Annotated in this window: 108 protein-coding genes and 1 other annotated feature (2 of these 109 running past the window's edge); of the genes, 32 read left to right on the plus strand and 76 right to left on the minus strand. The window is 37.4% G+C overall.

The window, feature by feature from the left end; translation table 11 throughout:
- Window positions 1–323, plus strand: the end of a protein-coding gene (locus tag IGM04_RS10280) for a CPBP family intramembrane glutamic endopeptidase (protein ID WP_002356529.1). 331 nt of this gene lie to the left of the window's left edge; 323 of the gene's 654 nt are visible here — the last part of the coding sequence; its start codon lies beyond the left edge, outside the window; it ends in the stop codon at window positions 321–323.
- Between the two features lie 42 nt (window positions 324–365).
- Here IGM04_RS10280 and IGM04_RS10285 read toward each other — a convergent pair whose 3' ends face one another.
- Window positions 366–1016 (minus strand): redox-sensing transcriptional repressor Rex, encoded by a 651-nt coding sequence (locus IGM04_RS10285; RefSeq protein ID WP_002356528.1) that lies wholly within the window; start codon window positions 1014–1016, stop codon window positions 366–368.
- A gap of 213 nt (window positions 1017–1229) precedes the next feature.
- Between IGM04_RS10285 and IGM04_RS10290 the strand changes: the two genes are divergently transcribed.
- The 4 genes from IGM04_RS10290 (at window position 1230) to IGM04_RS10305 (ending at window position 6915) form a co-directional block, all read left to right on the plus strand.
- Complete coding sequence (locus tag IGM04_RS10290; RefSeq protein WP_002365037.1) at window positions 1230–3176, plus strand: ABC-F family ATP-binding cassette domain-containing protein; 1947 nt, start codon at window positions 1230–1232, stop codon at window positions 3174–3176.
- 14 nt (window positions 3177–3190) lie between these two features.
- Window positions 3191–3823 carry a GntR family transcriptional regulator gene (locus IGM04_RS10295; protein WP_002356525.1) on the plus strand — a complete coding sequence of 211 codons (633 nt, stop codon included), beginning with the start codon at window positions 3191–3193 and terminating at the stop codon, window positions 3821–3823.
- A 199-nt stretch (window positions 3824–4022) separates the two neighbouring features.
- Window positions 4023–5213 carry a quaternary amine ABC transporter ATP-binding protein gene (locus tag IGM04_RS10300; protein WP_002388977.1) on the plus strand — a complete coding sequence of 397 codons (1191 nt, stop codon included), beginning with the start codon at window positions 4023–4025 and terminating at the stop codon, window positions 5211–5213.
- Entirely contained in the window at window positions 5206–6915 is a 1710-nt protein-coding gene (locus IGM04_RS10305) for an ABC transporter permease/substrate binding protein (protein WP_002356521.1), read from the plus strand. Before IGM04_RS10300 ends, IGM04_RS10305 begins: the two co-directional genes overlap by 8 nt.
- A gap of 283 nt (window positions 6916–7198) precedes the next feature.
- Here IGM04_RS10305 and IGM04_RS10310 read toward each other — a convergent pair whose 3' ends face one another.
- The 11 genes from IGM04_RS10310 to IGM04_RS10360 all read right to left on the minus strand — a co-directional run bounded on the left by IGM04_RS10310 (window position 7199) and on the right by IGM04_RS10360 (window position 18020).
- Complete coding sequence (locus tag IGM04_RS10310; RefSeq protein WP_179189147.1) at window positions 7199–7933, minus strand: YcjF family protein; 735 nt, start codon at window positions 7931–7933, stop codon at window positions 7199–7201.
- A 119-nt stretch (window positions 7934–8052) separates the two neighbouring features.
- On the minus strand, window positions 8053–8955 hold the full coding sequence (locus tag IGM04_RS10315; protein WP_086318018.1) for a diacylglycerol/lipid kinase family protein: 903 nt from the start codon (window positions 8953–8955) through the stop codon (window positions 8053–8055).
- A 122-nt stretch (window positions 8956–9077) separates the two neighbouring features.
- Window positions 9078–10091: a CdaR family transcriptional regulator gene (locus IGM04_RS10320; RefSeq protein ID WP_002379728.1), complete on the minus strand. Its 1014-nt coding sequence runs from the start codon at window positions 10089–10091 to the stop codon at window positions 9078–9080.
- Between the two features lie 141 nt (window positions 10092–10232).
- Window positions 10233–11381 carry a glycerate kinase gene (locus tag IGM04_RS10325; protein WP_086318017.1) on the minus strand — a complete coding sequence of 383 codons (1149 nt, stop codon included), beginning with the start codon at window positions 11379–11381 and terminating at the stop codon, window positions 10233–10235.
- A gap of 21 nt (window positions 11382–11402) precedes the next feature.
- The gene (locus tag IGM04_RS10330; RefSeq protein ID WP_002359581.1) at window positions 11403–12695 is read right to left on the minus strand and encodes a GntP family permease; all 1293 of its coding nucleotides are present in this window, start codon (window positions 12693–12695) and stop codon (window positions 11403–11405) included.
- A gap of 108 nt (window positions 12696–12803) precedes the next feature.
- Complete coding sequence (locus IGM04_RS10335; protein ID WP_010825468.1) at window positions 12804–13487, minus strand: TVP38/TMEM64 family protein; 684 nt, start codon at window positions 13485–13487, stop codon at window positions 12804–12806.
- Between the two features lie 148 nt (window positions 13488–13635).
- A complete protein-coding gene (locus tag IGM04_RS10340; protein WP_002359578.1) occupies window positions 13636–14709 on the minus strand; it encodes an ABC transporter substrate-binding protein in 1074 nt (357 codons plus the stop codon).
- Entirely contained in the window at window positions 14706–15542 is an 837-nt protein-coding gene (locus tag IGM04_RS10345; RefSeq protein WP_002356512.1) for an ABC transporter permease, read from the minus strand. The genes IGM04_RS10340 and IGM04_RS10345 overlap by 4 nt, the downstream gene beginning before the upstream one ends.
- Window positions 15542–16348: an ABC transporter permease gene (locus IGM04_RS10350; protein WP_002356510.1), complete on the minus strand. Its 807-nt coding sequence runs from the start codon at window positions 16346–16348 to the stop codon at window positions 15542–15544. The genes IGM04_RS10345 and IGM04_RS10350 overlap by 1 nt, the downstream gene beginning before the upstream one ends.
- An 18-nt stretch (window positions 16349–16366) precedes the next feature.
- Entirely contained in the window at window positions 16367–17452 is a 1086-nt protein-coding gene (locus IGM04_RS10355; RefSeq protein ID WP_002356508.1) for an ABC transporter ATP-binding protein, read from the minus strand.
- A gap of 25 nt (window positions 17453–17477) precedes the next feature.
- Window positions 17478–18020 (minus strand): helix-turn-helix domain-containing protein, encoded by a 543-nt coding sequence (locus IGM04_RS10360; protein ID WP_002356507.1) that lies wholly within the window; start codon window positions 18018–18020, stop codon window positions 17478–17480.
- A 263-nt stretch (window positions 18021–18283) separates the two neighbouring features.
- Between IGM04_RS10360 and IGM04_RS10365 the strand changes: the two genes are divergently transcribed.
- The 4 genes from IGM04_RS10365 to IGM04_RS10380 are packed head-to-tail and all read left to right on the plus strand — an operon-like array spanning window position 18284 to window position 21255.
- Window positions 18284–19276: a YhdH/YhfP family quinone oxidoreductase gene (locus IGM04_RS10365; protein WP_002356506.1), complete on the plus strand. Its 993-nt coding sequence runs from the start codon at window positions 18284–18286 to the stop codon at window positions 19274–19276.
- A gap of 15 nt (window positions 19277–19291) precedes the next feature.
- A complete protein-coding gene (gene coaB, locus IGM04_RS10370) occupies window positions 19292–20065 on the plus strand; it encodes a phosphopantothenate--cysteine ligase (RefSeq protein ID WP_002381480.1) in 774 nt (257 codons plus the stop codon).
- Window positions 20062–20616, plus strand: a complete 555-nt coding sequence (gene coaC / locus IGM04_RS10375; protein ID WP_002365039.1) for a phosphopantothenoylcysteine decarboxylase — start codon at window positions 20062–20064, stop codon at window positions 20614–20616. The genes coaB and coaC overlap by 4 nt, the downstream gene beginning before the upstream one ends.
- A gap of 3 nt (window positions 20617–20619) precedes the next feature.
- Window positions 20620–21255 (plus strand): ECF transporter S component, encoded by a 636-nt coding sequence (locus IGM04_RS10380; RefSeq protein WP_002356501.1) that lies wholly within the window; start codon window positions 20620–20622, stop codon window positions 21253–21255.
- Between the two features lie 56 nt (window positions 21256–21311).
- Here IGM04_RS10380 and IGM04_RS10385 read toward each other — a convergent pair whose 3' ends face one another.
- Together IGM04_RS10385 and IGM04_RS10390 are read right to left on the minus strand one after the other, a co-directional pair.
- Window positions 21312–22517, minus strand: coding sequence for an aminoacyltransferase (locus IGM04_RS10385; RefSeq protein WP_002385715.1), 1206 nt, complete (start codon window positions 22515–22517; stop codon window positions 21312–21314).
- 237 nt (window positions 22518–22754) lie between these two features.
- Window positions 22755–23261: a QueT transporter family protein gene (locus IGM04_RS10390; RefSeq protein ID WP_086318016.1), complete on the minus strand. Its 507-nt coding sequence runs from the start codon at window positions 23259–23261 to the stop codon at window positions 22755–22757.
- Window positions 23262–23523: 262 nt separating this feature from the next.
- Between IGM04_RS10390 and IGM04_RS10395 the strand changes: the two genes are divergently transcribed.
- Complete coding sequence (locus IGM04_RS10395; RefSeq protein WP_086318015.1) at window positions 23524–24483, plus strand: diacylglycerol/lipid kinase family protein; 960 nt, start codon at window positions 23524–23526, stop codon at window positions 24481–24483.
- A gap of 66 nt (window positions 24484–24549) precedes the next feature.
- Here IGM04_RS10395 and recD2 read toward each other — a convergent pair whose 3' ends face one another.
- The 4 genes from recD2 to IGM04_RS10415 form a co-directional block, all read right to left on the minus strand.
- Window positions 24550–27159 carry an SF1B family DNA helicase RecD2 gene (gene recD2 / locus IGM04_RS10400; protein ID WP_002404854.1) on the minus strand — a complete coding sequence of 870 codons (2610 nt, stop codon included), beginning with the start codon at window positions 27157–27159 and terminating at the stop codon, window positions 24550–24552.
- Between the two features lie 26 nt (window positions 27160–27185).
- Entirely contained in the window at window positions 27186–27830 is a 645-nt protein-coding gene (locus tag IGM04_RS10405) for a histidine phosphatase family protein (RefSeq protein ID WP_086318014.1), read from the minus strand.
- Between the two features lie 216 nt (window positions 27831–28046).
- Complete coding sequence (gene trmL, locus IGM04_RS10410; protein WP_016616085.1) at window positions 28047–28553, minus strand: tRNA (uridine(34)/cytosine(34)/5-carboxymethylaminomethyluridine(34)-2'-O)-methyltransferase TrmL; 507 nt, start codon at window positions 28551–28553, stop codon at window positions 28047–28049.
- 314 nt (window positions 28554–28867) lie between these two features.
- On the minus strand, window positions 28868–29713 hold the full coding sequence (locus tag IGM04_RS10415) for a methyltransferase domain-containing protein (protein ID WP_002380669.1): 846 nt from the start codon (window positions 29711–29713) through the stop codon (window positions 28868–28870).
- Window positions 29714–29842: 129 nt separating this feature from the next.
- Between IGM04_RS10415 and cutC the strand changes: the two genes are divergently transcribed.
- Window positions 29843–30472 carry a copper homeostasis protein CutC gene (gene cutC, locus IGM04_RS10420; RefSeq protein WP_002359565.1) on the plus strand — a complete coding sequence of 210 codons (630 nt, stop codon included), beginning with the start codon at window positions 29843–29845 and terminating at the stop codon, window positions 30470–30472.
- Between the two features lie 117 nt (window positions 30473–30589).
- Here cutC and mgtE read toward each other — a convergent pair whose 3' ends face one another.
- From mgtE to IGM04_RS10440, 4 genes are read right to left on the minus strand one after another with little or no spacing between them, the layout of a single operon-like run.
- The gene (gene mgtE / locus IGM04_RS10425) at window positions 30590–31951 is read right to left on the minus strand and encodes a magnesium transporter (protein ID WP_002362548.1); all 1362 of its coding nucleotides are present in this window, start codon (window positions 31949–31951) and stop codon (window positions 30590–30592) included.
- A 30-nt stretch (window positions 31952–31981) separates the two neighbouring features.
- On the minus strand, window positions 31982–32875 hold the full coding sequence (locus IGM04_RS10430; RefSeq protein ID WP_002362281.1) for an RluA family pseudouridine synthase: 894 nt from the start codon (window positions 32873–32875) through the stop codon (window positions 31982–31984).
- 7 nt (window positions 32876–32882) lie between these two features.
- Entirely contained in the window at window positions 32883–33680 is a 798-nt protein-coding gene (locus IGM04_RS10435; RefSeq protein ID WP_002356486.1) for an NAD kinase, read from the minus strand.
- 12 nt (window positions 33681–33692) lie between these two features.
- Entirely contained in the window at window positions 33693–34367 is a 675-nt protein-coding gene (locus IGM04_RS10440; RefSeq protein ID WP_002356484.1) for a GTP pyrophosphokinase, read from the minus strand.
- 196 nt (window positions 34368–34563) lie between these two features.
- Here IGM04_RS10440 and IGM04_RS10445 point away from each other — a divergent pair, with 196 nt between their 5' ends.
- Window positions 34564–35142 (plus strand): CYTH domain-containing protein, encoded by a 579-nt coding sequence (locus IGM04_RS10445; protein WP_086318013.1) that lies wholly within the window; start codon window positions 34564–34566, stop codon window positions 35140–35142.
- A 63-nt stretch (window positions 35143–35205) separates the two neighbouring features.
- Window positions 35206–35865: a ClpXP adapter SpxH family protein gene (locus IGM04_RS10450; protein WP_002356482.1), complete on the plus strand. Its 660-nt coding sequence runs from the start codon at window positions 35206–35208 to the stop codon at window positions 35863–35865.
- A 91-nt stretch (window positions 35866–35956) separates the two neighbouring features.
- On the opposite strand, the gene pepF is transcribed toward IGM04_RS10450, so the two are convergent.
- From pepF to spxA, 4 genes are all read right to left on the minus strand, one after another.
- Window positions 35957–37768 carry an oligoendopeptidase F gene (pepF, locus tag IGM04_RS10455; protein WP_086318012.1) on the minus strand — a complete coding sequence of 604 codons (1812 nt, stop codon included), beginning with the start codon at window positions 37766–37768 and terminating at the stop codon, window positions 35957–35959.
- Window positions 37769–37815: 47 nt separating this feature from the next.
- A complete protein-coding gene (locus IGM04_RS10460; protein ID WP_086318011.1) occupies window positions 37816–38994 on the minus strand; it encodes a competence protein CoiA in 1179 nt (392 codons plus the stop codon).
- Between the two features lie 88 nt (window positions 38995–39082).
- Window positions 39083–39745 (minus strand): adaptor protein MecA, encoded by a 663-nt coding sequence (locus IGM04_RS10465; protein WP_002356478.1) that lies wholly within the window; start codon window positions 39743–39745, stop codon window positions 39083–39085.
- Between the two features lie 342 nt (window positions 39746–40087).
- Window positions 40088–40486, minus strand: coding sequence for a transcriptional regulator SpxA (gene spxA, locus IGM04_RS10470; protein ID WP_002356477.1), 399 nt, complete (start codon window positions 40484–40486; stop codon window positions 40088–40090).
- A 359-nt stretch (window positions 40487–40845) separates the two neighbouring features.
- Between spxA and trpS the strand changes: the two genes are divergently transcribed.
- Window positions 40846–41856 (plus strand): tryptophan--tRNA ligase, encoded by a 1011-nt coding sequence (gene trpS / locus IGM04_RS10475; RefSeq protein WP_086318010.1) that lies wholly within the window; start codon window positions 40846–40848, stop codon window positions 41854–41856.
- A 43-nt stretch (window positions 41857–41899) separates the two neighbouring features.
- Here the strand turns inward: trpS and IGM04_RS10480 are convergent, their stop codons facing one another.
- Window positions 41900–43615: an ABC transporter ATP-binding protein gene (locus tag IGM04_RS10480; protein ID WP_086318009.1), complete on the minus strand. Its 1716-nt coding sequence runs from the start codon at window positions 43613–43615 to the stop codon at window positions 41900–41902.
- 327 nt (window positions 43616–43942) lie between these two features.
- Between IGM04_RS10480 and IGM04_RS10485 the strand changes: the two genes are divergently transcribed.
- Window positions 43943–44656 carry an HAD family hydrolase gene (locus IGM04_RS10485; RefSeq protein WP_002356474.1) on the plus strand — a complete coding sequence of 238 codons (714 nt, stop codon included), beginning with the start codon at window positions 43943–43945 and terminating at the stop codon, window positions 44654–44656.
- 37 nt (window positions 44657–44693) lie between these two features.
- Here the strand turns inward: IGM04_RS10485 and elrE are convergent, their stop codons facing one another.
- The 10 genes from elrE to IGM04_RS10535 form a co-directional block, all read right to left on the minus strand.
- A complete protein-coding gene (gene elrE, locus IGM04_RS10490) occupies window positions 44694–45719 on the minus strand; it encodes a transmembrane protein ElrE (protein WP_002376547.1) in 1026 nt (341 codons plus the stop codon).
- A gap of 74 nt (window positions 45720–45793) precedes the next feature.
- Window positions 45794–46570 carry a WxL domain-containing protein ElrD gene (elrD, locus tag IGM04_RS10495; protein WP_086318008.1) on the minus strand — a complete coding sequence of 259 codons (777 nt, stop codon included), beginning with the start codon at window positions 46568–46570 and terminating at the stop codon, window positions 45794–45796.
- A 39-nt stretch (window positions 46571–46609) separates the two neighbouring features.
- Complete coding sequence (gene elrC, locus IGM04_RS10500) at window positions 46610–47392, minus strand: WxL domain-containing protein ElrC (RefSeq protein ID WP_086318007.1); 783 nt, start codon at window positions 47390–47392, stop codon at window positions 46610–46612.
- Window position 47393: 1 nt separating this feature from the next.
- Window positions 47394–47762, minus strand: a complete 369-nt coding sequence (gene elrB, locus IGM04_RS10505; RefSeq protein ID WP_025190104.1) for an LPXTG anchor domain-containing protein ElrB — start codon at window positions 47760–47762, stop codon at window positions 47394–47396.
- Window positions 47763–47765: 3 nt separating this feature from the next.
- Window positions 47766–49922, minus strand: coding sequence for an enterococcal leucine-rich protein ElrA (elrA, locus tag IGM04_RS10510; protein WP_256924924.1), 2157 nt, complete (start codon window positions 49920–49922; stop codon window positions 47766–47768).
- Between the two features lie 204 nt (window positions 49923–50126).
- Window positions 50127–51032, minus strand: a complete 906-nt coding sequence (gene elrR / locus IGM04_RS10515) for an Rgg family transcriptional regulator ElrR (protein WP_179189152.1) — start codon at window positions 51030–51032, stop codon at window positions 50127–50129.
- Between the two features lie 67 nt (window positions 51033–51099).
- Window positions 51100–54297: a DEAD/DEAH box helicase gene (locus tag IGM04_RS10520; protein WP_086318005.1), complete on the minus strand. Its 3198-nt coding sequence runs from the start codon at window positions 54295–54297 to the stop codon at window positions 51100–51102.
- A gap of 19 nt (window positions 54298–54316) precedes the next feature.
- The gene (locus tag IGM04_RS10525; protein ID WP_086318004.1) at window positions 54317–57454 is read right to left on the minus strand and encodes an AAA family ATPase; all 3138 of its coding nucleotides are present in this window, start codon (window positions 57452–57454) and stop codon (window positions 54317–54319) included.
- 4 nt (window positions 57455–57458) lie between these two features.
- Window positions 57459–58727, minus strand: a complete 1269-nt coding sequence (locus tag IGM04_RS10530) for an exonuclease SbcCD subunit D (protein WP_179189146.1) — start codon at window positions 58725–58727, stop codon at window positions 57459–57461.
- 51 nt (window positions 58728–58778) lie between these two features.
- Window positions 58779–59405: a lysophospholipid acyltransferase family protein gene (locus IGM04_RS10535; RefSeq protein ID WP_002356461.1), complete on the minus strand. Its 627-nt coding sequence runs from the start codon at window positions 59403–59405 to the stop codon at window positions 58779–58781.
- A gap of 188 nt (window positions 59406–59593) precedes the next feature.
- On the opposite strand from IGM04_RS10535, the gene IGM04_RS10540 reads away from it, so the two are divergent.
- Window positions 59594–60328, plus strand: a complete 735-nt coding sequence (locus tag IGM04_RS10540; protein ID WP_002356457.1) for a tRNA1(Val) (adenine(37)-N6)-methyltransferase — start codon at window positions 59594–59596, stop codon at window positions 60326–60328.
- Complete coding sequence (locus IGM04_RS10545; RefSeq protein ID WP_002356455.1) at window positions 60318–60584, plus strand: GIY-YIG nuclease family protein; 267 nt, start codon at window positions 60318–60320, stop codon at window positions 60582–60584. Before IGM04_RS10540 ends, IGM04_RS10545 begins: the two co-directional genes overlap by 11 nt.
- 66 nt (window positions 60585–60650) lie before the next feature.
- Here the strand turns inward: IGM04_RS10545 and IGM04_RS10550 are convergent, their stop codons facing one another.
- From IGM04_RS10550 to IGM04_RS10560, 3 genes are read right to left on the minus strand one after another with little or no spacing between them, the layout of a single operon-like run.
- Entirely contained in the window at window positions 60651–61346 is a 696-nt protein-coding gene (locus IGM04_RS10550) for a 5'-methylthioadenosine/adenosylhomocysteine nucleosidase (RefSeq protein WP_002356454.1), read from the minus strand.
- Between the two features lie 15 nt (window positions 61347–61361).
- The gene (gene macP, locus IGM04_RS10555; RefSeq protein ID WP_002356451.1) at window positions 61362–61658 is read right to left on the minus strand and encodes a cell wall synthase accessory phosphoprotein MacP; all 297 of its coding nucleotides are present in this window, start codon (window positions 61656–61658) and stop codon (window positions 61362–61364) included.
- Window positions 61655–62239, minus strand: coding sequence for an NUDIX hydrolase (locus IGM04_RS10560; protein ID WP_002356449.1), 585 nt, complete (start codon window positions 62237–62239; stop codon window positions 61655–61657). Before IGM04_RS10560 ends, macP begins: the two co-directional genes overlap by 4 nt.
- Window positions 62240–62641: 402 nt before the next feature.
- Between IGM04_RS10560 and IGM04_RS10565 the strand changes: the two genes are divergently transcribed.
- From IGM04_RS10565 to IGM04_RS10580, 4 genes are all read left to right on the plus strand, one after another.
- Window positions 62642–63322, plus strand: a complete 681-nt coding sequence (locus IGM04_RS10565) for a 5-bromo-4-chloroindolyl phosphate hydrolysis family protein (protein WP_002378627.1) — start codon at window positions 62642–62644, stop codon at window positions 63320–63322.
- Window positions 63323–63341: 19 nt separating this feature from the next.
- Entirely contained in the window at window positions 63342–64529 is a 1188-nt protein-coding gene (locus tag IGM04_RS10570; RefSeq protein ID WP_002356447.1) for a toxic anion resistance protein, read from the plus strand.
- 144 nt (window positions 64530–64673) lie between these two features.
- Window positions 64674–65513, plus strand: coding sequence for an NUDIX domain-containing protein (locus tag IGM04_RS10575; RefSeq protein WP_002384084.1), 840 nt, complete (start codon window positions 64674–64676; stop codon window positions 65511–65513).
- A 16-nt stretch (window positions 65514–65529) separates the two neighbouring features.
- Complete coding sequence (locus IGM04_RS10580) at window positions 65530–66054, plus strand: GNAT family N-acetyltransferase (RefSeq protein ID WP_086318002.1); 525 nt, start codon at window positions 65530–65532, stop codon at window positions 66052–66054.
- A gap of 44 nt (window positions 66055–66098) precedes the next feature.
- Here the strand turns inward: IGM04_RS10580 and IGM04_RS10585 are convergent, their stop codons facing one another.
- From IGM04_RS10585 to recX, 4 genes are all read right to left on the minus strand, one after another.
- On the minus strand, window positions 66099–66584 hold the full coding sequence (locus IGM04_RS10585; protein ID WP_002356444.1) for a hypothetical protein: 486 nt from the start codon (window positions 66582–66584) through the stop codon (window positions 66099–66101).
- 137 nt (window positions 66585–66721) lie between these two features.
- Window positions 66722–67846 (minus strand): LCP family protein, encoded by a 1125-nt coding sequence (locus IGM04_RS10590; protein WP_002368824.1) that lies wholly within the window; start codon window positions 67844–67846, stop codon window positions 66722–66724.
- Between the two features lie 180 nt (window positions 67847–68026).
- Window positions 68027–69211 (minus strand): A/G-specific adenine glycosylase, encoded by a 1185-nt coding sequence (gene mutY / locus IGM04_RS10595; RefSeq protein WP_086318001.1) that lies wholly within the window; start codon window positions 69209–69211, stop codon window positions 68027–68029.
- A complete protein-coding gene (gene recX / locus IGM04_RS10600; protein WP_002356439.1) occupies window positions 69201–70001 on the minus strand; it encodes a recombination regulator RecX in 801 nt (266 codons plus the stop codon). Before recX ends, mutY begins: the two co-directional genes overlap by 11 nt.
- 131 nt (window positions 70002–70132) lie before the next feature.
- Between recX and rlmD the strand changes: the two genes are divergently transcribed.
- Complete coding sequence (rlmD, locus tag IGM04_RS10605) at window positions 70133–71503, plus strand: 23S rRNA (uracil(1939)-C(5))-methyltransferase RlmD (RefSeq protein WP_002359466.1); 1371 nt, start codon at window positions 70133–70135, stop codon at window positions 71501–71503.
- Window positions 71504–71820: 317 nt separating this feature from the next.
- On the opposite strand, the gene IGM04_RS10610 is transcribed toward rlmD, so the two are convergent.
- The 3 genes from IGM04_RS10610 to IGM04_RS10620 form a co-directional block, all read right to left on the minus strand.
- Entirely contained in the window at window positions 71821–72069 is a 249-nt protein-coding gene (locus IGM04_RS10610; RefSeq protein WP_002356434.1) for a GlsB/YeaQ/YmgE family stress response membrane protein, read from the minus strand.
- Window positions 72070–72249: 180 nt separating this feature from the next.
- Entirely contained in the window at window positions 72250–75372 is a 3123-nt protein-coding gene (gene ebgA / locus IGM04_RS10615; protein WP_179189145.1) for a beta-galactosidase subunit alpha, read from the minus strand.
- The gene (locus IGM04_RS10620; protein WP_086279899.1) at window positions 75305–76804 is read right to left on the minus strand and encodes an amino acid permease; all 1500 of its coding nucleotides are present in this window, start codon (window positions 76802–76804) and stop codon (window positions 75305–75307) included. The genes ebgA and IGM04_RS10620 overlap by 68 nt, the downstream gene beginning before the upstream one ends.
- Before the next feature lie 148 nt (window positions 76805–76952).
- On the opposite strand from IGM04_RS10620, the gene IGM04_RS10625 reads away from it, so the two are divergent.
- Window positions 76953–77783, plus strand: a complete 831-nt coding sequence (locus IGM04_RS10625) for an AraC family transcriptional regulator (RefSeq protein ID WP_002359463.1) — start codon at window positions 76953–76955, stop codon at window positions 77781–77783.
- Between the two features lie 354 nt (window positions 77784–78137).
- Here IGM04_RS10625 and rplL read toward each other — a convergent pair whose 3' ends face one another.
- The 5 genes from rplL to lsa(A) form a co-directional block, all read right to left on the minus strand.
- Entirely contained in the window at window positions 78138–78506 is a 369-nt protein-coding gene (gene rplL, locus IGM04_RS10630; protein WP_002356427.1) for a 50S ribosomal protein L7/L12, read from the minus strand.
- A 62-nt stretch (window positions 78507–78568) separates the two neighbouring features.
- Complete coding sequence (gene rplJ / locus IGM04_RS10635; RefSeq protein WP_002388423.1) at window positions 78569–79069, minus strand: 50S ribosomal protein L10; 501 nt, start codon at window positions 79067–79069, stop codon at window positions 78569–78571.
- A 130-nt stretch (window positions 79070–79199) separates the two neighbouring features.
- Window positions 79200–79329: a sequence feature (ribosomal protein L10 leader region), on the minus strand.
- Window positions 79330–79391: 62 nt separating this feature from the next.
- A complete protein-coding gene (gene rplA / locus IGM04_RS10640; protein ID WP_002356425.1) occupies window positions 79392–80081 on the minus strand; it encodes a 50S ribosomal protein L1 in 690 nt (229 codons plus the stop codon).
- 111 nt (window positions 80082–80192) lie between these two features.
- Window positions 80193–80615, minus strand: coding sequence for a 50S ribosomal protein L11 (gene rplK, locus IGM04_RS10645; protein WP_002356424.1), 423 nt, complete (start codon window positions 80613–80615; stop codon window positions 80193–80195).
- Window positions 80616–80737: 122 nt separating this feature from the next.
- On the minus strand, window positions 80738–82234 hold the full coding sequence (lsa(A), locus tag IGM04_RS10650; RefSeq protein ID WP_086317999.1) for an ABC-F type ribosomal protection protein Lsa(A): 1497 nt from the start codon (window positions 82232–82234) through the stop codon (window positions 80738–80740).
- Between the two features lie 375 nt (window positions 82235–82609).
- On the opposite strand from lsa(A), the gene sdaAB reads away from it, so the two are divergent.
- Together sdaAB and sdaAA are read left to right on the plus strand one after the other, a co-directional pair.
- Window positions 82610–83278, plus strand: a complete 669-nt coding sequence (sdaAB, locus tag IGM04_RS10655; RefSeq protein ID WP_010827694.1) for an L-serine ammonia-lyase, iron-sulfur-dependent subunit beta — start codon at window positions 82610–82612, stop codon at window positions 83276–83278.
- A gap of 22 nt (window positions 83279–83300) precedes the next feature.
- A complete protein-coding gene (gene sdaAA / locus IGM04_RS10660) occupies window positions 83301–84173 on the plus strand; it encodes an L-serine ammonia-lyase, iron-sulfur-dependent, subunit alpha (RefSeq protein WP_002367199.1) in 873 nt (290 codons plus the stop codon).
- A gap of 63 nt (window positions 84174–84236) precedes the next feature.
- Here the strand turns inward: sdaAA and IGM04_RS10665 are convergent, their stop codons facing one another.
- The 3 genes from IGM04_RS10665 to IGM04_RS10675 are packed head-to-tail and all read right to left on the minus strand — an operon-like array spanning window position 84237 to window position 87824.
- Entirely contained in the window at window positions 84237–85082 is an 846-nt protein-coding gene (locus IGM04_RS10665; protein WP_010827695.1) for a M55 family metallopeptidase, read from the minus strand.
- A complete protein-coding gene (locus IGM04_RS10670; RefSeq protein ID WP_025194202.1) occupies window positions 85079–86182 on the minus strand; it encodes a M42 family metallopeptidase in 1104 nt (367 codons plus the stop codon). The genes IGM04_RS10665 and IGM04_RS10670 overlap by 4 nt, the downstream gene beginning before the upstream one ends.
- Window positions 86183–86195: 13 nt before the next feature.
- Entirely contained in the window at window positions 86196–87824 is a 1629-nt protein-coding gene (locus tag IGM04_RS10675) for a peptide ABC transporter substrate-binding protein (protein ID WP_002372306.1), read from the minus strand.
- A gap of 77 nt (window positions 87825–87901) precedes the next feature.
- Between IGM04_RS10675 and IGM04_RS10680 the strand changes: the two genes are divergently transcribed.
- Window positions 87902–88624 (plus strand): MurR/RpiR family transcriptional regulator, encoded by a 723-nt coding sequence (locus tag IGM04_RS10680; protein ID WP_010818518.1) that lies wholly within the window; start codon window positions 87902–87904, stop codon window positions 88622–88624.
- 92 nt (window positions 88625–88716) lie between these two features.
- Here IGM04_RS10680 and IGM04_RS10685 read toward each other — a convergent pair whose 3' ends face one another.
- The 4 genes from IGM04_RS10685 to rpmG all read right to left on the minus strand — a co-directional run bounded on the left by IGM04_RS10685 (window position 88717) and on the right by rpmG (window position 90728).
- Window positions 88717–89604 (minus strand): alpha/beta hydrolase, encoded by an 888-nt coding sequence (locus IGM04_RS10685; protein ID WP_002362316.1) that lies wholly within the window; start codon window positions 89602–89604, stop codon window positions 88717–88719.
- Window positions 89605–89714: 110 nt separating this feature from the next.
- Window positions 89715–90260 (minus strand): transcription termination/antitermination protein NusG, encoded by a 546-nt coding sequence (gene nusG, locus IGM04_RS10690; RefSeq protein ID WP_086317998.1) that lies wholly within the window; start codon window positions 90258–90260, stop codon window positions 89715–89717.
- A 124-nt stretch (window positions 90261–90384) separates the two neighbouring features.
- The gene (secE, locus tag IGM04_RS10695; RefSeq protein ID WP_002356409.1) at window positions 90385–90555 is read right to left on the minus strand and encodes a preprotein translocase subunit SecE; all 171 of its coding nucleotides are present in this window, start codon (window positions 90553–90555) and stop codon (window positions 90385–90387) included.
- Between the two features lie 20 nt (window positions 90556–90575).
- Complete coding sequence (gene rpmG / locus IGM04_RS10700; RefSeq protein ID WP_002356408.1) at window positions 90576–90728, minus strand: 50S ribosomal protein L33; 153 nt, start codon at window positions 90726–90728, stop codon at window positions 90576–90578.
- Between the two features lie 285 nt (window positions 90729–91013).
- Here rpmG and cbpA point away from each other — a divergent pair, with 285 nt between their 5' ends.
- Complete coding sequence (gene cbpA, locus IGM04_RS10705) at window positions 91014–91652, plus strand: cyclic di-AMP binding protein CbpA (protein WP_002365057.1); 639 nt, start codon at window positions 91014–91016, stop codon at window positions 91650–91652.
- 73 nt (window positions 91653–91725) lie between these two features.
- On the opposite strand, the gene murB is transcribed toward cbpA, so the two are convergent.
- Together murB and IGM04_RS10715 are read right to left on the minus strand one after the other, a co-directional pair.
- Window positions 91726–92613 (minus strand): UDP-N-acetylmuramate dehydrogenase, encoded by an 888-nt coding sequence (murB, locus tag IGM04_RS10710; RefSeq protein ID WP_233701483.1) that lies wholly within the window; start codon window positions 92611–92613, stop codon window positions 91726–91728.
- An 86-nt stretch (window positions 92614–92699) separates the two neighbouring features.
- The gene (locus tag IGM04_RS10715; RefSeq protein WP_086317997.1) at window positions 92700–93614 is read right to left on the minus strand and encodes a Gfo/Idh/MocA family protein; all 915 of its coding nucleotides are present in this window, start codon (window positions 93612–93614) and stop codon (window positions 92700–92702) included.
- Window positions 93615–93820: 206 nt separating this feature from the next.
- On the opposite strand from IGM04_RS10715, the gene IGM04_RS10720 reads away from it, so the two are divergent.
- The 3 genes from IGM04_RS10720 (at window position 93821) to IGM04_RS10730 (ending at window position 95854) form a co-directional block, all read left to right on the plus strand.
- Window positions 93821–94576, plus strand: a complete 756-nt coding sequence (locus IGM04_RS10720; RefSeq protein WP_002382506.1) for an exodeoxyribonuclease III — start codon at window positions 93821–93823, stop codon at window positions 94574–94576.
- A gap of 33 nt (window positions 94577–94609) precedes the next feature.
- Window positions 94610–95143, plus strand: coding sequence for a 3'-5' exonuclease (locus IGM04_RS10725; RefSeq protein ID WP_010713133.1), 534 nt, complete (start codon window positions 94610–94612; stop codon window positions 95141–95143).
- A gap of 120 nt (window positions 95144–95263) precedes the next feature.
- The gene (locus tag IGM04_RS10730) at window positions 95264–95854 is read left to right on the plus strand and encodes a hypothetical protein (protein WP_010827703.1); all 591 of its coding nucleotides are present in this window, start codon (window positions 95264–95266) and stop codon (window positions 95852–95854) included.
- A 99-nt stretch (window positions 95855–95953) separates the two neighbouring features.
- On the opposite strand, the gene IGM04_RS10735 is transcribed toward IGM04_RS10730, so the two are convergent.
- The 14 genes from IGM04_RS10735 to IGM04_RS10800 form a co-directional block, all read right to left on the minus strand.
- Window positions 95954–97636, minus strand: a complete 1683-nt coding sequence (locus IGM04_RS10735; RefSeq protein WP_010827704.1) for an FAD-dependent oxidoreductase — start codon at window positions 97634–97636, stop codon at window positions 95954–95956.
- Between the two features lie 96 nt (window positions 97637–97732).
- Complete coding sequence (gene ahpC, locus IGM04_RS10740; protein WP_002367212.1) at window positions 97733–98296, minus strand: alkyl hydroperoxide reductase subunit C; 564 nt, start codon at window positions 98294–98296, stop codon at window positions 97733–97735.
- A gap of 240 nt (window positions 98297–98536) precedes the next feature.
- A complete protein-coding gene (locus IGM04_RS10745; RefSeq protein ID WP_002381418.1) occupies window positions 98537–99226 on the minus strand; it encodes an O-methyltransferase in 690 nt (229 codons plus the stop codon).
- Between the two features lie 612 nt (window positions 99227–99838).
- Complete coding sequence (locus IGM04_RS10750) at window positions 99839–100843, minus strand: lipoate--protein ligase (protein ID WP_002356394.1); 1005 nt, start codon at window positions 100841–100843, stop codon at window positions 99839–99841.
- 32 nt (window positions 100844–100875) lie between these two features.
- Window positions 100876–101616, minus strand: coding sequence for an MBL fold metallo-hydrolase (locus IGM04_RS10755; RefSeq protein WP_086317996.1), 741 nt, complete (start codon window positions 101614–101616; stop codon window positions 100876–100878).
- A gap of 145 nt (window positions 101617–101761) precedes the next feature.
- Window positions 101762–102553 carry a DUF975 family protein gene (locus IGM04_RS10760; RefSeq protein WP_002372324.1) on the minus strand — a complete coding sequence of 264 codons (792 nt, stop codon included), beginning with the start codon at window positions 102551–102553 and terminating at the stop codon, window positions 101762–101764.
- Between the two features lie 20 nt (window positions 102554–102573).
- The gene (locus IGM04_RS10765) at window positions 102574–103656 is read right to left on the minus strand and encodes a M42 family metallopeptidase (protein ID WP_002367214.1); all 1083 of its coding nucleotides are present in this window, start codon (window positions 103654–103656) and stop codon (window positions 102574–102576) included.
- A 212-nt stretch (window positions 103657–103868) separates the two neighbouring features.
- Window positions 103869–105143 carry a D-alanyl-lipoteichoic acid biosynthesis protein DltD gene (gene dltD, locus IGM04_RS10770; protein WP_002356390.1) on the minus strand — a complete coding sequence of 425 codons (1275 nt, stop codon included), beginning with the start codon at window positions 105141–105143 and terminating at the stop codon, window positions 103869–103871.
- Window positions 105143–105379: a D-alanine--poly(phosphoribitol) ligase subunit DltC gene (gene dltC, locus IGM04_RS10775; protein WP_002356389.1), complete on the minus strand. Its 237-nt coding sequence runs from the start codon at window positions 105377–105379 to the stop codon at window positions 105143–105145. Before dltC ends, dltD begins: the two co-directional genes overlap by 1 nt.
- 32 nt (window positions 105380–105411) lie before the next feature.
- Window positions 105412–106617, minus strand: coding sequence for a D-alanyl-lipoteichoic acid biosynthesis protein DltB (gene dltB, locus IGM04_RS10780; RefSeq protein ID WP_002382500.1), 1206 nt, complete (start codon window positions 106615–106617; stop codon window positions 105412–105414).
- The gene (dltA, locus tag IGM04_RS10785; RefSeq protein WP_086317995.1) at window positions 106614–108134 is read right to left on the minus strand and encodes a D-alanine--poly(phosphoribitol) ligase subunit DltA; all 1521 of its coding nucleotides are present in this window, start codon (window positions 108132–108134) and stop codon (window positions 106614–106616) included. Before dltA ends, dltB begins: the two co-directional genes overlap by 4 nt.
- Window positions 108135–108148: 14 nt before the next feature.
- Entirely contained in the window at window positions 108149–108298 is a 150-nt protein-coding gene (locus IGM04_RS10790; protein ID WP_002356384.1) for a teichoic acid D-Ala incorporation-associated protein DltX, read from the minus strand.
- A 203-nt stretch (window positions 108299–108501) separates the two neighbouring features.
- The gene (locus IGM04_RS10795) at window positions 108502–110598 is read right to left on the minus strand and encodes an ABC transporter permease (RefSeq protein WP_002384061.1); all 2097 of its coding nucleotides are present in this window, start codon (window positions 110596–110598) and stop codon (window positions 108502–108504) included.
- Complete coding sequence (locus IGM04_RS10800) at window positions 110588–111355, minus strand: ABC transporter ATP-binding protein (protein ID WP_002356382.1); 768 nt, start codon at window positions 111353–111355, stop codon at window positions 110588–110590. Before IGM04_RS10800 ends, IGM04_RS10795 begins: the two co-directional genes overlap by 11 nt.
- A 405-nt stretch (window positions 111356–111760) precedes the next feature.
- Here IGM04_RS10800 and nrdD point away from each other — a divergent pair, with 405 nt between their 5' ends.
- Together nrdD and nrdG are read left to right on the plus strand one after the other, a co-directional pair.
- Window positions 111761–113944: an anaerobic ribonucleoside-triphosphate reductase gene (nrdD, locus tag IGM04_RS10805; RefSeq protein ID WP_086317994.1), complete on the plus strand. Its 2184-nt coding sequence runs from the start codon at window positions 111761–111763 to the stop codon at window positions 113942–113944.
- Window positions 113945–113976: 32 nt separating this feature from the next.
- Window positions 113977–114573: an anaerobic ribonucleoside-triphosphate reductase activating protein gene (gene nrdG / locus IGM04_RS10810; RefSeq protein WP_002356379.1), complete on the plus strand. Its 597-nt coding sequence runs from the start codon at window positions 113977–113979 to the stop codon at window positions 114571–114573.
- A gap of 44 nt (window positions 114574–114617) precedes the next feature.
- On the opposite strand, the gene dinB is transcribed toward nrdG, so the two are convergent.
- Window positions 114618–115343: the 3' portion of a DNA polymerase IV gene (gene dinB, locus IGM04_RS10815; protein WP_306297584.1), read on the minus strand. Its footprint extends 390 nt past the window's final position; only the last 726 of its 1116 coding nucleotides appear in the window; the start codon falls outside the window, past its right edge; the stop codon is at window positions 114618–114620.

Here is a 115343-nt window from a genome sequence, read left to right on the forward strand (position 1 = left end):
TAGCGGTGATTTTGGCAAATCCTTTATTTATTTTGGCAACTACTATCGGTGGTCCGATTATGGAAGAATTCGTCTTTCGTTATGCATTTATCCATTTAATCCAGCCTTTTACAAATTTCTGGATTGCGGCTACTGTTAGTTCGGCGATTTTTTCACTCGCACATGCCGATGGTCACTTTTTTGTTTATTTCTTTATGGGATTTTTCTTTGCTCTTTTGTACAAGCAAACTGGAAAAATTTGGACCTCAATTATTGCCCATTGCGGCATGAATACGATTGTGATTATTGTTCAACTACTTTTGCATAATGGTGCAATTCAATAAGAAAAGGGCCTTCGTCTAAACGACTAGGCCCTTTTCTTTTGCTTATTCTTCTTCGTCAATCAATTCGTTGTCATGATGTAAGAAATAAATTAATGTTTGTAATTCGTTGGTTAAGTCAACATTTTGAATTAATACTTCAGGTGGCGCTACTAAACGCGCAGCCGTAAAGTTTAGAATTCCTTTAACCCCTGCTTCGGCAAGTTTGTTCACAACTTCTTGCGCTTTGCGAGCTGGAATAGTTAAAATAGCTACTTCGATTTGTTGAACACGGATTTGTTCCATCATATCTTCCATTGGATAAACCGGAATACCGTCAACAATGCGTCCCACAATATCTTCATTCACATCAAATGCGCAACTTACACGAATACTGTTGCTTTGATGGAATTTGTACTTTAATAAAGCACTTCCTAAATTACCAACCCCGATTAATGCGACATTGGTTAACTCATCTTCATTCAATGTTTTTGCAAAAAAGTTCATTAAGTTTTCAACATCATAGCCGTACCCACGTTTACCTAATTCACCAAAATATGAAAAGTCACGACGAATAGTCGCACTGTCTACTTGTACCGCTTCACTTAATTCAGTTGATGAGACTTTATTTTTTCCTGTATCATGTAACATTCTTAAGTAGCGATAATATAAAGGAAGGCGTCGCGCCGTTGCTTTTGGAATAACTTGATCTTTCACAATTGGACCTCCAATACTTTCACTTAAATCTTATCCATTAACATAATAGCAGTTTTTCACAATAAAAAGCAATTCTATGGCTCAAAAATAGCATTTTTCTTCAAAAGTTTGTGATAAAAGGTATAAACCTTCACAAAGCATTTTTTGATACGTGCTATTTTAGCAGATTTTATGCTACACTAAGGGCAATGAATTTAGAAATGAGGACTACTGATGATTTTATTACAAGCAAATCAAGTTGCCCGGCATTTTGGCTCGGAAACATTGTTTGAAAACATACATTTAGAAATTGCAACAAAAAGTCGGATTGCCTTAGTTGGTCGTAATGGTGCTGGAAAATCGACTTTTTTAAAAATCATTGCAGGCATTGATGCTCCCGATAGCGGAACCATTGCCAAAAATAAAACTGCTACGTTAGGTTATTTAGCTCAAAATACCGGTTTAGAATCAGATAAAACCGTTTGGGAAGAAATGACAAAAGCCTTTGCTGACATCCTAGAAATGGAACAGCGTATGCGAGAATTAGAAACCAAAATTAGTGAAATGGAGCCAACCACTTCCGTTTATGAAGGAATTTTAAAAGAGTACGATCAATTGCAACATACGTTTTCTGAAAAAAATGGCTACGGCTATGAAAATGAAATTCGTTCAGTCCTTCACGGCTTTGGCTTTGATGAATCCTTTTACACGAAAGATATTCAAACCTTATCTGGTGGTCAAAAAACCCGGCTTGCATTAGCGAGAATGCTTTTACAAAAACCAGACATTTTAATTCTGGACGAGCCTACAAACCACTTAGATATCGAGACGCTTTCTTGGCTGGAATCTTATTTGCCAAGTTATGCCGGCGCCCTATTAATTGTTTCCCACGATCGTTATTTTTTAGATAAGGTAGTTAATGAAGTTTATGAACTGAGCCGCAAAAAAATGACTCACTACAAAGGAAACTATTCCAAATACTTAGAGTTAAAAGCAGAACAATTAGCCAGTGAATGGAAAGCGTATGAAAAGCAACAAGAAGAAATCAATAAGTTAGAAGATTTCGTTGCCAAAAATCTGGTTCGTGCATCTACAACGAAACGTGCACAAAGTCGCCGAAAAGTATTAGAAAAAATGGACCGTTTAGACCGACCTCAAGGAGATGAAAAATCGGCGCATTTTCTTTTCGATAGTGAAAAAGTCTCGGGAAATGTTGTTTTACAAGTCGAAGATGCCGCCATTGGTTACGACCAAGAACATATTTTATCCGAACCTATTCACTTGGATATTCGTCGCAAAGAAGCCATTGCCTTAGTCGGACCGAACGGAATTGGTAAATCCACTCTCTTGAAATCAATTATTGACCGCATTCCTTTCATTAAAGGAAGTAAAACTTTTGGTACCAATGTTTCTGTAGGTTACTATGACCAAGAGCAAGCCAATTTACATGGCAATAAAACGGTCTTAGCGGAATTATGGGATGAACACCCAACCACACCTGAAAAAGAGATTCGAAGTATTTTAGGCGGCTTTCTCTTCAGTGGAGATGATGTTGAAAAAACGATTCCTTTATTAAGCGGTGGCGAAAAAGCCCGTGTGGCATTAGCAAAATTAGCGATGGATCGTGACAATTTCTTGATTCTCGATGAGCCAACCAACCACTTGGATATCGATAATAAAGAAGTTTTAGAAAATGCGCTGATTGATTATGAAGGAACCATCCTCTTCGTTTCCCATGACCGTTACTTTATCAATCGAATTGCAACAAAAGTTGTTGAGCTTTCTGAAAAAGGCAGCAAACTTTATTTAGGCGACTATGATTATTATTTAGAAAAGAAACAAGAGGAAGAAGAAATCGCTGCCCTCTTAGCTAATGAAGAAGCGGCGAAAAAACCCGAACCAGTTACAGCCAAAAATACCTTTTATCAAAACAAGGAGCAACAAAAATTACTCCGTACTTTGCAAAGAAAAATAACACAAGTCGAAGAAAATCTTGCTCAGTTAGATACGACAATTGCACAATTAGAAGCACAAATGAGTCAACCAGACATTCTAGAAAATCATGTTGAATTGCTGGCTCTAAACCAACAATTAGATGACGCTCGTCAGCAACAAGATGAACTACTTGAGCAATGGGAAAATTTCAGTTTAGAATTAGAAGAAATGGAAAATAACAATTAACGGAGGGATTCACTATGGCTTCCAAAAAAATCAGTTTAACGAAGCCCAAATATCAACAAATCGCCGTTGATGTTGCGGAAAAAATTGCAGAAGGCAAATTACATGTTGGAGATAAAATCCATGCCCGTTCCACCCTAGCTAACCAATACCAAGTGTCGCCAGAAACAGCTCGCAAAGCCATTATCGTTTTAGTCGATTTAGAAATCGTTAAAGCCAAACACGGCAGCGGCTTCTATGTGGCATCAAAAGAAAAAGCGCAGGACTTTGTGACACAATATCAAGACGTTCAAACGATTGCTGAAATTAAAGAAGAATTGCTAGATAGCGTAGCGAAACAAAAAGAAGAACTTACTCATTTTTCTAGCATTCTAGATACTCTTGTTGAACAAACAAAGCGTTTTGATTCTTTCAATCCAATGAATCCTTATTCATTAGTTTTAACAGAAGAAGCTGCTTATCTTGAGGCGACGATTAGCGAAATGAATTTTTGGCAAAACACTTCGGCAACGATTATCGCTATCAAACACAAAGAAGAGCTTCTGGTCTCACCTGGTCCATATGCAAAGATTTCGTTGAACGACACACTTTATTTTGTTGGACATGACGAATCAACCTTACAACGTGTCCAAAATTTCTTTTATCCTTAAACAAAAAAGTGACTACTTATCTTGCGGTAAATAGTCACTTTTTTTATTTATTATTTCTATTTTTCATAAAAAACCACTATAAAACCTAGTTAAAATACTGTTTTTCTTCATTTTCAGAAAGATTTTCATCTAATTTGACAAAGTGACAACTTTATAGTAGTCTGATGTAGTCACTTTTTTATTGAGGAGGAACAATGATTTGCCAAAAGTAAAAGTAAATCACCTTACCAAAATCTTTGGTAAGAAAACCAAACCGGCACTTGAAATGATTCGTGCCAACAAAAGCAAAACAGAAATTTTAGAAAAAACGGGTGCCACAGTCGGTGTTTATGATGTAAATTTCGAAGTTGAAGAAGGCGAAATTTTCGTTATTATGGGGTTATCAGGAAGTGGGAAATCAACATTAATTCGTTTATTAAATCGTTTGATTGAACCAACTTCAGGAAATATTTATATTGATGGACAAGATATTTCTTCTTTAGATAAAGAAGGATTACGTGAAGTACGTCGAAATAAAATGAGCATGGTTTTCCAAAACTTTGGTCTTTTCCCCCATCGAACTATCTTAGAAAATACGGAATATGGTTTAGAAATTCGTGGTGTTCCTAAAGAAGAACGCCAAGCAAAAGCTGAAAAAGCCTTAGAAAATTCTAGCTTAATTGCTTTTAAAGACCAATTACCAAGTCAATTATCTGGTGGGATGCAACAACGTGTCGGCCTTGCTCGTGCCTTGGCTAACGATCCAGAAATTTTATTAATGGACGAAGCGTTCTCTGCTCTTGATCCGTTAATTCGTCGTGAAATGCAAGACGAACTATTAGATTTACAAGAAAATGTCAAAAAAACCATTATCTTTATCACACATGATTTGAATGAAGCTTTACGAATCGGCGATCGGATTGCCTTGATGAAAGATGGTCAAATTATGCAAATTGGGACTGGAGAAGAAATTTTAACCAACCCAGCCAACGAATATGTGCGAACCTTCGTGGAAGATGTGGATCGTTCAAAAGTCTTAACTGCCCAAAATATTATGGTACCTGCTTTAACTACTAACATTGAAATTGATGGCCCAACTGTTGCTTTAAAACGGATGCGTCAAGAAGAAGTGAGTATGTTACTTGCCGTGGATAAAAAACGCCAACTAAAAGGCGTTGTACGCGCAGAAAAAGCTTTAGAAGCGCGTAAAAACGGGACTTCTCTTGTAGAATGTGTGGATCCAGAAATTCAAACAATCGACAAAGATATGTTAGTGAATGATATTTTTCCACTGATTTATGATGCACAAACGCCTCTTGCCGTGACTGATAACGGCAAACTATTAGGCGTGGTCATCCGTGGTAGCGTACTTGAAGCACTTGCAGAAACAGAGGTGAACGAACATGAATAAGTATCAATTACCTGTTGCGTCTTGGGTTGAAAGTTTTACTGATTGGTTAACTTCAACATTTGCTGGATTATTCAGCTTTTTACAAACAATTGGTCAAAGTGTAATGGACAACATTACTGCATTACTAACAGCCGTACCACCACTTGTGCTGATCGTGCTATTAACGATTGCTGCTTTCTTTATTTCTAATAAAAAAATTGGCTTAAGTTTATTCACGTTTATCGGCTTAATGTTTATCTATAATCAAAACTTATGGAACGATTTAATGAGTACCGTTACGTTAGTTTTACTTTCTAGTGTTATTTCCATTATCATTGGTGTGCCACTAGGGATTTTAATGGCGAAAAGCGAAAAAGCCAAAAGTATCATTACACCGATTTTGGACTTCATGCAAACAATGCCTGGTTTCGTTTACTTGATTCCAGCCGTTGCATTCTTCGGAATTGGTATGGTTCCTGGGGTCTTCGCCTCTGTTATCTTCGCTTTACCACCAACTGTTCGCTTTACGAACTTAGGAATTCGACAAGTGCCAAATGAACTTGTTGAAGCAGCTGATTCTTACGGTAGTACTGGCTGGCAAAAATTATTCAAATTAGAATTACCTTTAGCCAAAAACACGATTATGGCTGGTGTTAACCAAACAACCATGCTAGCTCTATCAATGGTAGTTATTGCTTCAATGATTGGTGCGCCTGGATTAGGACGTGGCGTCCTTTCCGCTTTACAACGTGCGCAAGTCGGGAACGGTTTTGTAAATGGTGTGGCTTTAGTTATTTTAGCGATTATCATTGACCGTTTTACTCAACATTTAAATAATAAAAAAGCAGCCCCTAAAGCAGCTGGTGCCACCTCTAAAAAGAAAAAATATGGGATTATTGCAGCGGTTGTTGTAATTGTGGCTGGCTTAGTTGGTGCTTCAATTTTTACAACAACAAATGATAAGCAAATTTCCCTTTCTTATGTGGAATGGGATACCGAAGTAGCCTCCACACATGTGGTTGCCGAAGTCTTAAAAGATATGGGGTATGATGTTAAAACGACCCCTTTAGATAACGCAATTATGTGGGAATCTGTAGCTAAAGGTGAAACAGATGCCATGGTTGGTGCGTGGCTGCCAGGAACTCACGCAGAGCAATATAAACAATATAAAGATAAATTAGACGACCTTGGTGAAAACCTTAAAGGTGCAAAGCTAGGAATTGTCGTCCCTTCTTATATGGATGTTGATTCTATCGAAGATTTATCTGATCAAGCTGGGAAAAAGATTACTGGAATTGAACCTGGGGCTGGTGTTGTTGCAGCAGCAGAGAAAACTAAAGAAGCTTATCCTAATTTGAAAGATTGGTCTGTTGAAACTTCTTCATCAGGTGCCATGACTGTCGCCTTAGGACAAGCAATTAAAAACAACGAAGACATCGTTATTACTGGCTGGTCTCCTCACTGGATGTTTGCAAAATATGATTTAAAATATTTAGCTGATCCAAAAGGCACTATGGGCGGCGAAGAAGCGATTCACACAATGGCTCGCCAAGGCCTAAAAGAAGATCAACCAGAAGCTTACAAAGTGTTAGATAATTTCCATTGGACCACTAAGGATATGGAATCTGTCATGTTAGAAATTAACGAAGGCAAAGACCCACAAGAAGCTGCACGTGATTGGGTTGATTCACATAAAGACCAAGTAGCAGAATGGAAAAAATAATTCTTAACAAATGACTTCCCCATCTATTAAAAGAGGGCGTTGAACAAATTGTTCAACGCCCTCTTTTTTCGCCAAAAAAACCACTCAGTTGGGTAGACTGAGTGGAAAGGAGTTATTTTTACTTGAGGAGTAAAAATGAAAAGTGTTTATGTTGGGTGTTTTGTTGGTATGCTTATATATTAACGAGAACCTGTGAATAATTTGTGACGAAAACCTTGGAAATTTGCTACGAATTACTTAAAAAAGTTTAAATGTGTCTCACTCTAGTTAATCAATACAGCGATTATTTCTTTTTAGCATTTTGGATGGCTTTAAATAATGTTGAAAATTGTCCTTTGAAAGACATCACATCATCAAAGATATCAACACCATCGTTTAACATTTTGACGGTAACCCAGCCAAGCGCTTCCGTAATTGCTACTGCAACTGAAGCATTGACCATGCCACCAGTCACAGTTCCGACAACAGGAATCACTTTTAGAATATTCCCGACTGCACTCTTACCTAAACTAACCACTACTAATTCTTTGGTTAAGCTTTTCCCTAAGCTTTCAGACCAAGACTGACCAAAAATTTTATGCAGCCGTGACATCATAGTTAATTGAACAGGTACCAGTAAAAAAGCATCCGAAAATGGAATTGGCGAAAACCCAATAATTGCTGCTGACAATGCAGCAAAATGAATCGTTTGATGACTTTTCTTTTTCACGTCAGGTGAAACACCAGCCAAAAATTCATCAAATACTTTGTCGAGTTGTGTTTGACTGTTCGTCACTAATTGTTCTGCTTTACCTTTAGAAGTTGCGAAAGCATTCATTATGACCGTAGACGTTTTTTGTGGAAATTTTTTCAAGACATCTTGAAAAAAAGAACGAAATTCTGGGTCTTCGATTTCTTCATTCAATTGCTTAGTTTCTTGTTCTGCTAATTCTTGTTTTTCAATCTCTTCAAAAAGTTCTTGTTTCTTTTTGTTTTTATGTTTTTTTCTTCTCATCTCATTAACTCCTTTATCTATCAATATGTAGAAACAAAGTATAGCATAGCCCCTGATTGATTCTCTTTTAGATGATTTAAAAAGCCAGAACTTATCTGTTTTTTAAACAAATAGAAATGTTCTAGCTTTTCTCAAAAAATCAGCTATTTTGTTTGTTCTTCACCGCAATACACCGTCAAGTGTTTAGGCAAAATTTCCAGCGTAATTGGCAAAGCAGCTCCTTCATCACCATCCACATTAGTGGTTAATTCTTCTTGGTTTTCTAAGGAGATTTTTCCTTCTTTAAAGGTTAGGTAAGCTAAATTATCAGTGGACTGGTCGACGCCTTTTAACAAATCTGGGACTGCTTTTACTGCATCCCACAATGATTGATCTTTTAAATAAACTAAATGAAGTTTGCCATCATCCACTTGGGCCTCTGGTAATAATGTTTCAAACCCACCGATTGAATTCGTTAAGCCAACTAAAACGGTACTACTTTCAATGGTTTGTTCTTTTTGATCCAAGCTTAAATGAAAAGGATACGTTTGAGCATTCGCTAAATGTTTGGCACCTGAAATAAAATATGCGAGTTTTCCTAACTTCGTTTTTTGTTCAACGTCCACGTCGTTAATTGACTCTGGAATCGTCCCAATCGCAACGACATTCATAAAGTAGTCGTCATTGATTTTCCCCACATCTAAAGCACTGGTTTTTTCTAAATCTAATTGTTGAATCGCTTCTTCAGGGTCCATCGGTAAATTCAAGGCTCGCGCTAAATCGTTCACCGTTCCTAAAGGAAAAAAGCCAAATTTTGGGCGGTAAGCTTGTTCTGCCAACCCGCTAATTCCTTCATTAACGGTTCCATCTCCCCCCATTACGAAAACACTGTCGAAGTGACTTTCCGCAGCTTCACGGGCAAATTGTTCTGCATCGCCGCCTTTTTCTGTTTGTTTCACTACAACTTCATCAAATAACTGCTTTAATTTTTCTTCTGCTAACGTTTCAAATTCTTTGGCTTTTTCACCACCAGAACTGGGGTTAACAATTAAAACTGCTTTTTTCACTGGTACCACTCCTCGTTGATATCTAAATCGTTTGATTCCTTACAATTATTATAAAAGATATTTTTGATTCTGGCGAAAAATATGCTGACACTTGCTTAACAAACAAGCATTCCTGCTCCTCACTACTTTTCAAAACGTTCTTTAAAGCAATAGGCAAAATAATAGAACAATTTCCAAAAATCTTGCCAAACTTTTGGATCCATCCCCGTCAATTCATGAATTCGTTTCAAGCGGTAATTCAATGTATTTCGATGGATATGTAATACTTGTGAGGTTTCATTGATGTTTAAGTTATGATTGGCGAAAAAAATAACGGTTTCATAGTATTCATCATAAATCGTCTGGATGGTTTCAAAAAAATCCAATTCAATATGAAAAGGAAAATTAAAAATGCCTTGAATGAAAAAATCTTCTGCTTGGTAAAACTTAGCCTTTTCTAATTGGAGAAACGATAGAAGTAAATACGTGTTTTGTGCCTCTTGGACCATTTGTTGAATCGTGGCTTTTTCCGAACTTATCACAAGGTATTCTGTTACTGGCTTTGTTATCTGAGGTGGTTCAGAAGTAATCACCAGATAACAATTTTCCCATTCAAATATTTCATGTCCAGGATAATAACTGGATAATAAGCGCTTGTCCTTGGTCAGTACACAATGATTCTGGTCATCTAATTGAAGGTTATATAGTTCCAACGCTTCAAGTTTTAAGGCTTCTGAGTAAGCAGAATCAACATGCATTAAGTGCTGGATAAACTGATTTTTTTGTTTCTTCTTTTTTTCGCGTTCTTGTTGTGTATTTAATTCTTCTGTCAGTAAAAGAACAATCGAGCGCACAAGCTTGGTAAATTTGCGCACCTCGTCTGGTTCTCCTGAAATGCCTACGACACCTAAAATGTGATTATTCAAAATAATCGGTTCATTGGTGCCTTTTTTCTCTAAAGAAGTATCTTTATAAATTTCAATATTTTTTCGTTCATTGATGGCTCTTTCTGCACCACGATGGCGCTCCCCAATTCGAGCAGAATCTCCACTCGCAATAATTTTTCCTCGTTCATCCATAATATTGATGTTATAAGGAATATCTGCCATCAACTTTTCAACAATTTTATTTGCTTGGATTTTGTCTAATTTTAACATTGCTATCGCCAACTTTCTAAAAAGCGAGTAGCGTTTGGGACATAAGCCGCAATGACTTATGTCCCAAACGCTTAATTCTTCAGATCAACGACTGAACATTTTTATTTCAGCTTTCATTACTGATGATACCATGGTTAGTTCTTAGTCACAAGGCACTAGCTGTAATGTACGAGCAATATTTTCAACGGTTCTTTCTAAGTTAACTGGTCCATTTTTCAATGCTGCTTCCAATGGTTCGGCTTTGGCCAAAATTCCAAAAATAGCCGTCATCCCTTCTTCATAGAGGACATCCACATCTTTGCCGATATAGCCAGCACAAGCGAAAACCGGTTTTTGATACTTCTTGGCCAAACGTGAGACGCCATAAGGGGCTTTGCCGAATTTTGTTTGAAAATCCATACCGCCTTCACCAGTAAAGACATAATCAGCGGCTTTTATTTTTTCTTCTAATTGATTCACTTCTACGACAATATCAATCCCTGGGCGTAACTGAGCTTTTGTGAATGCTAGTAACCCTGCACCCAAACCACCAGCAGCTCCTGCACCTGGCATCATCTCAACATCAATGCCGATCTCTTTTTTGATGATCGTTGCATAATGGGCTAAGTTTTTATCTAATTGAGCCACCATTTCTTCTGTCGCACCTTTTTGCGGACCAAAGACATGAGACGCCCCTGTTGGCCCTGTTAGTGGGTTATTCACATCACTTGCTACTAGAACTTCGGTAGCAAAAATACGTTGATCAAACTGTGTTAAATCGATCTGCGCCAGTTTATCTAATGCACCACCGCCACGTGTCAATTCTTGCCCTTCCTTGTCTAACAAACGCGCACCAAGTGCCTGAATCATACCTGCACCCCCATCATTTGTCACGCTACCACCAATGCCGATAATGATTTTTTTTGCCCCATGATTGAGCGCATGTTGAATCATTTCTCCTGTACCATAAGTAGAAGTGATCAAGGGATTACGTTCTGCTGCTTTAACCAATTCAATTCCGTTGGCTTTCGCCATTTCAATGACCACCGTTTCTTGGTCACCTAATAAGCCGTAATAGGTTTCAACGATTTGATCAGGAAGCGGTCCTGCCACACGCACTGGTACTCTTGTGCCTCCTGTTGCATCCACTAAGGAATCCACCGTTCCTTCCCCGCCGTCTGCCATCGGGACGTGTTGAATGTCTGCATCTTTAAATACAGCTAAAATCCCTTTTTCCATTGCCAGACAGGCTTCTTTTGCACTCATACTTTCTTTAAATGAGTCTGGAGCCAAAACAAATTTTTTCGTCATCTTTTCGCGCCTACTTTCCAACTAGTTTAAAATAAAGCCATATAAAATGGTTGCAACAATCGTCATTACCCCACCGACACACATTTCATAAGGAATCACTCGAATTCTTTCTTTAATCGTCATATTCATACTTTGTGCCGTAATATGGAAATAATTGCCTTGAGGAACACTATCAATCACAGTTGCACCAGTATGCACCATGACTGCTGCTGAAAGTGAAGATGTGCCCATATCTAAAATCGCTGGTCCAAAAGAACCTGTCGCTAAAATAACCGCTGTGGATGTTGAACCAACTGCTAAGCCCATTAAAATACCAGAAATCGGTGCCAAGAAGGTTCCAGAAATTCCCATAACAGAAATTAAGTGGACAATTTGTGTTGATAAATCAGAAACAGAAATTAATCCAGCAATTGCACCTGCACCAATTAAAATTAAAACGGTATCGGTTACTCTCTTCAAGCCAGAAGATGCATAAAAGGCCAGTTGTTTTGTTTGCCCAATCGCAATTGTCCCAACAACTGAAGCGAACGGCAAAATATACAGAGCATCAATATTCAAACTTTTGATGAAAGAAATATTTAAAACGGCGCCAATCGGATTAAGTAATAATAAGACAATCGCTAACACTGGCGCGATCAACGCCTTTTTCAAAGGTAATAATTCTTTTGTTTGTTCCTCTACAAGATCCGTTTCTTTGACCATTGACCCTTTGCTTCTCATGATATTTGCAAGAACAACAGCTGTAATTAAACCAAATACGGCTGGAATAAAGCCAGCAATCATAACGTCACTTAGAGGTAAATCAAAGCCGTTCGCCGCTGCAATAGTATTTGGATTAGGCGAAATAATATTGCCCGCTTTGCCGCCACCTGATAAGGCAATCAATAATGATAACTTACTGATACCCGTACTTTTCCCAACAGATAGAGCAATCGGGGCAACAATCAACACTGCAACAGGAATGAATACGCCCACTGCTGTAATTACCATTGTGGATAATGCCAAAGATAAAATAGCTTTTTTCTCGCCAAGCTTTTGTACAATGGCGTTGGCAATTGATTCTGCCGCACCGGATTCCATCATCACACCCGCCAACATACCGGCTGCTAAAACACGGATTGCGGTTCCCATAATACTTTGTGTTCCGTTTAATAGAACAGCGACTGTATCTGACAGGGAAGCGCCTCCAATAAGACAACCAACAATTGCACCAAAAAACAAGGAATACACAGGATTAAATTTTTTCAAAATTAATACTATCGCTACAACTAATCCTAAAATTGCAGCAACCCAAGATATTGTAATATCTGGCATTCAAAATCAGCTCCTTAAATTGTTTACGCTTTCATTTTATCAAAGTCCTTTCTTTTTAAAATTGTAAATTTAACAGGATTTATTGTTCAAATGCACAAAAAACTGTTCTTAAAGAACAGTTTTTTGAAATCTTTTTCTATCTTTCTCAATAATGACCACCAAGCCAACGAACAAAAGAACACTCACAATTAACAATACTGCCGTTTTATTATATCCATGAAATAGCGCTTCGCCTCCACATGCGTAAAGTATTGAGGAAGGAATTACACCAACGACTATCGCGGCTATTAAATTTTTTAATGGCAGCTGCATAGTATCCGCAGCAAAATTAATCACAGAAGAAGGAATAATTGGAATCATGTAGCCTACCATAATCCCAATTTTTGGATGCTTCATCCGTCGAATGGACTGGACCCAATGATTGGTCTCCGTTTTTTTATCTAAAAATTTTATATGATGCATCAAAAAGATTGCAACTAAATTTCCCAAACTATTCCCTAAAACGTTAATGAGTGTGCCGCTGAAGGGACCAAAACTCAATCCTGCAATCACACCAATTACCGAGGTTGGAATCCCTGGTACTGCACACATGATCGCGGTCAAAAAAACTAACAATAGCGCTGCTGAAAAACCATGTGAACGAATTCGCTCTAATAATTGTGTCTTACTGGCTTTAGGATTCAAAAATAATTGAATATCTGTTTGATATTCTAGATACAAACGGTAACCTACCAGCAGGATTAAAATAAGCCCGCTACTGATTAGTAGTATTCGGATTGTTTTCCTCTTCATTTTCTTTGCTCCTTTTATGCTTTATACAAAGTGTAGCACAGGTTTCTTCGTGCCTCAATTAGAAGCTTGTATGAATAAAAGCCGCCCCTGAAAGTTAGACTAAAAATCTAGCTTTTAGGGGCGATTCGAAAGTTACGAAGGTACTTTTTTATTTCCGATACATCTTAAACTCCAAGAACAGATCGTTATAAATTCCTAAGTATTCTTGACCTAAATCTTGGTAAACTTCTAAATGTTTGATGGTTTCATCATCTGGATAAAATTGTTTATCTTCGGCAACTTCTTTTGGTAATAGTTTTTTAGCTTCTTTATTTGGTGTGGAATAACCAATATATTCTGCATTTTGTGCTGCATTTTCTGGTCGTAACATAAAGTTCATAAATGCATAGGCACCATCTTTATTTTTGGCTGTCTTAGGCATCACAATGTTATCAAACCAGAGATTAGAGCCTTCACTGGGAATCACATAATGTAGATGTTCATTGTTTTCTAGCATTTCAGCAGCTTCACCAGAGAAAGTTACAGCAACTGCACTTTCTTCATTAGCCATGTACATTTTGATTTCATCGGCAACAATTGCTTTGACATTGTTCGTTAATCGGTTTAACTTATCGGTAGCCTGACGTAATTGTTGGTCGTTTTTACTGTTTAACGAATAGCCTAAACTATTCAAAGATAATCCTAACACTTCGCGAGCGCCATCAATCAGCATGACATTATTTTTTAATTCTGGGCGCCATAAATCATCCCAATGTTGGATCTGACGGCCGTCAATAAATTTATCATTATAAATAATCCCCAACGTACCCCAGAAGTATGGAACGGAAAACTTATTTTTGGGATCAAAGGATTGATCTAAAAAGCGTGCATCAATGTTTTCTAAGCCTTTTAATTTGCTGTGATCAAGTGGTAAAAGCATCTTCGCTTTCATCATTTTTTGAATCATATATTCAGAAGGAATGGCAATATCATAGGCTGTGCCACCTTGCTGAATTTTTGTATACATAGCTTCATTAGAATCAAAGGTTTCGTAATTGACTTTATAGCCTGTTTCTTTTTCAAATTTCTTAATCAAGGCTGGATCTATATAGTCCCCCCAATTGTAAATGGTCAAGGTATCTGCTCCTGCCATGCCACTTGCTTTCTCCAATTGGCGCACGCCAAAAAACAAGATGACAATAATAGCGATAATTCCAATAAAAAGTGACTGTAATTTTTTCATTTTAACTTGGCCACCTCACTTTGTTCCCGACGCATTTTCTTTAAACGTTTTGGCGTATTGTCTTTACTGATAAAGTAATAACCGACAACTAGAATCATTGAGAATAGGAACACTAACGCACTTAAGGCATTGATTTCTAAACTAATTCCCTGACGTGCTCGTGAATAAATTTCAACAGATAATGTTGAAAAACCATTGCCTGTCACAAAGAATGTTACGGCAAAATCGTCCAACGAATAAGTAAAGGCCATAAAGTAGCCAGCAATAATTCCAGGCGCTAAAAAAGGCAAAATAATATTTTTAATCACTTGAACATTATTGGCCCCTAAATCCCTTGCCGCATCTACCATAGAATCGTTCATCTCTTGTAGTTTTGGTAAAACCATTAAAACAACAATTGGAATACTAAAGGCAATATGCGACAATAATACACTTGTAAAACCTAAACTGATAAACCCTACTGCTGTGAAGAAAATTAAGAAACTGGCTCCAATAATAACATCTGGTGAAACGAGTAAAATGTTATTAAAGCTAAGCAACGTGTTCCGGTTTTTACGACGTTTTGTATAATAAATCCCCATCGCGCCAAATGTTCCAATGATGGTTGCTATTAAAGCCGATAAGAAAGCTAACAAAAACGTATTCAGAACAATGGTTAACAAGCGTGTGTCTTCGAAAACGTTCCGATAATTATCTAACGTAAAACCAGTAAACTGATTCATCGTTTGCGTATCGTTAAACGAATAAAAAATCAAATAAAAGATTGGTGCGTACAGTAGCGCAAAGACAACGAATAAATACACATAAGACCATTTAAACTTTTTCTTTTGCATTATTTGCCACGCCCTTTCTTCTTCTCACCCGTCAGCAACATCACAATAAACATGGCAACAATTAAAATCACACCTATTGTTGAACCCATGCCCCAGTTTTGCGTTACTAAGAAGTGTTCCTCAATCGCCGTTCCCAACGTAATCACCCGATTGCCGCCAATTAAACGCGTTAACATAAAGAGCGAGAGCGAAGGAATAAAGACAGCTTGAACGCCACTTTTCACACCGTTCAGGGAGAGAGGAAAAATGACACGGCGGAATGTTTCCGCACTGCTAGCTCCTAAGTCCCGACTAGCACTAATCAATGAAGGATTCATCTCTTCTAAGGCATTAAAAATCGGCATAATCATAAATGGAATTTCTATATACGTTGCGACAAATAAAAAACTGAAATCTGTAAACAGAATCTGGTGCGTGCCCAAACCCATAAAACTCATAAACTGATTGATACTCCCATGAATACTGAAAATCCCAATAAAGGCATAAGCTTTTAATAATAAATTCACCCACGTTGGTAAAATAACGAGCATTAACCATAACTGTTTATGCTTGAGCTTTGTCAAAAAATAAGCCGTAGGATAACTTACCAATAACGTAAAAATGGTAATCAGAAAAGCATACCAAACCGAATTAATGGTCATACTTAAGTACGTTCCTGATGTAAAATACGTTTGGTAATTCGCCAAAGTAAACTGGCCATTCATATCGAAAAATGATTGATAAATAATCATCAGCACTGGCGCAATGACGAATAAAAGTAACCACATTACATAGGGAATCGAATAAATTCGACGCATTGTTTTCATTTTATTTTCCCCTTTCGTTTACTCGTCGTAACTTTCTAAACGGGCATCAAAGTCTTCTTCTGATTCATTGAAGCGCATCACGTGAATATCTTCTGGCTCAAAAGACAGCCCTACTTGAGCGCCTTCTTTGGCTTTTCGAGTGGAATGCACCATCCATTCGTTTCCTTGTTCATCAAAACAAATAATTTCATAATGAACGCCGCGGAATAACTGCGTGTCCACTGTTACGGTTAACTTGCCTTTTTCAAGCGTGGTAATCGTTAAGTCTTCTGGACGTAAAACGACTTCTACAGGTTCATTTTTCCGCATGCCGCCATCGACACATTCAAACTTTTTGCCCACAAATGAAACTAAATTATCTTCCAGCATCACACCGTCCACAATATTACTTTCCCCTACAAAGTCAGCAACAAAGTGATTAATCGGTTCATCATAAATATCGACTGGTGTGCCACTTTGCACGATATGACCTTTATTCATGACAAAAATTTCATCACTCATCGCTAATGCTTCTTCTTGATCATGGGTCACAAAAATAAAAGTAATTCCTAAACGTTGTTGTAAATCACGTAGTTCATATTGCATCGCTGTGCGTAATTTCAAATCTAAAGCGGATAACGGCTCATCTAAAAGCAATACTTTTGGCTCATTGACAATCGCTCGAGCAATTGCGACCCGCTGACGTTGGCCCCCAGACATTTCACTAATTTCACGTGTTTCGTAGCCGGGTAATTGAACCAAACGTAATGCCTCTTTCACTTTTTTTTCAATTTCTGCTTTGGATAGTTTTTTGATTTTTAAACCAAACGCAACATTATCAAAAACATTCATGTGAGGAAACAAAGCATAATCCTGAAACACGGTATTGACTTGGCGTTTATTGGCAGGTACATCATTTATTCTTTTACCATCAAAATAAACATCGCCAGAAGTCACGTCATTGAATCCCGCAATAATACGCAAAATCGTTGTTTTGCCACATCCTGAAGGTCCTAATAACGTATAAAATTTTCCTTCTTCAATTTCAAAGCTGACATTTTTTAATACTGGTTCATCGTCAAATTGTTTGACAACATTTTCAAATGAAATCACATGGTTTCTCACTGGATAAACTCCTCCATTTCGTCCTTTATAAATACGATTCTGTCGCCACAATTAACGCACGACTTTTTCCTCGACCATTGTTGCTAATTTGGTGAGGTTCTGTTGCTTGGTAATACATGGTTTGACCTTTTTTAGCAATATACGTGGCTTCCCCTAATGTCAAACGAATGGAGCCATCAATCACATAAATAAATGTTTCCGATAGAGAAGGTTCAAACGTTTTGTATTCGCCATTTTTATCAAAAGTAATAATGACAGGTTCCATTTCTTTTTCATTTGAGGCTGGAATTAACCATTTTAGTTCATAGCCATGTTCTTCATCATAATAGAGGGTACTTTCTTCTTCATTGTAGACAATTTTCTGTTCAAGCGGTTGCTGACTAAAAAACTGCTCTGGCGTCACGCCTAGTACTTCTAAAATTGAGAAAAATGTTTCCATTGATGGTGAGCTTAAATCCCGCTCCAATTGGGAAATATAGCCTTTGGATAAATCCGTTCTTTCGCCTAATTCTTCTTGTGTTAAATTTTTCTGAATGCGTAAATTTCTCAACTTCTCACCAATTTCCATGGCACACCTCGTTTCTATTTTCAGCTAATCTTTTCAACAAAAGTTTTGTAATACTAAACTTACAGTTTAGTTTTACCTTTTTTAGTATACGAACTTTTTGAAAAATTTCAACCATTTTTCTTTATTTTTCTAGTCTAATTGTCACACAATCTTTCTTTTCTGTATAACTTACTGTTTATAAGAAGAAAAATGATACGAAAAAATCAGAATATGATAAAATAAGACGAGTTGCTTTTTTACATAATTGGAAGGAGAGTTTTTATATGAATTCATTTCAAGCATTTACGTTAAGAGAACAAGATACATCTGTTATTGGTCAACTAGAAACCATTACTTTAGACGATTTATCAGAAGGCACTGTAGTAATCAAAGCAGCCTACTCCTCAGTTAACTTTAAAGACTCTTTAGCTTCAAAAAAAGACGGCGGTGTGATTCGCAATTATCCAATGATTCCAGGAATTGATGTCAGTGGCACTGTTGTCACATCGGAAGATCCTCGTTTCAAAGAAGGCGATAAAGTGATCGTAACAGGCTATCAATTAGGGGTTAGTCATACTGGTGGTTATTCTGAATATGTGCGTGTTCCTGGCGATTGGGTAGTTCCACTTCCTGAAAAAATGAGTCTCAAAGAAGCAATGATCTTCGGAACTGCTGGCTTTACGGCCGGATTATCTGTCACAGCTTTAGAAGACGATGGCTTACGCGACGACAAAGAAGCCCCCATTATTGTAACTGGTGCGACAGGCGGTGTTGCGACATTGTCTATTGCGATGTTGCATCAATTAGGCTACACTTCAATCACTGCATTAACTAGAAAGCCAGATTCTTTTGAGCTTTTAAAAGAGTTAGGTGTTAGTGAATGCTTATTAGTAGAAGATTTCTTAGCAACTCCTGTTAAAGCATTGATGAAACAGCGTTTTGCTTTTGCAATTGATACCACTGGTGGGGAAATTACTTCTGCTGTTTTACCACAACTTCGTTATGATGGCCGTTCAGCCATTTGTGGCCGCGCTGCTGGAATTACATTAGAGACAACCGTTTTACCCTTTATTTTACGGGGCGTTCATTTATTGGGCATTGATTCGGTTAATGTTGGTATGGACAAACGAAAAATAGTCTGGCAACGTCTTGCCACTGATTTAGACATCACTGAAAAAGCTGTGTATCAAGAGATTACTTTAGAAGAACTTCCCCCTGTTTTTGAAGCATTACAAGCAGGCCAACATATTGGACGGACCATTGTCCGAATTTCTTAAGGAGGCGTTTTGATTATGGATGTTTTAGTTACTGCTGGCGGAACGTCAGAACCGATTGATAATGTTCGTTCGATTACCAATCATTCTTCTGGCGGACTAGGAAAAGCAATTGCTGAAAGTTTTTTAGCTGCTGGACACACCGTAACCTACGTAACAACCAAACATGCATTACGTCCAACCCAACAATTGGACTTATCAATTAAAGAAATAGAAACAACGGTTGAATTAGCCACTACGTTAGAACAACTCTTTGCTGAAAAGCAATTTGATGCGATTGTTCACGCAATGGCAGTCAGTGATTTTACGACGGAAGCCGCGCAAACGGAAGAACAATTTATTGATTCTTTTGCTCAACAATTAAGCGAACAAACATTGCCAAAGACCAAAGAAGCCTTGGCAACTATCGTTCAAAACACATTGAATCAGATTGCTGATATTCCTCAAACAGCAACAAAAATTTCATCTGATACGGACCGATTATTAATTTTTCTAAAGAAAAATCCTAAAGTCATCCAAATGATTCGTGACAAGCAACCCCAAACTGTTTTAGTGGGCTTTAAATTACTTGTCGACGTTTCACAAGAAGAACTTGTCCAGGTTGCACAAGCCGCTTTGGTTAAAAATCGGTGTGACTTTGTCTTAGCCAATGACTTGATGAACGTTCATGAAACAGAACACGAAGGATTATTAATTAACGAAACGGGCATTGTCCAAGAAGCTTGTTCAAAACAAGGGATTGGTTCAATGATCGTTAAAAATGTTGAAAAGAAATGGAGAGAACAACAATGAAAACTATTTTATTAGGCGTCTCTGGCAGCATTTCTGCATATAAAGCAGCAGATATTACAAGTCAACTAACTAAGCTTGGCTACAATGTGGAAATTTTAATGACTAAAAGTAGCACAGCGTTCATCACTCCGCTGACCTTACAATCACTTTCTAAGAATCCAGTGCATACGGATGTCATGATGGAAATTGATCCCAGTAAAATTAATCACATTGAGTTAGCTAAAAAAGCGGATTTATTTTTAGTAGCACCTGCTTCGGCCAATACAATTGGGAAATTAGCCCATGGGATTGCCGACGACTTATTATCAACAGTTGCTTTGGCGCTTTATCCTGAAACACCCAAAATTATTGCGCCCGCGATGAATACGTATATGTACCAAAACCCCATTGTCCAACGAAATATTGGCATTTTAAAAGAAGTCGGCTATCAAGAAATAATCCCACGTGAAGCTCTATTAGCTTGTGGCGATTATGGTCGTGGCGCACTTGCCACTGTTGAAGATATCCTTCAAACAGTGATGAAAATTTTAGCATCTGATAACAAGGAGTAATTTATGAATAACACGAAAAAATTTACGTTAACAGCAATGTTCTTAGCTATCTTACTTTTACTGGCTTTAACCCCGCTAGGATTTATCACATTAGGTCCTTTAAATTCGACCACGATGCATATTCCTGTAATTATTGGTTCCATTGTTTTAGGGCCAAAAATCGGTAGTATGTTGGGCGGCACGTTTGGGATCATTAGCTTAATTAAAAATACGACAGCACCAACACCTTTGTCGTTTGTTTTTTCTCCATTTATTCCCGTGATTGGTACCGATCACGGTAGTTGGAAGGCTCTTTTAATTGTTCTCATTCCGCGGATTTTAATTGGGGTCGTTCCTTATTTCGCTTACAAATGGCTAAATAAATTAACGAAGGAAAAAGCGCAACCTGTCTCCTTATTTGTGGCTGGTGTTTTAGGCTCAGCAACGAATACCATTTTAGTCATGAACATGATTTATTTTCTTTTTAATTCAGCTTATGCTGAAATTATTGGTAAAGCTGGAACTGCTGTTTACCTAGCTATTATTGCGACGATTTTCAGTTCTGGTGTGCCAGAAGCTCTTGTTGCTGGTGTAGCTGCTTCAGCAATTGCTAGCGTTTTGCTTCGCTTAATGAAACGGAATGCAACGCAAAAACTATAGAAAAAAACACATGGACTAAAAATCAAGTTTGATTTTTAGTCCATGTGTTTTTTTATTTATTTTTTTTGTTTTCGTAATTTATAGGCATATTCACTGGCTTTAAATAATAATTTATTAACCGGTAAATCGAATTCCCCAATAAATTCATTAATCGTTGGGTTGAAGTTCGCTTTAAACTTAATTAAGCCATCATTTAAACTACCTTCTAAGCCGCCCATATTACAGCTTTCGCAGCCACGGTTAAAACATTCTTGAATGGCATCTCGCCAAGTCACATATGTTGGCATGTAGCGTTTATAACGATCATCTAAGCCAGCATAAAGGATTTCACTTGTTGGACCAAATGTCACAGCCAAGGCGCCAGCAACCGTGACGATTTCACCAGCTTCTGCGATATTTTCTTCTAATTCTTTTAGTTCCCGAGTCAAGGAAGCATCTAATTCTTCTAAATTATGGCGCTTTTTCACTTGATTTTCTTTCAAATTACTCAAGTCTTTTTGATTTTTGTCATAGCGTTGTCGCGTGCTATCTAAGCGTTCCTTTAAATTGACTTGCGCCAGCATAATAAAGGAGTCTTCTGGGTAAATGTTCAACAGCTTCTTAAAGTAATCACTATTCCGTAAAGAAATATGTTGGCGTTCCATGGTTGATTGAATGACTTTTTCAAATTCATCAACAAAGTCAACATGCCCTTGCTGCACAACGACCCCTTTTTTTTCAGCTGTTTTAATCATTTTCTTGGTGCTTTTTGACAATTGTTCTTCACTAAAATCTTCACGATAAATATTCGCTTGGAAGCGGGGCTGGATGGTGGCCCCCATATCCATTGTCAGTCCTTGATATTTGGCCCCTGCTTTTTTCAAGGTCTCAATAATAGCTGTCGCTTCAGCATGCGGTTGATGTTCTTCTCCCAAATGAAAATCTTGATAGTGAACCGCTGGATCCATTTTTATAAATAAAGCTCGTTTTTTCTTGCCAAATTTTTTCAATTCAGCCATAAAGTAGCTGACCAAACGTTCATTTGTATAGTCCATTACTGGACCTCTTGGTGTATATAACATCGTAAAACCGGCTGGTAATGGTTTGATTAAAACTAAACTTGATGCGACTAATGTATCCTTTTCATAAACCCCAACAATTTCAGAACCCCAGTTATCCTTGACTTTTGCCCATGAAGATGACTGTAGTAAATTACATAATGGGTGATTTTTAACAAATGTATCGTGTACTTCTGCCGGAATACCGATTTTAAATGTGTACATGTTCAAACTCCTCTGCTGTGACTTTCCAATAGTCCGTTTATCTTACACTATCATAGTGTATTCCAACAGACTAGTAAAGTTTTACATGAAAATTTTTAGAAAAAATGTAGATCTTATTCTTTATGTAAAAAAGACGAGGTAGAAACAGTTCATTCTATCACTTAGCTCACTAATAGCAACGACACTTTTCTTCACTGCCATTCAAAGGATGAATCATTTCTATCCACATCTTTTCAATTAAATACGTGTTTCAAATTTTAATGACTTGTTGATAAAATACATGATTGGTGCTGAAATCGTCATAATAATCGCTTCACTTAATGCTAACCAACTATAAGTTGTCCAAAATGCTTGACCGCCACTTGGTACTAGCATAAAGGCAATAAAAAACATACTTACAGTGAAAAATAGACTATTTAGACACATTCTAACAGGAATACTTGGTACCTTTTTTTGTAAAAAAGCTGTTAAGCTCAACGCAAATAATGTTTGCGCACCACCAAACAGAGCATCCATTACACCGAAACCAAAAAATAAGTTAAAAAAGATAACGCCGCCTAAAACACCCCAAATCAATTTGCGATTGAAAACGACTAGGTGATTCAAACTTTCTGAAATTCTAAATTGAATCATACCAGAAGAAACTGGCCGAACCAATAAAGAGAGGACAATATATAAGCCCATAATGATACCATTGGCTAAGACTGTTCTTAGCTTTCGATTGGCTTGAAACGAATTTTGCATACTTTTTCCTTCTTTCTCCGAGTTTTTTTACAAGGGATGGTTGATGAACCTTGGTTACAATTGCAACAGTTCACATTCTAATATGGAAAGTCAAAATAGTCAATGAAAGCCCTGTTTTACTTTGCACTTATTTGCAGTTTTCACCTCTCATGCATTGTTTCGTGCCTTTTTCTAGTCATTTTTTACTTTTTTAAGCAATCTTTATTCGCAGAAGTTCCTCCCTCTGGTATAATGGACAATAGCGATTCAAAGGAGGAGCTCAATGAACATTCACTACTATCTTATTATCAACGAGCAGGCAAGTAGCGGCAATGGCCGAAAAGTCGCTAGAAAAGTGATTCAACAACTCAAGCAACAAGAACTTAAATATACGGCTCTTTACACTGATTACGCTGGACATGAAAAAGAATTGACGAAGGAACTTGCAGAAACAACTTTACTTCCTTGGTCTGAAGACTTAGACGTTTCAACTTTTCCAATCCTAGTCGTGCTAGGCGGCGATGGCACACTACATAATGTCATTAATTCATTACTTCCATATGATTCAGCTATTCCTTTAAGCTATATTCCATGCGGCTCTGGAAATGATTTTGCACGAGGGGTGGGATTATCAAGGAATATTGATAAAGCATTGCATCAAATCCTGCGCACCAGACGACCAAAAGAAATTCAAACGATTCATTATGTAGAAGCCAACCAAGAAGAAATCGGCTTATCCAGCAATAATGTTGGCTTAGGGTTAGATGCGGCAATCGTGGAAAAAACCAACGAATCGTCATCAAAAAAAGCCTTAAATAAATTTAAGCTTGGCTCGCTTTCCTATATTTCTTCAATCATTCATGTCTTTTTTAAACAAAAAGGCTTTCCAATTTTAGTTGAAATGAATGGTAAACAATACACATTTAATCGTGCTTTCCTATGTACGGTCACAAATCATCCTTATTTTGGCGGGGGCGTATCAATTATGCCGACGGCCAATCCTCGCAAAGCAGTCGTGGACTTAGTTGTCGTGGAACGAATCAATATTTTTAAAATTTTGTGGCTTATTTTCCTATTGCTTCGCCAAAAACAAGGGAAATCTAAGCATTTTCATCATTTTCAATCAAGCAAAATTCGAATTGTTTCGACGATTCCACAAACCATTCACGCAGATGGCGAGATTTTAGGCAAACGAAGTATTGATATGGTTTATACCACACAAAAACGTTTGTTTTGGTTTTAACTGAGTCCCTTAAGGTTGAAAAAGAGTGCCATAAGTCAAAACGACTTATGGCACTCTTTCCTTTTCTCACATAAATTGATAAGGCGTCGTATCCTTCATTCCAATCATTGGATCAACAGCATTTGTTTGAATAATTTCGACTGTTAGTCGTGGTTCTTTTGGTAATGATTCTTCGACAACTTTTGTCGCTTTATTTGCTGTTTCTGGGGTTGACTCTTCCCCTTCATCAGCAAATAGTGAAACTTCTTGTACCGTTGTGTCAACTAATTGCTCGTCTGTTTCTTTGATCTGATCGGCTTTCGTTGATTGCTGTTCAGTTTCATAAGAGACAGCTTTTGTTTCCTTTTCAGTAAATGGATGGTCTGCCGTTAAACCTTCTTCATAGGCTTCTAACTGAGTTCTAGTCGTTAAGGTCATTTGTTCTGCGTTCACGATTCGTTCTTTTAGCATCGTCATGCGACTAGCCGATTCGTTTTTGACACATGTTTCAAAAGCAGAAACCTCACCTAGTAGAATTAATAATTCTTTACTACGTGTCACTGCTGTATACAGCAAATTTCGTTGCAGCATTCGGCTATACTGATGAACCATTGGCAGTAACACCATGCGGAATTCACTACCTTGCGCTTTATGAATCGAACAACAATAGGATAACGTAATTTTATTCCATTCATTTCTTTTATACGTTACTTCATTATTATCAAACTGTAAAACCAACTCGTCCACTTTGTCCTCTGAGTCTTTGGCTAAAGTAATTCCGACGATTTCTCCCATATCTCCATTGAACACATTTAATTCTGGCGTATTGACTAGTTGCAAAACTTTGTCCCCAATCCGATAGACGGTGTCATTCCATTTGACTTCTTTTTTCTTACCATCATTTGGATTGAAGATTTCTTGCATCATCTTATTCAAGGCATCAATGCCGGCTGCGCCACGATACATTGGCGCTAAAACTTGGATATCTTGTGGCGTAAACCCTTTTGCTTTTGCCTTTGTGACGATTTGTCGAATGTATTCTTCGATATGACCAATATCACTTGCAAAGAACGAGCGATCCTTTTGATTTTTTTGAAAATCAGCAGGCAACTTTCCTTCTTTAATTTCATGGGCAAGAGGAATAATACTTGAACCGTCTCCTTGACGATAAATTTCGTTTAACTCACATTTGGGAATTTCGTTAATTTGCAATAAGTCATGTAAGACTTGACCTGGACCGACAGACGGTAGCTGATCCTTATCACCAACAAAAATCACTTGCATGTTTGTCGGAATAGCTTTTAATAACGTATTGGCTAACCAAGTATCCACCATGGACATTTCATCTACAATTAGCAAACCACCTTCTAATTCTTTGGCGGTTAAACTCGGATTTTTTTCACGACCTGTCAAGCCTAACAAACGATGGATGGTACTTGCAGGTAAACCTGTCGTTTCGTTCATACGTTTCGCTGCTCGCCCAGTTGGCGCCGCTAGCAAGATTGGAAACATCTCCTGCGTATAGTCTTTGAGATCTAATGAAAGACCATTTAGCTCCGCAAACAACGAGACAATCCCATTAATAACAGTTGTTTTCCCTGTTCCGGGCCCTCCAGTTAAAATAAATAACGGCGATTTAATCGCTTCTTCAATCGCTGCTTGTTGCGAGTCGCCATACTGAATATTTAAACGTTTCTCAATCATTCGGATATTTTTTTGGACTTCTTCTTCCTCATAATGAATTTCTTTTTTACGAGAAAGTAAACGCTGAATCGAAGTACCAATGCCCCATTCAGAAAAATAGAGACTGTTCTCAAAAAGTTTAGTCTCTTCTTGTTGGATTTTTCCATGTTCGACTAACGTAATGATTTCATTGGCTACTTGATCAGGTGAGATTTCCACTGGGCGACTTGCTTCCAAGGTCCGAATCGCTTCTTCTAACAAAACATCTGCTTGAACATACGTATTGCCTGAGCGAATGGAGTGTTCAAACACTTCATGTAAAATCGCCGCTCGAATTCGAACAGCAGAATCCGCCTGAATGCCGATTTGTTCAGCAATATTGTCCGCTCGTTTAAATCCGACTCCCTCAATATCTTCAACTAACTGATAAGGATTTTCTTGAATCACAGAAAGGGTTTCTTCTTGATAGGTTTGATAAATTGAAAAAGCTAACTGACTACCGAAGCCGTATCGATTTAGTCCCACAATCACTTGCTCCATCCCGTGATTCAAGCGAATTGTTTCGACGATTACTTGACGTTTTTTTTCATTTAAAACAGTAACTTCTTCCAAAACACTCGGGTCATCAATAATTCGGTCAATCGCACTTTCCCCTAATACTTCAACAATTTTTTCAGCAGTTCGTTTACCAATGCCAGGAAATTTGTCACTTGATAAATAGTTAACCACCCCACTAGCCGAAGTCGGTCTTTCTTGCTGATAACTATCCACCTGAAACTGTCTGCCATAACGAGGATGGTCCACAAAATGACCAAAGAAACGATAGGGTTCCTCTTCTTGAACTTGGCCAAAACTTCCAGTTACTACAATTTCTTTTTCTAAATAATCTGTATTTGTATCGGTCACATTTACAAGAACGACTTTATAAAAATTACTGGGATTTTCAAAAAAGATTGCTTGTACAGTTCCAACAATAAAGGCTTTTTCTTCGTCCTCACCAAAAAGTGTTACCACTACAAGCCCTCCTTTCTGTTGTGTGCTTATTGTGCTTTTTCTTTAGCTAAAAAAGACGTATCATTCCATAACGTTAAGTCGTACGGCATGTTCCTTGATGCCTCTTGGGTTTCAAGGATTGAGAGGCTATTGTTTAACAGCCCGCCCATTGTCCGTAATTCTGATAATGGTTTACCAGCCATCGCTTGGATTGCCGCCGTCAGCGCTGCTCCGTGTCCGACAAATAGAACTGGACCTTCGTGCTGTTTCGCCGCTTCAGCAACTGTTTCTGAAATCCGTTGAATCGCTTGCTCGATTGGTTCACCATCAAAAATTGTTGGATCATACAAATCTAAACGATGCCGTAAATGATCTAATTCTTCTCCATAAAAATTACGCATTTCTTCAATATATTGTCCTTCTAGACGACCTAAACCTAATTCTTTTAAGGTATCTGTATAAACAATTTCAACTGGATGATTCAATTCTTGTTGAATTCCCCGCGCAGTATTTTTGGCACGTAATAGCGGACTAGAATAAATTTTTTCAAACGGAATATCTTGTAAATATTGGCCTAATTGTTTAATTTCGTCATAACTAGTTGGTAATAACGGCGAATCTCCTGTCATTCCTTGAAATCGTTTCTGTTGATTCCATTCAGTTTTTCCATGTCGTGTAAAATATAATTTCATGTAACTTCTCCAAACTTCTTTATCTCTTCATATGTCTTTCTAGTTTATCACTTCCCTGCGAAAATATCCATGGAAGTTTCTAGTAATCCAAGCAAAATAAGCCTAGAACAAAAATCTAAATTGTTTTTTGTTCTAGGCTCGGAAATTGGGCAACAGTAAAAATAAAACCACTTTCTTCTGACATTTTTGAAAAAAGCGCTACTGTCTTAACTTTTTTTAATCCAATTTATCATTTTCATAATGATGCGTCAGTTCTAAGTTCGGAAAATTTTGCTGACGTAAGGCTTCATAAACAATTAGTGCGGCAGTGTTAGAAAGATTCAATGAGCGCACATGTTCATCATTCATAGGAATTCGGATACACTTTTCTTCGTTTTCTCGCATAAACGTTTCTGGTAAGCCCGTTGTTTCTTTTCCAAAAAGAAAATAATGGTCCCCGCCATCATTATAATTGACCTCGCTGTATGTTTGGTGAGCAAATTTGGTTACTAAATGCAAGTGTTTGCCTGCCACATGGGCTAAAAAGGCAGCCAAATCTTTATGATACGTAATATTTACATCATTCCAATAATCTAATCCGGCACGTTTTAAGTGTTTATCATCTGTTGAAAATCCTAAAGGTTCAATTAAATGCAACGGTGTATTCGTCGCTGCACATGTCCGTGCAATATTTCCAGTATTTGCTGGAATTTGTGGTTCAAATAAAACAATATGGTTCGTCAACTATCTTCAGCTCCTCAAATATCAATCGTGTTCATTTTAGCATAAATTCAAAATAAATAGCGCCCACAATACTTATTTTCAAAAAAAAAAACCGCATGACGCGATGATGTCAGGCGGCAGCTATTCTAACCAATAAAAAAAACGTACCGTCTCGGTGTCTAGCACGGCGAGTCGTTACGTTAGTGAAGGTCTCTTCACTAACTTTTATCAGAACAGGACCCTGATAAAAACCAATGAAAAAACAACTTGTAAGTAATATAACACCAATGTCACTTTATTGCAAGACTTTTTTAGGATTTTCTTCACAAAAAAGTCTATCTTTTACGACCTACTAACAAGCGGACGTCAATCGTGATTTTTTCCAATGGTCGCTGTTGTAGCTCGGCTTTAACTTCTTGAGAAACTTGCCACTCTAATGGCGACATTTCTAATAAATCCAACCGTCTTTCCTCGGGAATGTCAAAGCAATAAGTTATTCGTTCATCTACTTCCACTGCTAATTCCTCGGCAAAACGTTGGACTACTTTTTGATTGGAATAACTTTGTTTCTTTTCGTCATTGGGATAAAAAGCCGCTCGTAATTCCTTTAAATAATTCTCTTCAGGAATAATTTTAATCACAGTCCCGTCAGCTTTTAGTACTCGCCGAAATTCTTGATAATGTGAAGGAGAAAAAATATTTAAAATCGTATCAAGCCCTTGATCCGCAAATGGCAAATTCGTTAAATCCGCCACACACCAAAACGCATCAATTGGCTGATTACTTGCTAAATAGATTCCTTCCTTTGATAAATCAAACCCGATTTTCAGTCCAGATAAGCCTGCTTGACTTAACTCAGCAAGAAAACTCCCTTCACCACAACCAACATCGACTACTGTTTTATTTTGAGGAAGATAGTGCATAATTTTGTTTAAAACAGGCGCGTACATGCCACTTTGAATCATTTTTCCTCGAGAAGTAAACATTTTTTTATTATATTCTGTCTGAACGCCATGATTTAGAAAGTATAGCGTGCCTTTCTTGGATAAATCAAATTGATGCCTCTGTTGACAAATCAGACCAACCCCTTCTACATGCATTGGTTCATGACAAGTTGGACAGCGAAATACGGCTGCTTCTTTTTTCAATAATTGTTGTGCTCGTTCAATTTTCTTTAACATTTAAAACTCCTTACGTTCATCAAATGAACATTTTCTCTTATAAAAAGTTGCACTCTTTTTTTCAGGGCTATGGTAGTAAGCAGAATTATGGTACAATGCCTGTGAAGAAAAAGCAAGGAGCGATAAGAAATGATTAAAGAATTCTGTGCCGAAAATTTCACTAAGATTCCCCAAGCCATTCAAAAAGGTGCGAATCGCATCGAATTATGCGATAACTTAGCCGTGGGTGGAACGACGCCAAGTACTGGTGTTATTGAAGAAGTCTTAGCATACGCTGGCGAACATTCTGTACCAGTGATGACAATCATTCGTCCTCGTGGCGGCAATTTTGTCTATAATGATATTGAATTAAAAATTATGCATACCGATTTAATCGAAGCAAAGAAATTAGGAACCGACGGCATTGTTATTGGCTGTTTAACTGAGGACGGTTGGTTAGATGAAGAAGCTTTGGACTTATTCATTGAAACAGCTGAAGGCTTGCAAATCACTTTCCATATGGCTTTTGATGCCTTGTCGAAAGAAAACCAATTTAAGGCGATCGACTGGTTAGCTGAGCGTGGTGTGACGCGTATTTTAACTCATGGCGGGCCAGCTGGTACCCCTATCGAAGACAACTTTGATCATTTAAAAGAATTAATTGCCTACGCAGATCAACGGATTCTTATTTTACCAGGTGGCGGTATTTCCACAGAAAACGTTCAAACTGTGATGGACACTTTAAAAGTCACAGAAGTCCATGGCACAAAAATTGTTTAATTTCTTGTATCTAAAAAAGTGAGGTAGCCGTCGTATTAACGGCTATCTCACTTTTTTGATTTCAAGCAAACCAACGAATCCTTTTACCTCAGTCTCATGATAAATAAGTGCAATTTTTTAAACAAAATAACGCATAAACATGCTGGCAATATTAAAATAAATTAATACACTGGTTAAATCACTTAAGGTAGTAATAAACGGGCCACTGGCAACTGCGGGATCAAACCCTAATTTATCCATTAACATTGGGATTAAACTCCCTGCTAAATTCGCCACAGTAATTGCACAGAGCATTGCCATCCCAATCACAAATCCAAGCGGAAGATTATGTTGCCACACGCCAACCACAATCATAATGGTTAAACCTGTCACAGCACCCGTCACTAGTCCCGTGAGCACTTCACTTAAGATTAAGCGACCAAAATTACTATCCTTTTCATCTTTCATAGCCAAACGGCGTACCGCGACCGCCAATGATTGTGTTCCGGCATTGCCGGCTGTTCCGGTAATTAAAGAAATAAAAACGGCTAAAATACTCGCTTCGCTAACTAACGACTCATAATTACTGATTAACGAGGCCGTAGACATCCCTAAAAACAGCAGCGTAATTAACCAAGGTAATCGTTTAGAAGCGGCTTTTAAAGGGTTCTCACTAACTTCTTCAACGTCGACCCCGGCTAAACCAGAGTAGTCGCTAGCGGCTTCATCATCGATAACATCAATAATATCATCAACTGTTACAATCCCCAACAAATGATCATCATAATCTGTAACTGGCACAGCTAAGAAGTCATAGTCACGAATTGTTTGCGCGACATCTTCTTGGTCATCGCCAACATGAACTGAAATAACCCGTTCATTCAAAATATCAGCAATCAAGGTATCATCATCATTAACAATTAAATCCCGCAACGAAATAACGCCGACTAAATGATTTTCTTGGTCGACTACGTAAACGTAATAGATTGTTTCCGCCATGTCCGCTTGATTCTTTAAGACGTACATCGCAGAACGCACTGTTTGATTCGCCACAATCGAAACAAATTCGGTGGTCATAATCGCCCCAGCAGTTTCATCTTCGTAATGAAGTAACTCTTTAATTTCGCCTGCTTCTTCACTACTTAACAAACTAAGATATTTCGCCTTTTGACTCTTATCTAACATATTTAGTAAATCCACCGCATTATCGGTATACATCTCAGCTAACATATCGGCTGCATAACTTGGGCGCATTTCAGCTAAATAATCTTTCATATTCTCATTATCTTCTTCGATAACATCAAACATATCCGCTAGTTCTTTCGGAGATAGGTAATTGTATAAATGTTGTCGGTCTTTTTCATCTAACGATTGGTAAAATTGTCCTTGTTCATAAATGTGTAACGCTAAAAATAGCTCACGAAATTCGTTCATTTGTTGATTTTTTAGCGTTTCTAAAAGAAGGGCAAATTGCTCTTCCATTTCTTGGCCTTCATTCATCTTACACTTTCCCCTCCTGCCTCTTTATTATTATAACGTATCATCTACACTTTTCATATCCTCCGCTAGTGGGGAAATCAGATGAACCGTTTCTTTGGTAAAAGGATGAGTAAAAATTAGTTCCATGCAATGCAACGCTTGCCGCTCAATTCCTTGATCCATCTTTCCATGATACATCTCATCCCCTAACAATGAACAGCCAATTGCTTCAAAATGTACCCGAATTTGATGTGTTCGTCCTGTATGGAGCTGAATGCGCACAGCTGCTGCTTGGGCTCCTCTTTTTGCGAGCCAATATTCTGTACTAGCAAATTGACCTGTTTCGATAACTTGGCGTTTTAATAAAGAGGACAAGTCGCGCCCAATTGGCTTTTCAATCAATTGATGCTCGTTTAACTGCTCAATCGCTCCACCAACAAGGGCATAATAAATTTTTGTCACTTTTTTTTCTCGTAATTCTTGGTCAATTAAAGCATGAGCAAAGCCGTGTTTCGCAAATAACATCAGCCCAGAAGTATCTCGATCTAAACGAGTCACGACATGAATAACTTGATTCACGTAATTTTGACGCTTGTAATAGCCCTTAACACGATTCGCCATCGTTCCTGAAGGATGATACTGAGCAGGTATCGAGGCAATGCCAGCAGGCTTATTAACTACTAAAAAATGATCATCTTCAAACACAATTTCAATCGGTTCATCATCTGTTAATAATGTCTCATGTTCCGCTTCATCTGGAATCGTCATTTTAACGACATCGCCAGTTTGTAAAGGATAGATGGCATTTTGAACGGTCCCATTCACTTGAATTTTACCACCCTGAAATTTCACCTTAGCTAATAACCCTTTTGAAACACCTTGTTCCTTTAAAAAATATTTCACTTGTTGTGTTGTTTCTTTGTCATATGTCCATTGAAATTCCATCGTTTAATTAATCCTCACCAATAAAGGCATCTTTCACTCGATGCCAGAAATGCATGTGCCGATAAGAGGCAAAATGAATCCGTTCGTCTGCAATTCGATAGCAGACAGAAGCGATATTTTCTTGATAAATATCTAATTGGTCCACCGTGACAAAATAATCATCACTTTCCTGTAATTTAATCTCCAGCCACTCCGTATGTGCGATTACAATCGGTGACCCCAATGTTCGAAAGACACGATTGTTTAAGGAGGCGATTTCGGTTAACTGAAACGCATTAATGCTAGGATGCAAAACAGCCCCACCAATACTTTTATTATACGCAGTAGAGCCGGTTGGGGTCGAAATCGACAACCCATCACCACGAAATCGTTCAAACAGTTCGTCTTTAATAAACACATCGCCCACCATCGTCCGGTTTCCTCGTTTAATTGTCGATTCATTTAATGCTAAAAAATGTTTATCTGGTTTCCCATCTCTAAACCGAATCCGCACATCTAATAATGGATAACTCGTACTTTTTTCACGATGAATACACAAACTCTCAACTAGTTCTTTTAATTCATAATCACGCCAATCTGTATAGAAACCCAAGTGTCCGGTATGTACACCTAAGAAACTTACTTCGTTTAACAGATGATTAAATCGATGAAAAGCGGAAAGAAGCGTACCATCTCCGCCGACTGAAATCACAAGTTCAGGTTGACGATTGTCTATTTGAATTTGGTTTTGCTCTAATAGTGTTGTCAGTTGTTTTGTGACTTGTTTCGATTTTTCTTCCGAGTTATGAACAATCGCCACTTTCATAAGCAGACTCCTTTACTGATTTTCTGGTGTTTCGTTTTTAATTTGCTTATAGTATTCGTTTTCTAGCAATCCACGGCCATGAGAGAAGTAATGTTGTGCTTCTTGAATTTCTTCACGAATAGATGACATCTCTTCATCTAATAAATAGGCTGCCTCTGCCGCTCGCTGAAGGCGTTCTTTCATTTCTTCAGGAAAGACACCTTGATATTTATAATTCAAAGAATGTTCAATCGTTGCCCAAAAATTCATGGAAAGTGTCCGAATTTGGATTTCGGCCAAAATAATCTTTTCCCCGGTGACTAATTGCACAGGATATTCCACCACCACATGGTACGAACGATAGCCACTTTCTTTTTTATTTTCAATGTAGTCACGTTCTTCCACAATTTTTAAGTCTTTACGATTTCTTAAAAGTGCGACTACCTGGTAAATGTCTTCCACAAATTGGCACATAATCCGCAAACCAGCAATGTCTTGCATTTCTTCTTCAATCCGATTTAAAGGAATATGCCGAATTGCCGTCTTTGTCAAAATACTATCTACTGGTTTCACACGTCCTGTAACGAATTCAATTGGTATGTGTTTATCTTGCTCCCGAAATTGTTTACGAATACCTCGTAGTTTTACTTTTAATTCGCTGACCGCCTGTTCATATGGCGCTAAAAACAGCTCCCACTCTCGTTCCATGGTAGATCCCTCAATTTCCTTGAATTTCATTCACTGATTATTTTACCACAGTCCTCCCTAAAATAGGGTGTTATTCGCTATTTGATTTCCAAACGCCTTTCATTAGAAAAATTTTTCACAGAGAAGACCACTTTTCTTGACGGAAACCTATATAATATGTGAAAATTGGAGTGATTTAAGAAAGAGAGAGAACCCCATGAGTGAGCACTTAGAAATTGAATTTAAAACATTAGTTAGTCCGCAAGATTTCAAACGATTAATCGACCATTTTGCTATTCAAAAAACGGACTTTTTTACGCAAACAAATCATTATTTTGATACGGACGATTTTCAATTAAAAGCACAACGAATGGGCTTAAGAATTCGCGTATTAGCAGATCGTGGTGAGTTAACCTTAAAAGTTCCTGCGCCAGAAGGATTATTAGAAATCAATGACCCTTTATCGCTTGAGACGGCGAACCACTTTATCAAGAGGAATCACCTCCCTACTGAGGGGGCTGTGGCGAAGAAATTACAAGAATTAGGTATTGAAATCGCCTCGATCCATTTAATTGGTTCATTAAAAACAGCACGTGCAGAAAAACAAATTCCTCAAGGACTACTTGCGTTAGACGAAAGTTGGTATAACCAACAGCACGATTTTGAATTAGAGTTAGAAGTTACTGAAGCTGAAAGCGGCAAGCAAGCGTTTCAAACATTAATGGCTGATTTGAACATTCCCATTACGCTTGCACCTAACAAGATTCAACGCATGATTCGGACCACTGCCCCTTAGTATTCGAAGCACTGACGTTCTGGCACCTGTATTTGAAAAAGCATGGCATTGGAGGAAGTATGAATGGTTGAAATTTATTTGTTCGTCAATCCTTTAGGCGGCGTCTGTTTAGAAATTGAAAAAGAAATTATACAATTGTCTGTTAACGACAAGAAGAAAATACAATTGCGCTTTATTCCTTTATTAAATATGAAAACGATCAATGAATTTTTGAGTCGTCAACATATTCCGATTAATGACATTAAACGACGGAATCGAATTTTTGAAGATTTATACTCAGCCGCTCTTGACTATAAAGCAGCACAGTTACAAGGCCGAAAAAAAGGCCGACAATTGTTGATTGGCTTACAAAAAGCAGTAGCTGAAGACGGTCTAGCTTACTCTCCTGAGTTATCAGAAGAACTACTTCTAGCGGCTGGCGGGGATATTGATATGTATCGTAAAGACCGACAATCCGATTTTGTCAAAGAATCTTTCCAAACCGACCAAAAAGTTGCTCGAGAAATGGGGATTAAACAACATCCTACCGCAGTCGTTTACAACTATACTTGCGAGAACGATTTCGGCATTTTAGTCGAAAATTTTGAAAACATGGATGAAATTAAACAACTGTGTCGTGTCCATCCACATAACGAACCGTTGCTGGACCAAGGTGACGCAACCTTTGAATTTAAACGTCGCTCCAATTATCATTTTCCAAATGGACATTTACATTTATTATAAAAAAGATGCTGCGAGAAAAGCTGTTAACCAATTATCTTAAGAGTTAAAAAGTGGGATATAAGTCATTTGGACTTATATCCCACTTCTTTGTCTATAATTTTTCAACCAAAGCTTCTAATTCCGTTAAACGCTCTTCAAAAACTTTCATTGCATCTTCGATATACGTGGCTTGTGTCATATCCACGCCCGCTTTTTTCATCACTTCAATTGGGAAGTCACTACTTCCTGCTTTCAAGTAGTTAAGGTACTTCTCTAAAGCTCCTTCTTCTCCAGCTAAAATATGTTTAGACAATGCCGAAGCGGCTGAGAAGCCAGTTGCATATTGATAAACATAGTAATTGTAATAAAAATGTGGAATTCTCGCCCATTCGTAACTGATTTCTTCGTCTCTAACTACTTCTGGTCCATAATATTTAGCATTGAGCTCGCCATAATACTCACTCAAATATTCACTTGTTAATGGCGTGCCTTTAGCATCTTCCGTGTGAATAAAATGTTCAAATTCCGCAAATTGGGTTTGACGGAAAATGGTTCCCTTAAAGCCGTCTAAATAGTGATTTAAGACATACGCACGTACTTTAGGATCTGTTTCTGTTTGTAATAAATATTCTGTTAAAATATTTTCATTTGTGGTTGAAGCAATCTCAGCTAAGAAAATTGAATAGTCGCCATAAACATACGGCTGATTATTTCTTGTATAGTAACTATGAACGCTATGGCCCATCTCATGGACTAATGTAAATAGTTGATCCAAACTATCATGCCAATTCATTAAAATGTATGGGGCTGTGTCATAAGCTCCTGAAGAATATGCGCCACTTCGTTTTCCTTGATTTTCAATCACATCAATCCAGCGACTTGAAAAAGCTTCTTTAACAATAGATAAATAGTCTTCACCTAGTGGTTTTAAAGCCTCAATTGCTTTTTCTTTTGCTTCTTCATAGCTGTAACGAATTGGTGCTTCACCTAGCAAAGGCGCATACAAGTCGTACATGTGTAATTCTTCTACGTTTAATAATTTTTTTCTTAATTTTACATAACGATGTAGCAAAGGTAAATGTTTATTTACTACAGCTACTAATGTTTCGTGAACACTTTCAGGGATATGATTACTTGCTAAAGAGGCTGCCCGAGCAGAATCATAATTTCTAATTTTTGCTTTATAATTATGCGTTTTAACATGTGCACCTAAAGTTGAGGCTAAGGTATTTCTAAATTGTTTGTATACTTTGTACAAACCTTTAAATGCTGCTTCACGAACAGATGGATCGACACTTTCCATTAACTGACCATAAACGCCATGAGAAAGTTGAATCGTTTCGCCTTCAGCATTTTGCACAGTTGGAAATTCTAAGTCTGCATTATTTAAAATTGAAAATGTATTACTTGAGGCACCAAAAATTTCACTAGCCCCCGCCAGTAAAGCTTCTTGTTCCATCGATAAAACATGGGGACGTTCATCTAAAATATTTTGAATATAGTGACGATAAACAGCTAATTTGGGCTGCTCTTCAAAATATCCCCAGATTTGTTCATCACTTAATGTTAAAACCTCTGGGTCAAACCAAGAAACAGCTTCACTAACTTGTGCATATAAAGAACTAGCTCTGGCATATAAAGCTTGGTAAGCTGTATTTGTAGTGTCTTGATCATTTTTTAAATGAGAATAGACATATAATGTTTCCACTTTTCGATAGACATCTAAAACGTATTCTAACGCAGCTAGAAAAGCTTCTGCACCATTCCCTAAGGTTCCTTTAAATGATTCTGCTTGATTTAGCTCTTCTGTCAACTGATTATACGCAACATCAAAAGCAGCATCATCTTTAAAAATTTTGGTTAAATCCCAAGTTAATGGAGTTGGAACTTCATCACGTGTTGGTAATTGTTTAATTTCGCTCATAGTTTACTCTCCTTTAAGAAACGTTTTACTCATTATACTATCATAATTTAACACGTGTGACTAAAAAAATGTTGTTTTTTCACTTTTTTTAGCCAATGAATGAGCTTTTCAGGATCTTCTCTTAGGAAAATACTAGTTATTAGGTACTTATTGTTTACTTTAATTAACACATAACATTCTTGTAACCAGCTCAATAAGCTATTCCCCACAATTTTAAAAAGCTTTTTTAAGCCAATATTCGGCAGTGGCTGCCAAACAAAGTTCCCTTCTTCCAAAAAAACAGCTTCCAAGATACGCCATAGTTCCTGTTTGGTCACTAAACGCTCTTCTTCGGTTTTTAGTGCTTCCCAAACAAGCATTTTTAAATGAATATCTTCTTCAGAAGAAGGTATTAGCTTCAATCCAGGATAGTAAAACCAAGGAGGTAACTGGAGAAGGTGACAACCTTTCGTATATAAAAAGCTCTGTGTCCTAAGCAACTGAGCATTTCTGTAACCAAGTTGTTGAGTCAATTTTTGATAATAATCATGCATCAATTGACCAGTATGCCGTCTATCTGGCAGTAAATTTAAATTAGAGGTCGGTAGTCGGAAGATTTCTAGTAATTTTTTTTCGTAAAAATCCCATGATTGTTTTCTTCTATAAAATTGTTGACATTGACTCTCTTCAATATGACAAAGTAACTCTATTCGTTCTTGTTTCTTATTGGCCGACCATAAATAAAATCCCAAGGACTCCGAAAAATAAAGGAATTGTTTCGTTAATTGCGTGAGCTTGTCTTTAGGCACTAATCGTTCACCTAAAATCCAAACAACTTGATAGCCATGAGCTTGATAAGTCTCCGTCCGTTCCACCAAACGTTTAATTGGCAATGGACTACATTGAATTTCAATGGCTATCTTGCCAATGAGTAAATCTGGGCGTTGCTTCAAGTTGGGTAAGTATGCCTCAACTTGAAAGGACAGCTTTTCGCGTAAACACTTTTCCGCAAAAAGCTGCTTCAAGCGGAGGTGTTCTTCTGTTTCAGCTTCTGCTTCGTACCAACAACTATTCTTTTTACGATGAGCAAAATGGGGTATTTTAATGGGGCCTGCCTTCAAAATGACCGATTGATGACACATTGGACACACAAAAGCTTGTTCGCTTCGTATCTGTGTTAATTCATCAATCGAGCAGTCGATTAAAGAAAATAATTCTTGGTTGTCTGCCGTTAAAGCTGTTAACATGATTTTCACCTCTCATAAATAAACTACGCAAAGTTTCTTAATTTTCATTAAAAAAAAAGCAAAAACTCGAAAGTTTTTGCTTTTTTGCTTAATCATTAAAGTAATAACGTGTTAATTCCAACGCACTGCGTTCCATAATACAAGTGCCATATTCGACTAAAGTATCCTGAGTGACAGTTGTTTTATGAGCAAATTCTAAAATCTGTGCAATTTCATTGTCAACATTTGTTTTTTCTAATTCATCGGTTAAGAACAAAACTTGTAAGTAATAACGATCGTTGTACGTGTATAAGTTAGTCAAAACAGATTGCATGAAGACTTCTTTGGATAATTGGATCATCGCTTCAAAATTATCTAATTCAAAGATTACATTTCTGTTTGTTTCATCTGTGGCTTCCATCTCATCAAGTTCATCGGCGGCTGCTTTGTCTGCTTCAATTTGTTTGCGAATTAATTCGCTAACATCTGCATTGACTTCGCTCAGACCTTCTAAGGAAGACAAGTCGTCCATAGCGACATTTTTACTAATAAACAGTTCTAAACCATCATTTTTAGGCAAGACTTGGAAAGTGACTGCTTCACTACCTTGGAATTCATCTTCGACATCAACTTCTTCTAAAATACTATAAAAGAAATTTTCAACATCTTTGTGGTTTCCTAGTAAGTCAAGAAAAGTAATCCCTCTATCCGCCAGGTCTTCGTTGCCAATTAACACACGAATCGTATTTTCATTAATATGTTCCATTTCCATAGCGCTACACCTCTCTTTGCTTCAATCAGGAAACTTCTTACGTTCATTGTAGCGAAAACTACACAAAAGTAAAGTGGAAAGTCTATAAATCCTCGAAAACTAGCGAACGTTTTATAAACTTTGAACTTTTTTAACGATTGGTTTTTCGCTCCTTCTACCTCTTCATCTTAACGCAGTCTCTCCAAAAAAGATACTATTTTTCCTTGACCACGTTCTGCCAAATCAAATGAATACAAGTTCTAAATATGTATTAAAAAGCCAGAGATAAAAATCCCTGGCCCTAAATTCATATGAATCGTTCTTTATTACAATTAACAAATAAAGAACAAAATTTTATATTTTTTATAAACCTGCCATTAATTGTGCTTGGCGCAATTCCAGTTGTCGAACATCTCTTGGTAAGAATCGGCGAATTTCATCTTCGTTAAAACCGACTTGTAATCTTTTCTCATCAATCATAATTGGCCGACGCAACAATCCAGGGTTTTCTTGAACCAACTCTAATAAATCTTGAAGTGGAAGCTCGTCCAAATCCATATTTAATTTTTGGAAAACTTTAGAGCGAGTAGAGATAATCTCTTCTGTTCCATCTTCTGTCATGATTAAAATTGCTTTTAATTCCTCAATATTTAAAGGTTCAGAAAAAATATTTCTTTCTTTAAAAGGAATTTCGTGCTCTTGCAACCAGGCTCTAGCCTTACGACATGACGTGCAACTTGGGGAAGTATAAAGTGTCAACATTGTGCATCACTCCTTTTCGCGAATCATCGCGTTTCTGAAACAGGGAACTGTACTGTTCCTCTATTTAAAACCAGTATACCTAATTTCTAATAAAAATACTAGGGGTTTTTAAACATTTTTTATTAACTTTGTTTATTTTTCCTTCATTACATCCGTGTAAAATTAGGGTTAATTTTTATGAAATTTTATGGATATTCGTTATGATTCTGTAAAAAAGTAATACAGTTTTCTATTTTTATGGTTGCTGTTATAATTTACTTCTCTTGGTGATTTTTCAAGAAGTTCCCATGTATTTTTTTCTAATAAAATGTATAATAGAACTATTCACTATCTTAAGTCTAAAGTCAGGTGGTTATTTAATGAAAACAATTTTTTCTGGTATTCAGCCCAGTGGTACTCCGACAATCGGAAATTACATTGGTGCAATGAAACAATTTATCGAATTACAAAATGAATACAATTGTTATTTTTGTATTGTGGATGAACATGCCATTACCGTTCCCCAAGAACCGCAAAAGCTACGTCAACAAATTCGTAGCTTAGCAGCTCTTTACCTAGCGGTTGGTTTAGACCCACAAAAAGCAACAATTTTCATACAGTCTGAAGTGAGTGCCCATGCAGAAGCTGGTTGGATCATTCAGTGCAATACTTCTATTGGTGAGTTAGAGCGAATGACACAATTTAAAGATAAATCGCAAAAAAATGGTCGTGCTGGCGTAAGCGCTGGTCTTTTAACATACCCTCCATTAATGGTTGGTGATATCGTGTTGTACAATGCTGACTTAGTGCCAGTCGGAGATGATCAAAAACAACATTTAGAATTAACACGTGATTTTGTGGAACGCTTCAATAAACGTTATGCCCAAAAAAATCAAGAAATTTTAACGATGCCTGAAGTAAAAATCGCTGAGCAAGGTAGTCGAATTATGAGCTTACAGGAACCAACGAAAAAGATGAGTAAGTCCGATACAAATGTGAAGGGCTTTATTTCAATGCTTGATGAGCCAGCAGTGATTCGCAAAAAAATCCGCTCTGCTGTAACTGATTCAACTGGTGTAATTGAATATAATAAAGAAGAAAAGCCTGGTATTACTAACTTACTAAATATTTATTCTGCTGCGACAGGTCAAACTGTTGAGGAACTTGTTCAAGCATACGAAGGCAAAGGCTATGGAGACTTCAAAGCAGATTTAGCAGAAGCAGTAGTTGCCTTATTAGAACCTATTCAAGTGCGCTACCAAGAGCTTCTAGCTTCAGAAGAATTAGATATGATTTTAGATAAGGGCGCAGAAAACGCTCGCCAGGTAGCCAACAAAACACTTCAACGAATGAAAAATGCTGTTGGTTTGGGAAGAAAAGTTCGGCGCTAACTAAACATAATAAAAACCCGCGAAGTTTTATTCGCGGGTTTTTTTATGTTCTAAATTGAGCATCGTATAAGCGACGATAGTGGCCTCTTTGCTCGTACAAAGTTTCATGTGTTCCATCTTCTAAAATTCCTTGGTCACTCACTACGATTATTCGATCAGCATGTTTAATCGTTGCCAGTCTGTGGGCAATAATTAATGTTGTTCGCCCGTCAGCTAACGAGTTTAATGACTCTTGAATCACTTGCTCTGTTTCTGTATCTAATGCAGAAGTCGCTTCATCTAGAATTAAAATCGGCGGGTTCTTCAAGAACATTCGCGCAATTGCCACTCGCTGCTTTTGACCGCCCGATAATTTCACGCCACGTTCGCCAATAATTGTGTCCAAGCCATCTGGCATTAGCTGAATTACATGTTCTAAATGTGCTAATTTCACCGCGTGTTGAATGTCTATTTCTGTAGCATTTAAATTCCCATAAGCAATATTTTCTCGTAATGTTCCAGGGAATAAAAACACATCTTGTTGAACAATTCCAATCTGCTTACGTAATGAAGCCAAGGTCATTTGCTGGATATTTCTACCGTCAATCGTAATTTCACCACTACTGACTTCATAAAAACGAGGCAACAGATTGCACAAGGTCGTTTTTCCTGAACCACTTTGGCCAACGAAAGCAACGGTTTCACCAGGTTGAATTTTTAAATTGATATGGTCTAAAACTTTTGTGCCATCTTCATAAGCAAATGAAACGTCTTTATAGGCAATCGTTCCTTCTAAATGCGAAACAGCAACAGCTCCTGGCAAATCTTTGATGGACGGTTGTTTGTCCATTTCTTCCGTAAAACGTTTAAAACCAGCAAATCCTTTGGGATAACTTTCAATCATATTGTTGACTTTTTCAATCGGCCGAATAAAAATATTGGCTAATAAAATAAATCCTACAAACTGACCTTCTGTAATTTCTCCTTTAATTGTATAATACGCACCAAAAATTAATGAAAATAAATTTATCAGACGAATTAATAAGTAATTATAGGCGGAACTGACACCCATCACCTTATAAAAATATAATTTCGATTTTCGATACATTTGATTTAAATAATTAAACTGTTTTCGTTCAAATGGTTCATTTGCAAAAGATTGCGTGACACGTATCCCACTTACTGACGCTTCAATCCCAGCATTAAATTCACCTAAATTATCGTAAATATCCGTATTCGCTTTTGTCATTTTTTTATTAAAATAGCCTAGCGCAATCGTGATAAATGGCAATAAAATAAACGTAGCGATGGCTAATTTCACGTGAATGGTTAACATCAATAAAAAAGAACCTGCTAACGTCATAATCGTAATAAAGACGTCTTCTGGACCATGATGCGCCACTTCCGAAATTTCAAAAAGATCAGTGGTCAAACGGCTCATTAATTTCCCTGTTTTTTGATTATCATAATACTCAAACGGTTGTTTTTGCAGATGTTGATATAATTCTTCACGCATATCTGTTTCAATATTCACGCCTAACATATGACCAAAATAAACCACAATAAATTGTAAAAACGTATTGATTATATAAAATGCAAATAAGCCCGCACTAGCTAATGCAATGAGGCGAAAATCTCCTTTTGGCATAATCTTATCAATTACTTGGTTGACTGCTACTGGAAAAGCCAACTCTAACAGCCCCGCAAAAACGGCACACCCAAAATCCAAAATAAATAATCGACGATACGGCCGATAATACCCAAAAAAACGCTTTAACATAACTCCCTAACTCTCCCCCTTCATTCTCATTCATTATACGGAAAAAGACTGTCTCTTGCAAAATTCTAACTTCTATCAGAACACGTGTTATTTAAGTAACTTTGACTCAAAATCATTTTCACAAACTTTTCATTATCAGAATATTTTTTCATTTATCGTTTCCATTTTTTCGGTAAAAATAACTATAATTGTCTTTTCCCGCAAGGCTTTGATTTCTGCGAAAAACCTTGAAATACAGTGAAAAATACTCTATTTATTTGTGAAAATATCGGCTACAATATAACATATGAAAAGTTTTGTAAAAAAGTTAAGAGGTGCACTTGTTAAATGAGAACCATTGTTTTTGATGTTGATGACACGCTGTACGATCAGCAACAACCCTTTCGAAATGCGATGACTAAAATTTTCCCAAACGTTGCGACAGAGGATATGCATGAATTGTATCTTCGTTTTAGACACCACAGCGATGAAACGTTTCCGAAAGTTTTAGCCAATGAATGGTCCCTAGATTTCATGCGGTTTTTCCGGATGAATGAAACATTAAAGGATCTAAACTATCCAGGAATTTCACAAGAAGAAGGAAAAATTTTCCAACAAGTTTATGAAGAAGAATTGGATAATATTACGATGCATCCAGAAGTTACTAAGCTTCTTGATACTTTACAAGAGAAAGAAATTCCGATGGGGATTATTACAAATGGTCCAACAGACCATCAATTTAAAAAAGTTAAACAATTGAATCTTGAAAAATGGGTTCCAAGCCAAAATATCATTATTTCTCAAAGTACGGGTTTTCAAAAACCTGAAAAGGAAATTTTTGATTTAGCCTGTAATCAATTTTGTATGGAACCTGAACATACTTTATATGTTGGTGATAGTTATGACAATGATATTGTAGGCGCACGTAATGGTGGCTGGCATTCTCTTTGGTTTAACCACCGCTCTCGTGAACTACCAAGTTGCCAACCTGCATCACACCTTGCAGAAGTCACTTGTTTCACCGAACTTTGTCCGACTGTGGAGAAATTATTTAATCTTTAAAAAAAAGCCGCTCTTCAAATTGAAGAACGGCTTTTTTTTATTTATTTTTTTGTTTTTTCAGACGTAAAATGATGAACAGGCAGATTATCAGTAAAAGGATCAATAAACCGATTAAGAGATAAATAAGTTTAGATTCCGTTTTTTTGACGGTTACATCTTTCTCATTAAATGTTTTTGCTTCCTCTTTTGAGATCGTAAATTCTTTCGTAAATTGCCATTTTTTTCCTGAGCCTTCCACAGTCATTGCCAATACATACGTCCCAGCTTCCATTTCATTTTCTTCATAAGGAATAGGGAAATTAAAAATTGAATTGGGCGCCATTTGCATATCTTCTTGTTCTTTCTCTAAAATAACGTTATTTGTTTTCTTATTTTTAACATTTGCCGTTACTTTCATTGATTGAAGATAGGCTGCTTCATGGTTTAGTAGTGTTGCAGAAATAACACTGCGCGCATTTCTTTGCGTCGGTTCAACTTTCTCTAAAGACAATTCAGGTTGCACAACTGTTTCATTTTCTCGAAGTAAAACAGCTACTGTATAGGCATAGCGATTTTCAATTGCTAAGCCGTTTGTATTTTCTTTTTGCTTGTCTTTCGTTTCATCGACTTTTTCACTAAACGTGATCCCGCCCGCTAGTTGCCCTGAAAACTCTTCTTTAGGCATCTTCACTCGCAATTCAACTACTTTTTCACTTTTAGCAGGCAATTCAACACTCTCACCGCCGTCTTTCAGTTGAATGATTTCTGATAAATCTGCTGGTGCAGATTTATCTAATGCTGTCAACGACTCACCATATTCAATCACTCCGTTGCTGTTTGTTGTGGCCGACTTCACACTAACATCAATCACTAAATTTTCATCTGTACTATTGGCCGCTCGAACTTTCAAAATTTGTTCTTGGTCTGGTTTCATCATTAAATCAAAATATGTTTTTGTTTTATCTATTTGGTTTTCTGGAATTTCTGTTTCAACACTAAATCGTAATTCTGCTGCTGAGGTTTCAATCCCAAAAGCAAAGAAATAAAAACTTAGGATCATCAGAATAAAATATCTATTTTTCATTTCGCTCTACACTCCATTTCTATGTAAAGGAGAAAGGCTGAGTTCCCCTCTTCCTTTCTCCAAAAAGGTTCTTTTTATACTGGCGTATTAGCTAATGTCCAAGTAATTGTTGTTTTGTAGGCATCGTTTAATTTAACTGATTTACCTGGAACTTTTAATTGAACATCTTTCATTACTTGACGGCCGTCAACTTCAGCAATTGAACTAGCATTGCCGTATAAGTATGACCATTTCCCAGCACCTTGATCTGTTGCGGCTACCATCACGTTATGACTTTCACCAACTGTACCAAAAGTTACGCTCGCTAAACTTGTTGGTGCAGCGCTTTGTCCTGCTGTCACAGCTGAAGCATTTTGAAAGACAATTTCAGTTCCTTCAAGTGTCTGACCTTTTGTAGCAGAAGTAAATGCAGAATTTTGTTTTGCAGATAAAGTCCAGCCTTCTAAAGTTCCACGATTATCTGTAATTTGAGCAAATAATGGACCCGTTTTTTCAGCATTATTTTTATCTTTTAAAACTTGTGCTGATGCAAAATAGATTTCATCTTTTGTGCTGATGATATTTTCACCAAAGTTTAAACTTGAAGCATAGTCCAAGGTTAAGGGGCCTGTAGAACCTTCATCAACTGGTTTATCAGGATTTACTGGGTCGATAGGTGTCACAGGATCTTTGCCGTCTTTGTCTTCTGGATCCACTACAGGATTTTTGCTGTTGGGATCTTTTTCATCTGGTGCTTTAAATTTTACAATAGCATCTGTGTCGCGATTAGCCACTTCCTCTGCTTGAACTGGTAGTGTGCCTACCGCGATGGTTGCTAAAATTAAGCTGCTTGCGATGGTCATTTTTTTCATGTTAGTGCTCCTTCTCTTCTATTGTTATAGTTTCAATAATTATACGCTTGGTAAATCAGCGATTGTCCATGTTAAAACAGTTTTGTATTGAACAGCATCTTTTGGTGTTGCTCCTGGTACAGTTAATGTGATCGCTGTATTTTTATCTACGCTTTCACCGTCAACTTCCACTTTTTCAATCCCACCGAACGCACTAAGCCAAGTTCCAGAACCTTGACCTTCAGCGGCAGACATCACATTTGATGAATCGCCAGCTACTAAAGTTACTTCATGCGCAGTTGGTGTGACTGCTTTGGAATTAGACACTGCTTTGTTTTGACTTAATTTAATTTCTGAACCGTCTAAAACTTTATTTAATGTTTCTTTTGTCGCTGTTAATTGTGTTTCTTGTTTAACTGTTAAGGCCCAACCGGCATTCGTTCCGCGTTTGTCGGAAATTTGTACATAATTTGGTTTAGGATTAGTCAAATCAGGACCAGAACCGTCTGCCAAGAAAAAGTATTGTGGATTTGCATAATATTTTTCATCTTTATTTGAAATTTTATTTTTGCCAAAGTCTAGACTAGAAGCATAATCGATACTTAGTGGACCAGTTGTTCCTTCATTTGGCTTATTGCCTGTGTCTGGTGTCGTTGGGTCAAAAGGTTCAACAGGTTTTTCGGTATCTGGATTCACTGGATCGACTGGTTTGTTGATAGAGGTATCCGGCGTAAATTCTACGATGGCATTTGAGTCATAGTTTTTTTCTTCTGCATTCACTTCTGGTGCAATAGCCACGCCTAAAGTGATAGCGGGGATTGTTGATAAGATAATTTTTTTCATTTTATTGTTCCTTCTTTCTTTTTTTTAAAATAAAACTAGCCATAAAGATGACTATTATTCCGATATAATTAAACATTTGTTGCTGTTTAGTACCAGTTCGAGGTAAGAAGCCTGAGCCTTTTTGATCAACCGTTTTACTTGTTGAGTGCTTCAATGATTCTCCACTCACTGCTGGTATTGCTTCCGACTGCTTGGGGAAACGCTGTGGTATCTTACCATCTGGTTTTTCTTTGTTGGCTGGTGGTTCATACTCGCCATAAAAAGAAACTTCTGCATTTGTCGGATAGGCATTTGTTTCAGCAAATACATCAACTGATGAAATCAATCCTAATAGCAATACACCGCTAACTATTTTTTTGATAAGACTCACCCCCTATTTTGCACTGCCATCAGGTACGTCCATCAAGTGCCAAGTTAGTTTTGCTTCGTATTCTTCTGCTTTGGCCGTCCCTCCAGGAACAGATAATAACAACTCTTGGTCATTTTCTTTCCATTGATCAGAAATATTTGTTTCTTGATGTCCATTGACTTGGTTGTGAACAAGAATCGATTGGCCTTCTGGAATGTCCTGTAAGCGATGGTTGGTTCTAAATTTTAAAATATTCGGCAACGTAGCACCTGATTCAGATTTGAAATCAGAAGTAACGGTTAGTGCAAGCGACCAATTATTCCCTGTTTGACGAGTATCCCGTATCACTAATGGTTGATCCATGGAAACAATTGGATATTGGGTCGTGCTACTAGCGATTTGCAGCTCATTCCCAAAGGAAATCGCTGTGGGTACCGTTTTGAACCTGACAGAGCCAACCACAGTGACTGTTAGCGCTAATTCATCAATCTTGTAGCCTTTATCATAGACTTCCACGACCAACTGCTGTTTTCCATAAGTTAGTTCTGGTAATAACAAGGCTTTTTCCTTAAATGTTTTAGAATTAGTGGTTGTTTCATCTGCTAATTTCTGGATTTCTTGGCCCTCTTTTTTGACAATAAATTGTAATCTATTCCCAGCATCGACATCTTGCCAATAAAAAGGCAGGGCTGTTTTTTGAAAGTCATCAATATCGATTGTTTTTTCCATCGACTTTTCTATACGCTCTTTTGACCAAGATAGTTTCGTTTCACTTAAGAAAACTTCTTTGACAGGTTGGACGACTGTTCCAGAAAAGTTCCCTAAGTATGCTTTATCTGTTGATTCCCAGATATAAGAAACGCCTTCATGAGCTTTGGGTAAATTCCATTCAAACAGTCCTTTTGTGGCATCGTAACTTCCATAAGGGCTAATCGTCAGCGGTGGAAATAGTTGACCATCACGAGATACCACCTTATTTTTTAATTGCAGTGGTTTCCCAGCAATATAATCGACAGAAGATAAGATAATCATTTGATTAGATACATCTAGCCCTGTAATGGCCGTTAAGCCTTTTAACGGACTGATATCTGAAATTTGATTTTCTCCCACATCTAAAACTGTTAGATTGAGTGTTTTCTCTAACGGTGCCAAGGAAGAAATTTGATTGTTTCTTGCATACAGTACACGCAGATTAGGAACAGTGCTTAAAGCTTCCAGACTAGCAATCGTTTGATTCATAATACTCAACTCTTCTAGACGTGGCTTATTCGCCAAGGGCGCAATTGTTTTTAATTGATTATTTTCCACATAAAGACGGAGTAGGTTATTTGCTTCCGTAAGCCCATCTAAAGTAGCAATCTGATTATTGGCAGCCCAAATGGTTTCTAAATTACGAAGAGAACGAAGCGGGTCGAAGGAAGTCACTCGATTATTCGGCGTGATTTTTGACGGATGATCTGTCGTATTTTGGATACTTAAATTTTTTAAAGCAGCCATTCCTTCAAGTCCATTTAATGTCGTTAATTGATTGTTCTCAACATACAAGCCTTCTAAACTAATTAATCCTGCTTGACCTAACGGACTAAGATCAGCTATTTTATTATTTCTCATATATAAAAAACGTAATAGCTTAAATTCACCTTTAGCAAAAGGACTCAAATCTGTTACATTGAGTGAATCTTGAAAAGATAATTCTTCTAAGTTTCTTAGGTATTGAACTCCTTCCACATTAGAAACAACGACATTTTCTAAAATAACTTTATTCAGTTTATCCAATTCTGCTTGGGTGACAGTATTAGAGGTCCGAGATTTGCTTAACTGTTTTCTGATATTTTCCGCAAAGGCTGGATCAGGAAATAGTGTACTGATAGGCGTCGCTTTATCTAAGACAGCACCTGCGTATAATTGGGGCATCATCAGTTGTGCTTCCGTTATCGCTAGTGCTTCATTTGGCGGCTCTTCACTTGTTTCAACAGTCGTTAACTCTTCTGATTGGGGAATCTCCGAACTACTGGTTGCTGAATTTTGCTCTTCTGCCGATGAAGTTTCTGGAATCTTTTCTTCTGAAACAGATGAAACATTTTCTTCACTGGAGGATGCGATTGTTTCGGTCGTTTCGGCGAAAGTTGTTACAGGAAGTAGCAAACTATTAGCCAAAAGTAAGGCACTAACTGCGGAGATTCACATTTTTTTCATAAACTTCACCTCCTGATATTTTCTTAATTATAGTGAATATCAACTGAAAATGGGTTCAATTACGACAAACTGTCCAAATTAATTTGTATAGACAAGACAAAGAGCGCCAAATAGGGTTTTATACCCCTATTTGGCGCTCTTTGTCGCTAAACACAACCAGAATTTATTATGACAAATTCTCAATTATGCCTAGTTTTCTTTTATTTCTTTTAAACTATCCTCTATTTTTTCCAATTGCCCAGCAAAAAATTCTTGTTTGGCTTTTGGTAAAAACAATGTGATAGATAAGAGGATTTGTTCTTTAAAGATTGACCAATCTGCGAATATTTCTTCATTGGTTAAAATCATTTCTATTTTTTCTGCTATTTTTTTCCAGAGGATCATTCGCCAGTTATTTTCACCCACTTCATATTCTTTAAACATGCTTAATACATGAAGAATATGGGGAACATTTTGGCTGACAATCGCCGCAAATAAAAAATCAATAATTACTTGCTCGATAATTTCTAGCGAGCGAATATCAATAATTTCCCGCTCATTGACAGATTGTAGTACACGAAAAAGTAACGAAGTTGGAAACGGCTGCAAGCCAACGTTTTTTTGTAATGCTAAAAATTTCAAATTAAAAATAGTATACACATCGGCATTAATTAATCGTTCCAGAATCTGATTTTCTAATGCAATAATTTCCTCTTTTGTCACAACCGTTTGAGGGTTAAAAAGATATTCCAACGCCAACATCGAATACATTACTTCTTGCTTTCCTAAAGCAAAAGACGATTTATCATAATACTCCCGATAATCTGCAACGATTCGACTACTTTCTTGAAAATTTTTACTAAAGATTGCTTGATTAAACTGCTCCTTAGCTAAAACTGTTTTGGACATTGGCGTTAATTTTTCTGTCATTTCCATCGGCGAAATAGACAAGATTTCGACAATAATGGCTAAATCCGAAATACGCAATTCACTATTTCCTTGGACAAAGCGTTGATAACTTCGACTAGAAACACCATTTTCATCAAAGACACGCAGAGGAATATTTTTCCCTTTACGAATCCGTTCAATTTCTTCACCTAGCGGCCGATATTCCATATATTCTTTTTGTTTCAAACGAATTACTCCATTTCTCTTTAAATAAGATAGCAACTAAGTTGAACGGCTATTCCCCAATGCTTAAAATTGTGCGAATATCTTCTTCCGTCATTTTCGCTAATTGCTCTTCATTTCCTTGAATCACTTTTTGGAACAGCTCGCGTTTTTCTTGCTGTAAGGAATTCATTTTTTCTTCAACCGTTCCTTCTGCAATCATCCGCCACACTTCAACAACCTTTTTTTGTCCCATGCGGTGCGCCCGACCAGCCGCTTGTTCTTCGACTGCGGGATTCCACCATAAATCGTATAAAATAACTGTATCTGCACCAGTTAAATTTAGTCCGGTGCCCCCTGCTTTCAATGAAATTAAGAAGACATCTTTTTCTCCTTCATTGAAGGCATTCGCCATTGTTAACCGATCTTGAGGCTTCGTACTTCCTCGTAAATAAAACGTCTCTAAGCCTAATTCATTCAATTCTTTTTCTAAGATAGAAAGCATACTTGTGAACTGAGAAAATAATAGGACACGACGATTGTTTTCTTTGGCAGCCACTAAAAAGTCTTTGACTTGTTCCACTTTGCCAGAACCTCCCGTGTAATCCTCAATAAACAAACGCGGATCGCAACAGATTTGTCGTAAACGGGTCAAGCCTGCTAAAATACTCATGCGATTTTTCTTGAAGGTCGCCTGATCCATTTGACTGACATCTGCTTGCATTTGTTTTAGATAGGCCAAATAAACCGTTTTTTGTTCTTCTGTTAAGACACTGTACATATTATTTTCAATTTTTTTTGGTAAGTCTGCGAGCACCGTTTTCTTGTCTCGTCGTAAAATGAATGGTTGAATCATTTTGGCAATTTCTTCCGGCTTAATTTCTCGAAAGGCTTTTTTGCCTGGGAACAATCCCGGTAAGATCATTTGGAAAATTGACCACAGTTCATCTAAATTATTTTCAATTGGTGTGCCACTTAATGCAAAACGTTGGGGTACTTTTAAACTTTTTAAGGCTTGCGCCGTTTTGGTCCCACTATTTTTAACCATTTGGGCCTCATCTAGAATCAAATAGCCGACACGCATTTCCTGATAAAGCTGAACATCTTGTCGCATACTTGCATAAGAAGTAATCAGAATATCTTCGGTGCTATTTTGTAAAAGCGCTGCTCGTTCTTGGCGGTTGCCAGAAACCACTTGAACATTTAAGGTTGGCGCAAAACGTTTGACTTCGGCTAACCAGTTATAGGTTAAACTTGCAGGTGCGACAATCAAAGCTGTCCCTTTCAAGCGCTCTTCTTCTTTTTCCGAAAGTAAATAGGTAATGGTTTGCAGTGTCTTCCCTAAACCCATTTCATCAGCTAAAATACCGCCAAATTGATAATGGCTAAGCATTTTCAGCCATTTATACCCTGTTTCTTGGTAATGGCGTAACGTTGCTTGTAAAGATTTTGGGACTTGCGCTTCAAAGTTTTCCGGATGTGTTAAATCCGTAACCATTTTTTTAAAGGAATCTGAAAAATGTGCCCGCTCGTTGTCTTCTAATAAACTTTCGATCATGAGGCCTTGGTTTTTGGGCACATGAATGACATTATCTTCTTGATGCATATTTTTTCGCAGCTTCGTTAAAATTGCACTTGTATGGAAAAATTCCTCTGAGTCAAAAGCAAGAATTTCACCACTTTTTAACGTATAAAAAGCATCATTACGTAGCAGACTAGTCAATACTGCATCGATTTCGGTTTCATCAATGCCAGTGACATCAAACCGAATATCTAACCAAGAATCCCCTTCCGCAACTTCAATCGTTGGTTGATGATGCTGGGCATCTAAATACAATTCCCGTAATTTCCGTCCCATCCGAACTTCTCCTAATTGACGGAAAGCTGGAACCTCTGCTTTAAAGAAATAATACAAGGACTCTCCAGCAGGTAAGACTTTTTCAAAGCCTGTGGTTGTTTGCTGATAGGCAAACTGTTGAAATTGCTGCTTAATTGCTGTTTCTTTTGCTTTATCTCGAACGATTTCTTGATTAACTTCAGGTAATTGAGCATATTTCGGGTTTGTCGAGAAAATGACTTCTCCATAGTGATAGTCAATCCGAGCGTTAATCCGACCTTTAATTTTCTTAAAAATAAAGACTGCTTTTAAAGGATGATGGACGACTAATTCTTCAACTGATTCTTCAATAGACACTCGACCAATTTTTTCCAATAATGGTAACACTTCACTAAATAAATCAGAAACTGTTTCTTTTTCATAAATAATTGACGGCTCTTCCAAGCGTTTCATTAATTGAAGTAACGTGGTGTAGATGGCTTCCTGCTCTTCTGTTAGTAAATAAACCGTTTGATCCGAAATCGCCCAGTGATAGTGGGCTAGAAACGTTGTAATAGGATTCTGAATAGTTAATTTGAAGCTTTGTTCCTCGTTTTTTTGCACTGTAAACGTAAGTGGCAAACTGGTTTCTTTAAACGTTAGATAGCGATACTTATGCGTTTGATTGGTCAATATAAACTGACCCGTTCGATTCATTTTTTCAACTAACGATTGACTGCGATCAATTGGTAATAATAGATAACGTTTGTCGATTTTCCCTTTAACTTGAATACCGTTTGCACCTAATAATTGGCTGGTATGATAAATTGCCGCAAGTTCTGTTAAAATTTCTTGAATCTCCATTGAAAAAGAATCATGTAGCAAAGTAAATTGGTGTTGTTTATTCACCATAAAAGTCATTTCCTTTTCATATGCTTGTAAAAAATCACCAATATTTTTCACAATATATGTTTTAGGTTTGGTCCCTTCCAAACCAATTTTTAAAGAAAGACCAATCGTTGATAATTCTGGATAGTAATTATTCGTTTCAATCACATCTAAATGAAATTCTAAACGTAAAGGTTGCAAGGGAACTTCGGCAGAGGCTTTGCTTAATTTGGCAAAGCCTTTGGTAAACATTTCAGCTGTTGATCGATTTGTTTTCTCAAAACTGACTGTTTGATTTGCTTGAATAATTCTTGACACGCCTCGTTGTTTCAGTGCCAGTTCAACTGCCACTGTATGCTTGCAATAGCCATGTTCCATCCAATATTGACATTCACAAACATCTTGTTCTTTGGCGGTACCATCCAATTCAACAAGATAAAGTTCTTCCCCTAAAACCTCAGACAACCAGATCCTTTTTTCTGGATTTTGAACGATAGATAAGACCCGGCCTTCTTGCATATATTCGCGTCCTTGTTCAACGATTCGCTCTGGAATACTCCATTTCATCGACTCACCTCCTCTTCTACTAAGCTAGCTGATAGTGAACGGTACTTTGACCATTCCCATTGCTTTTTATTTGTAATTGTTGTGGAATTCGTGCTTTTAATTCGCCAATATGACTAATAATCCCAATCATGCGGCCTTCATTTTCAATCGTTTCTAACGCCTCCATTGCCATTTCCAATGCTTCTTCATCTAAGGAACCAAAGCCTTCATCAATAAACAACGCATCAATTAAGACTCCGCCTGCTTGTTCTTGAATCACTTCTGCTAAAGAAAGTGCCAAAGCTAACGCTGCTATAAAACTTTCCCCGCCTGATAACGTGTGAGCGCTGCGCACCGTCCCTGAATTGTCATCATAAATATTGATTTCTAGCCCCGTTTGATTCCGATAACTACCTGCTTCGTGATTCAATTCAAATTGATAACGACTATTGGTCAGGCGGTCTAAACGCTGATTAGCGACTGTCAGCACTCTTTCTAAATACGTTTGTAACATATACCGTTCAAAACTAATTTTTTTAGGATTATTGCCATTCACCGTATCTGCCAACTGCTGTAGTGCAGCAACTTCCTCAAACTTGTCTTCAATTGTTGTTCTTTGCGCATTAATTTCTTGAACCAACTGTTGGTTGTTCAGCATTTTTTCATGCAGTTGATAGTATTTTTTTTCTTGTTCTTCAATTTGTTGTGTTATTTGTTCAATTTCTGTGGTGATTAAAGATAATTCTGGGAACGTATCACTAGATAATTTTTTTTCAATTTCAGCGAGTTGGATAGTCAGTTGGGTTTGCTCTTGTTCAAATAAAGCAATTTGTTCATGCTGACTTTCTAGTGTCGGTACCTCTTTCAACCACTCCGTCAATTGGTCCTCTGTCACGCCTTGTTCCGTTAAAACTGCCTTTAACTGACTCTCAAGTTGTGCGACTGTTTGTTGAAGTGTTTGTTGTTCTTTCTCCAAATGCGTCAACGTACTTTCAAGGATCATTTCTTCTTTCTTCAAGGTTTCTCCTTGTGTCGTCACGTTTTCTTTTTGACGTTCAAATGCAGAGAGTTCTTCTTGAAGCAAAGCTTGTTGTTTGGTCATTTCTTCGTATGTGACGGTTGCATCCAATAATTGGCTAGCAATCATTTGCTGCTGGATAGTGATTCTTTCCAGACTTTGTTGCATTGTTTCTACTTGTTGTCGGAGCACTTCAAAGCGTTGAGAATTTTCAGCTACTTGTTCTTCTAGTTCCGCCAGACGGTCCTTTTCGACTGAAATTTCCGTTAGTTTTTGTGCTATTTGTTGTTTTTCTTTAGCTAATTGCGACTCAACTTCCGCAATTTCTGCAGGTGTTACTTGTGAAAAAGTTAGTCCTGTTAACGGCAACTGCAAGTCAGCAAACTGCGCTGCTAATTGTTCTTGTTCCTCAGTATACGCAGCTTCCTGTTCTTGTAATTGGCTTTCTTTCTGTTGCTTTTCCGCCCCTAATGCAGAGAGCGTTTCAGTAAATCGTTGAACCGTTTTTTCAACTTCCGTTAATTCCCGTTCCGCTTGATTAATCTCTTCTAAGGAAACTTCTTGATGAGTTTGTTGCTTTGGATGTTCTAAAGAGCCACAAACTGGGCAAGGTTCCCCCTCTTCAAGTAACAAGCTTAATCGTTGGATTTGTAAAGAGGCCCATTGACTTTTCTTTGTCTGCAACTTCGCTTCTTCGGCGCTTTTTTGTTGCTGTTCAACAGCAAACCGTTGTGTCAACTCGTGCAATTCCACTTGGTTTTGACTAATTTTTTGCCAAGCTTTTTGATTTTTTTGCCAACGTTCTACAAAATTTTGCCAATGATCTGCTACACTAGAACATTCAAAATTTGCTTTTTCAAGTGTTCCTTCTTGTTCAATAAATTGTTTGGCTGTCGCCACTTTATCCGCTAATGTTATTTTTTCCTGTTGGCAAGATTCATACTCTTTTTGAATGGCTTGATAATTGGCTTGTTCTGCTATTTGTTGTTGGGCTAACTGTTCATATTCTTGGTATTGTGGTAATTGACGTTGAATCGTTTGAAGACGTTCTTGTTTTTCAGCAATCAATGGTTGTTGTTCTTCCAACTCACTCATGATTGCTTGCCAATCTGTCAATGCTTGTTGCGTTTCCATAAGAGCTTGTTGTTTGGACTTTGTTTCTTGCTCTTTTTGTTGTTTTTCGCTTCGTTTTTCAAAGACTTTTTCAGCTAAAGATTGCTGTTTTTGGCTCCATTTTAATTGCTGAATCTGTTCCTTTAGCCGCTCAATGACGGTTTCCTGTTCAGCTTGTTTTGCTTTCTTTTCCAGTAATTCTTCTTTTTGCTGTTGCAAGTTTTGCCGTTCTTCAATGGCATGACGAACTTGCTCTTTTGCTTGTTTGGCTTGTTTTAAGGTTGCAATTTGTTCTCTTTCAACTAATAGTTGTTGCTGAGCCTCTTGTTGTTGGCTTTCTAATAATTGAAGTTTTTCAAAAAGTGTCATTGTCGGTTCAGGTTCTTCTGACCAATGCAACTGTTCTGTTTTCAGTTCAATTTTTTGCTGGGTTTCTTGAATCTCTTGATTGGCAATTTTTAAGCGTTCTTTTAAATTTTCGCTGAACAACTGATACAATTCTGTTCCGAATAAATTACGCAAAACCTTTTCTTTTTCATCACTTTTAGCAATTAAAAAAGTCCGAAACTCTCCTTGTGGTAACAATACAATTTGAGCAAATTGATTGGCATTCAAATGCAATAATTCTTGAATGAGTTCGTCCACTTCGCGTCTTTTAGAATAGGCTCGTAGTTCTTTCCCTTGAGCATCTTTGACAATTAAAGAAATTTTGGCACTTTGTTTACGGACTCCTGTGCCACGTTTTTTAAAAAGTTCTTGTTCGGGAAGGCGGTTCAGTTCATAGAGATACTCGTTATGTTTAAAAAGCAAAGTAACTTCAGTGGCTTCTGAGGGGTCAGCAAATGTGGAACGCATTTCTTTGCCTAAACGTAATTTTCCAGAACTTTCACCAAACAAAGCATAGCTCATTCCATCAAAAATCGTTGTTTTCCCAGATCCTGTTTTTCCACTAATTAGAAAAAGTGAAGAATCTTCAAACTTCGTAAAATCAATGGTTTCATTAATATACGGTCCGAAGTTTTTCAATGTTAAAGATAATGGTTTCATCCTATTACTTCCCTCTTTCTAATTGATTAAGTGTACTCAGTTCTTCTTGGACCCATTGTGCTTGTTGTTCTGTCAAGGCCTCTCCTGTCACATCGTTAAAAAAGTCATGCAGATGTTCTTCTGGTGAACGTTGTTCTATTTGTACCACTTTTTTCTGATTTCCGCTGCTTGTTTCTCGACCATTCAAACGTTCCAACCCAATAATTTTGGGGTAAATTTTTCGCAATTGATTCATCATGTTGGGAATGATCGCTCGGTCGGTTAATTGGACATGTAAATAATTTTCCCGATTCACTTCTTGATAAAAAGCGGGATCCGTTAACTGCTGAAACGAGCCCGTCAATTGTTGAATGTCTCGCAATGGTTTCAAAGCACGGAATTGAAAATGAACTTCATCTTCTGTTTCAACAAGCCAAACACCCTTTTCTTGTGTCATTTCTGATAAAGAAAATTTTACAGGCGAGCCACTGTATCGAGCATTAGGTGCCTGCAACGCATTTTTTCCATGTAAGTGGCCCAACGCGACGTAATCAAAAGGCTCTAACAAAGCTGTTGGTACAACATCCAAACCACCCACTGTTAATTTTGTTTCCGAATCAGTTTTTTCACTGCCAGCGACAAAAAAATGACTAACTAACACTTGTTTTTTATTGGGGAGAAAAGATTCTTGCATTTTCGCGACAACTTTTTCCATCGCCGCCTGAATCGTTCGAATCGTTTCATCTTCAAAATATAAGCGAGCCGCAATCGGTTCAAAATAAGGCAACAAATAAAATTGGGTATTGTCGATTTCAATTGGTTGAAAGGCTTGTTCTAAACGCGTATTCAAATGAAATTGCGTTTGGTTAAACCAAGGGCCTCCTGTTTCTAAACGAGTGCTGCTATCATGGTTTCCCGAAATAGCTAACACGGGGAAATGCTCTTTGAGATTCATTTGAATCATCATTTCATTAAAAATCTCGACTGCTTCAACCGCTGGAACAGAGCGATCATACAAATCTCCAGCGATCACAACAGCATCCACTTGCTCTTCTTTCGCAATTGCTAAGATTTGTTTAAAGGCTTCCCTTTGTTCTGCCAATAAATCAAAACCATGTAATTTTTTGCCAATATGCCAATCTGCTGTATGTAAAAATTTCATTTTTTCACCGCCTAAAAAAGTCCTTCTTATTATTATAACAAATTTCTGGTATTTTTTAAGAAAATCGGACAGAAGAATTAGATTTTTAACAAACTTTTTTCTTAACACAAGAAAAAAGACAGGGAGCATCATCTTTTGATGAGACTACCTGCCAGTAACATTCCTATTTTGTAGCGGTTTGTTTTATTCTTTTTCTGTTGATTCATATTTAAAAGTTGGATCAATTTCTTTATCTAACTGATCAAATGCTTCTTGCATCCGACGTTCCACTTCAGCTAAACCGTCTTTATCCATTTTTTTAATATCGCTAATATCGATTGGCTCCCCAAAACGAACCGTTACTTTTTTACGTTTAAACAACTCTTTTAAAGTTAACGGACCTTGATAAACAGATGGCACGATAGGTACTCGCCCCATTTTAGCAATCAAGGCTACCCCACCTTTTAATTCTGAGGAATGACGCGTGCCACTAGGGAACATAATCAAACTTAAATCAGAATTTTTTAAAATTTTGACAGGTGTTTTAATCGCGCTGGGACCGGGCTTCTCACGATCCACCGGAAACGCATTCGCATGTTTTAAAATGAAACGTAAAACAGGATTTTTAAACAACTCTTTTTTTGCCATAAAGCTAAACTTCTTAGGACTGCCAGCAACAGCTAAATACAGCGGTTCCCACCATGTTCGATGCGGCGCAACTAAGACATAGTTTTGGTCTTTTGGTAATTTTTCTTTATTTTCATAATGTGCATTTCCATTAATCACAAATAAAATGACGCGAACCACGCCACGCATAAATGTAAAAAACATAATTTTCTTCCTTTCTTCTCTCCGCTTTCTAGTATGCCGAAAGCTCTACCTTTTGACAAGCTTTTTTTACGTCTATCAATCAGAGAAATAACATGTCCCTACTAATCTAGGGAACAGATTTTGTCATACGGGTTTAAAAGTAGTATAATACATGAACAATCAGATGAAAAGTTGGAGGTTCTTAATCTATGTTATTATCCGGCGAACGGATTGATCAATTATATGCGGATGATATTCAAATTATTCAAAGCAAAGAAGTCTTTTCTTTTTCCATTGATGCAGTCTTATTGGCTAATTTTCCGCAACTACCAAAAAAAGGCAAGATTGTCGATTTGTGTGCTGGCAATGGCGCGGTCGGCCTCTTCGTTAGTCGGAAAACAGCTGCAAAGATCGACCAAATCGAATTACAACCTCGTTTGGCAGATATGGGTCAACGAAGTATTCTATTAAATAAATTGGAAAAACAAGTAACGATGTATGAACGTGATTTAAAACAAGCGACAGAGGTCATCAAAAAAGATTCTGTTGATTTAGTACTATGTAACCCCCCATACTTTAAAGAACGACCAACTAGCCAAAAAAATCCAAACCCACACTTAGCGATTGCCCGTCATGAAATTCACACGTCTCTTCAAGAAGTGGTCACTGTGTCGGCGGATTTATTAAAAACAAATGGTCGCCTCGCAATGGTTCATCGTCCTGATCGTTTCCTGGATATTTTACATGCCATGGAAAACGCCAATATTGCGCCGAAAAAAGCTCGGTTTGTTTATCCGAAGCCAGGCAAAGAAGCCAATGTTTTACTAATTGAAGGCATTAAGCAAGGCAAAAAAGACGGTTTTCGTGTGTTACCACCTCTTTTTACATACAATGAAAAGAACGAATACGAAGCAGAAATGAAGGCTATGCTGTATGGAGAATAAGAAATCCCATTATTTTTATGTTTTACTTTGCCAAGATGGTTCCTTTTACGGTGGCTATACAACTGAGCCAGAACGTCGATTAACCGAACATAATAGCGGAACTGGTGCAAAATATACACGGTTAGCCAAACGACGGCCAGTCAAAATGATTCATACAGAGAAATTTGAAACACGTAGCGCGGCCACCAAAGCCGAAGCCGCCTTTAAAAAATTAACGCGCAAACAAAAAGAACAGTATTTAAAAACCTTCCATTAAGTGACAATAAGCAAAAAGAAACAGCCATCATTTCATTGATGAAATGATGGCTGTTTCTTTCTCTTTTTAAACTAAGTTCTCGACAAAATGAATAACCATTTCGGCTGATTTTTTCCCAGCTTCATCGATGAATTCGTCAAAGCTTTGAGTTGCTTCGCCATCTGCTGTATCACTCATTGCCCGTACAACTAAGAATGGAATATTGAACTGTGAAGCGGCTTGGCCAATTGCTGCGCCTTCCATTTCGCAAGCTAAGGCTTCAGGAAACTCTTTCTTAATTTTGGCGATTTTCTCAGCGCTATCCACAAAAGTATCTCCAGTAACAATCAATCCTTTACGAATAGCTAAACCAGTTTTTTCAGCGGCTTTCGCAATTTCCATCCGCAAGTATTCACTTGTTTCAAAATACAAAGGCACACCACCAGGCAATTGTCCATAGGCATAACCAAAACCAGTGACATCAACATCAAAGTAAGCTAATTTGTCTGCAATGACTAAATCGCCGACTTTTAGTCCTTCACCGATACCACCAGCAGAACCTGTATTAATCACCATATTTACGCCATATTGATGAATCAATAAAGTCGTGGTCACAGCTGAGGCCACTTTACCAATTCCTGAACGAACCACAATCACCTCGTGTCTTCCTAACGAACCAGAAACAAATAAAGCGCCTGCTCGTTCCCATGACATCGTGTCTGTCAATTTTTCTTTTAGAATTTTGACCTCTTGATCCATTGCTCCAATAATTCCAATTTTCATAGTGATTCCTCTTTTCTATAAATTCAAAACGATATACGCCACAACGGCTAATAAAATCGCTACAATAATAATTGCCTTGTTTAACCAAGTACTCCGTTCTCGACGCTTCGAGTATTCTCCTACTCGTGACTTGTTGATCGGTTTTTGTTTTTTCTTTTCTTTACGATAAAACGTCGAAATTTCTTTTTCTTTTCGCTTATACGCTTTTTCCGCCAGCTTCTGCTCTTCCTGCTGACGACGTTCCGCTTCTTTTTCTTCTGCTTCTCTGCGTTTGCGAAGCTCTGTCCGAGTGACTAACGGACCTTTGCTCATTGCGTGTCCTCCTTAAACTGTCTCTGCAGTAAATACAATTCCCAGTATTGTATAGCAAAAAGTGTTTTGGCATCACAAATCGTGCCTTTTGCCACCTCTGCTTTGGCTTCAGCTATTGTTAGCTCGTAAAGTTCCAAGATTTCATCTTCATCTTGAGGACGCGGATTTTCGACTTTCTGCAAATCCGTTGCCAAATAGAGAGCCAATTTTTCATTAGCAAATCCTGGTGACAGATACATTGAATTTATGTAGGTAAGCTGACCTGCACGATACCCAGTTTCTTCTTCCAATTCCCGCATAGCCGTCGTTTCCAGTTGATTTTCTTCTCCAGGATCAATTTTTCCCGCTGGAATTTCTAAAATCACTTGTTCCAAGGGTTTTCTAAATTGTTTAACTAAGACGATTTTTCCTTCTGCGGTTAACGGAATCATAGCTACTGCGCCTGAATGAAAAACCAATTCGCGTTTAGCAGTGCCGCCTGTCGGTAAAGCCACGTCATCCAAAAAAACATCAATAATCTTTCCTTTAAAAATTTCACGACGTTGAAGTGTTTTTTCTTCGAAGTCCTCATAATTTAACATATCTTTCACCAACCTTTCTTGTTTATCATACCCTAAAATGATAAAAATCGCACCCCTTCTTCTCTAGTTAAACCCTTTTCAAAGAAAAAAATTTATTGCTTTAGAAAAAAATTACATTTTCGAAAAAAAATAGACATAAAAAATTCACAACTTCCTTGTATTATTTAAGCATACCAACAAACAACCCTAACAAAACACTTTTTCATTTTTAACTCCTTTCCCGTCCTACCCCCAATTAGGACGGGTCTTTTTTTGCGTTTTATACTTTTTTTCTTAGGATTTCACTAAATCATAAAATACATCTTCCGCTGTATGTCTTTTCTCTCACAGAGTATGCTAAAATAACTATTGTAACGAGAGCTGACTCTTTCGAGGATTAGATAGATAGGAGGAACTATATAAATGAACAAATTAAATACAAAATTACTGATTGGCTATATTCTTTTAGGAGCCTTAATCATTGCTGTCGCTAGAGAATATGGCTTCTTCGCTTTTGTGATTCTGGTAGGCTTTTTAGTATTCGTTCTCTATCGAAAAAAGAAAAATGCCGCCGACAAAAGCGATCAAATGCCTTACTTAACGAAAGATAAAGAAACCCATTATCGTGAGTTGGGGTTATCTCCACAAGAAATTGATTTTTTCAGAAGTACAATGAGCACAGCCAAAAAACAAATCATACAATTACAAGAAAACATGAATCGTTCAACTAAATTACGGGCGATTGACTTACGTAATGATACTACGAAGGTTTCTAAAGCTCTGTTTAAAGAGTTAGTGAAAGAACCTAAAAAGTTACACTTAGCCAATCACTTTCTCTATACACATTTACCAAATATCGTTGACTTAACAAGTAAGCATTTAGAAATCGAACAACATGAAGTAAAAAACAAACAAACGTATGAAAAATTAGAAGAAAGCGCACAAATCATTGACCAATTGTCAAAATTAGTTAAAAATGATTATGAGGAAATCGTTTCCGATGACTTAGACGATTTAGATGTCGAAATGTCGATCGCTAAAAGCAGCTTGTCGCAAAAAGCTGCAACTGAGGAATCACCTCAAGTAAACGAAGACCAGCAATAATCATTAGGGAGGAAAAAAAATGACTGAGCAACAACCCAAAGAAACAACATCTGTAACCAATACATTGGACGATTTATTAAGTAATCCATTTTCATCAATGGATGAACTAACACCAACGCAACAAAATGAACTATCTGAGTTAAAAGAACAGCAAGCAGCTCCTCGTTTAATTGATAAATTACCACAAGAACGTCAAGCCCAAGCAAAAGAGTTAGCTTCAAAAATTGACGTCCAAGATTCACAAGCAGTAATTACCTATGGTTCAAACGCCCAAATCAAACTTGGCGAATTTTCGCAAGCGATGTTAAACCACGTTCAAGCACAAGACATTGGTCCTGTTGGTGATTCACTGACCGATCTAATGTTTCGTTTAAATGAAGCCAATCCCAATGAATTACGTGCTGGCGAAGGCAACTTTATTCAAAAAATGTTAGGTAAAGTCAAACAATCCGTTTACGAAATTACCGCCAAATATCAAAAAATTGGTGCGCAAATTGACAAAATTGCTGTCAAATTAACCCATGAAAAAGATGGTCTTTTAAAAGATAATGCCATGTTAGATCAATTGTATCAAAAAAATAAAGATTATTTTGATGCCTTAAACATCTATATTGCCGCTGGGGAATTAAAAGCAGAAGAACTACGGACGCAAATTATTCCTGAAGCCATGAAAAAAGCGGAAGAATCTGGGGATCAAATGGATGTCCAAATTGTTAATGATTATAACCAATTCCTAGACCGTTTAGAAAAAAGAACCCATGATTTACGCTTGGCTCGTCAAATTACGATTCAACAAGCCCCACAAATTCGTTTAATCCAAAATACTAACCAAGCTTTGGCTGAGAAAATTCAATCATCGGTGAATACGGCGATTCCGTTATGGAAAAACCAAGTAGTCATCGCCTTGACCTTACTCCGTCAAAAAGATGCTGTGACTGCTCAACGTCAAGTCTCTGAAACCACCAATGACTTACTGAAGAAAAATTCAGAAATGCTAAAAATTTCTGCAATTGAAACAGCAAAAGAAAACGAACGTGGCCTAGTCGATATTGAAACATTACAAAAAACACAAAATGATTTAATTGAAACTATCCAAGAAACATTACGTATTCAACAAGAAGGAAAAGAAAAACGCCAAGCTGCCGAAATCGAACTTGGCCATATGGAAGAAGATTTGAAAAATAAATTATTAGAATTAACACAATAAATAACGTCTAGAACAAACTTCTTATAGTACAAGCCTGGGACAAAAATCCAAAGTGATTTTTGTCCCAGGCTTGCTTTTCTTTTTACGCTTGAATATTGTATTTCAGCCACTTAATGATACAATAAAAGAAAACCATGTTTCTTTTTGAAAGGAGGAGCAATTGTGCCACAATTTGCTTCTAAAGCCGAAGAAAAAAATTATTATGAACGCCAAGCTAGCTTAGCAGAGTTTTTAACTTGGTATCATCAACAAGAATTACCTGAATATGAAAAACCCTCTTTAACCGTTGATATGGTTCTTCTTTGTTACAACAAGGAAGCCGATCAATTGAAAGTCTTACTGATTCAACGTAAAGGTCACCCCTTTAGAAACTCATGGGCGCTTCCTGGCGGTTTTGTTAATCGTAACGAATCTACTGAAGATAGTGTTTTAAGAGAAACAAAAGAGGAAACTGGTGTGGTGATTTCTCAAGAAAATATTGAACAATTACACAGCTTTAGTCGCCCAGATCGTGATCCTCGTGGCTGGGTCGTGACAGTCAGCTATTTAGCCTTTATTGGTGAAGAACCTTTAATTGCTGGCGACGATGCCAAAGAAGTCCACTGGTTCAATCTTGAACGGCATGGTCAACATATCACGTTATCTCATGAAGATGTGGAAATTACTTTAGACTTGAAAACAGCGGCCTCTCTTGGTAAAGATACATTAGCCTTCGACCATAGTGAAATTATAATTAAGGCGTTTAATCGTGTTGTTGATAAAATGGAACATGAACCGCAAGTGCTTCAAGTCTTAGGAAAAGATTTCACCATTACGGAAGCCCGTAAAGTTTTTGCGAAGTTCCTCGGCGTTGATTATCGCAGCATTGACCATTCAAATTTTAAAAAAGCCATGACACAATATTTTGAAGAGTTAGGTGAACGTCCCGTTGGCATTGGCCGCCCTTCAAAAATTTACCAATTGAAAACAACGACAGGGTTCTAAGAGGAGGGAATATTTTTTGACTGTTTACTTAAGAAAAGCAGAACCTTCTGATTTGCCTGACATCCTTGCTATCATTGAAGATGGACGCCGCACCTTACAAAAAAGTGGCATTCCCCAATGGCAAAACGGCGATGGCCCGAATCAAGAAATTTTAGCAAAAGATATCGACCAGCAAACTTGCTATATTTTAATGGTTGAGGATGCCTTGGCAGGCGTTGGTGTTTTATGTTCGGAGATTGATCCTGCTTATGAAGCGATTTTTAATGGTTCTTGGCAACCTCATTCTCAAACTACGTATACGGCAATTCATCGTGTTGCTCTAAAAAGTTTCTTTCAAGGTCAAGGACTGGCTTTGGTGCTTTTGCGCTCACTGGTTACAGCCGCTCGTTTGCAAGGTGCTACTGATATTCGAATCGATACACATCCACAAAACCTCGCCATGCAGCACCTGATTAAAAAAGCTGGCTTTGTTTATCAAGGTGACGTGATTTTAGATGTTAACGATGGCGAACGTTATGCTTATCAGATGATATTGAAATAAAAAAGTTAGGGATAACTGCCAGATTGACAGCTATCCCTAACTTTTTACATCTTATGAACACTATGAGCGCTTTGAATGCCCTCACAGGCTTCTTTACAAGCTTGATTAATTAATAAATAAGAGGATTCTTTTTGGCGGATTCCTAATTGATATTTCAATTCATCTGTCACTTGGCAAGATTCACTTAATGCCTCTAACCAGAAAAATACTCCTTCTTTATACGTATCTAATCCTTCTAGCAAGATTTTCGTTGCTTCTTTATCATAATACGGCTCTAAATTTTTACGAAACATCATTTCTTCTGTAAAAAAACGATTCACATTATTTCGGCAAAACATATAAGTGTCACGGCCTCTCCGATGTGCAGCCTGATTACAACCGTATTCTTGAACTTCTTTAGAGATGGCTTTGAAAATTTCGTTGTATACTTCAATTCTTTGCATAATTGACAAAATGGTATCTGTATAACTAAACATAACTCCTTGCTCCCTTCCCCTTCTAAGTAACAAAAATTTGCTTGTTACTTTCATTATAAAGGGAATGTTGGGTTTATATCAAATGATACGCTGTTTCCTTGCTAAAATCCTTCGTTTTTTCCTTAGAAGAATAATAAGTAAGCGGATTATTTAATCTGTTATGTTCGGATTTTCTACACTTGGAAAATAAATTATTTTATAAAGCCATTTTCCGTTTTAACTGATGGCAACGGGCCAGTCTGTGTATTGCCAGGAACACCAATATACGTATTGCCGTTGATGGAAGTCATTTCGTTTTCCTCAGCTGCTTCATCTTGAACGGTATAATCACTTTGATATAAAAATTCACCGTTCGTATGGAAGACATAGCCGTCTTGATCTCGTTCATCTGGCTTTTCTAAATTTAAAGACACACGTAATTGATGACGGACATTTTCAATACTATCTGGATATAGTTCAACCATACTGCGCCCTTCATTACTAAAAGTGCGCCAGTCAAAAGAAAGCTGTTGTTTATCATAATTGGTCCAAGTCAAACCTTCTTTGACTAAATGAGTCAATTCATTGGAATCCACATCAGTTTGAATGTTTCCATTTAACGAATCAATAATGTCCATTATTTTCATGATTGATTGACCAGATTTCAACTTGTCTTCAACTGCTTGAATAATTTCTTGTTGTCGGAATCCACGCATAATATCGTTATCGCTATGTCTTTCACGGGCATAAGATAAAGCTTTCGTACCATCTAAATGCTGTTTCCCTGCATCAAAATGAATGGATCCTGGCCCGTCTTTGGTAACACCATCAAACGCCTGCTTGACATTGACATCTATGCCACCAACCGCATCAATTAACTTAATAAAAGATAAAAAGTTAAACACAACGTAATGATTGATTGGAATATTCAATAATTTCTCAACTGTGTTAACAGAAGCTGTTGGTCCATCGTAGGTATAGGCGGCTTCAATTCGCTGCATCCCTTGGTAATTTTTCGCATCAATTTGAACAAAACTATCCCGTGGCAAACTTAAATAGGTTATTTTCTTCGTCTTGTTATTCACGGTAATCACCATCATAGCATCAGTCCTAGTTGTGCCTAATTTCCGTTCAATTGTATTGTCTAGACCCATGACCAAAAACGATTGACTATCTTTATTTTGCGCTTCAGTATAATCATTTTTTATGGGAACATAGCCTTTATCAATCGTTTTCTTTAAATAGCTACCCGCTACAGCAAAGTATGCTGAGCCGACTGTGACAAAAAACAAAATGATGACTAAACTAATTAAGCTGATTTTTCGCTTCCTACTCATTGGCTGTACTTCCTCTCTCTTGAAAAGTCTCCACCATCATTACTACTCCTCTAAGCAGACAAGAGACAAGTCTATCTTACCAGTCCCCTTCAAAACTAAACATAGCAGAATTTATATAGGGGTATAACCTAGAGGAAACAAAAAAGAGAGGCTTGTTTGTTTAAAAGTCTCTCTTTTTTGTTATTTATTTTTGTGTTCTTTTTTGAACAATTCCACCATTTTTTGCTGTGGTTTTGGAAAAACATAGTCCGAAAATTGTTGTGCTGCCACCCACCGCTGCGACTCTAGTGTGGCTAATTCGCCTGTATTTCGGCCATAAAAGACTAAGATATGCCATTTTAAATGACTGAAAATATGAACGACTTCGCCTAAGGCACGTTTTTGCCAGACAACTGTTTCATAGTCCGTAAAAAAGCTGACAGGTTCTTCAGCGACCAAAGGCTCTGTTACAGGCGCTAACTCTAAAGTTAATTGTTTTTCCGTTTCTACTGGTTGCGCCAGTTTTTGCAATTGTTGAAATTGTTTTTTGCTAATTTCTTCAATCGGAAACAGCCACATATTGGCTAACAAACCTGTTTCAGGTCGTTGTTCTAATAAAAATTCTTGCTTTTTATTTTCAATAATAGTGCCGACATAATACACATCTTTCGGCTTAACTTTTTTTGATTTGACTGGATAAGCGGTCATTTTATCTGCCTGATAGGCCGCACAATATTGCTGAAGCGGACAGCTTTCACACTTAGGGGAAGTTGGGGTGCAGACGGCTGAGCCTAGATCCATTAAGGCTTGATTAAAATCCCCTGGGCGCTCACGATCGATGATTTTAAGCATCGCCGCTTCAAATACTTTACGACTACTCGCTTTTGCAATATCTGCATCAATTTCAAATAAACGGCTCACTACCCGCATGACGTTACCGTCAATTGCTGGTTCGGGGAGATTAAAGGCAATACTGCCAATCGCACCAGCCGTATAGGGGCCGATTCCTTTTAAACTCCGAATATCTTCGATTGTGTCAGGCATTTTCCCACCAAATTCTGAAACAATCTGTTGCGCTGCCACTTTTAAATTACGCGCTCGTGAATAGTAGCCTAACCCTTCCCAAGCTTTCAACAACTTATCATCTGGCGCTTCCGCTAAATCTTGAATCGTCGGAAACCATTCCATAAATCGATAAAAATAATCAATGACTGTATCTACGCGAGTTTGTTGTAGCATAATTTCAGAAATCCAAATACGATATGCATCTGTATTCGCTCGCCAAGGTAAATTGCGTTTTTCTCGTTCATACCAAGCTAAAAAATCTTCCTGGAATGAACTAACTTTTTCGGGACTCCACGCCTCCCAAGGCTCTTTATTCGTCATGTTCTACTTCCTTTTCGCTAATAAATTGCTGAATCAAATCATAGTCAAACCCTTTTTGGAATAAGCTTTGTTTTACTTTTTGGACTTTTTTAGAAAAATCAAATCGCTGATTAGCACGCCATAAACGTTCGCCTTCCTTGTTTAACGCTTGTTGTTCTTGTTCTTCGTCCTTTTCAAAAGCTAAAGATTCCAAAGCTAGATCAATGATTTCATTTGTAAAGCCCTTTTGCATCAGATGCAGACGCGTTTTCTGAAGTGCATCTTTAAAACTTTTAGTTCGATAGCGTTTCATGGCTTTTTCTGCAGTTGCTGTGGCAACATTAAGTTGTTCATCTAACGTATAAAAGGTCAAGCCATGCTGAATATCTTCTTCACTAATGCCTTTTTGCTTTAATTGTTGTGCCACATTTCGTGGTCCTTTATCACTGGTTCGCATAGCTGTCCGTACGTAACTTTCACTAAAAATTGCATCATCCAACAACCGCAGCTCTTCTAAACGTTGAACGATTTTTACTCGATCTTCAGGTACAATTTCTTTCTCTTTTAAATAAGTAAAAATCTCTTTCTTTGAACGTAATTGATAGCTTAAATAATTCATCGCCATTTGTAACCCGACATCATAAGAACTGGCTTTTTTTATTTCTTCTATTAAAGTATCTGATAACTCTTGGCCTTTTAGCAGACGCTGCCGTACTAAAATATCTTCCGAGACACGCAGTTTTTCGCCTGAAGATAGCCAAAGTAGATAAAATTCACCTTTATCTTTACTAATTCGTGTGATTGTTGTCATCTTATTCTCCTGCCCCTCTAAATCAGAACATATATTCTACTATACCATAGAATCCTTGGAAGCCAAATAAATAAAAATGTGCTAAAATGGGAGGAAGTGAAAAATGTGAGATGACTAAAGGATGAAAGAATATGACCCAACAACTAGTAAAAAAAGGCCAACAAATTTCTTTAAAAATTAAACGATTAGGAATTAATGGCGAAGGTATCGGCTATTATAAAAAATTAATTATTTTCGTTCCTGGGGCGCTACCGAAAGAAGAAGTGACTGCCACGATCACAAATGTTACACCAAAATTTGCTGAAGGAACCCTTCAATCTGTCAAAAAAGCTGCTAAAGATCGCGTGGTCCCTCCTTGTCCTGTCTATGAAACATGTGGCGGCTGCCAACTACAACATTTAGCCTACAAAGCACAATTAGACTTTAAAAAAGATTTATTAAAGCAGGCGCTTAACAAATTTAAACCAGCCAATTATCAAAACTATGAACTACGAAAAACAATTGGGATGGAGAATCCTTGGAATTATCGAAATAAAGCCCAATTCCAATTACGCCAAATCGATGGCCAAGTAGAAGCTGGTCTCTATCAAGCTGATTCACATCAATTAGTACCGATTGATAACTGTTTGGTCCAACAGCCTGCGACAACCAAGGTGATGAATACATTAGTTGATTTATTGAATGACTTTCAATTACCAATTTATGATGAACGTAAAAATAGTGGTATCTTTCGAACATTAATGGTTCGAGTGGGCATCCAAACTGGCGAAGTCCAAGTAGTGTTCATTACACAATCGCAGAAATTTCCACAAAAAGAAAAAATGGTTCGCGCAATTAATGAACAATTACCAGAAGTTGTTTCTATTATGCAAAATGTCCAAAATAAAAAAACCTCTCTAGTAATGGGTGATGATACCCTTCACTTATGGGGCAAAGAAAGCATTGAAGAACACATTAACGACGTTGTCTTTGATTTATCGCCGCGAGCATTTTTCCAATTGAATCCAGAACAAACGGAAGTTTTATATAATGAAGGAATCAAGGCCTTAGATTTACAACCAAATGAAACTGTTGTTGATGCTTATTGTGGCGTCGGGACCATTGGCTTAAGTTTAGCGAAACAAGCGCATCAAGTTCGTGGTATGGATACCATTCCCGCCGCAATTGACGATGCTAGATTCAATGCAAAACGACTTGGTGTTACGAACACACATTATGCTGTTGGAACAGCTGAAGACTTATTACCTAAATGGTTCAAAGAAGGCTTTAAACCTGATGCCATTGTAGTTGATCCCCCACGGACTGGTTTGGATCGTAAATTATTAACGGCCCTTTTGAAACAACCACCTAAGAAAATGGTGTATATTTCTTGTAATGTATCCACGTTAGCACGTGATTTAGTTCAATTAGCCAAAGTATATCAAGTAGACTATTTACAATCTGTTGATATGTTTCCACAAACCGCTCGTTGTGAAGTTGTCGTAAAATTAACGAGAAAATAAAAAAAGGAGCGTGGGACAAAAATCACTTTGGATTTTTGCTCCACGCTCAAAAACTGATAAACGGCGGGAACAGAACCAACACTACGCGTTGCTCCGATCTCAACAACTTCTAAGAGCTAAAGCTCTAAGAGTTGAAGGTCCTTCGGAAATAAGCCGAAATTGTTGAGAATCACGAAGAACGTAGTTATTCGATGATGAACAATACCTACTTGGTCTCCAAAAATTAAAGAGCAATTTTCGGAAATTTCTTCTTATTTCTCGGAGCTAAACGGTTCTGTCCCGACCTCCTTTAACTAATTAAACAATTATTTACTTAATTAGCTATTTTTTCGTCCGAAGAAGAATGAAACCACAGCAACTAAAATTACTGCCCCAATAATTGATGGCACAATTGCCATACCTGCTACGTGAGGACCCCAGCTACCTAAGATTTTTTCTCCGATAAATGAACCAACTAAACCGGCAACGATATTCGCAATCCAACCCATTGATTGACCTTTGCTTGTAAGCGCGCCAGCGATAGCACCGATAACAGCACCAACGATTAAAACCCATAAAGTATGCATAAAATAATTCCTCCTAAATGCTTTATCTAGCGAATAATTCGCTGTGTTACTATTATGGACTACTTTTATTAGATAACAAAATAGTTTGCTTGTTTCCATGAAAAAAAAGCAATAATTTCTGATAATTTCATTAAAAAAACTCAGAACAGGAGACCGATGTGCACTGTTCTGAGCTTTTATTTAAGAAATTGTTGGTCGTTTTACTCGTTCATGTGCGACATCCGCTGCTTGAATCTCTTTATTATTAAAAGGTGTTAAGCGGAATGCCAATTGGAATTCTTCAAACGTAGTCCGGTATTTTTCTAATTGCCACTGGCCACAAGAGTAGCTACCTAGGGCGTTTTGTTTGTAATCGATATTTAAAACAACATACTCACTTTCTTGTAATTCATTGGTATGCTTAGCAACATCTAGCGCTTGTTCTTCAAAATAAGAAACACTAAAATTATATGAATCAGCCGCTGTTGCTACTACCCCTTGGCCGCGATCATCCGTGAATGCGGACCATTTAGTCGCCATGTGGTTACCATTGGCTTGTGGAACAACATAATTAGTGAACATTTCCGCCACTGTAGCATCATAAACGCCAAGTAAACCAGCTTCTTGTGAATCTACATAGTTTTCTCTCGGCCCTTTACCGAAATATTTTACTTCTGATAGAGACTTGTCTAAATGGAGAGTCACACCCAAACGTGGTAACATATCTGGTGCATTTTCAATTTTACCAGCAGGACTACCTTTTAAGTCGAAGAAAATTTCGCCATTTGGTGCAATTAAATACTGATAGGTACATTGATAATGCCAAGCACTGTTAGTCGTTCCGTTAATTGTTTTTACGATGACTTGGATAAAATCATCAACTTTTTTCCACTCAAAAGAACGGACAATTTCATGCTCTAAATGTAAGAAATATTTCTTCTTCATTTCATCAATAATTTCCATATCATTACTGATCGGTGCCCGCCAAAATGTAAATCTCGGCCCTTTATGCAATAATTTTTTACCATCTCGTGTCACATTCGTTAAGGCGCCCTTCACTTTATCAAAATTAATTGAAAAGTTTGGTCCTTCAATGTATAAATGAGGGCCAATTTCCTTTCCCATTAGCGAGCCAACTGGTGTGATCTCAATCCCTGGTGTTGCAATTGGCAATTCAAACTGTGCGGTAGCTAATTCATGACCAGCAGATGCATAGGCGGTCGTTTCTTTCAATTGATATGAAAGAGTTAAATAATAGGCGGCTCCTGCCTTTTTAGGAAAATCTAAATGAAAAGGTAAGTGCAGTCTTCCTTCTGCTCTAGCAGCAATTGCTGGCACTGCTACTGTCCCTGATTGAATCACTGTTTGATCTTCAGTAATTGTATAAACCAGCTTAAAGATAGCCAAGTTTTCAAAGTCAAACCGACTCAATAATGAGAATTCACCTGACAGAACGTCAATAGCGCTAGTTGTAATGGGTTCAATGACTTTTTTGTATTCATACAAGCTAGGAGATGGCGTACGGTCAGGCATCAACATCCCATCAATACAAAAATCTTTGTTACTTGGATCATCGCCGAAATCGCCGCCATAACGATAATAAACTTCACCGCTATCTGTCACCGATTCAATGCCATGGTCAAACCATTCCCAAATAAAGCCACCTTGTAATTTATCATGAGCATAAAATAGCTCTTGGTATTCTTTTAAATTCCCAGGGCCATTCCCCATCGCATGACAATATTCACATAAAATATGCGGTTTTTTTGAATTTTCAATAATCGTATTCATCAGTAATTCTCTAGTTGGGTGTTCCAACCACGTATACATTGTAGAATAGACATCCGTGACCTCTGCCTCAAAATCACCTTCATAATGAACTAAACGTGTTGGATCCATTTCTTTGGCAATACGGGCCATTTCAATAAAGTTATGACCAAACGCAGATTCATTTCCTAACGACCAAAAGAGAATTGATGGATGGTTTTTATCCCGTTGAATCATCCGTACCATCCGAGAAACATAAGCCGTTTCCCATTCTGGATCGTTGCTAATCCAATCATATTCTTCGGTTAATTCAAAGCCGTGACATTCCAAATCAGTTTCATCAATCACATACATTCCATATTCATCGCATAAATCATAGAAATAAGCAGATGCTGGATAATGGCTGGTTCGAATGGCATTAATATTAAATTGTTTCATTAAACGAATATCTTTTTCAATTTCTTTACGACTAACCACTCGACCATTTTTCGGATTATAATCATGACGATTCATTCCTTTTAGTTTAATGGCCACACCATTGACTAAGAAAGTCTCACCAGATACATGAATATTTCTGAAACCAACTTTTTGCGGAATAACTTCGACGACTTCCCCTTCAGAAAAAACAGTGATAAATAGTTGATACAAGTATGGTTTTTCAGCTGACCAAGCAGTGACAGACGGTAAACTTGCTGAAAATTCAACCGTACCTTGATTTCCTGCGACAGTCTCTTTAAGAACCGTTTTTCCCTGCTGATCCATCAACTCCAATTGAACTTGTTGTCCTTTGTCTTGCCAAAATTTACCCGTAATTGCCAAGTGGCCATTTTGATACGAATCATCTAAATCGGAAATAATAAAGAAATCTTCCAGCCCATTTTCTGGTACACCGAGTAATTCAACATCACGAAAAATACCACTTAACCACCACATATCTTGATCCTCTAAATACGTACCATCTGACCATTGATAGACTCGCACCGTTAAATCATTTGTTTCACCAATTTTAGCGTAAGGCGTAATGTCAAATTCTGCTTCATTTCGTGCACCTTTACTGTAGCCAACTTCATGGCCGTTCACCCAAACATGATAAGCTGAATCTACGCCACAAAAACGTAAAATGATTTTTTTATCGTGAAATGTTTCATCTATAGCAAATGTCCGTTTGTAAATACCTGTTGGGTTTTCCGTTGGTACATACGGCGGATTAATGGGAAAATTGTACCATAAATCAGAGTAATGCATTTTGCCATATCCTTGGACTTGCCAATTTCCAGGAACAGTGATTTGATCCATTTGGCTTGTATCAAAATCCGTCGCAAAAAAGTTTTCTGGGCTGTATTCTGGCGCTTCTAAAAAGAGAAAATGCCAGCGTCCGTTTAAATTTTTGTATGCTTGTGTATATTTATTTTCATTTAATAACGCTGTTTCTTTCGAGGGAAAGCTCGAAAAGTGTGCTCGTCCAGGCAACCGATTAATACTATCTACTTTATAATTTTCCCAAGTCTTCATAATCCATTTCTCCTTTACCAACTTCATTTTTTTCTTTTGTTTCATATCGTTTCCAACAAATCCAAGCAAAGCCCATAAAGACAATTAACCCAATGATGTTATACGCCAACATGCCCAGTGGACTAGCGGTTCCTTTCGGTAACGTGCCATTGATTTCTTCCATGATTAATTTTGGATCCGGCACAGTTGACATAAAGAATACAAAGATAAAAATGGCTAATAAGAAAATTCCCGCAATTAAGCCAAAGGTTCGATTACCAAAGCGGAAACTTCTCGGTATTGTTTCTTTTTTCCAACGAAGCCCAATATAGGCGATTAACAAGAACAAGACAGGCACTAATGACGTAGAAGCTGTCATATTAATTAACGTTTCTAAAAAGCTATCCATATTTCCAATTCCTAATGCTGGAATGGCAACTAAAATCGTCACAATAATTCCTTGAACTAACAAAGCATTGGTTGGATTTCCCTCTTCGTTCGTTTTCACTAGCCACTTACCGAAGACCCCATCAGGAATTTCTGAGAAAAATACTTTAACTGGTGCTGCCGTCCACAGAGCCAAAGAACCAAGACTTCCGACAAATAAGATAATTCCTACTAAGCGCACCATCATTGCTGCGGGAATATGGAAATACGTACCTAAAATTTTAAAGATATCAAAAATACCATTTGAAAAATTTCCTTTTAAGACGTCCGTTGGCACTACCAAACCTACAGCAACGGCACCAAGAATATACATGATGCCGACCGCAATCGTCGCACCAATCATCGTGCGGACAAACGTTTTATTGCCGCCTTTAACATCCTTAATGTATACGCCGATACTTTCACCACCGCCAACAGCTTGTAAAATCCACGCCATCGTCATGAAAAAAGTCCAATTAAAAGTTGGCATAATTGACGTCGTGGTAAACTCTTGTGCTGGTTCATTGCCAAAACCAAACACGACGACAAAGGCTAAAACCACAAAAGCCACGCCCATAAATAAACGAGCACCACCCGCTAAGCTAGTCACTTTCGAAATCCACGAAACCCCTTTAATACAAACCCATGTCATTAACCAAAATAACAGAATAGAAATCACTGCAATTATTTTAGTACTATGGTTTCCTTGAAAAACGTTTTGACCTAAAAAAGCGTATGAACCATAAATCAATGTATTCGGTAGTAATGAACAGAAGAAAAACAAGTTGACAAAGAAATACGACCAAGCACCTAAAAATGCCCATTTAGGTCCTAACACAGATTCCAACCAACTGTGAACACCTGATTCATTTTCAGAATTAGCAGAAGCAAATTCTGCAATCATTAGAATAAATGGTAAAAAGTAAAAAATAGAGCCGAATAAATAGCCTGGAATAGTTGCTAGGCCAATCTGAATACTGTTGTTAACAATGCTGGGAAAGGCAAAAACCGCTGAAAAAGTCATGAGCATCAATGCGACAGAACCTAATCGTTCCCGTGAATGTGTTGCCATTTTACTACATCCTCTCTTTATCAAATTAATTAGTACTCACACATTGTAAAACGCTTACAGTTTTTTAAAAATAAAAAATGTTGCCTATTTCTTGTAAAGATGTTGACTTTTAGAAAGCCTTTACATACTCTTATAAAGAGGTGATAGCATGCAAAATGTTTTTACAAATAATGTCAGCATCCTGATTAATGATCAACCTATTAGCCAAGAATTTCATCTTTATGAAGCTGGCTATGAAAAATGCCGTCCGACAAAACCAACTGAGTTTGCCCCCATTAATTATTGGGTTTTGCATTATTGTAGCGATGGTGAAGGCTATCTTTCAACACCCTTTATGGAAAAACAACACATTACCGCTGGCGATTTGTTTATGATTCCAGCCAATTGTCGCAATATTTATTATCCTAATCGGCAAAATCCTTGGACCTATCATTGGGTTGGTTTTGTTGGAGATCTTTCGTCTCAGTATTTAGAAAAAATAGGCCTGACTACCGAAAATTGTATTTTAAAAGGAACTGTTGATAAGAAATTAGAAAGTTTATTTAAAAATATTTACCAAGAAGCGAAGAAACATAATCATTTTGGCAGTTTAAGTGAAAGCTTTCAATTGTTGAATTATCTAGAGCATCATTCCGTTACACAGCACGAAAATCAAAGCCAACAATTATTTAACCAAATTAAAATGGCTATTCACGAAAATTTTTCAAACAATCTTTCAATTAGTCAATTAGCTTCTGAGTATAACATTGATCGTAGCTATTTATTTAAGCTATTTCAGCGTTATGAACAAACAAATCCTAGTATTTATGTACAAAACTTAAAATTGCAAAAAGCCTGTTCTCTGTTAAGAAAAAGTTCCTTAACCATCACGGAAATCAGTTTTGAAGCAGGTTTTTCTTCACCTTCTTATTTTTCAAAATTTTTCTTCCAGAAAAAAGAGATGACACCTCGACAATATCGTCAACAGTTTTTGACTTAAAATAAATTGTTGCTTATCTGTAGTTAAAGAAAAAAACAATTTATTTAATAATTTTCAAATTTAGGTAGTTCTTATAATTTATCTATTTTATAATTAATTAGGGTTTTATTATAGGTGGGAGTGTGATATATAGACTAATCAAAATCAATAAATAATTTACAAGTTTTAGCAAATAAACAATATTGGAGAGAAAGTGGTAGATGATTGTATTGTTGTTAATTTGTCAAAGTAGACAATTAAATTTTATAGATATTTTACTAGCGGTAGTTGTTTTAGCAAAAGACAACTACCGTTTGCTATAAAAAAAGAACCCTTGTAACACAAGGGTTCTCGAACATTCAAAAGTTGAATGAATTATTTTACTGTTACTGAAGCGCCAACTTCTTCTAAAGCAGCTTTTAAAGCTTCTGCTTCTTCTTTAGAAACAGCTTCTTTAACTGGTGCAGGAGCGCCATCAACTACAGCTTTAGCTTCTTTCAAGCCTAAGCCAGTTGCTTCACGAACTGCTTTGATAACTTTAACTTTTTGATCGCCAGCTGCTGTTAATTCAACAGTGAATTCAGTTTGTTCTTCTGCTGCTCCACCTGCTGCTGGTCCAGCTACTGCTACAGGAGCTGCTGCTGATACGTCAAATTTTTCTTCGATAGCTTTAACTAATTCGCTTAGTTCTAAGATAGTTGCTGTTTCTAACTCAGCAACGATGTTTTCAATGTTTAATGCCATTTTGAATTTCCTCCATTTAAATTAAAATTGTTTGTTTTTTATTTGTTTGAATTAGACTGCAATTAAGCAACTTCTTCGTTTTTCTCTGCCACTGCTTTGACAGCGTAAGCCACGTTGCGGACTGGCGCTTGTAATACAGATAATAGCATAGATAGTAAACCTTCGCGGTTTGGTAGTTTTGCCAAGGCAGTAATTTGTTCCACTGAAGAAACTTTTCCTTCGATGACGCCACCTTTGATTTCTAATGCTTTTGCATCTTTAGCAAATTCGTCGATGATTTTAGCTGGTGCTACTACATCGTCGTTGCTGAATGCGACAGCAGTTGGGCCTGTAAAGACTTCGTCTAAGCCGTCTAAACCAACTTTTTTAGCTGCACGAGAAAGGATTGAGTTTTTGATGACTTTCATTTCTACGCCTGCTTCACGTAATTGTTTACGTAAGTTAGTGACTTCTTCAACTGTTAAACCACGGTAGTCCACGATTACAACTGATGCTGCTGATTCAAATTTCTCAGCGGCTGCTTGAACTAGGCTTTCTTTTTTAGCGATTGCTGCTTCACTCATTTATTTCACCTCCTGATTTTGATGGTGGAGTTGGACTTGGTTTACGATATGTAAAGTAGAAGAATCAAATGAAACTTCGCTCACTTCGTTCGCCAAGTATTGTTTTATATCGGCTTTTTTTCAAAAAGTCATGTAAAACAACAAAACTCCATGCCACCGTAGACATAGAGGGACCGAATTGTATATAACTCAACAATTGTCCTCGGTAGGAAATTAAGACTTGCGTCACCTACTGTCTTCGGTACAGTTAATTATTAACCTCACTCACTTTACCATAGGGTAAGTGAGTGAGTCAAGAATTTTTTAATTATTTTCTTTCAAATTAGAAAGAAGCTTGGTCAACGTGGATTCCAGGTCCAAATGTTGTTGTTACTGAAATGTTTTTGATGTATTGACCTTTAGCAGTTGATGGTTTAGCTTTCAATAATACGTCGTTAATTGTGTTGAAGTTTTCAACCAATTTTTCGTTATCAAATGAAACTTTACCGATTGGTACGTGGATGTTACCAGCTTTGTCAACGCGGTAAGTTACTTTACCAGCTTTAACTTCTTCAACAGCTTTTGTAACGTCCATTGTTACAGTACCAGTTTTAGGGTTTGGCATTAAACCTTTTGGTCCTAAGACACGGCCTAATTTACCAACTGTAGCCATCATGTCAGGAGTCGCAACAACTACGTCAAAGTCGAACCATCCACCTTGGATTTTTGCAACCATGTCGTCGTCGCCTACGAAATCTGCACCAGCAGCTTCAGCTTCTTTAGCTTTTTCGCCTTTAGCGAATACTAAAACAGTTTGTGTTTTACCAGTTCCGTTTGGAAGCACAACTGCTCCACGGATTTGTTGGTCTGCTTTTTTAGGGTCAACGTTCAATTTGTAAGCAACTTCAACTGTTGCGTCAAATTTCGCGATGTTTGTATCTTTTGCTAAAGCTACTGCTTCTTCAACTGAGTAAGCTTTTGTAGCATCAACTTTTTTCAATGCTTCTTGCATTTTTTTGCTCTTTTTAGCCATTTTGTTTCCTCCTTGATTGTGGTTATAACGGTTGTACCTCCCACGTCTTTCATATCTTTAAATATGAAACGAACTGAGAAGCTACTTCTTTGAGTAAGTGTGGAATAAAAATTATTCTACGATGATACCCATGCTTCGTGCAGTTCCTGCAACCATGCGCATTGCTGCTTCAACGTCAGCGGCGTTTAGGTCTGCCATTTTAAGTTCAGCGATTTCTTTCACTTGATCGCTTGAAACTGTTGCAACTTTAGTTTTGTTTGGTTCACCTGAACCTTTTTCGATTTTTGCAGCTTTTTTCAATAAGACTGCAGCAGGTGGTGTTTTAGTAATGAATGTAAATGAACGATCTTCATATACAGAGATTACTACTGGAATAATCAAGCCTGCTTGGTCAGCTGTACGAGCATTGAATTCTTTAGTGAATCCCATGATGTTGATACCTGCTTGACCTAACGCTGGACCTACTGGTGGAGCTGGTGTTGCTTTCCCCGCAGGAATTTGTAATTTAACGATTTTTTCTACTTTTTTAGCCACGAAAATACCTCCTTAAGTTCTCGTGCGTGGTTAATGGGGTTGAGATTTCCCCTCCCACTCAACGTACATTTAAAACATACCCTATTACTATACAGGATTCCCTTTACTTTTTCAAGATGTTTTTATGATTTCAAGGCAATTTTTTTATCTGTTATTTTCTTCATGAAATGTGCATCATGCTCAATCACTAGCATTGCAGGCTTCACAGATAAGATTAGCGCTTCTAATTGTTGATGATTAAACACATCCAAGTAATTAAGGGGTTCATCCCAAATATAAAGTTCAGCTGATTGAGACAATGATTTGGCTACTTCGACTTTTTTCCGTTGCCCCATACTCATTTGTTCAATTCGATTAGTGAAAACGGCGCGCTCCATCCCAAGTTTTCGTAAGTTATTTAAAAATTGGGTGTAATCTAACTGATTTTTCTCTGCAAATTCGGATAAAGTTCCTTGATTGTCTTCATAATCTTGGCGCACATAAGAAATGGTTAATTGGTGAGCCAAAGTGGCTTCGCCTTCTGAATCCCCAGAAAAATTATCCAATAAATACTGAATTAAGCTCGATTTTCCTGAGCCATTTTTTCCTGTTATTCCGACAATTTCTCCCGCGTTTATTGAAAAAGAAATTGGCGCAAATAGCCAATTTTTCTCGTAGCCCAGACGAAGCTCTTCCACCGTCAATAATGTTTTGTGATGCGTTGGATGATAATCCATTGACAAAGGCTCAATATACTCAAGATCTTTTAATAGTTTTTCTTTTTCTGCTAATTGTGTTTCGGCGCGTTGTTGAATGTGTTTCGAACGCTTCATTACGCGCGCTGCCCGGGCACCAATGGCTCCTGTATCAAAAATCGCCCCGCTCCCTTTTTCTTTAGCGTTGCCGTATTTATCACCTTCACGGTTCATCGACCATTCCGCTTTTTTACGAGCGGTTTCTTTCAAGCGATTGACTTCTTTTTTGATTTTTTCATTTTCTGCCAGTTCAAAAGCATCTCTTAATTTTTTTTGCTCTTCATAAATAGAAAAATTCCCTTGATACAGTGTCAATTGACTTTTTTCAATCGCCAAAATATGATCAACTACTTCATCAACAAATGCCCGATCGTGGCTGACTAAAATAAATCCATGTTTCTTTTTCTTCAAATATTCAGCTACTTGTTGTCTGCCAGCTAGATCTAAATGATTTGTTGGCTCGTCAATTAAAGGAAAGGCATTTTCTTCAATAAAAAGAAGACCTAATAAAACTTTCGTCTTTTCGCCGCCTGATAAAGAAGAAAAGGGCCGCCATAAAACTTCAGGATCAACGTTTAAAAGCGTTAATTCTCGTTCTAATTTCCACTGTTCAAAAGAAGTCACCTCTTGTAAGACATAATAAGTGAGCTGTTGTTCTTCTGCAACTGTTTGTGGAAAATAGACGAAATCGACTTGATGAAGAATCTCTCCTTGGTAATCCAACTGCTTTTGTAACAATCTTAATAAGGTTGTTTTCCCACGGCCATTGCGGCCAATCAATCCTAATTTCCAATTGGTATCCATCGTGATATTTGCCTGATCAAAAAGCAACGCTTCTTGATTATCATAGGCAAAAGATAGTTGTTTTAGTTCAATTTTCGACATAAATATACCTCCATAAAGCAAAATTGATGCAGCTTTACGGAAATCAGCGGCATCAATCCAAGGTATACAAAAAGACCCGTGGCTGAATTCTTTAAGCTAATTTCCGAAAATCCGCACACTCCACCCGTTATATTCAGGCAAAGTTATACAGTTTCTCTAAAAAATTAACTTAAATTTTCAACGCACGAATCCCTCTTTTCGTCTTTTATTATCTAGAATTTAGCATCTCTTCACTGATTTGTCAACGAAGGCCCCTTGCTTTCATTCTGATAAAAATTTAAATTATTCGCTAAAACACAAGCGATTGCCTAGTTCCCCGCCATTTTTTGTGTTAGACTTCCAATGAAAACATATTCTAATGAAGAAGGTGCTGAAATGGAAGAGTTACGCTTTAATAGTGTTTTTGATATTATCGGACCCGTTATGATTGGTCCAAGCAGTTCTCATACAGCTGGAGCGGCAAGAATTGGAAAAGTGGTTCGCAGTATTTTTGGACAGCAACCTGATAGCGTTGACATTTATTTATATGAGTCTTTTGCCAAAACTTATCGTGGTCACGGAACAGATATCGCCTTAGTTGGCGGCCTTTTAGGCATGGAACCAGATGATGAGCAACTAGCCAATTCTTTGGAAATTGCCTATGAACAAGGAATGGAAGTTTGTTTTATTCCTAAAAGTGAAAAAGCAGACCATCCTAATTCCGTTAAAATTGTGGTTTCTTCTGGCGACCGAAAACTATCTGTGACAGGAATTTCAATTGGTGGTGGAAACATTCAAATTTCTGAATTAAATGGCTTCAAATTGTCTTTAAGTATGGGCACGCCAACATTTATTGTTGTCCATCAAGATGTTCCTGGCATGATTGCTAAGGTGACCAACATCCTTTCAACTAGCGATATCAATATTAGTACAATGACCGTTACCCGAGAATCTAAAGGGGAAAAAGCGATTATGATTATTGAAGTTGATCAAGCCGAAGTCGGTGACATTGTCATGCAATTAGCTGAAATCCCTCATATATATAGCGTTAACTATTTTGACTAAATGAACGTAAAGGAGTAATACGATGTTTTATTCAATTGAAGATTTGGTAGCTCAAGCGAAAGAGTACCCTTCTGTGAGCGAATTAATGATTGCAACAGAAATGGCTCATGGCGGGTATTCTCGTGAACGAATTATTGAAACAATGGAAAAAAATCTAGCCGTTATGAAACAATCTGTCGCTGAAGGAATCGCTGGTGTTACCTCAGTAACAGGGCTAACTGGTGGCGATGCAACCCGCTTAAATGATTACATACATTCAGGCAACTTTTTAAGCGGTGAGACCATTTTACAAGCCGTGCGAAATGCGATTGCTGTTAATGAAGTTAATGCAAAAATGGGCTTGATTTGTGCTACACCAACTGCAGGCAGTGCCGGAGTAGTTTCTGGCGTCTTGTTGGCAGTTATTGATCGCTTAAAGTTAACCCATCAGCAACAATTGGATTTTCTATTTACAGCTGGGGCTTTTGGCTTAGTGATTGCCAACAATGCCTCAATCAGTGGTGCCGAAGGTGGTTGTCAAGCTGAAGTCGGCTCTGCTAGTGCAATGGCCAGTGCCGCTTTAGTTGCGGCTTCTGGCGGTACGCCTGATCAATCTGCTCAAGCTGTGGCTATTACGATAAAAAATATGATGGGCCTCATTTGTGATCCTGTTGCAGGACTTGTTGAAGTCCCTTGCGTGAAGCGAAATGCATTAGGTTCTTCTCAAGCCTTCATCTCAGCTGACATGGCTTTAGCGGGGATCCGAAGTGTCATTCCACCAGATGAAGTCATCCACGCAATGTACCAAGTGGGTCGCCAAATGCCACAAATTTTCAAGGAAACCGCTGAAGGCGGTCTTGCGGTGACACCAACTGCACAACGTTTAAGCAAAGAAATTCTAGAGAAACAAAAATAGAAATAACTATAGCAAGAAGCTTACAGAAAAAACGTCCATTCGTTTTTTCCGTAAGCTTCTTCTTTAATCACTTGTTCCGCCTAAACCAACCACAGCGACAATTCCATTCATGACATCTTTCATCGTTTCACCCACAAATGAAACGGTTCTACCATCAATGCGTTTAATCATTGGTAACATTTCAATGCGATCTGCTTGTGCTGTCGTCACACATTGCAATTTTACAGTTGCAGGTGTTTGCAAGGCATATCGGGGTAATTCAGACAACGCAAAGGAAGTTAACACCTGACTTGTAGTTGCTACGATAGCTTCCCGAACTTGTTGCATGGGTCTATTTTTGATTGCATAACGTCCCAGAGATTCTTTGGTGGAAACAAAGGGGACTTCGGGCATCATTTTTTCTTGAAAAAGTTGTTCCTCTAAGCCTGATTCACCGATAATTAAACCAACAGGGACACCTAATTCGCTAGCGTAAGCTGCATTAATTGTCGTTTCATTCATCGCTAATTCGTTTATTTTTAAATCATAAGCAACACTAGCACTATACCCATGATCCATATTCCCTTTTTGTTTACCAATACCAGCATGATAACCTAAGAAAAAGACTACATCATAGCTACTATCCAAGCCACTCATCATATAATCCATGCGAGGAAAGCCGCTCACTAAGGAAATTCGTTCATCCATTTCTGCTAAGCGCGCATAAGCTAAATTCAATCCACGGCTATGCGAATCGGCAATAGTAATTTCTGTAATTTGTTCATTTTTAGCACTCTTTTGAATCCCTTCAATCAACCAAGCCACATGTTGGTGATATAATTCTCGGAATAAAACGGTATCCTCTTTTTCCATATCAAATGTCGCAATACCTGCTAATCCTTCAATATCGCATGACACATAAATTTTCATTTGTTCCACTCCTTTGACAATGGCTGAACCAGTGCTTGAATTTTGTCAGCATCTAAATTTTTGATTAATTGAATGACTAATTCTTTCGCCGCTTGGTAATCTTGAAAGTCCACATAGCAATGGTGTGTGTGTGCGTAACGGACAGGAATTCCTACAACAATCGTCGGGGCTCCTTGAACTTGTGTAATCGCCATGCCATTGGTTCCACCACCACTTCGAACAGAAACTTGAACAGGAATTTTGTGTATTTTAGCAATCTCTAGTGCATACTCTTGAAATTCCGGATTCGTAATCATAGAAACATCAAAATAGCGTAACATCGGTCCTTTTCCCATTGCTGATTGAATCATCTCTGGCGTTTCTGCCGTATCATCAGCAGGGCAGCCTTCGAAAACAATAGCTAAATCAGGATTGACTTGTTTTGCGGCAATAAGTGCTCCTCTTTCGCCAACTTCTTCTTGTGCAGTTACTGTCGCAACTAACTTGAATGGAAGTGTCTCTTCTTTCAACTCCTCCATGACGTCCACTAAGCAAGCACAGCCAATGCGACAATCAAAAGCTTTTCCTAAAAAAAGATCTGTCTGTTCGTTGTAACAACACGTCACATCTGGAATGACCGGTGCACCAAGATCGATTTTGTACGTTTCAATTACTTCTTCTTTTGAGGTAGCGCCAATATCGATTGTCAAATCAGCAATGGTTAATGGCCGCTGACGTTCCTCTGGTGTCATAAAATGAGGGGGCCGACTAGTAACTACGCCTGGCAGATAGGTGCCTTCCCGGTTACGAATCCGAACTTTTTGTGCAGAAATCGTATTAGGGACCCAGCCACCTAACGGAAGAAAACGCAACAAACCGTTTTCTTTAATTGCTTGAATCATAAAACCCACTTCGTCACTATGAGCATCAAAAAGCACTACTGGACCTTCACTTAGATTATTTTTCTTCTCAAGATATAAATTTTTAATGGCATCTAGCCGTTGAATAGTAAAATCCGCAGTTGCGTGTTGAAGGATTCTAACGACTTCTGTTTCAAAACCTGAAACACCATTAGCATTTGAAAGTTCCTGAATTAATTGAACAGCTTGACTTTTTTTCATTTTTTCCCAACCTTTACTTGTCACTGATAGAGACTGATTTGTAATAGCCTGAACCTAATGGACCATAGACTAAATTTTGGACAGAATCGTCCACTAAGCGTGCTTCTGTTAATTGATAAAGAGGAACTAGGGGTGCTTCTTCCGCAACCAATTGATCCGCTTTTTGTAATGTTTTCCAACGTTCTTCATATTTATTTGCATAAGTTACGTTTGCTTCTTGAAGCAACTGATCGAAGGTCTTATTAGACCATTTACCAAAATTATTGGAATTTTTTGATTGCAATAGGTTTAAGAAATCGATTGGATCAGCATATACTGGCGTCCAGCCACCAACCACAATGTCGAAATCTCCGCTGCGACTTTTTTCTAAACGATTATTAAAAGGAACTGGCGAAACATTGACTGTTAAATTTTCTAAATTATCTGCTAAAGCTCCTTGAACATACTCACTGATTTTTTTAGCATTTTCTGTATCCGAACTTAAAATCGTTAGCTCTGCTTTTTCAATTCCTAATTCTTTTTTAGCCGTTTGCCATAACTCTTTCGCTTTTTCTGGTTCACTAGGATTTAAATCTCCTAATTCCTCTGCAAAATCTTTTTGCGTTTCTTGATTAGTGAAACCTGTTGGTACGAAGCCAAGTGCTTTTTTTGAGCCATCATTTAAAACATTTTTAGCTAAACGTTCAGAATTCAATGATAATGCTATCGCTCGACGTGCATTCTTATTTGCCAAAAGATCTTTTTGCGTATTTAATTGGATATAATACGTTCCAGGAATTTCACGAATTTTCAAAGCTGCATTGCCTTGTTCTTGTGCAACAATTTCTCCAGAAATTTTTACAACATCTAATTCTTTCCCTTCGAAAAGATTTTTCCCAGTATTGACTTCTTTAACGACTTGGACATCCACCTTATCTAGCGAAACATTCGCTTGATCCCAATAATTTTTATTCTTCACATAGGACCAAGTATTATTCGTGCCATCCCAACCTTCTAATGTGAAGGCGCCATTGTAAAGTGTTGACTCAGCTGATGTACCATAGTTTTTGCCCGTTTTTTCGACAAATGCTTCATTTAAAGGATAAAAAGCTGGCACCGCCAATAATTGTTGAAAATAACTCATAGGATAGCTTAGCTCTACTTCCAAGGTATGGTCATCAATGGCTGTTACCCCTAACTCTTCTTTAGATTTGCCACCGTCAACAATAGCACGATAATTTTTTAGCCCTTCAAAATAATACGCTTGCGGGGAAGCTGTTTTTGGGTCCACTGTGCGCTTCCAAGAGTATTCAAAATCATTGGCTGTGATTGGCTCGCCGTTACTCCATTTTGCATCTTTTCGAATCGTAAAAGTATAGCTTAAACCATCATTGGAGGGCTGTACTTTTTCAGTTGCCAATGCTGGTTTCGCTTCTCCTTTTTCGTCAAAGGAGAAAAGTCCCTCCCCTACTTGGCTCATTACATCTGCTGCTGTATTATCCATTGCCAACGACACGTCTGCCGTTGATAATTCCGAATCAATCCCGACCCGTAATACCTGTTGTTCTTGCTTTTTGGTTTCTTTCCCAACACTTCCACAGCCCGAGAGAAGTAAAACCATGATTGCTGCCAAAGACAGCCTTTGCTTTGTTGCCCTTTTCATAAAAACACCTCATTTTTTTATTTTTTGATACCTTTTTCCCACAAAATTATTTATAATCTGATAAAGGAGGTTTGCTCATGAACTTAGATTACTTAAAAGAAACGTACCATTTAACGAAAACAGAAAGTCAGATTTTGTATTATTTGGATCAACAAAGTACGAATGCAGCCGATTTGAGTATTCGAGAAGTTGCCAAACACTGCTTTTCTTCGCCTAGTTCCATCATTCGTTTAGCCAAAAAATTAAATTTATCAGGTTATAATGAACTTATTTACAAATTAAAAGAAGCCCATTTTTCTCAGCCAATCCCTTTTGAAACAGCGCCTTCATTTGAAACAACCAACGAGTTTTGTCAACTGCTTGCCAAACACAAGAGTCATTTATTTGTTATTTTAGGTCATGACTTTTCACGACATTTGGCGGCTTACATTAGTGAGGTTTTCAATTTTCATGGCATCCCCAGTATCACAACAGCCCATACTCATTCGATAAATAGTCAAAATAATCAGAATTTTCTTTTTATCATTCTTTCACATTCTGGTGAAGAAAAATACCTAAAAGAAACAGCTCTGCTTGCGAAAGAGAAAAAACATCCTATCATTTCTTTTGTTGGTGCCAAAAATTCAACTCTTGGTCGACTGGCAGATCTCGTTTTTTCAACTGACTCTTACAGCCCGTTTTCAACAAGTGTCGCTCAGCCACAAATGTTTTTTGGCCAAACATTAATCACCTTTGAAGCCTTGATTTGTGCTTATTTAAATCATGAGGATTACATTCCAATATCTCCTAAAAATAAATAATTTTATTTATTATAGCTGAAAAAAGCTATTTCGCTAGCCCAAGTATAGAAAAAGGCACATGTTCCATTTTTTATGGAACATGTGCCTTTTTGCTATTTTTTACTCGGCCATAGAAATTCGATTAGCAATTGATCTACTTCAGGATTTTCATGTAATTGGCTATGTTGTGCATTTTCTCCTTTAATAATCTGGCTAGTGACTTGAGTTCCTCGCTGTCTTAGCAAGGCGTTGACTGCTAAGGCACTAGATAACGGTACCGTTCCATCACTTAAATCTGTTGGACTTAATTGACCACCAATTAATAAAATGGGCAGTTTTTCTGGAACAACATTGATCATCTCTTGATAATCCAAATAGCGGCTACTTTTTTCTGTGGGGCCGTTTTCTAGTTCCGTTTCGATGGTTTGCTGTTGACTCGTATCAATAAAATCATTGAAAGGTGCTCCAATGCTGACGAATTTTTCAATTTTAGGTAACGATGTATCTTGCCCATAGGTTCCTAAATAACGTAAACCACTAACACCACCCATAGAGTGCCCGACAATATTGGCTTTGTTCACTTGATAATTTTTTTGTAAATAGAGTAATGTGTTTTTTATCCATTCTGTTTGATTCCATTCATTGTTTTTATTATCTTCAAATAGAACTTGAACACTGGGATTCGTCGCTTTGCCACTTAAAGCTCCTCGCTCTTTAACCACGGTCCCATCAGGTTTAACGAGTAGCACTAATTCTTGAGTTGTGGCACCTTGTTTCTCCAAGCGATGCAGTAACGAGCCAAACGAATTTTTAGTTCCTGCGTAACCATGAAAAAAAAGTGTTGGTGTTGTTGTGCGGTTTAACTCAACAGTTGCTTCTTTTGTGGCGGCTTGATTGTCATTCTTCGTGGTTGCCCCAATTTGGCAAGCACTTAATAATAGAACAAGACCCATTAGCAAAGAAAAATAACGATATTTTTGGGCATGTTTCATTTTTTTCATTCCTTTCTGCGATGAACTAAAAAAGGGCTTGGAAAAGAAGTCAGTTGACTGCTTTTCCAGACCCTACAATCTGTATCAATCAGCTGAACAATAGTTTGTCAGCTTGTTTATTAATCAATGTTATCGACTTGTTCAAAGTCTAATTCTGTACTTGTTTCACGACCAAACATATCGATGTTTACTTTTAATTTTTGTTTTTCTTCATCGATTTCTGTCACAACACCTTCAAGACCAGAAAAGGCACCTTCGATAATTTTCACTGTATCGCCTAGCGCTACTTCTAAGTCTGATTGACGGGAGCTCATGCCAATTGAACGTAAAATGTGGTTAATTTCTTCTTGTAATAAAGGAGCGGGTTTACTACCAGCACCATGTGAGCCTACAAAACCAGTTACGCCTGGCGTGTTACGAACAATATACCAAGAATCATCGGTCATAATCATTTCCACTAACACATAACCAGGGAAAGTTTTATGAACGATTTCTTTTTCTTTACCATTTTTGACTTCTTTTTCTGTTTCTTCTGGTACAACGACACGAAAAATATAATCGCCCATCCCCATGCTTTGTGCACGTGATTCAATGTTTGCTTTTACTTTATTTTCATAGCCTGAATAGGTGTGCAATACGTACCAATTTCTTTCAAAAGTTTCCATTACTGATTCGGCTCCTTTAAATGTTTTAGTTTATTTTTTTCGAGCAAATAAAAAAAGCTCAGTTTCCCGAAGCTTTTTCTCGAATACTATTATAGCACCCCTCGTCGGGAAATACTAGAATTAATTATTTTAAAATCCAGCCAAATGCCGTTTGGATAACAGTATCCATGATAAAGAACAATGCTGCAAATAAAATAGATGTTTCAATTACAACTAATGTATCTTTACGCAATTGTTTTTTTGTTGGCCAAGTTACTTGCTTCATCTCATCAGCAACGCTGCGGAAAAATTTCATGTTGATACCCTCCTCTAAATCTATTTCGTTTCTTTATGTAACGTGTATTGATTACAATATTTACAGAATTTATTGATTTCTAAGCGTTCGCCACGTTTACCTTCACTAACGGATTTAGAATAGTTGCGAGAGCCACAAACGGAACAAGCAAGAGCTGCTTTCTTTGTTGCCATGTTCTTCGACCTCCTCTATTCACAAATTTACTTCTTAACAGTACCATTATTCGAAAAAGTTGTCAAAGTTTAATTTACTTTTTAAAGAAGCGCTGTGCCGATTCTTACGTAATTTTTTACCATTATCGCGAATACGTGCTTGATTTCTTTTATAAAATATCTGATTTTTCTTTATTTTCTATTTATTTTAACAAAATTGCTTTTATTCTGAGGTCTCAGCTATTGTTTTCTGCTAAGTTATGATATGATAAATTTATTAAAAATGAACCCTTAGGAGGCCTGTTTATGTTATTAAAATCTGTAGTTATTAAAAAAGATAATTTAACAACCGTCAATGAATCTTGTACTCTAGAAGAAGCTCTTTCTATTTTAGAAGACTCAGGTTACCGTTGTGTCCCAATTTTAGACGAATCTGGAAAAATTTTCCGAGGAAATATTTATAAAATGCATATTTACCGCCACAAAGCAAACGGTGGCGATATGAGTTTACCTGTTACCTATTTGTTAAAAAATGCCACAAAATTTATTTATGTCAACACTTCATTTTTCAAGGTATTTTTTACTATTAAAGAACTACCTTACATTGCTGTTTTAGATGAAAATAATTATTTTTACGGCATTTTAACACACAGCACCTTATTAAATATTTTAGCGCAATCTTGGAATGTAAAACAAGGGAGCTACGTTTTAACAATTGCTTCAGTTGGTCAACAAGGCGACTTAGCAGCCATTTCAAAAATCATTGCCAAATATAGCAGCATCGCCAGCTGTATTACATTGGATGTCGATAGTGAAGAATTTGTTCGTCGCACACTTATTACTTTACCAGCCGGCACAACTGCCGAAACGTGTACAGCCATTGTAGAACATTTAGAGCGGAAAAACTTTAAAGTTGTAGAATTGGAAAATTTAGAAGACGAGTAAAATTTACGACCTTTAGCTTAGGATTTAAAGCTAGGGAGGCAAGTCAAAATGACTTACCTCCCTAGCTTATTTTTTAGACTTCTTCACCAATAATTCGAACTTCCGTTTGCAATTCAACATCAAATTTTTCTTTAATCACTCCTTGGATATGTGCAATTAATTCCACATAATCTGTTGCGGTTGCATGATCGATGTTAACAATAAATCCCGCATGCTTTTCAGAAATTTGAGCACCGCCCCATTTTAAGCCTTGTAAGCCAGCGTCTTGGATTAATTTTCCTGTAAAATGACCAACAGGGCGTTTAAAGACACTGCCACAAGAGGGATACTCTAGCGGTTGCTTCAGTTCACGAAGTTCCGTTAATTCATCCATTTGGGCTTTAATTTCTGCATGGTTTCCTTTTTCTAAAGCAAACGTTGCTTGCAAGACAATGCAATGTAATTCTTGAATTTCACTATGACGATAACGGAAATTCAGGTCTTCTTTCGTCATTGTTTGGATAGTTCCATCTGCCAACAGCACTTCTGCAGACTGGAAAACATCTTTAATTTCCCCGCCATATGCTCCAGCATTCATATAAACAGCACCGCCGACACTTCCTGGAATGCCACAAGCAAATTCAAAACCAGTTAAATCAGCTGCTAAGGCTTCGTAGGTTGTATCAATCAGCTTGGCACCAGCATCCACAATCATGGTGGTACCGGCTACTTTGATTTCTTTCATTTCTGTTAGCATAATCACGACATCGCGAATACCGCCATCACGAACAATCAAGTTGCTAGCATTGCCTAATACTAACCATGAAAGTCCTTGTTCTCGGCAATACGCCACAATCTCTTCGACTTCTTTTTTTGTTTTGGGTAAGGCCAACACATCAGCTGGGCCGCCTGTTTTGGTAAAGGTTACGTTTTTTAATGGTTCATCTACTAATAAAGTAATTTCGTTTAATGTTTCTAACATAGCTTTAGTGTTCACGAAAGTTAGTCCTTTCTTTTCAAAATATCTGTCTTATTCTAGCATGATAGAAAGAAAGTTGCTAGTCCTCTTTAAAGAACATGCCGTTGTTGTTGGCGTAGCATTTCTTCACATAACGCATGACTTTCATAGACTTTTTCTTGTTTTAACTCTTGCTCTTGCGGTTTTTTAATGGCCTGGATGAAAGCAGTAACCATTTGGTAAAAACCTCTTTTTTCCAATGTTGGCGTCCAATCTCCCATCTCTTTTACTTGGTATTCTTCTTCTGTTTGGATGGTCAAATGCGTTAAATTTTCCAAGCGATAAGTACCTGTGGGGCTGGTGACTTCAAAAGTTTCAGTATTGGCCCCAGAGTGTAAATCCATGGAACAAACAATCGTTGTCTGTTCGGTTTCTAATTGTAAAATTGCTCGTTTTAAATAACCGTTTTCTTCCACTAATTTTGACTGCACCACGTGGAGCGGTCCTTCCGCTAAATAAACTGCGGTATCAACGACATGTAAAAATAAATCATACATCATAAAACTTGTTTCTCTCGTTGTATTGATGCGGTTCTTTTTAATAAAAATAGTTTGTTTTTCAGGAATATTTTTCAATACTTCCGTATAAGGGGCAAAACGACGATTGAAACCAACCATCAGACACAGATTTTTTGCTGCTGCCAATGCTTGTAATTCTTTGACTTCAGCAAGCTCTTCACTTAAAGGTTTGTCCACAAAGACGTGAATACCAGCCTGTAATAATTGGCGAACGACTGCACCATGCACTTTTGTGGCTACATGGACAAAACAAGCATCAATCTTTGCTTCAATCAATTCTTCTATGGTCCCAACGATTTCTGTAAAGCCATACTGATCAGCGATTTTTTGTCGTGTTTCTGGGTTTCTAGTTGCTAACACAAACTCTGCCAAATGGCGGCATTCACTATAAGTTGGCAAATACGCTTTTTGTGCAATATTTCCTAAACCAATGACTCCAATTTTCATTCGTTTGTCCTCATTTCTGCTCTTTTTACTATTTTATCATAGACTACTTCTTTCCAAAAATCAGTCATTTTCTCTTTTTCTTTTCAAGTATTTAAAACTTCTTTAAAAAGTATTAGAATAGAAGAAAGCACCAAGCGACCTTTTCTTTGGTTCTGGTTTGCACTGAAACGAGCAAAAGCGTTTCTTATTTGAAAGGAGTTTCAACAATGAAATGTATTTCTTGGAATGTCAACGGCTTACGAGCGGTTGTTAAAAAGAATTTTATGGATGTTTTTAATGAATTAGATGCAGATTTTTTCTGTTTACAAGAAACAAAATTACAAGCTGGGCAAATTGATTTAGAACTTCCTGGCTATCATCAGTATTGGAATTACGCCGAAAAAAAAGGCTATTCTGGCACAGCAATTTTCGCTAAAGAAGAAGCGTTAAGTGTTCGCTATGGCTTAGGTATCGAGGCTCACGATCAAGAAGGCCGCGTGATCACGTTAGAATATCCAGAATTTTTCATAGTTACTTGCTACACACCAAACTCACAAGCTGAACTAAAGCGTTTAGCTTATCGAATGACATGGGAAGATGCTTTTAGTGCCTATTTAAACGAATTAAATCAAGAAAAACCCGTAATTCTTTGCGGTGATTTAAACGTAGCTCATCAAAATATTGATTTAAAAAATTGGAAAACCAATCAAAAAAATGCGGGGTTCACGCCTGAAGAACGGCAAAAATTTACTGAGTTATTAGACAGTGGTTTCACTGATACATTCCGTTATTTTTATCCAGAAGCTGAGGGCATCTACTCATGGTGGAGTTATCGCTTTAATGCACGAAAAAATAACGCAGGTTGGCGGATTGACTATTTCGTTGTGTCAGAATCCTTGAATGAACGTTTAGTCAGTGCTAAAATCCATACAGATATTCTTGGTAGTGATCATTGTCCAGTGGAAGTTGTACTTGATTTTTAAGTGTTACTCAACGCGTTGAAAGGAGTTTTTTTAATGAACTTTTACGCTTTTGACTTTGAAACAGCTAGTTATGATAAACATAGTGCCTGTTCCATTGCAATTGTTAAAGTAGAAAATAGTCGGATTGTGGATGAATTTTACACGTTAATCAAACCAGAAACACCTTTTTTCTGGCGAAATACGCAAATTCACGGCATTCATGAATCAGATGTTGCCAATGCGCCCAAATTCCCTGAAGTATGGCAACAAATTCAGCATTGTTTTCAGCCAAATCGGTTAGTGGTCGCTCACAATGCAAGTTTTGATTGTAGCGTTTTGGCTGGCTGTTTAGATTACTATGGCTTAGAACAACCTAATTACCTTTCTTTATGTACTGTCAAAACGAGTCGCAAACTGTTTCCTGAATTTCCTAATCATAAATTAAATACCGTTTGTGAAAACCTCAATATCACTTTAAATAATCATCATGATGCTTTAGAAGATAGCCGTGCTTGTGCCGAAATTCTTTTACAGCAAGAACAACGATTTGGGGTTGAACCTTTAAAAAAATTAGTATTGGTGAAATAATCCAGTTCTTGTTTCCAGCGAAGGCGTTATCTCTTTCATTGGCTAGTTGGCAGGAGATAACGTCTTTTCTTTTACATAACTTTTCCGCTAAAACAAAAATTTTTCAGAAAGGACGCGATGATGTATTCGATTCTTTACTTATTCACAGACTCTCTCAAAAATGCGTGGCGCTCAAAAAACCAATTTAGTACGTTGATTCTTATCTTTATTATTAGTTTTCTGACTTTTTCTGCTCTATTATTGACTTTGTTGTTTTCTCGATGGCTTTCACAAATGATTCTTCTTGATAATTATGCAGTGATTCCTCCCTTGAAAATTTTCAGAGGTTTGGCTGGAATCAGCGCTGGAACACTCTTTTTCTTCCTGATTAGTTATATTTGCCGAGCTTTCTTCCTAACTTTTTTAGAGCAAAAAAACGACTTACTGATCTTAGCTCTTTTAGGTACGACAAAATTACAAATTTTAATTAGCTATGCCTTACAACCCATCTATTATTTGATTTTTGTTTTGCCTTTAGCTGCTTTTCTAGCTAATAAGCTCATTCAACAGTTTATCCATGATTTTTTCAGCGAGGTGCCTGGTTTAATGCATATCGATAGCTACATGCAAGGTATCTTTTTACCACTAACAGGAAGCCTATTGTTCATTTGCTGTTGTGTCTTTTTAATTCTTTTTAGGAAACTCAATCGCTTAATCAAAAAAGGTACTTGACTAACTATGCGAAAAAAGTGAGAAATACATCATCTCGACGTATTTCTCACTTTTTTGAATGACTTAGGTCTTTAGGCTATTTACTTTTTTCCGCCTCTTTTAAGCCAAGGCTTCAATAATTTCGGTCATTGTTTTTGAACCAAAAATCATTTGTTCGCCATCAATCAGCATTGCTGGAACGCTCATAATTTTCTTTTCTTTTTTCAACTCTGGAAATAGACTAATGTCCACCATTTCTGCTTCAACATGAGGATTAATTGATGCAATCCGTTGGCAAGCGGCCACGACATCGGGACAGAAATGACATGTTAGTGAAACAAAGATTTCTATTTTTCTTTTTGGCAATGCAAGTATGTTCTTTTGCAGACTTGCTTCTAACGGCTGCCCCTCGCTGCCGACATTATAAACCGCCAAAACCAACGAGTTTACTTCATGTCCACTAGGAATACCACTAAATTTAATTCCTGTATAGTTTCCTGCCGCATCTAAGAGCACAACGCTAGGCATTTTTTCAATCCCATACAGCAATTCTTTGGCTGGCTCAGTATCTTTCAAAATCGTTTCTAAAGTAATCTTCTGATCCAGACTTGCAAATTCTGTTAAGAATGACTGAAGTTCCAATGATTTTTCATCACTTGCATCCAAAAACTGAAGCAATGTCACTTTTTTGGTTAGTTTAGCGAAAATACCGCTTAATTGTTGGCGCATACTTTCTGGGAACCACTGATGCTTACCAGTAACTTTCGCTGGCTGTTTTTCTTTTGATTGCTGACTGTTTGTTTCAGGGGCAGATTGATTAGCTAATCGTTCAGTCATTCGCTTCGTTACAATCGGTTGGCCCGCCTGTGTTTTTTGTTCTGTCACGTAACGTTGCGCATGAGTGGCGGCAATTGCACCGTCTGCAACCGCCGTCACAATTTGACGTAATTCTTTTATTCGTAAATCTCCTGCTGCATAAACGCCAGGAATATTGGTTTCCATATTCTCAGTTGTTGGCACATACCCACGGTCTAAGGCAATTTTCCCTTCAAAAATTTCTGTACTTGGTTTATTTCCAGCAAAAACAAACAGACCAAATGTACTGTCTTTTGGTGCTTCATAAACCGTTTCTTCTCCCGTCTGGTTATTGACAAACACAGCTTTCCGGACAAAATCATCTCCCGTAATTTCTTTCACTTCTGTGTTATAAACAATCTTAATTTTCGGGTGATTTTTGGCCGCCTCCGCAGTTAATTTTGCACATGTAAAATCGGGTTCTCGGATAATCATCGTTACTGATTTACCGTAACGTGTCAAATAAACGGCCTCTTCCGCTGCTGCATAACCGCCACCAATCACAAAAATATCTAGGCCTTGGAAAAACTCCCCATCACAAGTAGAACAATAGGCCACGCCGCGTCCTGTAAATTCACTTTCACCAGGGAAACCAATTTTACGAGCAGAGGCCCCTGTCGCAATCAATACTGCATATGCTTGGTAGGTTTGACTCGCCGATTGAACAGTTTTTATCGTTTGACTAAAATCAACATCAATAATCTCGTCTTTTGTAAAAGCTACACCGAAGTCTTGTGCTTGAATGCGCATTTCTTCCATTAGTTCTGGACCTGTTGTGTGACGAATCGCTGGATAGTTCACAATTTCAGAAGTCGTCGTTACCTGTCCGCCAATTTTGTCTTTTTCAATAATTAAGGTATCCATCATTGCGCGACCTGCATAGATACCTGCAGATAAAGCAGCTGAGCCGCCACCAATAATAATCAAATCGTAGATTTCTTCTGTCACTTGCTTCTCCTCTTTCTTCTGTGTTTCAGAAAAAGAGCTGAACAAAACATTTTCTCTGTTTTATCCAACTCTTTGACCTCTATTTACAAAGCGAATTTAAATTTTACCAACTAAATCTAAGCTTGGCGCAATTGTTTCTTCTCCTGGTTGCCAATTGGCTGGACAAACTTTATCACCATGTTCTGCTACAAATTGAGAAGCTTCTAATTTACGAACAAGTTCTTCAGCATTACGACCAATACCCATGTCGTTGATTTCATAAGATTTGATGTCCCCTTCTGGACTCACAATAAATGAAGCACGGTAAGCCATTCCAGAAGCTTCATCTAAAACGCCAAAGAAACGAGCAAGTTGACCGTTGGGATCGGCTAACATTGGATATTTAATTTTTCCAATCGTTTCTGTAGCGTCAGCCCATGCTTTATGCACATAATGACTATCTTCTGAAACAGAGTAAACCTCACAATTTAATTCCTGTAAATGCGCATAATGCTCTTGCATATCCCCTAATTCCGTAGGACACACGAAAGAAAAATCAGCTGGATAAAAGAAGAAAATACTCCATTTTCCTAAAATATCTTCTGTTGATACTCGTGTAAATTCACCATCGTGATAGGCATCACATTCAAAGTCAAAAAGTTTTTGATTAATTAAATTCATTGTCGTTCCTCCTCTGTTTTTTTACTCTTTAAGGATAACAGTTTATAATTATTCCGTCAATAGAATAATTATAAACAAACGAGGTTTTATTAACACATAATACTGTCCTATTGAGAATTCTATGATTATCATTCTCAATTAGAAATAGTGAGATAACTTTTTAAATAACATAAAAAAGAAAGCGAATCATTAAAAGAACTTGCTTTTTAACGATTCGCTTTCTTTTTGTGAAGACATTCTTTAACTATCTAAAATAATCGTTTCTTTCTCTTTGGTAATTAAAATAACTCCATCACCGAGAGGAACTAAAGTAGAAGTTAAATCAGGGTGAGCCATGACTACATCTAAAAATTGGTTTAATTTACGATGAATCGCTCGATTTTTTTTCGGTACTTCCTCAGCAGGGTCTAAAATTGTCCCAGCTTGAAATACATCATCCACCATTAAAACGCCGCCAACTGGTAGCAACCGTAAACATTCAGGTAAAAATTCAATGTATTTTGATTTGGCACTATCCATAAAAATAAAGTCATAAGGTCCTTCCAACGTTGGTAGAATCTCAGCTGCTTGTCCTTCTAAAAGAGTGACCTTTTCTTCTAAGTCTAGGCGTTGGTAGGTTTTCTTCGCTTTTTTTATCATTACGTCAAAACGATCAATCGTGGTCACGTGACCATCTTCACCGACAAATTGGGCCATCAAGCTTGAAGAAAAACCAATTGCTGCCCCGATTTCTAAAATATTTTTGGGCTTTAGTTGTCCTAGCAAAAATTGTAGAAAAACTACTGTTTCGTGCGGAATAATCGGTACCCCTGCTTCATTGGCTTCCGCCTCCACTGCACCTAATTCTCCGGGAAGTTTCTTTTGTTTTGTACGCATATACTCAACCAATTCTGGTTTAACGACTGGTCGATGCATCATTTCGTTTCTCATCACTTTCGCTCCTTTTCGTCCCTTTATTATACGAAGTCCTTGTTCCTCTGTAAAGGATTGAAATAGGATTCTTATTATTTGTTTGAAAATAACATGCACATTCTTAACTTCCTAGCTAAGTGCGGATTACTTCTTGTAAGCACATTTTTTCTTTGTTTCTGCTATTTTTTATTAAGTTTTATTCAGAAAACGTCAAAAAGTAGCCCTCAAGAACATACCTATTGATTTTTTCTCGTTATTTCTTATAAAAATATTTCTACATATGTTAATATTTTCCCTTAAATCACTATTAATTCTTGCTAATTCAAGCCCCAAAACAAGCCTATAACCTTGCTAAAATAAGAAACGTCAAATTTTACTACTTTGTCTGTAAAAATTTGATATCACAAAAGAAAGGAAATCTTGTATACTCTTTACAGATAGTGATTTATAGTGAAGCACATAACCAAATTCCCGGATTTGACTTGGTTCAAGTACATATGCAGGCGAGCTATTTGATAGTTCCCTGATAAAAATCGTTTCGACGATTTTGCACATAGCACTACCTTTCTAAAAGCTAAAAATTATTTTTAGCTAGAAAAAAGACAACCGTTTGAAACGGCTGTCTTTTTTTTAATAAATTAACCCAAGCAAATCTTCTTTTTCGATATTGCCAAAGTATTTTTTAACGTCAATTTGATCAATGGCTTCTTCTAAAGAAGCTTTATCATATTTCACGCCGGTTAAAATATCTTCAACATCTTTAATTTCACCAAGACCAAAGAAGTCCCCAAAGATTTTAATTTCTTGAATGGCACCATCCGCCACATTCATTTTCATTTCAATTGAGCCAATTGGAAAACGATGGCGACGTTCTAAGTTAAATGCAGGTGATTTACCATAATTCCAATCCCAATTGCGATAGTATTGCTCTGAAATTTTGTTAATAGCCGCCCAGTCTTGATCAGTTAATTCATACGTTTTAACTTGGTCGATCGAATCTACGCCGAAAATTTTCAAAAGAATTTCTTGGCGGAATTCTTCCGTTGTCATCTCTTGTTTATCTTCAGATAAAAATGGTTTAATGTTTGTTACCCGTGAACGAACAGACTTGATACCTTTAGATTCGATTTTATCTTTCCGTACTTTCAATGTATTTACAACTTCATCAATATCACTATCAAACATTAAGGTTCCATGTGCAAACATGCGGCCGTTGGTAGCGTACATCGCATTTCCTGAAAACTTCATATCATTAATCACTAGGTCATTGCGCCCTTTTAATTCGGCACCTTCAACGCCTAAGTCGTGCAATGCTTGAATAATTGGTTGGGTAACTTTCGCAAAATCACGGAAAGAGTTGCCGTCATCTGGCATAATAAAACTAAAATTCAAATTACCATGATCATGATAAACGGCGCCGCCGCCACTTAAGCGACGAACAACATGAATGCCGTGCTCATCTACATATTCTTTGTTAATTTCTTCAATTGTATTTTGGTTACGGCCAATAATGATTGACGGCTCGTTAATGTAAAATAAAAGAATGGGCTCATCTAAAGGCATTTCTGTTAACAAATATGTTTCAATTGCTAAGTTCACTCGTGGGTCATTATTTTCATTCGGTACAAAAATCACAATCGGTTCTCTCCCTTGGTATAGTTACTTTTTTAAATCTCAACTGTTAAATCTGGTTGGGCTAATGTCACTGGAATTTCCGTTCCAGCATAGTTTTGCGCTTCTTTCCGTAGTTGTTCCAATGACCCATGCTGTGGTAAATGGGTCAACATCAATTGTTTGACTTGTGCTGCTTTGGCAATTTCACCCGCTTCTCTTGACGTAAAATGTGCATGATGTCGTTCATTACCTTCAAATAAGTACGTATCCGCTAAGAATAAATCCGCGTCTTTTGCAAAGTCTTCAAAACTTGCTAAGTAACCAGAGTCTCCTGTAAAGACAAAGACTTTGCCGGTCGCTTTTTCAACAATCCGCATCGCGTAACAAGTGACAGGATGAATCGTTTCCATGAAAGTAATTAAAAATGGTCCTACTGCCAACTCTTCTGCTTCAAAATACTCTTTCCCTTCGGAAACGTTAGGAAGCGTTAGTTCTTTGAAATGCATTTGATCTTGTGTATGGCCATATATTGGCAAAATAGGCGTCGGTTCCAGCGTTGGATAAAGCTGACGATAATATTGTAAAACACCTAAATCTGCGATATGGTCATGATGGTAATGCGACAGAATGACAGCATCTAATTTCAATGGATCTAGATAGTTTTCTAAACGCACTAATGTCGTACTGCCTGCATCAATAAGCAAATGAAAGCCTTCAGATTCTAACAAATAGGAACTCGTTCCTTCTCCTTTGTATGGATAAGCACCTAAACAGCCTAAGACAGTCAATTTCATGTGTGGACAACCTCCTTCAATACGATACTTCCATGTTACCATAAAATAACGGAAAAACGAGGTTAAAACGCTTAAATTTTCACAAAAAGACCAAAGAAAAAACCTGAACCCTTTGTCGAGATAACGAAGGATTCAAGCTTCTTTTTTATTCTTCGGCTAAACCTTTTTCTTCTAAGGCAGTTTGATAAAAACTAGCTAACGCTACATAGTTATAAGGAATCACCCATAATAGACCGATACCAATAGCTAAAAAGCCCACAATATACCAACCAATAAAAGAAAATTGTAAACATAAATATTGCCAAAAACGATTTTTCATTAAATATAACGCCTGTTTCAATGCCATCATAATTGGCAGTTCTGGATTATCAAAACGTAGCCACACAGCAAATTGAAAAACGCCACTCACAAATAAGCCAATTAAAAAGATTAAGATAGAGGCAACGCCAAACGCTAGGAAAAAGGAAAAATCATTTAAGAAAAAGGTCTGAATTTCCTCTGGTGTAACTGTATTAAACATCAATTTGAAATACAAGGTTGTCCCTGCTCCAAATAAAATTGGTAACAAAAATAACAAACCAATTACACGTTCAAGTACTTTTTGAAGTAGGTTGACCACAAATAGCGGACCATAATATTTTCCTTGAAAAACACTCATTAAAATATTGACCCGCACCTTTTCACCACGTAACACCTTCAAGGCTGCGTAATATAGCGCATAACTTAACGCGAATAAAACAAAAATTTGCAGTAATACTGCGGCAAAACTACTTTGAAAAACTTGATTTTCACCAGAAAATAAATTTTGCACAATCGATGTTAAGAAGCTCTGTAAAACCACTCCTAAGAAAGTTAACCAAGCCATGATCCCCCATTGCCCATCAAGGGCTCTGCGAGCATTGGCACGATGTTGCGAATTTGTTACTAAACTTTTCATTCATTCCATCCTTTCTGAAACTAATAACTAGTCAATTTAGCGACTGTTTCTTTATCTAGACGTTTCACCACTTCTGTGACTAATTTGACTGTGTTGAAATAATCATCTTCATGAATAACTGAGGTATGTGAATGCAGATATCTAACAGGCACCGTGATGGCTAATGATGGAATCCCGTTGCGCGTTAAATGCATGCGGCCAGCATCCGTACCTCCCCCTGTAATCACTGTATATTGGAAGGGAATGTTATTTTCTTCCGCCACTTGAATAACAAAATCACGTAATTTTTTATGCGGAATCATTGATGCATCATAAATCAAAATTTGTGGCCCTTCACCTAAAACAGAGTCGGCTTCTTTAGGTGTCATTCCTGGTGTGTCACCAGCTGTTCCTGTGTCTAAAGCAAACGCTATGTCTGGATTCACAAGATGCGTACTTGTTTGCGCACCGCGTAGCCCCACTTCTTCTTGCACATCACTGCCTGCAAATAAAATATTGGGGTGCCCTTCTGTCGCTAAATTTTCTAAAACTTTTAATGAAACGGCCGTACCAATTCGGTTATCCCACGCTTTTGCCAATAAAAATTTTGTATCATTCATGCGACGATAGTCAATATATGGTGTCACCATATCTCCTGGATGAATCCCCCATTCTGCAACTTGTTGATCGCTACTTGCACCAATATCAATAAACATATCTGCAATCTCATAGGGTTTGTTACGAACTTCCGCTGTTAACACATGCGGTGGTTTAGACCCAATGACACCATGGTAAACCTTACCAGTCGTGGTTTTAATCTGAACTTGTTGGGCCAACATCACTTGCCCCCACCAACCACCAACGGTTTGAAATTTTAAAAAGCCTTTTTCTGTGATTTGGGTAACCATGAAACCGACTTCATCCATATGCCCAGAAATGTAGACTTTTGGTCCTTCTTTATCACCAACATTTTTTGCAATAATACTGCCAAGGCCATCATATAAAAATTTATCCGCATACGGTGCTGCATACTTTTTAAATAACGAACGTACTTCGTCTTCATTCCCAGCAATCCCTTTAGCACTTGTTAAATCAATTAACATTTTTTCTTCTTTTGCATCCATAAAAATAACTCCCCTCAAAAACCAATTTTATCCATTATACCACGAACTAAAAAAATACTTACAAAAAATAAATTGAGCAACGTTCTCCACTAAAAATAAACGAAAAAACAGCCTGCACGCTCGTTATTCAACGGCAGGTACAGGCTATTTTCATTGTTACGAAGCGCTTCTAGTCCGCTTCAGATAATTGGTACTTGATCCATCTTGCCTTCTTAAAATTGAGGTAAGACCAATGGATTTTGTTGTTGCCAATCTGTCTGATAAAAACGATCATCAATTTGATACGCTAACTTTTTAGACGCAGGTTGTTTCATAAATTCATCTACTTGACGATCAACAGCGAGCCAACCACGCCAACCTAAATGAATCGTGTCCGCCATAAAGTAGCGTTCATTACTACATGTTGAGAAGTCAGCAATGTTAGTAAACCCTTGCTCTTGAAGTTGATATTTCAGCTTGCGTGCTACTTGTTGCAACATATCTTGTGACAAGCCCGTATAGTCCGACCAACGTTTGTTAACAGGTGGGATTACAAATAAAACATCGACATTTTTTTCTGCTAACTGTTCTAACGCAGCTTGGAAATCACCATATTCTGGAGAAAAACGGTAATCCCATTTCTTTTGTGAATGAGCTAATTTCGGTAAAACTGGTTTAATCCGTTGGCGATAAAAACCGTTACTAATTTCAAATTTATTATTATTAATGGCTTTTGCCGCAATTTTTCCAGCTAGCTGATCTAATTCATTAAAATTATAAGTAGCAGGTAATTGTTTCATATCTTTTTCAACAATTGGTTCTCTGCTAACCATGCCAATTTGGCTAAACAATTCATCTTCACGATTCAAGAAACGGAGATTCATTATAAAATAATCTCGTTGAGAGCGTTGGGGAAGTTGCCCTGCCTGCAGATTTGCCAAGGTTTCCATTAAGACTTTGTCTTTTTGAACAACTGGAAATTTGGTCAAACGTTGTGCTAGATATTGGTCACCGCTGGTTAATTCGGTTAAATTAGCTAACCATTGATAGGTTTGTAATTGTGAATAGTGTGCACCAAAACTATCATTAGGTACACCCTTTTTGACAAACCATTGCGGAGATAAAATAAAGACCGCTTTCTTATTGGCAATCGCATCGCCCATCGAATGAATGACCATTGCTTGGGTTAATGACTGTGTGCCCGCTTCTCCTAGTAAAAACGGTCGGTAGTTCCGTTGATACTTTTCAGAGAGCACACTAGGGTGGAAAGCACTAAATCGACTTAATTCAGAAGAGCCAAAAAAAGGAACATATTTACCAGAAGCCACTGCTTTGTTTTTAATCACATTGCCTTTTAAAACGTTCGGTGCCATTGACGTTGATGCTTCCTTCAACGTTTTTTCGGAAGTTAAATTGATTCTGAACGGTGCAAAAAAGAACACTGCAACCAAGACCGCTGAACAAAGCACTGGACCTAAGATTCTGATTAGTCGTTTTTTTCTAGACATTATTGTAAAGCTTCCACTTGTTGAATGATTTGTTTTGGTGTTCCCCATACTTCACGGTCAAAGTCTGATACAGGAACTTGGATTCCTAATTGTCCTTCAATTTCTACTAATAATTGAACCGTCGCTAAAGAGTCCAATAATCCTTCTTCAAATAATTGAATGTCTTGATTGTTCACAACTTCGTCTGTTCCTGTAATATCTTCTAAAATGTTTAATACTGTTTCTTGAATGTTCATTATAAATTGCCCCTTTATATTTTTATTTTTATTTATTTAAACCATAGTTTGTCTAAAAATCCTGAGAAAATCAGGAAGCTGACACAAACCGCTTGGAAAGTTAAAAAGACTGCAAATGCATGTGTAAATTTGTTTGATGGTATCTTGTCTTTATGTTTTTTCTTAAAACGTAGCCAAGCATCTGTTACACAAATTAGTGTTGCATGGTAGAGCCCATAAGCGATGTAGAACCACGTTAATCCATGCCAAATGCCCATGATTAAGAACAACGCAAAGTAACCAATATTAGAAGTCACGATCCGACTTTTAAAGACTTTCTTTTTCATTAAGAAAAACATTAAGCGCATGTAAATGTAATCACGGAACCAAAAAGATAAGGTCATGTGCCAACGATTCCAGAATTCTTTAATATTCCAACTTAGAAACGGTTTGTTAAAGTTCATTGGTGTATCATAGCCCATTAAATAACTTGTGCCAACGGCCAGTAAACTATAGCCTGCGAAATCAAAGAATAGATACAAACTGTAATTATACATATAGCCGACTGTCCACCAGGATAAACCACCTTGTGCCAAGGCCATTTTTTCCACATGTGGTAAAAAGACACCACCAAGATAATGACTGATAATAAACTTATATAAAAATCCTAGAAATAAATAAAAAATTCCTTTTTCTAAAAAGTCTAAATATTTCTCCGCACTCGGCGGGTTTTTCAAATCTTTTTCAAAGCGCCGATAACGATCGATGGGTCCTGAAGAAATAGTCGGGAAAAACAAGAGAAACTGAATGTAACGAAACGGATGATATTCTTTCATTACGCCATCCCGTAAATCCATGACCACTTGGACCGCTTTAAAGGTTAAATAAGAAATCCCTAAAAAGCCAAGTAAAGTTGTTTTGCCTGTCATGAAGGGAGAAACTTTCACCCAAACAAGCGGTAATATAGCTAAAAAGACAGCCAGATAAAAGACCCAACCTGCATTTTTATTTTTTCGATAAGCCGCATAGCCCCACGTTAGTAACGTCTGATAAATAACATATACAATCAGAGCGACTCCTTGTTGCCAAAATTCGCCACCAAAACTGATATATAGAAAGACCAGTGTCACGAGCGTTTGATACCAAGGCCAACGTGTCCCTTTAATGGCTAAAGTTAAAATCATCGGCAACAAGGCCGCAATTAGCAGAACAAAGTAATACGGTGCATTATAGGGAATCATATGAGGAAAATTCATCATGTGGCATTCACCTCATTCATCAACCCTTTCCGATCAATTTTGCCATTACTTGTCAAAGGTAATTGTTCAACATATACAAATTTTTGCGGAATCATATAGTCCATTGTCAACGTGGCTAATTCTTGTTTAATTGCCTTAGTTAATTGAAAATCACTTGAAAATTCATGTGCTTGCGGAACGACATAGGCAATTAATTGTTGGACTTTATTTCCTTGATATTTCGGCACAACGACTGCTTGTTTCACGTAGGAAACATTCGTTAAGTGATGATCCACTTCTTCTAACTCAATGCGGTAGCCATGCAATTTAATTTGAAAATCTAAGCGTCCCTCATACTGCAATAGGTTATCGACTAACTTTCCAGCATCGCCTGTGCGATAAGCTGGTACGCCATCTAATTGGAAAAAAGCTTCAGCTGTTTTCGCAGGATTATTTAGATAGCCTTTGGAAACACTTGGTCCAGCAATGACGATTTCACCAATTTCACCTGCAGGTAATTTTGACATGCCTTCCATAATATAAATTTGCGTATCCTCTTTCACATACCCAATTGGTAAACGTTGGACACTTTTTAAAACTTCTTGAGTGATTTCAATGGCACTAATCGCTACAGTCGCTTCTGTCGGCCCATACGTATTATAAATATGCGCAGTTGGGAAACGAGCGGCTAATTTCTCAGCCGTTGGTTTTGGTAATTCTTCTCCACAGAATAAAAACGTGCGCAGTGCTGGTAGATGTTCACCATCAAAGGTTGGTTCCATTAGACACAATTCAATAAAGGACGGTGTTGAAACCCAGACGTCGATTGTTAATTGTGGCAAACGCGTAAATAATTGTTTAAAATCGTTAATGATTTCATTGGGTAACGGAGTTAATGAGCCACCTAACGCCAATGCGGGATAAATAGACATCACTGATAAATCAAACGAATAAGGTGCCTGTGCTAAAAAGCGGGCCCCTTCTTCTAAACCAAAATCTTGCAACAACCAATTCGTAAAGCTAACTAAATTATCATGGCTGATTTGCACACCCTTTGGTACGCCAGTTGTCCCTGAAGTGAAAATGATATAGTAATTACTTGCTCCTGTGACAGGCGTCAACGCAGGCGCATGTCGGGGTGCATGCATCATCATTTCTGTTAATTCTTCCGCCGTAATTACTGGCACTTCGGTGGCTAACTCAGGCCATTCATGCACAGCAATCACTGCGGTTGGTTTGGCTACGTTTAGAATTAGTTCAATGCGTTCTTTTGGTGTATGTGCATCAATGGGGATATAGCTAAAACCAGCTTTCGATGCGCCTAGAAAACTCACAATCATTTCAAAATCTAATTCTCCGTATACGACAATCGCTGACTTGTCCGTTTTCAGCTCAGCTAAATAAGCGGCTAGATTGTCTGATTTTTCTTTTAACTCTCCATACGTAGAGACTTTTTCTTCGGTTAAATAAACAGGACGTTGGGGTTCTTTACGTGCCCATTCATCAATCGTTTGAATCATATTAATTACTTTTTCCATGTATAGCCGCCTCCTTAAAACTCGTTATAAATGAAGGTTCCTCCATTGATATTCTTGTAATGATAAAGATAAATTAATGCAATGACAATGAAAGAATAAAATAACGTTTTACCGATGAATTTAAGACTTTCGTTATTGAGAATTTTCTGAAAAGTTGTTTTCATTATCATTCACCTCCTAAGGTTAATCGCTATCCATTATTTTATGCTATATTTCAGCAAAGTCCATTGAAATTTCTTACAATTTAATAAAAAAACTAACAATTTCGTCACTTCTTAAATTTTCATGATTTTCATAAACGGAACTCTCATAATTTTTTCGCATAAAGAAACTGTAAAAACCGCTTCACAACGGCTTTTACAGTTTTTTAAAAATGGATGTGTCGAATCATCCGCGCATAAATGGCAGACGTTAAAATATAAAAAATTAGATAAACAATTATTAAGATTCCACAAGAAAGATATACTAACAAATATCCTGGACTCTTAATAAATTGGCTTAACAAATAAATGGCAAAGGTGGTATGCAAAATCCCAATGACCATCGGCGGAAAGAAAATCAAACTATTCTGTCGATAAATTTGCTTAGTTATCGCTTTACTAGAAACACCCATCCGTTTTAAAGTCACGTAATCTTGACGCTCACTTACAGCTGAAAAGAGTTGTCGTAACATCAAAATACTGCCCGTAATAAACAACGCTAAAATTGCCACAAACATGGAGACATATAAAGTCAAGCCGTTAATTTTTCGTTCATAGCGTAAAGAGGCGTAGCGATCATTCATATTTAGCCGCCAAGTTTCTGTGACATCATCTTGCGTATTCTTTACCTCTTCGTTAGGCATTTGTTTGGCAAAACCACTCAACTGCTGGTTATTTTTTTCATACTTATACAAAATTGGCGCTTGCCATTCTGTGGCAATCTGTTTATTTACGGCTTCATAAAGTTTTTCACGGCTTTTCGTGTCAACATTTACGGCGTTAATCTGATACTGAATGGAATTTTTTGTCACTTTCTGATAAAGGGCATCGGAAACGACAATCGTTGGTAAGGAATATTGCAATAAAAAATTGCCTAGATAGTTAGGCAGCACTTGTTGCAGTTGTGCCTTCTCTCCTTCAACAAATTGCAGTTTCGATTCATAACGAGACATACCACTTAAAATATTGGTAAAGCTATCCATATAGATAACACTTTGGTCATTTTTTAAATGTAAATCGTTTAAATAAGGATTAATTTTTTGATAGTTGCGGTAATTTGAGAAGGATAAAACATTAACTGCTTCAATCGTTTCTTGTTCCTCTTGCGCTTGACCAATTCGCAAACTTCGTTCAATTCCAGTAATTTTATAAGAAAGTGTCACTTCATTTTTTATTTTGGTGTCCTTCGCTTCATCGAGAACTTTCTTCAATTTAGGATAGCTTTCCTGTGAAACTAAAAAGTCCACGGGGCCATCACTGTTGACCGTGTGCATACTAATCGTATACACAAAAACCATCACGCCGATCCCACTCAAGGCTGTCGCAATTAACAAGGTCAAACCAGTGAGTGTTTTGCTACTTTTAAATAAGTAGCGTTTGGCATTGCCTAAAGTAATCATGCGTAAATCTTGGTAATACCATTTTTTTCTATGATTAAATAAGCGAATGATAAAATACATGGTATAACGGAAAAATAAATAAGTTCCCACCACACATAGACCCAAAATGATAAAAGGCGTCAATGTAATAATCATCGGAATCGAGATATCCAATGAATCATTTAATTGTTTATACACAATACCTGTCGCTAAATTCCGAAAATCAAACGCAATAAAATAACCAGCCAGTAAACAAATAGGTCCTAAAATACCTAGAAACTGCCGCCGTTTCGTTAAACGACTATAATTAATTTGACCAATTTTTTCTTGGTGCATAAGCTGCGACAATGGATAACGATAAATCATCCAAATACTTCTTAAGCAGACAATCAAAATCATAAATGCAAAAGCTACACCGGTTTCAATAACGGAACGCCAAGAAATATAGAAGAAACTGGGGACTTCTAAAAACATAACTTTGGCTAAAATCATTGAAAACAACTTGGTGAAAATCACTCCTAAAATAATTCCATTAATTAGTGAAACAAAGCCTAAAACTAAATTTTCTACTAAAAAAATTAGTGAAACTTGGCTCTTTCTCAAGCCAATTAATCGATACAAGCCAATTTCTTGGCTACGTTTTCCTATAAAAAAACGATTTGCTGCCAACATAAAGCCCAAAATAATAATGGTGACTAAGGTACTACCAAGTCCTAAAGATCGCTTAATTTCGATATCACGGCCTGCACCTGCGACAAGAGGCTGGTTGTAAGCAATCGCACGGAAACAATAATAAACGACCGCTGCAAAAGTCATACTAATGTAATAAACCAGATAGTTAGGTACATGAGCTTTTAAATTTTTTAATGATAGTTTAAAAATCATTTGCGCGCCCGCCTCCACCAATCGTTGCTTGCATATCTATCACACGATTAAAAAATTCCTTACGTGATCCTTGACGAACAACTTCTGAGAAAATCGCACCGTCTTTAATGAATAAGATGCGATTGCAAAAACTGGCCGTGTACGGGTCATGTGTCACCATCAAAATTGTGGCATCATCATGCAGATTAATTTCAGCTAAATATTTCAACAATTCTGTTGCTGATTTTGAATCCAGTGAGCCAGTTGGTTCATCTGCAAAAATAATTTTAGGGTTCGTAATCAAAGCACGAGCAGCTGCTACCCGTTGTTTTTGTCCCACAGATATCTCTGGTGGATAAGCAGATAAAAGCTCCTGAATCCCCAAAATCGAAGTCACATGTAACAAACGTTTATCCATTTCTTCTAATGAAACTTTTTCTACAGCTAAAGGCAACAGAATATTGTCCTTCACATTTAACGTATCAATTAGGTTAAACGATTGAAAAATAAACCCCATTTCGTTTCTCCGAAAATCACTTAATTGATTATCTCGCATTTTTAAAATATCTTGTCCGGCGATGCGCACGATTCCTGCGGTTGGCAAAATAATCGAGGATAAGACATTCAACAGTGTCGATTTCCCAGCACCGCTGGGACCCATAATCCCCACAAATTCGCCTTCATCAACGGTAAACGAAATATTATCTAATACTTCTGTTTTATTATTTAAACGACCATATGTCTTGCTGACATGGTTTACTTCTACAATTTTTTTCATTTTTCTCGCTCCAACGTTTTGTTATTACTCTTATTTTACCAAGAAAAAATCTGAATGAACATCGTTTTATCTTACAATATCGTTCGGTAGTCAAAGAATAATTGGCATTTCGTGAATAAATCCGCAAACAATTATTATTTAATAATTGTTATTTTTTAGTGTTGCTTTTAGCAATTTGGCAAAAAACTCTTTGCTGTTTTTTAATTTGGACAAAGAATTTTTTTCACACAAAAAAATTTGCTCAATCCTTTTCTTCATTTGTTTTCATATTTTTTCAAAACAGCACAAGCACAATATATAGTGTTTGTCTAGTGATATTTTACTAAAAATACGCAATATATCGATTGAATTTAGCCGACCTTTGTATTAGGATAGTTACTAACGAGATATAAGGAGCTGGATAAAATGATGAAGATTACTGATGAAAAAGCCGAGGATGTTAATCTCTCAACAATTAAAGTCATCAAACGAGATGGTCGTTTAGTGACTTTCGATGATCAAAAAATATACGACGCTTTGATCAAAGCTGAACAAAAAATACATGACCAAGTCACTCCTTTGACACATCAAAAAGTCCAATCGATTGTTGCCGATGTCAATCGAGAAATTGCCGAACGTTTTACCAATAACGTAAAAATTTATGAAATTCAAAATATTGTGGAACATACTCTGCTATCCAACAACGAATATGCCTTAGCCGAAGAATACATTCATTACAGAACCCAACGTGATTTTGAGCGTAGTAAAGCGACTGATATTAATGTATCTATCGGCAAATTAATTAATAAAGATCAGACTGTCGTGAACGAAAATGCCAACAAAGACAGTGACGTTTTTAATACGCAACGTGATCTAACCGCTGGGATTGTTGGAAAATCAATTGGTTTAAAGATGTTGCCTTCACACGTGGCTAATGCCCATCAAAAAGGCGATATTCATTACCACGATTTAGATTATCATCCATATACGCCCATGACAAACTGCTGTTTAATTGATTTTAAAGGCATGCTAAACAATGGCTTTAAAATTGGGAACGCTGATGTCGAATCACCAAAATCAATTCAAACGGCTACTGCACAAATTTCTCAAATTATTGCCAATGTAGCTTCCAGTCAATATGGTGGTTGCTCTGCCGATCGGATTGATGAATTATTAGCGCCTTTTGCGGAACGTAATTATGAAAAACATTTAGCAGATGCGCAAGAATGGATTGAAGGAGAAGAACGCCAAAAAGCATTCGCTCGGAAGAAAACGAAAAAAGATATTTTTGATGCCATGCAAAGTCTTGAGTATGAAATTAATACCTTATTTACTTCCAATGGACAAACCCCTTTTACTTCTCTGGGATTTGGTTTAGGTACCAACTGGTTTGAGCGAGAAATTCAACGGGCGATTTTACAAATCCGAATTAATGGTTTAGGGATTGAAAAACGAACAGCTATTTTCCCAAAACTGATTTTCACAATTAAGCGCGGCGTCAATGCGCAACCTACTGATCCAAACTACGATATTAAACAACTGGCACTGGAATGCGCAACGAAACGCATGTATCCTGATGTTTTAAACTATGATAAAATCGTTGAACTAACAGGTAGTTTTAAGGTACCAATGGGCTGTCGTTCCTTTTTACAAGGCTGGAAAGACGAACAAGGTGAAGAAGTAAATGTTGGCCGAATGAATTTAGGCGTTGTGACCTTGAACTTACCAAGAATCGCTTTAGAAGCGCAAGGAAGTCAAGAAAAGTTCTGGCAAATTTTAAATGAACGTTTAGCGATCGTTAAAGATGCTTTGGCTTATCGGGTTGAACGTGTTAAAGAAGCTAAACCAGCGAATGCACCGATTTTATACATGTATGGTGCATTTGGAAAACGTTTAGCTACACAGGATGCCGTAGATGAACTGTTTAAAAACAAACGTGCCACGGTTTCGCTTGGCTATATTGGCTTGTATGAAGTGGCTTCTGCCTTTTACGGCGGTGCTTGGGAGGACAATCAAGAGGCCAAAAACTTTACACTGGATATTTTAAAAGAACTGAAAAAAAATGCCGACAACTGGGGCAACGAATACGGCTATCATTTTAGTGTCTACTCTACACCGAGCGAAAGCTTGACTGACCGTTTTTGCCGTTTAGATACTGAAAAATTTGGCATCGTCGAAAATATTACAGATAAAGAATATTACACAAATAGTTTCCATTATGATGTACGCAAAAATCCAACGCCTTTTGAAAAACTTGATTTTGAAAAGGATTATCCAAAATACTGTTCTGGTGGTTTTATCCACTACTGTGAATACCCCATGTTACAGCAAAATCCCAAAGCACTTGAAGCTGTCTGGGATTACGCTTATGACAAAGTTGGCTATTTAGGAACCAATACGCCAATTGATCATTGTTATGCCTGTGGTTTTGAAGGGGACTTCCATCCAACTGAACGTGGCTTTGAATGTCCAGAATGTGGCAATCATGATCCTAAGACTTGTGATGTCGTTAAACGGACTTGTGGTTATTTAGGTAACCCGCAAGCTCGCCCAATGGTACACGGTCGTCACAAAGAAATTTCCTCTCGTGTGAAACATTTAAAAAATTAAACTCGATTATTCTATAGAAAGAAGTTTTGCTGATGCGTAATCCGAAACCACAAGAATGGAAAACCGAAGACTACAGCCAAAAAAAGATTGCCGATTACAAAGCGTTCAACTTTGTTGATGGCGAAGGTGTACGCAATAGTTTATATGTGAGCGGCTGTCTCTTTGCTTGTGAAGGTTGTTTTAACAAAGCTGTCCAAAATTTCAATTACGGTACGCCGTTTACAGAATCTTTAATGAATCAAATTATTGAAGATTTGTCCCATGACTATGTCCAAGGTTTGACTCTTTTGGGTGGTGAACCCTTTCTGAATACAGATGTTTGTCTTAGTGTAGTCAAACGTGTGCGGGAAACATTTGGCTCAGCCAAAGATATCTGGTCTTGGTCTGGGTATACCTTTGAAGAACTACTTTTAGAAACGCCTGATAAGCTTGAACTACTCCATTCAATTGACATTTTAGTTGATGGGCGATTTGAACTGGCAAAACGTAATTTAAATTTACAATTTCGTGGCAGTAGTAATCAACGGATTATTGATGTACCCAAATCACTTGCTGCTGGCAAAGCTGTTATTTGGGAAAAATGTCATGACGCCGAAACGTCTTATGAACAAATCAAAAAATCAATTTAAAAAAGTTAGCCCTTTAGCCATCTCTTGAGGATGTGTCTAAAGGGCTAACTTTTTTCCCATAAAGGTAAAACAATGTTTTCATACGCTAGTGGATCTAAATTCGTTAAAGTAATGCCTAATAAACGGATTCCTTGTTCTAAACCTAAAATATCTTCCCAAATTAAATTCGCTTGATAGAAAAGTTCTTCTTTTTTAGAAATATATTCAGGTAATGTCACACGTTTCGTAATCGTCGTATAGTCAGTATAACGAACTTTTAGGACTACTGTTTTGCCATGTTTTTGCACTCGTTGCAATGCACGCTCAACACCTGCTGCTAATTGTCTCAATTGAGCCGTAACCTGCTCTTCCGTCGTTAAAGGGGTGCCGTAAGTATGTTCCTTGCCTACCGACTTACGATCTCTAGTCACTTGAACTGGCGCATCATGGATACCACGGACTTTACGATACAATGAATAACCCATTTTACCGAATAACCGAATCAACGTCATCTCATCTTGCTTGTATAAATCTGCTCCAGTAAAAATCCCTAGTTCATGCATTTTAGGCACTGTTTTTTTCCCGATTCCGTGGAAATCTTCAATCGGTAATGATTTCAAAAAATCTTCGGCCTCTTCTGGTAAGACAACCGTCAGGCCCTTTGGTTTCTGAAAATCTGATGCTAACTTGGCTAAAAACTTATTGTAACTAACACCTGCCGAGCAAGTTAACTGCAATTCATGCCAAATATCATATTGGATCATTTTCGCAATTTTAATAGCCGACTTACT

The organism is Enterococcus sp. DIV2385 (assembly GCF_051711925.1).
Taxonomy (GTDB): Bacteria; Bacillota; Bacilli; order Lactobacillales; family Enterococcaceae; genus Enterococcus; species Enterococcus faecalis.

Excerpts from the sequence above, each read along its gene's own strand:
- IGM04_RS10535 (WP_002356461.1), bottom strand. The coding sequence starts at position 59,405 with ATGTTTTTTACATTTATGCGTGGCGTGGTTCGCGTCATTTTATTTGTG.
- rplJ (WP_002388423.1), bottom strand. The coding sequence starts at position 79,069 with ATGAGTGAAGCAGCAATCGCTAAAAAAGAAAGCCTAGTTCAAGCAGCC.
- IGM04_RS10440 (WP_002356484.1), bottom strand. The coding sequence starts at position 34,367 with ATGGAACGAGAGTGGGAGCTGTTTTTAGCGCCATATGAACAGGCGGTC.
- sdaAB (WP_010827694.1), top strand. The coding sequence starts at position 82,610 with ATGGAAGAGTTACGCTTTAATAGTGTTTTTGATATTATCGGACCCGTT.
- dltB (WP_002382500.1), bottom strand. The coding sequence starts at position 106,617 with ATGATGAATTTTCCTCATATGATTCCCTATAATGCACCGTATTACTTT.
- sdaAA (WP_002367199.1), top strand. The coding sequence starts at position 83,301 with ATGTTTTATTCAATTGAAGATTTGGTAGCTCAAGCGAAAGAGTACCCT.
- IGM04_RS10395 (WP_086318015.1), top strand. The coding sequence starts at position 23,524 with ATGAACATTCACTACTATCTTATTATCAACGAGCAGGCAAGTAGCGGC.
- IGM04_RS10685 (WP_002362316.1), bottom strand. The coding sequence starts at position 89,604 with ATGAAAAAAATGAAACATGCCCAAAAATATCGTTATTTTTCTTTGCTA.
- ebgA (WP_179189145.1), bottom strand. The coding sequence starts at position 75,372 with ATGAAACAAAAGAAAAAAATGAAGTTGGTAAAGGAGAAATGGATTATG.
- IGM04_RS10465 (WP_002356478.1), bottom strand. The coding sequence starts at position 39,745 with ATGGAAATGGAACATATTAATGAAAATACGATTCGTGTGTTAATTGGC.
- IGM04_RS10715 (WP_086317997.1), bottom strand. The coding sequence starts at position 93,614 with ATGAAAATTGGAGTCATTGGTTTAGGAAATATTGCACAAAAAGCGTAT.
- IGM04_RS10460 (WP_086318011.1), bottom strand. The coding sequence starts at position 38,994 with ATGTTAACAGCTTTAACGGCAGACAACCAAGAATTATTTTCTTTAATC.
- spxA (WP_002356477.1), bottom strand. The coding sequence starts at position 40,486 with ATGTTGACACTTTATACTTCCCCAAGTTGCACGTCATGTCGTAAGGCT.
- IGM04_RS10530 (WP_179189146.1), bottom strand. The coding sequence starts at position 58,727 with ATGATGCTCCCTGTCTTTTTTCTTGTGTTAAGAAAAAAGTTTGTTAAA.
- IGM04_RS10445 (WP_086318013.1), top strand. The coding sequence starts at position 34,564 with ATGAGTGAGCACTTAGAAATTGAATTTAAAACATTAGTTAGTCCGCAA.
- IGM04_RS10290 (WP_002365037.1), top strand. The coding sequence starts at position 1,230 with ATGATTTTATTACAAGCAAATCAAGTTGCCCGGCATTTTGGCTCGGAA.
- IGM04_RS10725 (WP_010713133.1), top strand. The coding sequence starts at position 94,610 with ATGAACTTTTACGCTTTTGACTTTGAAACAGCTAGTTATGATAAACAT.
- IGM04_RS10485 (WP_002356474.1), top strand. The coding sequence starts at position 43,943 with ATGAGAACCATTGTTTTTGATGTTGATGACACGCTGTACGATCAGCAA.
- ahpC (WP_002367212.1), bottom strand. The coding sequence starts at position 98,296 with ATGAATTTAATTAATCAAAAACTTTTTGACTTTGAATGTGATGCCTAT.
- IGM04_RS10730 (WP_010827703.1), top strand. The coding sequence starts at position 95,264 with ATGTATTCGATTCTTTACTTATTCACAGACTCTCTCAAAAATGCGTGG.
- IGM04_RS10745 (WP_002381418.1), bottom strand. The coding sequence starts at position 99,226 with ATGAGAAACGAAATGATGCATCGACCAGTCGTTAAACCAGAATTGGTT.
- IGM04_RS10295 (WP_002356525.1), top strand. The coding sequence starts at position 3,191 with ATGGCTTCCAAAAAAATCAGTTTAACGAAGCCCAAATATCAACAAATC.
- IGM04_RS10720 (WP_002382506.1), top strand. The coding sequence starts at position 93,821 with ATGAAATGTATTTCTTGGAATGTCAACGGCTTACGAGCGGTTGTTAAA.
- IGM04_RS10565 (WP_002378627.1), top strand. The coding sequence starts at position 62,642 with ATGAACAAATTAAATACAAAATTACTGATTGGCTATATTCTTTTAGGA.
- IGM04_RS10790 (WP_002356384.1), bottom strand. The coding sequence starts at position 108,298 with ATGAAAACAACTTTTCAGAAAATTCTCAATAACGAAAGTCTTAAATTC.
- IGM04_RS10415 (WP_002380669.1), bottom strand. The coding sequence starts at position 29,713 with ATGTTAAAGAAAATTGAACGAGCACAACAATTATTGAAAAAAGAAGCA.
- IGM04_RS10360 (WP_002356507.1), bottom strand. The coding sequence starts at position 18,020 with ATGGAAATTGGTGAGAAGTTGAGAAATTTACGCATTCAGAAAAATTTA.
- murB (WP_233701483.1), bottom strand. The coding sequence starts at position 92,613 with ATGTTAGAAACATTAAACGAAATTACTTTATTAGTAGATGAACCATTA.
- IGM04_RS10430 (WP_002362281.1), bottom strand. The coding sequence starts at position 32,875 with ATGGAATTTCAATGGACATATGACAAAGAAACAACACAACAAGTGAAA.
- IGM04_RS10680 (WP_010818518.1), top strand. The coding sequence starts at position 87,902 with ATGAACTTAGATTACTTAAAAGAAACGTACCATTTAACGAAAACAGAA.
- IGM04_RS10620 (WP_086279899.1), bottom strand. The coding sequence starts at position 76,804 with ATGGCAACACATTCACGGGAACGATTAGGTTCTGTCGCATTGATGCTC.
- coaC (WP_002365039.1), top strand. The coding sequence starts at position 20,062 with ATGAAAACTATTTTATTAGGCGTCTCTGGCAGCATTTCTGCATATAAA.
- rplL (WP_002356427.1), bottom strand. The coding sequence starts at position 78,506 with ATGGCATTAAACATTGAAAACATCGTTGCTGAGTTAGAAACAGCAACT.
- IGM04_RS10540 (WP_002356457.1), top strand. The coding sequence starts at position 59,594 with ATGTTATTATCCGGCGAACGGATTGATCAATTATATGCGGATGATATT.
- IGM04_RS10585 (WP_002356444.1), bottom strand. The coding sequence starts at position 66,584 with ATGAAAGTAACAAGCAAATTTTTGTTACTTAGAAGGGGAAGGGAGCAA.
- IGM04_RS10550 (WP_002356454.1), bottom strand. The coding sequence starts at position 61,346 with ATGAAAATTGGAATTATTGGAGCAATGGATCAAGAGGTCAAAATTCTA.
- IGM04_RS10665 (WP_010827695.1), bottom strand. The coding sequence starts at position 85,082 with ATGAAAATTTATGTGTCATGCGATATTGAAGGATTAGCAGGTATTGCG.
- secE (WP_002356409.1), bottom strand. The coding sequence starts at position 90,555 with ATGAAATTTTTCCGCAGCGTTGCTGATGAGATGAAGCAAGTAACTTGG.
- IGM04_RS10525 (WP_086318004.1), bottom strand. The coding sequence starts at position 57,454 with ATGAAACCATTATCTTTAACATTGAAAAACTTCGGACCGTATATTAAT.
- nrdD (WP_086317994.1), top strand. The coding sequence starts at position 111,761 with ATGATGAAGATTACTGATGAAAAAGCCGAGGATGTTAATCTCTCAACA.
- IGM04_RS10385 (WP_002385715.1), bottom strand. The coding sequence starts at position 22,517 with ATGTACACATTTAAAATCGGTATTCCGGCAGAAGTACACGATACATTT.
- IGM04_RS10760 (WP_002372324.1), bottom strand. The coding sequence starts at position 102,553 with ATGAAAAGTTTAGTAACAAATTCGCAACATCGTGCCAATGCTCGCAGA.
- IGM04_RS10670 (WP_025194202.1), bottom strand. The coding sequence starts at position 86,182 with ATGAAAAAAAGTCAAGCTGTTCAATTAATTCAGGAACTTTCAAATGCT.
- cutC (WP_002359565.1), top strand. The coding sequence starts at position 29,843 with ATGATTAAAGAATTCTGTGCCGAAAATTTCACTAAGATTCCCCAAGCC.
- cbpA (WP_002365057.1), top strand. The coding sequence starts at position 91,014 with ATGTTATTAAAATCTGTAGTTATTAAAAAAGATAATTTAACAACCGTC.
- IGM04_RS10305 (WP_002356521.1), top strand. The coding sequence starts at position 5,206 with ATGAATAAGTATCAATTACCTGTTGCGTCTTGGGTTGAAAGTTTTACT.
- rpmG (WP_002356408.1), bottom strand. The coding sequence starts at position 90,728 with ATGGCAACAAAGAAAGCAGCTCTTGCTTGTTCCGTTTGTGGCTCTCGC.
- IGM04_RS10435 (WP_002356486.1), bottom strand. The coding sequence starts at position 33,680 with ATGAAAGTGGCGATTGTTCATAACTCGGAAGAAAAATCGAAACAAGTC.
- elrR (WP_179189152.1), bottom strand. The coding sequence starts at position 51,032 with ATGGAATATCGGCCGCTAGGTGAAGAAATTGAACGGATTCGTAAAGGG.
- IGM04_RS10340 (WP_002359578.1), bottom strand. The coding sequence starts at position 14,709 with ATGAAAAAATTACAGTCACTTTTTATTGGAATTATCGCTATTATTGTC.
- IGM04_RS10560 (WP_002356449.1), bottom strand. The coding sequence starts at position 62,239 with ATGTTAAATTATGAGGACTTCGAAGAAAAAACACTTCAACGTCGTGAA.
- IGM04_RS10345 (WP_002356512.1), bottom strand. The coding sequence starts at position 15,542 with ATGCAAAAGAAAAAGTTTAAATGGTCTTATGTGTATTTATTCGTTGTC.
- rlmD (WP_002359466.1), top strand. The coding sequence starts at position 70,133 with ATGACCCAACAACTAGTAAAAAAAGGCCAACAAATTTCTTTAAAAATT.
- IGM04_RS10795 (WP_002384061.1), bottom strand. The coding sequence starts at position 110,598 with ATGATTTTTAAACTATCATTAAAAAATTTAAAAGCTCATGTACCTAAC.
- IGM04_RS10590 (WP_002368824.1), bottom strand. The coding sequence starts at position 67,846 with ATGAGTAGGAAGCGAAAAATCAGCTTAATTAGTTTAGTCATCATTTTG.
- elrD (WP_086318008.1), bottom strand. The coding sequence starts at position 46,570 with ATGAAAAAAATGACCATCGCAAGCAGCTTAATTTTAGCAACCATCGCG.
- IGM04_RS10625 (WP_002359463.1), top strand. The coding sequence starts at position 76,953 with ATGCAAAATGTTTTTACAAATAATGTCAGCATCCTGATTAATGATCAA.
- coaB (WP_002381480.1), top strand. The coding sequence starts at position 19,292 with ATGGATGTTTTAGTTACTGCTGGCGGAACGTCAGAACCGATTGATAAT.
- IGM04_RS10405 (WP_086318014.1), bottom strand. The coding sequence starts at position 27,830 with ATGAAATTATATTTTACACGACATGGAAAAACTGAATGGAATCAACAG.
- IGM04_RS10480 (WP_086318009.1), bottom strand. The coding sequence starts at position 43,615 with ATGTTAAAGCGTTTTTTTGGGTATTATCGGCCGTATCGTCGATTATTT.
- IGM04_RS10350 (WP_002356510.1), bottom strand. The coding sequence starts at position 16,348 with ATGAAAACAATGCGTCGAATTTATTCGATTCCCTATGTAATGTGGTTA.
- IGM04_RS10765 (WP_002367214.1), bottom strand. The coding sequence starts at position 103,656 with ATGGATGCAAAAGAAGAAAAAATGTTAATTGATTTAACAAGTGCTAAA.
- IGM04_RS10320 (WP_002379728.1), bottom strand. The coding sequence starts at position 10,091 with ATGTTAAAATTAGACAAAATCCAAGCAAATAAAATTGTTGAAAAGTTG.
- IGM04_RS10330 (WP_002359581.1), bottom strand. The coding sequence starts at position 12,695 with ATGCCAGATATTACAATATCTTGGGTTGCTGCAATTTTAGGATTAGTT.
- elrE (WP_002376547.1), bottom strand. The coding sequence starts at position 45,719 with ATGAAAAATAGATATTTTATTCTGATGATCCTAAGTTTTTATTTCTTT.
- IGM04_RS10545 (WP_002356455.1), top strand. The coding sequence starts at position 60,318 with ATGGAGAATAAGAAATCCCATTATTTTTATGTTTTACTTTGCCAAGAT.
- IGM04_RS10365 (WP_002356506.1), top strand. The coding sequence starts at position 18,284 with ATGAATTCATTTCAAGCATTTACGTTAAGAGAACAAGATACATCTGTT.
- trpS (WP_086318010.1), top strand. The coding sequence starts at position 40,846 with ATGAAAACAATTTTTTCTGGTATTCAGCCCAGTGGTACTCCGACAATC.
- IGM04_RS10390 (WP_086318016.1), bottom strand. The coding sequence starts at position 23,261 with ATGCAAAATTCGTTTCAAGCCAATCGAAAGCTAAGAACAGTCTTAGCC.
- IGM04_RS10380 (WP_002356501.1), top strand. The coding sequence starts at position 20,620 with ATGAATAACACGAAAAAATTTACGTTAACAGCAATGTTCTTAGCTATC.
- IGM04_RS10570 (WP_002356447.1), top strand. The coding sequence starts at position 63,342 with ATGACTGAGCAACAACCCAAAGAAACAACATCTGTAACCAATACATTG.
- mgtE (WP_002362548.1), bottom strand. The coding sequence starts at position 31,951 with ATGAATGAAGGCCAAGAAATGGAAGAGCAATTTGCCCTTCTTTTAGAA.
- rplA (WP_002356425.1), bottom strand. The coding sequence starts at position 80,081 with ATGGCTAAAAAGAGCAAAAAAATGCAAGAAGCATTGAAAAAAGTTGAT.
- IGM04_RS10325 (WP_086318017.1), bottom strand. The coding sequence starts at position 11,381 with ATGACGAAAAAATTTGTTTTGGCTCCAGACTCATTTAAAGAAAGTATG.
- IGM04_RS10520 (WP_086318005.1), bottom strand. The coding sequence starts at position 54,297 with ATGAAATGGAGTATTCCAGAGCGAATCGTTGAACAAGGACGCGAATAT.
- dltC (WP_002356389.1), bottom strand. The coding sequence starts at position 105,379 with ATGAACATTCAAGAAACAGTATTAAACATTTTAGAAGATATTACAGGA.
- IGM04_RS10675 (WP_002372306.1), bottom strand. The coding sequence starts at position 87,824 with ATGAAAAGGGCAACAAAGCAAAGGCTGTCTTTGGCAGCAATCATGGTT.
- mutY (WP_086318001.1), bottom strand. The coding sequence starts at position 69,211 with ATGACGAATAAAGAGCCTTGGGAGGCGTGGAGTCCCGAAAAAGTTAGT.
- IGM04_RS10755 (WP_086317996.1), bottom strand. The coding sequence starts at position 101,616 with ATGAAATTGACTGTCTTAGGCTGTTTAGGTGCTTATCCATACAAAGGA.
- IGM04_RS10800 (WP_002356382.1), bottom strand. The coding sequence starts at position 111,355 with ATGAAAAAAATTGTAGAAGTAAACCATGTCAGCAAGACATATGGTCGT.
- macP (WP_002356451.1), bottom strand. The coding sequence starts at position 61,658 with ATGAGCAAAGGTCCGTTAGTCACTCGGACAGAGCTTCGCAAACGCAGA.
- dltD (WP_002356390.1), bottom strand. The coding sequence starts at position 105,143 with ATGTCTAGAAAAAAACGACTAATCAGAATCTTAGGTCCAGTGCTTTGT.
- nusG (WP_086317998.1), bottom strand. The coding sequence starts at position 90,260 with ATGGAAACTTTTGAAAGAAATTGGTACGTATTGCACACCTATTCAGGC.
- elrC (WP_086318007.1), bottom strand. The coding sequence starts at position 47,392 with ATGAAAAAAATTATCTTATCAACAATCCCCGCTATCACTTTAGGCGTG.
- IGM04_RS10450 (WP_002356482.1), top strand. The coding sequence starts at position 35,206 with ATGGTTGAAATTTATTTGTTCGTCAATCCTTTAGGCGGCGTCTGTTTA.
- dltA (WP_086317995.1), bottom strand. The coding sequence starts at position 108,134 with ATGGAAAAAGTAATTAATATGATTCAAACGATTGATGAATGGGCACGT.
- IGM04_RS10335 (WP_010825468.1), bottom strand. The coding sequence starts at position 13,487 with ATGAAGAGGAAAACAATCCGAATACTACTAATCAGTAGCGGGCTTATT.
- nrdG (WP_002356379.1), top strand. The coding sequence starts at position 113,977 with ATGCGTAATCCGAAACCACAAGAATGGAAAACCGAAGACTACAGCCAA.
- pepF (WP_086318012.1), bottom strand. The coding sequence starts at position 37,768 with ATGAGCGAAATTAAACAATTACCAACACGTGATGAAGTTCCAACTCCA.
- IGM04_RS10610 (WP_002356434.1), bottom strand. The coding sequence starts at position 72,069 with ATGCATACTTTATGGGTTTTAATCGTTGGTGCTGTTATCGGTGCTATC.
- recX (WP_002356439.1), bottom strand. The coding sequence starts at position 70,001 with ATGACAACAATCACACGAATTAGTAAAGATAAAGGTGAATTTTATCTA.